Genomic DNA, 113,296 nt, shown 5'->3' with positions numbered 1-113,296 from the left:
GTCATCGGCGGGCGGGACGATTGCCAGGCCAAGCTTCTGCAAGCGCTCCACGTACTCGGAGACGATGCCGGTGACGGTGATTTCCTGGCCGTTGATCATGTCATCGAGAACCAGGACCATACCGCCGGAAGCCAGTCCGCCCAAGGATGAGTAGCGTTCCAGGAGCGTGACTTTGGCTCCTGAGCGGGCAGCGGTAACGGCCGCGGCGACGCCTGCGGGACCACCGCCAACTACTAGGACGTCGGATCGTGAGATGACAGGGGCGGTGAGGTCCGCCGTCGTAGTGCTGAGTTCAAGCGAGTTCATGGTGAGTCCTTACTTTCCGACGAAGATGCCGTTGGAGCGGCGTGCGGCGAGGTAGAAAACGATGCTGAGGATGGAGAGGACGGCCACGTAGACCGGGAAGATCCAGGTGAGGTTCAGGGACTGGAACCAGACCAGAAGGTAGGAGGCGGTGCCACCGAAGAGTGCCACGCCGATGCCATAGCCCAAGGCGACGCCGGTACCGCGGATGTTCTTGGGCATCAGGGATGAGCTGACCACGTTGTAGAGGGTCATGTTCAGGACCAGGACGATTGAGCCGCCCAGGAGGACTGCTGCGAATCCGCCAATGCCCGGCTGGACGTACATCAGCATGAGGAACACGGACGGGATGGCGAGGATGCGGGTCACCAGGAACCAGCGGGACATCGCTTTGCCGTCGGCCAGCTTGCCGATGATCCAACTGCCTACTACGAGGATGATGGCCAGGATGGTGGTGAGGGCGAAGACCGCAGTGGGATCTTCCTTGAAACCGCTGCGGGCTGCGGTGGGAAGGCCAACGTTCCAGGCGTAGTTGTAGGCCTGAGCTGCACCCACCACGAAGATGATGGCAAGCACGGAGAGCCAGTGCTTACGGACTCCGGACCACACGGCACGCGGTGTGTTCGTGGCCATTTCCTCGGCCTTGAGGGTTTCCGGCAGGGAGCGGCGGAGGTAGAGAACCACAAAACCGAAGGCAGCGCCGATGATGAACGGTACACGCCAGCCCCAATCGGCCATGGCTGCGCCGCCGAGGATAAGGCTGCAGAGGAAGCTCACCAGCGAGGCCAGCAGGATGCCGATGTTCACGTAGAAGGACATGATGCCGGCTACGTAGCCTTCGCGGCCTTCCGGGGCGAGCTCTACGGCGTGGGAGGTGGAGAGTGGGGCTTCGATTCCTGTGGAGATGCCTTGCAGGACGCGGCACACCAGAAGGATGATGCCGGCCCAGGCGCCAATGGTGGCGTAGTTGGGCGTGATGGCAATGATCAGTGTGGTGCTGGCCATGAGCATGATGGACAAGAGCATTACTCGGCGCCGGCCGATTCGGTCTGCGAGCGTCCCGAGCAGTATGCCGCCCAAGGGCCGGAAGGCGAACCCGACGGCGAACACGGCCAGTGCGTTCAGCGTGGCGGAGAGTGGCTCTGTGTTGGGGAAGAAGTTCGGTCCAATGAAGGCTGACAGGAGGCCGAAGACCATCCAGTCGTACCATTCAAGCGCGTTGCCGAGGCCCAGACCCAGCAGTCCTTTGCGGACCTGGGGAGTGAACTTTGGGTTCTTTGCGGGGGAGGAGTGGCTGGTGCTTGGTGACGGGACGACGTTGTCCGTCGTTTGGGTGTTGAGCATGGAAGTGTCCTTACGCTGACGCCCCGGAGGGCGTGGGAGGGTATGACGCAGGAACGCCTGTTGGAAGAGGCGTGTTGTGCGAAAGTGGCAAGGATTGTCTGCGGCCACGGTTCGTGTCCGGACAGTTAAGGGAAAACGCTGGCGCCGTTGATGGGCGGCCGTGTTACCACGCGTGTGGTGCGTTGACCCAGATGGCTACGCATACCTCTTCGTAGCTGTTTTTGTACCAGTGGGGGATCTCTGAGGAGTAGGTGATCGAGTCGCCCTCTTCAAGGCTGTAGCAGACGCCGTCCAGATAGACGTCCTTACGGCCGGAGATGATGTAGCAGAACTCTTCACCGCTGTGGGTAAAAGGGGTTGCGCTGGTGTCGTGCCCTGGGGGCGTGCTGATCCACTGCGCTTCGATGCTGCCGTCGCGGTTAGGGGTCAGCAGTTCGTGTACGGCTTCGCCTACAGATTCGCGGGTGACGTTCTTCAGGTTGCGTCGATCGGATCTGCGGACCACGGGTGAGCTGGATTGGTCCTGGCCAATGAAGAATCTCCCTACAGGGATGTCCAGGCCGTGGGCCAATTGGGCCAGCGTGGTGAAGGAAGGGTTGGCCATTCCGCGTTCGATTTGGCTGACGATCGCCTGGCTGAGGCCGGTGATGTCCGAGAGTTGGGCGAGGGTCAGGCCCTTTGCCTTGCGCATGGTGCGCACCTTGTTCCCCACAGTTGCCAGCAGTTCGCTGGTGGCCGGCGGTGCAGGAGTCTCGGTAGTCATTGCCGCATCCTTCGTTGGTGAGCTAACTCACACAACTATAGTGAAGATTTTTAGCGAGTCAATGGTTTTCTTTATTTTCGTGAAGATCTTTACGAAAGCGAGGGTTGGAGTTCGCAAATCGTGCCGAACACGAAGGCCTCGATCATCTGCACTAGCGGTCGAAGTTCCTGAAGATGCCCGGCGTTGGGGAGGAGCCTGATGCTGATCTCCAATTCCGTGGCCAAGCGGCGCATGCAGATGGCGCCCACCATGTGGCTTGATGTCTTCAGGCTCAGCACCGCGTCCATGGCATCTTCCATGTCCAGGTTGTTCAGGGCATGATGCAGCCGATCAACCCGCCACGGCAGGAGGTCTATGTAGTTGCGGACGAACCTGCTGACGATGGATTGGTCTCCGCCAAGTTCTGCCTGGAGTTCGGTGAGGACGGCGGGATCAACCAGTGAGTCTGTGCACTCGTCATACTCAGACACCAAACCCCTCCCGCCTCCGAACAATAGATTCACGATTCAACAGTAGGTCCCGGCGAACAATCGGAACGCCAGAAAAGGAAAGCTTGATCCAATCTTGAGCGGACTCGGAGGGAGTCTTGATCGAAGCCCCTGAAAGTAAGTAAAAGCACTTGAATAATCGCTGAATCGGGGGATCAAGGCGTGGACAAAGGAATGGAAATCAGCATGAACGGTGGTGTTCGACCCTCGCTGGGTCTCATGGTCATCATCGTGTTGTGCCTGACGGTCCTGCTGGGTATTGGTGGAACGTCAGCGTATGCGTTGTGGGAGCAGGGCTCTCACGCCGGCAATGATCACTCGGAGTCCGCTGGGACTTCTGGGACTGCCGGGACTGCTGGCTCCAAGGTCCCGTAGGGCGAACTGCCCTCCACGTACCCCTCCAAGAACGCTGTCAGCCGTTCTTCGAGGACTGAGCTGTCCCGCAGCTCGCACTCCCACACCGTCAGCACGTCCCAACCGGCAGCGCGCAATTGTTCCCTCTGTACCAGATCGCGTTCACGGGTCCGCGTGCGCTTGGTCTCCCAGAACTCCGCATTGGCAGTGGGGGAATGCAGGCCAACCTTGCAGTCGTGGAAGTGCCAGAAGCAGCCGTTGACGAAAATGACCTTGCGGCGGCTGGAGAACACCAAATCAGGCCGGCCCGGCAGCTTGCTCCCACCAGCTTGCCCATGCAGCCGGTAGCGGTACCCCTTGGCGTGCAGGAGTTTCCGGACCAGTAACTCGGGCTTGGTGTTTTTGCCCCTGATCCTGGACATGTTTCGGCTACGCTGCTCCGGTGTCAGCAAGTCCCGGCTCTCGCCCATAAAGTCCAGCCTACCCACCCAAATTCGCTAGGCGTGGGTGACGCTGACCGCCCGGGGAGCCTGGAAGGACAGCAGCCGGAGCCATTCCGGATTGGGGTCCAGGAGCCGGACCCCCTTGAGTGCCGCGGTAGTCTCCTGAACCACGACGGCGGCCTCCAGTTCGGCGAGCTTGGCACCAAGGCAGCGATGGATTCCTGAGCCGAAGGCCAACCCGTACGGTGTGGGTCCTTGATGTTCGGTGCCTTCCCCGGCAGGTTCCCCAGTGCCTTCCCCGGCTGCCCACGGAAAGCCGTGGTTCCCCGTTAGCTCCACCAGGATTTCTTCCCCTGCAGGAATGCGCTCACCGTTGAGCTCGGTATCGCGGGCGGCCACCCTTCGCCACGTAGGCACTGAAGATTCAGTGGCCAACACATGCCGAACAATGTCCCGGGCTTTGGCGCTGGAGGAGGCCTCGTCCCAGGAAATTCCCCGCGAGCCCTCGGCCAGCCGGAAGAGCGTGGTGCTGATGAGCTGCGTGGTGGTCTCCTGGCCCGCGATGAGCAGGAAGTAGCCCAATGAACAGATCTCCGGGGTACTCAGCCCATGGTCTGCGAGTGCCCTGAACAGGTTAGGCTCACGGGCGGCTACGGCTTCAAGGACCAGCTCGCGCAGCCAGGTGTAGAACTCCGCCGCAGTGTGGGCCAACTCGAGTTGCCGTTCGGGATCCGGCCATCCCCAGAACAGCTCCAGGGAGTCCAGGCTCCACGCCTTCAATTGGGGGAGGTCGCGGACGGGAAGGCCCAGCATTTCCAGCATGATGACTGCCGGGGGATAGGCGGCCACGGCCTGCACCAGGTCAACGTGTCCTGCAGCGTTGAGGAGCTGGGCTGCGGCCGCAGCTGACTCCCTCGAGAGCTGCCGGATGCGTGGTTCCAGGGCAGCAACCTTGGCGGGAGTGAAGAAGCCCGCAACCACCTTGCGGGTGGCAGCATGCGATGGGGAGGCGTTGCTGGCCAGAACGGGCGGAAGGGCGAACCGTGCCTTCTGCAGAACGCGCAGGGCCTGACCACTGAGGGGCGTCACGGCCAGGAGCGCGTTCGCTGGGCTGAAGTCGTCAGGCCGGTGAAGGACCTCCCGGACGGTATCAGGATCGCGCAACACCTTGTAGGGGCAGGTGGTGATGGTGCTCATGCCGGTACCCCCTCAAGCCAGGAGGCTGCCTGTTCGCGGAACACTTTAGGGTCCATTCCGGCGGCTTCGTGTTGGATGGCACCCAGCAGGGGGACAGGCCAGTCGGAGATGGTGGCACGGTTGCTGCGCTCCACGGCACCGGGGACCGCGGGCCAGCTGCCAAGCACTACGCCCACCACCGGCAAGCCCCGTCGATCGAGGGCTTCGAGCGTCAGCGCCGTGTGGTTCAGGGTGCCCAACGACGGCCGCGCCACCACGGCGAAGCCAGCCGAATCCCCAAGGAGTGTTCCGAGGTCAGCCAGCGTCCCGCCGTCGTGATCCAACTCCACCAGCACCCCACCGGCGCCTTCCACGAGGACGTGGTCATGCGTGTTGGCCAGGGCGCGGATTCGCTGGGCATGCGAAGCAAGCTGCGGCAGCACCACCTCGTCACAGGCAGCGGCGGGGACGGGGGCCAGCGGCTGTTCCAGCACGATGCCGGCCTCAGCCGTGAGCGGGCCGGCGAGCCGCACCACTTCCGCACAGTCTGAATCACCGTCGACGTTGCCGCTCTGGCACGGCTTGTAGACCGCTACCGAGCAGCCACGTTGCTTAAGCGCTGCGGCGAGTGCCGCCGTCGTGATGGTCTTCCCGACGCCGGTATCGGTACCGGTCACCAGGATGATGCGGGGAAGTTTCATGAGGTTCGCTCCAGGATGTCGCGCAGCACTGAGCAGGCGTGGTCGAGGTCGGTGGGGGTGAGGTTGGCTCGGGCCGTAAGTCGCAGGCGGGAGACGCCGTCCGGCACTGAAGGTGGACGGAAACAGCCCACCTGGACGCCGGCAGCATACGCGGCGTGGCTCGCAGCTAAGGCGGCTTCCGCTGAAGGCATGGGGATGGATTGAACTGCTCCCGCAGAACGCTCGACGGCGGCTGAGCGTCCCGGCCTGGGCTGCAGTTGGGCGGCGAGAGCGGCTGCGTTGTGATGGACGGCCGCGGCGCGCCAAGGTTCCTGCTGGATGATTCCGACGGCGGCCATGGCAGCTGCCGCTGCGGGCGGGGCCAACGCGGTGTCGAAAATGAAGCTCCGCGACCGGTTCACCAAGTGCTCCCGCAGCAGGCTTGAACCAAGCACGGCCCCACCTTGGCTGCCCAAGGCTTTGGACAGGGTGGCCGTGCGGACAACACCCGGATGGTTCGCCAAGCCAGTGCCCGCCACCGCGCCGCGCCCTTGAAAGGCTCCAACGCCGGCAACTCCCAGGCTGTGGGCCTCGTCGATCAGCAGCGCGGCGTCGTGTTCCTGGGCGAGGTTGAACAGCTCCTGTAATGGAGCGGCGTCCCCGCCGACGCTGTAGATGGACTCCACCACCATGAGAACTCGCGGCTGTGTACGTTTCTCCAGGAGGCGGGCCGCGTCCGCAGTGTCATTGTGCTTGAATTCCCGCACTTCGGAGCGGCTCAGCCTAAAACCGTCGATCAACGAGGCATGGCAGTGCTCGTCCGCCACAATCAGTGTTCCGGGACCACCCAAAGCAGTGGTGACACCCAGATTGGCGAGGTAGCCGGAGGAGAACACCAGCGCAGCCTCCGCTCCCGTGAACAGGGCAAGGTGGTGCTCCAACTCAAGATGCAGCTCCGTGGTGCCGGTGACCAGACGGGATGATGCAGCGCCAGTGCCCCAGCGCCTGATCGCCTCCGTGGCAGCCTCCGCCAGTCGCGGATCCGTGGACAGGCCCAGGTAGTCGTTGCTGGCGAGGTCGATCATCCGGGGCTGTCCGCTCTCCTTGCGCTGTCCACCCTCTTTGCCCGCGGCGCCCTGCGGTCCGCGCACCATCGGCTTCCGCACCAGCCCACGGCGCTCGCGGACGTCCGCCTGTTGTTCCAGCCAGGCGGTCATGGAGACACTCATCCTCTGGCCCCCACCCTGTCTGCAGCGAAGGAGACTGCCGCAACCATGCCCGCGGTGATGGTCCTGATCTGGGAGGTTGAGCTGATGTACGGCGGCATCGTATAGACGAGGTTGCGGAAGGGGCGGACCCACACTCCGTGCTCGATCGCAGCCCGGGTCACGGCGGCGACGTCCACCGCGTCCGCCAACTCAATGACGCCCACGGCGCCGATAGTGCGGACGTCCATCACGCCGTCGAGCCCCAACGCCGGGGCCAGCCCGTCCGCAAGCCCTGCGCCTACGCGGTCAACGTCAGCGCGCCAATCCCCGTCCCGCAGCAGTCCGAGGCTCGCATTGGCCACGGCACAGGCGAGCGGGTTGCCCATGAACGTCGGGCCGTGGAGCAGCGCACCCGCACCACCGCTGGAGACCACCCGGGCCAGCTCGCCTGTGCACAACGTTGCAGCCAGCGTCATGTACCCGCCCGTGAGGGCCTTGCCGACACACAGGATGTCCGGAACGACGCCGGCATGGTTCGCCGCGAACAACTCGCCGGTTCGCCCAAAGCCCGTGGCGATTTCGTCCAGGATGAGCAGCAACCCGTGCGCATCAGCCACTTCACGGAGGATCCGCACACACTCCGCCGGGTAGATGAACATCCCGCCGGCACCCTGAAGGACGGGTTCCACGATGATGGCCGCGAGCTCATTGGAATGCTCACTCGCCAGCGCCTCAACAGACGATCGCCACTCACTGATAGCTGTTGGTGTGGCCGTCGCCGCGGATGGGGGACGCGGCGCGAACACGTTGCCCGCCAGCAAACCAGGGAACGCGGAGTGCATACCGTCAACGGGATCACAGACGCCCATCGCCGCGAACGTGTCGCCGTGATAGCCGCCGCGGACCGTCAGGAAGCGCTGCCGTCGTGGACGCCCGGAAGCCGTCTGGAACTGCACAGCCAGCTTCAGCGCCACCTCCACCGAAATAGAACCGGAATCAGCCAGGAACACGCGCTCCAGCTGGCGGCCAGGCTCGCCCGGTGCCAAAGCCAACAGGTTCTCGGCCAGATCCACGGCAGGCTGATGCGTCAATCCGCCGAACATCACATGGCTGAAGGAGCCCAACTGACGCTGAACCGCTGCATCCAGCACGGGATGGCGGTACCCATGGATCATCGACCACCACGACGACATCGCATCCAGCACCTCATGCGTGCGGCCGTCCTCGTCCCGAAGCCGCAGCGCCACGCCGTCGGCTGCCTCAACTTCCCAGAGCGGCAGCGTCCCGGACGCCGGAGCGTAAGGATGCCACAGGCTCGCCCTGTCCCGCTCGATCAGCGAACTCATCGGGACAGCCTTCCATGACGCGAGCACTCGGCCGACCACCCCAGCGGCGTCACCTGGACCTTCATCCGGCGGCGACACTGCACGCAATACCGGGGCGGCTCCATCGCCAGCCGTTCTTGGCAGCCCTGGTGGGGGTCCGACATCGGGTGTGGGTCCGACGTCGGGCGCTCGCCGTTGGTGCCACCGGCAACCGAGCCGCCGCAGTGCCCGCAGTACTCCGCCGTCGTGGCGTCCACCGCGGTCATAGCGACTTCTGGAGTTCCTTGATGGGCATGTTGAGCTCCACCAGGAGGTTGAGGTCGGCGGTGGCGGGGCGGCCCAGAGTGGTGAGGTAGTTGCCGACGATCACGGCGTTGATGCCGCCGAGCAGGCCTTCGCGGGTGCCGAGGTCGCCGAGGGTCAGTTCGCGGCCGCCAGCGTAGCGGAGCACCGTCCGTGGCATGGCGAGCCGGAAGGCGGCGATGGCGCGGAGGGCGTCCTTGCCGTCCATGATGCCCTGGTTTTCCAGCGGCGTTCCCGGACGCGGATTGAGGAAGTTCAGCGGAACTTCATGCGGTTCCAAGGCGGCCAGCTGGGCGGCGAGTTCGGCCCGCTGCTCCAAGGTTTCGCCCATTCCGATCAGGGCGCCGCAGCACAATTCCATGCCGGCGGCTTTGACCATATTGCAGGTGTCTAGCCGTTCCTCGTAGCTGTGCGTGGTGACGACTTCGGGGAAGTAGCTCCGGGCGGTTTCGAGGTTGTGGTTGTAGCGGTGGACGCCCCACTCGGCCAGCTGGTCAACCTGGCGCTGGGTCAACATCCCCAGGGAGCACGCGATGTTGATATCAACTTCCTCGTTGATGCGGTCGATCGCGAACTTGATCTGGTTCATGAGCTTGATGTCGGGGCCACGCACTGCTGCGACGATGCAGAACTCGGTGGCACCGGTGGCGGCTGTTTCCTTGGCGGCCTTCACCAGCTCGGGGATGTCCAACCACACGCCGCGGACAGGGGAATCAAACAGGCCGGACTGGCTGCAGAAGTGGCAGTCCTCGGGGCAGCCGCCGGTCTTGATGGAAATGATGCCCTCAACCTCGACGTCCTCGCCGCAGTGCTTCAGCCGGACCTCGTGGGCGAGTTGCATGGCGGCCGGAATCTCTTCGTCAGGAAGTTGGAGGATCTCAACAAGCTGGGCTTCGTTGAGGCCTTCACCGCGTTCAAGGACCTGCTCGCGTGCGATGTCCAGGATGGCGGAGGCAGCGACTGCTGGGGTTCGATGAGTTGTTTGGGTCGTCATGAACTTGACGGTATCCGCGGGCGCGCATCGCGATTTTGTGGGGTCCGTACAAAGGGGTGCTAGGGATTTTGGAGCGCCTTTATGGATCCTGGGCGAGACGGCTGGTGCAGAAGTTACAGCTGTGAAACATCGTTGTGACTGATTTGACCCGCTGCGTGACTAGCGTCGTTGGCGAAGCACCGACCACGAATTTCGAAAGTGAGCACGGATGAGCGACGTTCTGACAGACACCCAAAGAGCTACGACGGCGGGGAACGCCGATGCGATGAGCGCAGCGAAGGAGAGCCTGGAAGATTACACACTCCGGTTCGCCCCGCGCTCTTACCGGAAGTGGAGCGCCGGTGTGGTGGCGACCAGTGCCCTTGGCGGGATCGCCTACCTGGCTGACTTCTCAATCGGCGCCAACATCGGCATCGCCTACGGCACCGTGAATGCCATTTTCGGCATCATCGTGGCAGCAGTGATCATCTTCGCCACGGGATTTCCGCTCGCTTACTACGCCGCCCGCTACAACATCGACCTCGACCTCATCACCCGCGGGTCAGGCTTTGGCTACTACGGTTCAGTGGTCACGAACATCATTTTCGCGACCTTCACCTTTATCTTCTTTGCCCTCGAAGGCTCCATCATGGCCCAGGGCTTGCAACTGGGGCTCGGCGTCCCGCAATGGCTGGGGTATGCCGTGTCCACCATCATCATCATTCCGCTGGTGATCTACGGGATGAAGACCCTTGCTACTTTGCAAGTCTGGACCACCCCGTTGTGGTTGCTGCTCATGGTGGTTCCCGTCGGCTACCTGCTGCTCTCACACCCTGAAAGCATCGACGCCTTCTTTGCTTATCCCGGCGCTTCGGGCGAGGGCGGCACCAACCTCGCCTCGGTGATGCTGGCTGCCGGCGTTTGCCTTTCCCTGATGGCCCAGATCGCAGAGCAGATCGATTATTTGCGCTTCATGCCACCCAAGACGGCAGAGAACAAGGGTGCTTGGTGGCGTGCCGTAATTCTTGCCGGACCGGGCTGGGTTATTTTCGGTGCCATCAAGCAGATTGTGGGCATGTTCATTGCGATCTACTTGATCGCCAGGCTCGATCCCGCCGCCTCCGTCCACGCCAACGAACCGGCCCACCAGTTCCTGGGCGTCTACCAGGAGATGATGCCGGCCTGGCTCGCTATGTCCTTGGCAGTTGTGCTCGTGGTTATTTCGCAGATCAAGATCAACGTCACCAACGCCTATTCCGGCTCGCTTGCCTGGACCAATTCGTTCACCCGCATCACCAAGACCTACCCCGGCCGTATGGTCTTCGTGGTGGTCAACCTGGTAATCGCGTTGATCCTCATGGAGTCGAACATGTTCGAGTTCCTCAACACCATCCTTGGCTTTTACGCCAACTGTGCCATGGCCTGGGTGGTCACTGTGGCCTCCGATATCGCGATCAACAAGTACCTGTTGAAGATCTCGCCCAAGGTTCCTGAGTTCCGCCGGGGCATGCTCTACGCCGTCAACCCGGTCGGTTTCGTGTCCATGCTGGTGTCCGCAGGCATCTCCATCGCGGTCTTCTTTGGGGCTTTCGGGGTTGGAGTCCAACCGTATTCGCCGATCTTCGCCGTCGGCCTGGCTTTGGTACTTCCGCCGGTCCTGGCTTTGGCGACCCGTGGCCGCTACTACCTCCGCCGCACCGACGACGGAATTGATCTGCCCATGTTCGACGCCGATGGAAACCCCAGCGACGAGAAGCTCCTCTGCCACGTCACCGGCCTTGAGTTCGAACGCCCGGACATGCTCCGCTCAGGCCAGGACGGTCCCGACGGCGAACCCCGCTTCATCTCTTCCCTCGCCTTGTCTACGGACAAGTCGGGCGCACTGGTGCTGCCAGCCCAGAAGTAGTCGCCCTCACCCAAGTAGGTCGCAGATGAGCGCGTTCTGAGGCGTCAAAACGCGCTCATCTGCGACCTACTTGGGCTGGCGCTGCGCACGAATAGTCAGGATGCTTAGAATTAGGCATGGCACAGGATGAGCGCAACGAAGAGACAGGGCCGACCGGGCAATCTGAGCAGGCCGAGGGATCCGAGCAGGCTGAGGAATCTGAGCGGGCCGAGTCAACAACCGACCTCGACGAGGACATCGCCATGGCTTTGGAAAACCATATCCTTAACCCCGCGGAGGATCCTGAAGATGCGTCGGATCCACGGACTATGTATCCGTCGGGGGAGTTCGAGCCGCAAACCCAGGACTATCCGGGCTGGACCGAGGCAATGATCCCGCGGCCGGACCACGGGGAGCATAGCTATGTGGGCCATCATCGCATGATGGGATTCCGGACCTTGATTACAGGCGGCGACAGCGGGATCGGGAAAGCCGTGGCCATTGCCTTCGCCCGTGAAGGTGCAGATGTGGCGTTCACGTATTTGCCGGAAGAGGAGCAGGACGCCGAATTGACGGTCCAGCTGATCGAGGCCGCGGGCAGCCGTGCCCTCGCGCTTCCAGGAGATCTGCGGGACGAGGAATTCTGTCAGGAAGTCATCGCCCAAACCCTCCAAGAATTCGATGGCCTGAACGTCCTGGTGAATAGCGCAGGCTTCCAAATGACTACGAGCCAGGGGATCCACGACCTTAGCAGCGAACAGTTCGACCGGACCTTTAAGAGCAATGTCTATGCACTCTTCTGGCTTACCAAAGCGGCCCTGCCTCACTTGCAGCCAGGGGCCTCGATCATCAACACCTCATCGATCCAGGGTTACCATCCGAGTCCCTCGCTGATCGATTACGCCGCCACCAAGGCCGCCATCAACAGCATGACGTTCTCGTTGGCAGAATCCCTGGGCCCCAAGGGAATCCGGGTCAATGCCGTAGCTCCCGGGCCGGTGTGGACGCCCTTGCAGCCACCAACACAGCCGGAGGAGAAGATCGTAAAGTTCGGTCAGGACACACCTCTCGGCCGGGCCGGTCAGCCTGCTGAACTTGCCGCCACGTATGTCCTGCTGGCAACAGACGAGTCCAGCTACATTTCCGGATCAGTCATTGGAGTGACCGGCGGAAAGCACCTCGCCTAAGCCGCCAGCCACCGGTTCCCTCCGGTCAAGAGGATCTTCCAAGAAGTCAGGGCTTGAGCACCACCTTGATACAGCCGTCCTGCTTCTTCTGGAATTTCTCGTACAAGTCAGGTGCGTCGTCCAGACCACCTGTGTGGGTGACCAGATGCATGACTCCCAGCGGATCGGCGTCGTCCTCTACTAAGGGGAGCAGCTGGTCAGTCCACCTGCGGACGTTGCATTGCCCCATGCGGAGTTGAACTTGTTTGTCGAACATGGTCATCAGTGGCATGGGGTCGGCCTGGCCGCCGTATACGCCACTGAGTGAAATAGTCCCGCCGCGCCGCACCAGATCCACTGCAGTGTGGAGGGCAGCAAGGCGGTCCACGCTCATGGTCTCCATGGCCACCTGCGCAGGCTTGTCGGGGAGCAGGGAAACGGCCCGATGCAGGAATGAGGCCACCGGTGAACCATGGGCTTCCATACCCACTGCATCCACCACAGCGTCCGGGCCACGGCCGAGGGTCTCCTCGCGGATTGTGGCGGCTACGTCCGGGCTGTAGTCCATGGTCTCCACTCCGTGTGCTTCCGCCATTGCCCGGCGCTCAGGAACGGGATCCACACCAATGACGCGAAAACCTTTGTGGACGCCAATTCTGGAGGCGAACTGGCCCACAGGACCGAGTCCGAGCACTGCCAAGGTGCCGCCTTCGGGGACGTTGGCGTATTCGACGGCCTGCCATGCAGTGGGCAGGATGTCCGAGAGGAACAGGTAGCGCTCGTCGGGGAGGTCTGAATCTACTTTGATGGGCCCGTAGTCTCCGAAAGGCACGCGCAGGTACTGTGCCTGGCCGCCTGGGACGGAGCCATAGAGTTCGGAGTATCCAAAGAGTGCAGCCCCTGTGCCCTTGGCTTTGACTTGCGTGGTTTCGCACTGCGACTGAAGGCCTTGGTTGCACATGTAGCACCGGCCGCAGGAGATGTTGAAGGGCACCACAACGCGGTCGCCCTTTTGGAGCCGGTGGACCTCCGAGCCCACTTCTTCCACGATTCCCATGGGCTCATGGCCGATGACGTCGCCCTTGTGCATGTAGGGGCCCAGGACTTCGTAAAGGTGCAGGTCCGAGCCGCAAATGGCTGAAGATGTTATTCGGACAATGACGTCCGTTGGTTCCTGGATGATGGGATCGGGGACATCAATAACGCTCAATGAACGCCTGCCCTGCCACGTCACTGCTTTCACAATCGCTCTCCCTGCTTTGGGGGCTGGAGGTGTCCCGCGCTGCAGGAGACCATCCCAGCGAAGCAGAGTTGGCAGCGGCGCACAAGGTCTTCGGTAGCCTCGACAGCTCCTGATGCCGGGCCTACATTGAGGCTATGAGCGAAGAATCGAGCGAACCGGACCAAACGCTTTCCGAAACCCCAGCGCCTTCAGAAGCTTCAAAACCCGCGGTACCTGCCGGCGTCGAGCATGAGGACAGCAGCCCCGGGACGGGTGACTTCACTACCGAAGTGGACCCAACCTTCATTCCTGATGAAAGCGGCGAGACGCCGGAGGAGAAGCGCGCCAGGGAGCATCCAGAGTCGACGGGTAGCTAAACGCGCTTCTAGGCAATCAAACAGCGGACGACGGCGGCCCTCCGGTGACTGCGTCGGTCACCTGCGCCTTCGATTTAGTAAGTAACCTGATAATTGGTGTTAAGCTGGTAGGAGATAACTGTCCACGTGATCAGAAAGCGTTTGGAACGAACACGGGATGGGTACAACTTTGGGTACTAAGCACAGCGTGGGCTAGGGACGGCGCCCAAACAAAGCCGTTCACGAGGGAGGCAATCCACATGGATACGGGGCAACTGGTATTGATCATCGTGTTGGCCGTCGTCGTAGTCGCAGCTGTGATCATTGCGGTGGTAGTTGGGCGCAAGAAGAAGGCCGAAGTCAATCGCCGTCGCGCAGGGGAATTGCGCGAGAAGGCAGACCAGGAAGCCGTCGGCGCACATCAGGCGAAGGCCCAGTCGGCCCAAGCCGAGGCAGCGGCCGTTCAGGCAGAAGTCGAGGCCAACCGGCTCCGGCGCGAAGCAGACCGGCACGCGGAGAAGGCCCAAGAAGCCAGCGGGCGCGTTGAGGAGCACCTGCGCCACGCCGACAAAGTGGATCCCGATGTCAGGACTGGCCGCGACCGGGAGAACGATACGGATCGTGGACGTGACCGTGACATGGATACACGTGACATGGATACAAACGACGAACGGCTTACGCGGGATCGCTCGGCACGGGAAAGCGCCGTCAGGGAAGAGCCTTTACGAGAGCGTTCTACGCGGGAGGGCTCTACCCGGGACGATTCTGTGCGGGACGGTTCCAGGCGGGACGGAGATAGGAACGTGTAAGTTCCTACGGTGAATCGGAGGCAGGAAGTGAGCATCGTGGTAAGGCGACCGGGACAGGTGGTGCGCCCGATGGATTCAAGGCAGAACAGGCATGCAGTTGACGTCGTTCTTGGCCATTTGGGCGAGATCGGCCCAGCTGTAGCGGCCCTGCGCCGTGAATCGTCGCGGCTCGCTGAATGGGGAGAAGAACTGGCCCGAGTACGCCTCCGTGGCGGTAGCGTGTTTGCTGCCGGCAGCGATGGTTCTGCGCACGAAGCCCAGAGATTCACCTCCGAACTCGCGGCTCACGATGCCAAAAATGGTTCGCCCGGCGATGGCTCTGCCTTCAAGGCCTTATCTGTCAGCAATAGCGCCAACGACGGGGCCCGCGGAAGCCTCAGTGACCAGATCCGAGGCTCGGTTCGGCAGGGCGACATCGTGGTGCTGCTCGCTGCGAAGGGAATCACGGACGATCTCCGCGAGGCCGCTGCCGCTGCCAAAGCTGCCGGGGCACGGGTGTGGGCGTTGACAGGCAGGGAGTCCAAGGACCTTGCCCAGGCTGTCAACGAAGCCATTTGCATCGACACCGATCCGCCCCATGCCGAAGAAGCGCACCTCGTTGCCGTGCTGGCCCTTTGCGAGTGCTTCGATGATTCGATGAGGCTGCGGGGCCAGGGCTAAGCCATGTGATCTGCCACTCATCCGGAATAGTTGCATACGCTGCACAGTTGCCCAGAGTGAACCCCGATTCATTCTGAAAGGAACTGCGCATGCTGTTTTCCCCCTTGGCCCTTGGTGAGCTGGAACTTCCCAACCGACTGGTGATGGCGCCGCTGACCCGGCTGCGGGCTGGCGCTGATGGAATTCCGGGTTCACTGATCGCTGAGCACTACCGGCAACGCGCCTCCCTTGGGCTGATTGTCAGCGAGGGAACATACCCGACGCCGGCCGGTCAGTCGTACCCGGGCCAGCCTGGCTTGGTCACGGACGCGCAGATTGCAGGCTGGAAGACGGTCACCGATGCCGTTCACTCTGAAGGCGGACGTATTTTTGCCCAGATCATGCACGGCGGCCGCGTGTCCCATGCGGACATCACGGGCGGCCACGAAATCGTGGGCCCGAGTGCCCTTGCCATCGACGGCGATGTCCGCACTCCCAACGGCAAGCAGCCGTACCCGGTGCCGCGGGAACTCCGCACGGACGAGCTCCCGGGAGTCATCCAGGATATTGTCACGGCCTCAAAGAACGCCATTGAGGCAGGATTCGACGGCGTGGAACTCCACTCCGCCAACGGATACCTGCTGCATGAATTCCTTGCACCCAACTCGAACGTCCGGACCGACAGCTACGGTGGCTCCCCGGAGAACCGCGCCCGCTTTGTGATCGAGACCGTCAATGCCGTGGTTGAAGCACTGGGCGCCAACCGCGTGGGCATCCGGATCTCCCCGGAACACAATGTCCAGGGCATCGCCGAGACGGATGCCGCGGACGTCCGCGCCACTTACGAAGTCCTGGTGGACACCATTGCGCCCCTGAACCTGGCGTACCTCAGCATCCTGCACCACAACGCGCAGGGCACCTTGGTCCAGGATCTTCGCCAGCGTTTCAATGGCACGTTCCTGGTGAACACCGGCTTCAGTGAAATCACTACTCGCGACGAAGCCCTGGCAATCGTCGCCGATGGCCTCGCGGATGCCGTTGTGGTGGGCCGCCCAGCCATTGCCAACCCGGACCTCGCGCGCCGCTGGCGTGAAAGCCTCCCGCTCAACGAGCCCGATGCCTCCACCTTCTACGGCGAGGGCGCCGAGGGTTACACGGACTACCCGTTCTACGTGAACTAAAGCGCAGCACCCCAGGCTAAATCACGACGTCGGCACTCAGCGTAGTGCCGACGTCGTGGTTTAACCCGTGGCCACCCAAGTAAGTCGCAGTTGAGCGCGTTTTGAGTGCTCAGAACGCGCTCAACTACGACTTACTTGGGTATGTCACGTCCTGCTTCCTATAGGATTTGTGGCATGTCTGAACCTTCGCCGGCTCTTGCCCGCCCCGGCTTTCCCGTCAGCCGCCAGGTCTTGGCCGATCACGTTTATGAAGCCCTCCTCGAGTGGCTCATGGATGGTCGGCTCGAACCCGGGGCCGCCGTCAGCATCGACGGAATGGCGCGGGAACTGGACGTTTCTCCCACCCCGGTGCGTGAAGCGTTGGCGCGGCTGGAGCATACGGGCATGGTGCGGCGCGTGGCGTTGAAGGGGTATCGGGTAGCTCCCGTGTTCACACGCGAGGATTTCGCTGAGCTCATGGAAGCACGTTTGTCCATCGAGCCCGTGAATGCCCGACTGGCGTGCGAGCGCATGACGTCGGAAGGCCTGGACGCCCTGAAGCAAGCGGTCGAGGATCTCAAGACGGCACCCCGGGGCGGCACGTTTGCTGAGTACCGAAGCTACCTTGAGGCTGACGAGCGTTTCCACCAGTTGATCGCGGCGCAAGCCAGGAATCAGTTCCTGCTCGCCGCTTACAACACTTTGGGCGGGCAGATCCAGCGCTTCAGGTTGTTTGGGGGAGTGGGCATCACTGACGCGGAGCAGGCTATCGCTGAGCACCAAGCCGTCCTCGACGCGATGACGAGCGGGGACCCCGGGAAAGCGGCCGACGCAATGGTCAATCACGTGGAAAAGGTGCGGGGTCGGGCCATTGCTGACGCGCCGGAGGACTGAATACTTGCTGCTTAATAAGGGCTCGTCGCTGGTGCGGCGGGCCTTTTTCATGCGCTGAGTGAGCCCCTTCACAGAAATATGTAAGACATATAGGATCTAGGAAGTTTCGCGAAAAGGGTTGACAGCTTTGCTTGGATCATAAATCCTATAGGAAACAGGATTCCACGAAGGAGTGATCATCATGGCGTATACCGCCGAGAATTGGCCCATCACCGCGGCCCTCCTGCAGTTCCCCGGGGCAGACGCTGCAGGACAACACGTAAACGACGCCGATGCTTCCGTTTGGGCTGCCGTCCTGCAGGAAGTGAAGGAGGCTGGCTTTGCCAACGCCGACCTCACGGACAGCTGGGTCCGACCGGGCGATCTCAGCAACGAGCGCCTGGCAGAGTTCAAGCAGACGGCAGACGAAGTGGGCATCGGAGTGCCGGTCATTTCCGCAATCCGCCGCAGCGTCATCCACCAGACGGACTGGGCCGACAACCTCGCCTACAGCCACCGCACCATCGACGCCGGTGCAGAGCTTGGTTGCGAGGTCGTATCTTTTGGTCTTCACCAGGCCCTCACCCCGGAGCAGCAGAAGCAGTTGTGGTTCTGGACCGTGGAGGGCTACAAGGACCCGGTAGGGGACAAGGAAGTGTGGGGCAACGCCGTCTCCCGCCTTCGTGAACTCGGCAAGCATGCAGCAGAGGCCGGCATCCTCATCTCCCTGGAAATGTACGAGGACACCTACCTCGGCACCGCCGATTCATCCGTGCAGCTGGTCCAGGACATCGGATTGGACAACGTCGGCCTCAACCCGGACCTCGGCAACCTCATCCGCCTGCACCGTCCCATCGAGGACTGGCGCGGGATGGTGGCCAAGACCCTGCCGTACTCCAACTACTGGCACATGAAGAATTACATCCGCGACGAAGATGTGGCCCGCGACAGCTACATCACCATGCCCGCACCCATGGAAAGCGGCCTGATCAACTACCGCGAGGCATTCAAGTTCGCACTCTCGGTCGGCTTCCAGGGCATCCTCTGCACCGAGCACTACGGTGGCGACGGACTCAGCGTCACGGCCAGCAACCAGGAATACCTGCGCCGCCACATCCTGCCCAAGACCGAGGGTTACACACTCGGCACGAGCCACGTAGCACAAGGACGCCAGACACCGGTAAACCAGCTCGCAGGAGTCTAAGGAATGACACAGATTTTCGACAACCCGGCAGACTTTGCCGATGAAGCCCTGGACGGTTTCGTTTCCGCCAACCGCGGCTATGTTGCAAGGGTAGATGGCGGCGTGGTCCGCTCCACCGAAGTACCTGCAGGGCAAGTGGCGTTGGTGGTCGGCGGCGGTTCCGGGCATTACCCGGCCTTCGCCGGATTGGTCGGCCCCGGACTCGCAACGGGCTCGGCCTGCGGCAACATGTTCGCCTCCCCGGCCGCTGGCCAGGTGTACCGCGTGGCCAAAGCGGCCAATGCCGGCGGTGGGGTTCTGCTCAGCTATGGCAACTACGCTGGCGACGTCCTGCACTTCGGCCAGGCACAACTCCGCCTTAACTCCGAGGGCATCGAAACGCGCACTGTCACCGTCACGGACGACATCGCGAGCGCGCCGATCGATCAACTCGAGAAGCGCCGCGGCATTGCAGGCGACCTGACGGTCTTCAAGATTGCCGGCGCCGCCGCCGAAGCGGGACTGAACCTCGACGACGTCGAGCGTTTGGCCATCAAAACCAACTACCGGACCCGCTCGCTGGGCGTGGCCTTCGACGGCTGCACTCTTCCGGGTGCCAAGGATCCGTTGTTCCACGTTCCTGCCGGGCAGATGTCCCTGGGCCTCGGAATCCACGGTGAGCCTGGGATCTCCGAGCACCCGATGCCCACCGCGTCCGAGCTTGCGGAGCTTCTGGTTTCCAAGCTGCTCGCGGACAAGCCGGAGGACGCCGGGGACCGCGTGGTGGCGATCGTGAACGGCCTGGGCACGGTCAAGTATGACGAACTCTTCCTGTTGTTCGGCAAGGTCGAGAAGCTGCTCACCGCCGCTGGCCTTACCGTTGTTGAACCGGAATGCGGCGAGCTGGTGACCAGTTTGGACATGTCCGGACTGTCCCTGACGCTGCTCTGGCTGGACGATGAACTCGAACAATATTGGGCGGCGCCCGCCGATACCCCAGCTTTCCGCAAGGGCAGCATGGCGCCCCGTGCAGCACGTGCCGAGGCACTGATCGTCGACGCCGAAACCGCCGACGTCGAACGGCCCACCCCGGCAGCCACGGAACTCGGGCGGCAGGCTGTGGCCATCCTCGCCCAGGTGCGTGACGTCGTCGTCGAACACGAAGACGAGCTCGGCAAGCTGGACGCTATCGCCGGCGATGGTGATCACGGAATCGGAATGCGCCGCGGCGTCGACGCTGCGGCTGCCGCAGGCGAAGCCGCATCAGGCTCCTCGGTAGCGCGAATCCTCCTCGCGGCCGGCGAAGCATGGAGCGAACGTGCCGGCGGAACTTCGGGCGCATTGTGGGGCTCGGCGGTCATTGCGGCCGGGCAGTCGCTCGGGAACCGTGAAACGTACAGTTCCTCGGATGCCGGCGACGCCGTGAATGCCTTCGTCCTGGCCATCACCGAACTCGGCAAGGCCGAGCCCGGAGACAAGACCATGGTGGACGCCCTCCTGCCGTTCCGGGATGCGTTCCTGACCGAGCTCGACGGCGGTGCTCCCGTGGATCGGGCACTGGCAGCAGCTGCTGCGGCTGCTGAATTGGCTGCCGCGAGGACCGCTGAACTGCGGCCGCTCAAGGGCCGGGCGCGCCCACTTGCCGAGAAAAGCCTCGGCCATCCGGATCCGGGCGCAGTCTCCTTTGGCCTGATCGCCACGAGGATCTCCCAACACATCGATTCACTACTGGCCAGCGCTGCTTCAGCGGCTCCGGCCGGAAACGGAGCCTGAGAATGAGCGATACACAAGGCTGGCGCATCGTCGTCGGCAATGACGAAGCTGGTGTGGAATACAAGCAAGCACTCCTGGCGCTGTTGGAATCCGACCCGCGCGTTGCATCTGTGACCGACGTCGGAGTGGGTGCCAACGATTCCACGGCGTATCCCCACGTCGCCGTCGATGCCGCCCGCAAGGTAGCTGATGGTGAGTTCGATCGAGCCCTCCTGATCTGCGGCACCGGGCTGGGCGTGGCCATTGCGGCCAACAAGGTCCCCGGAATCCGTGCGGTTACGGCCCACGACAGCTACTCGGTGGAACGATCCGTACTGAGCAACAACGCGCAGGTCCTCACGCTCGGGCAGCGGGTGATTGGCTTGGAACTGGCCAAGAAGCTCGTAGGGGAGTGGCTCGGCCACCGCTTTGACCAAAATTCATCCTCCGCCGCCAAGGTGGACGCCATTTGCTCCTATGAGCCCGACTACACGAAGGCAGTTTGATCATGACCGTTTCTGAAGCAACCGAAGGCACCGCGAAAAACGCAGCCCGGAAGATCGCCGTCGTGGGCTCCGGTTACATGGGCGGCGGCATTGCCCAGGTCCTGGCGCTCGGTGGGGCGCGCGTGGCTTTGGCGGATGTGTCTGCCGAGATCGCGCAGAAGAACTTCGACCGCCTGCTGGTCGAATCCGATCAGTTCATCGCCGATGGTCTGTTCCCGGCGGGATCCACTGAAATCCTCAAGCAGAACCTGTGGGCTGCGAAGGACATCGAGGAAGCCGTTGCTGATGCCGACTTCATCGAGGAATGCGTTCCCGAGGTCCTGGAGATCAAGCACCAGACCCTGGCCCGGATCAGCGCCGCGGCCCGCCCGGATGCCCTGATTGGCTCCAATACTTCCACGATTTCCATTGCCGCCCTGGCAGAAGCCGTGACCAACCCGGAGCGATTCCTGGGCATTCACTTCTCCAACCCGTCACCGTTCATTCCGGGCGTCGAGGTCATTCCGCACGCCGGCACTGCCGCCGCCTCGGTAGCCGCTTCGCGCGAGCTGGTTCACGCGGCGGGTAAGCAGACCGCCGTCGTGAAGGACGTGACAGGTTTTGTGCTCAACCGCCTGCAGTACGCGCTGTTCCACGAAGCTGCGCAACTGGTGGAGCAGGGCATCGCAACAGCGGACGACGTCGACACCCTGGTGCGTACGACGTTCGGCTTCCGCCTGCCATTCTTTGGTCCGTTCGCGATCGCGGACATGGCCGGTTTGGATGTCTACAACTTCTGCTACAAGTCCCTGCAGACGGGCTTCCCGGAGCGGTTTGCGACGCCGAAGATCTTGTCGGACCTCGTGGAGGCAGGCAAGCTCGGCACCAAGACCGGCGCAGGGTTCCTCAACGTCTCCGCCGAGCGCACCCCGGAACTCATCGCGTACCGGAACAAGGCCTACGTCGCCATGCAAAAGCTCATTGAAGAGCTTGGCCCGGCACCCATCAACTAGTTCTTTTTTAGGAGATCCTTCATGAGCACTTTCCCCGCTGAACGCACCGCCATCGTCACCGGCGCTGTTTCCGAGCGTGGCATCGGCCGCGCCACTGTGAACTACCTGGCCGCCCAAGGCTGGAACATCGGCATCATCGATCTTGACGACGCGGCCTGCAAGGCTGCAGCTAAGGAAGTTGCTGCAGAATATGGGGTCCAGGCCCACGGAGTCGGCGCGAACGTCGCCAGCGAAACCGAAGTCTGGGCTGCGATCGATGAACTGGAAGCCGAGCTGCCGCAGATCGTCGCCTTGGCCAACGTTGCAGGCGTCAGCTCACCCATCGGCTACCTGGAACTCGAACCTGCTGAGTGGGACCGCGTGCTGAGCATCAACCTCAACGGTGTCCACTACGCCACCCGCCGGGTGGCCGAATCCATGGTGAAGAACCGGATCGGCCGCATCGTGAACATCTCTTCGGTCTCTGCCCAGCGCGGTGGCGGAACGTTCTCCAAGACGCCCTACTCTGTTGCCAAAGCCGGTGTTATCGGCCTGACCCGTGCCACAGCCCGGGAACTGGGCGAATACGACATCACCGTCAACGCGATCTCACCCGGCCCCATCGATACCGACATCATGGGCGGCACGCTGAGCGAGGAACGCAAGGACGAACTGACCAAGGACCTCGTGGTGAACCGTGTGGGCTCCACCAGGGACATCGCCGCCGCCATCGCCTTCCTCATCAGCGAGGACTCCGGATATATCTCCGGCCAGACGCTGAATGTGGATGGCGGTCTTTACATGCACTAGGGCTTCCCCGATATGAAGACCCTGGCGATATGAAGACCTGGACCAGAGAACGCAAGATCTACCTTGCCGTGGGCATCCTTGCCTGCGCAGTGGGCATGGTGCTCATTTTCTTCCCGCGCTGATGGCGCGCTGCGTTAGCCATCTCAACCCCAACTGATTGCTCAAAGAGGAGTTTCAATGTCCGTTGCCTCAACTTCCACCAAGGAGTTGCTGGATTCACCGATTCTGAAGTCGGCCATATCCAAGGCTTCCCGGCGTCTGATGCCGATGCTCGTCATCCTGTATGTGGTGGCATTCCTTGACCGCACCAATGTGGGCTTCGCCGAAGCTGCCCTTGGGGTGGACAAAGGCATCACAGCAGGTGCTTATGCCCTGGGTGCCGGTATCTTCTTCATCGGCTACGCATTGTTCGAGATCCCCAGCAACCTGCTGCTCACCAAGTTCGGCGCTAAAGTCTGGCTTGCCCGCATCGCCATCACCTGGGGCATAGTGTCCGCGTGCTTCGCCTTCGTGCAAGGCGAGACGTCGTTCATCATCCTCCGCTTCCTGCTGGGTGTCACCGAGGCAGGACTCTTCCCAGGCGTCATCATGTTCCTCGCCGCCTGGTTCCCCAACAAAGTCCGCGTGAAGATGTTCGCCATCTTCTACCTGGCTCAGCCTCTCTCCCAGATGCTTGGGGCTCCGCTGTCCGGGTGGCTCATCAACATCGGCGACCAGGTTCCCGGGGTCGCCGGATGGCAGGTCATGTTCTTCGTTGAAGGTTCGCTGGCCATTGTGGCCGGCATCGCGTCCTTCTTCTTCCTCATCAACAGCCCACAGGATGCCAAGTTCCTGAGCAAAGAAGAGAAGCTTGCCCTGACAGATGTCATGGCACTGGAAGACACCGTCAAGGAAGAATCAGGTCCGCGCGGCGTCCTGGCTGCCATGCGCAACGGCCGTGTCTGGTACTTCACCGTCATCTACTTCTGCCTGCAGATCGCGGTCTACGGCGTCACGTTCTACTTGCCGCAGCAGGTCTCCCAGCTCACCGGCCAAAAGGTGGGGCTCGCCGTCGGACTCCTGGCCGCTATCCCATGGTTCTTCGGGATCTTTGCCTGCTACTTCGTGGGCAAGGCTGCAAACACGGTGGCGCGTCGTCGCCGCTGGGGCACAGCGTTGTTCATCTCCACGGGTCTCTGCATCTTCGGTTCCGCCTGGGCCGGCGCCAACCATCTTCCGGCGTTGGGCATCATCTTCATCAGCCTCGCGGTGTGCAGCTTCCTGTCCACGGGTCCCATCTGCTGGTCGTATCCGACGGCGTTCCTCACCGGAACTGCTGCGGCTGCGGGTATCGGGCTGATCAACTCCCTGGGCAACCTCGGCGGTTTCGTCGCACCGATCCTTCGCACCACGGTCAACCAGGTCACAGCTTCGGACACGGGCACTATGGGTGTCTACGCTCTGGGTGTCCTGCCGTTCCTGGCCGCGCTGATGATGTTCGGCACCCGGGCCTTCACCAACAAGGCCGACGAGTTGCTGGACAAGTAGCCGTGAGTAGTGCTGCCCTGACAGGCCCCTTGTTTGTTGGGGTCAGTACCAAGATGTACATGGGCTATGCGCAGAGTCTGGCGTGGCTGGAGCAGTTGCTGGCAGAAGTGGACGCCCGTCCGGCCCTTGGGGCAGGGCGGGTGGTCCCGTTTGTGATCCCGTCATTCCCGGTGCTGCCAACAGCGTCCGTGATGATTCAGGGTTCGCCGTTGGTCCTCGGGGCCCAGAACTGTGGCTGGTCGGATGGGCCGTGGACTGGCGAAGTCTCACCGTCGATGCTGGCCGAACTTGGCGTCGGCCTGGTGGAGATCGGCCATGCCGAACGGCGCCGGTACTTTGCCGAAGACGATGCGATGGTAGCCCTGAAGGTTTGTGCCGCCGTCGACGCCGGCCTGACGCCATTGCTGTGCGTCGGGGAGGCCGTGCTTGCTGAACCTGAAGATGCCGCCGCTACCGTCTTTGGTCAGGTCAAGGCGGCCGTGACCGGAGACTGGTCCATCGCTCCCCGCTTGGTGATCGCCTACGAACCCGTGTGGGCCATCGGTGCTGCGGAGCCGGCGTCGGCTGCTTATGTTTCCCAGGTTGTAGCTGCACTGCGGGGATTGCTCGGTGCCCATGGATTGGCTGAGCTGGCTATCATCTACGGCGGCTCGGCCAAACCGGGTCTGCTGCCCCAGCTGGACGGCGTCTCCGGACTCTTCCTGGGCCGCTTCGCGCACGACGCCACAAACTTCGGCCGTGTGTTGGACGAAGCCCTCGCCCTCCCCAACTGACTGGCATTTGTGGTTGTTCCCAGAGCTGGGAACAACCACTATTGCCAGTTACTTGGGCCGGGTGTGCGCTTAGGTGACCGAGCGCTGGCATAGGGCCACAAAACCGCCAAGGTTTTCCAGGCCCTCCGGATGCGTCGGGAGGTAGTTGGTCAGTTCAGGCGAACGCACGACGACGGCACGCCACTGCCCGCGCGACACCGCCACGTTGATTCGGTTACGCAAGAGCAGGAACTCCATGCCGCGCGGTACTTCCCCTGCGGCTGAGGCTGCCATGGAGACGATGACCACCGGCGCTTCCTGGCCTTGGAACTTGTCCACTGTTCCTACCCGCACTTTTGCCAACCCTGCTGCGCGGAGCTCGTGCTTGATCAGTTGTACTTGGGCGTTGTAAGCCGCGACCACCAAGATGTCGGTTTCCTCGAGAGGCCGGCTCGCCGGGGCATCAGAGGGGTCAGTCCACGGCAGGCCCACGTGTGCCTGGACCTGACGGACAACCTCTGCGGCTTCCTCCGGCGATGACGTCGAGTTGCCCGTATGCGGGACATACACACAGGAAATGCCAGGGCTTGCACCTTCCAAGTGGCGAAGTGATGCGGCCGGCGCTGCTTCGAGTCGGTTGTCATAGGAGAGCTCGGAGACTGCGTCACATAGGGCGGGATGCATCCGCCAGGACAACGCGAGGAAATAACCGAGTTCGGGGGGCAACGTGTTGTAACCATCCGACAACCACCCCAGCGCAGATTCGTCCACGGGTTCAGGGTGTTTGCCCTGGGTGACTTGCGGTAGTTGCTGGGGATCCCCCAGTAACAGGAGGCGTTTTGCTGCGCGGCTCACGGCCATGGTGTTGGCCAGGGAGAACTGGCCTGCCTCGTCAATAACCAGCAGGTCCAGCGAGCCAGCCGGAACTTCCTTGCCTACCATCGCCCACGCAGTACCGCCGATGAGAGCTCCACCCGGCTTGGACAGGATGTCGCTGACGTCGGCCTTGGCGCACGCACTCCACGGCACCGGATCGCCGTGCTTCACTTCCTTGGCCACGCGTTCTGGATCCACGCCTGCTTTCTCCACGGCAGCGCAGAGCATATGCTCCACCACGGCATGGGATTGGGCCACAACGCCGACTTTCCAGCCATCTGCCACGAGCCTGGCCAGGACGTGGGCCCCCACGTAGGTCTTGCCGCTGCCTGGAGGGCCCTGGACGGCCAGATAGGAATGGTCCAGGTCCTTTACTGCCGCAGTGATGGCGTCGATGTAGCCATCAGGACCGGATCCCACGGCGGGCAGGGATTCCAGACTGCGCAGTTTTGGCGGCTTCCTTCGCACCAGGTCCAATGCTGGATCCTGGGGCCATTCCGGCAGCGAATCCCTGAGCCTGCCGGCCAACACGGCCAACGCCGCCCTCTGGCCCTTCGTCGGAATCGGGCTGTCTGGCGTCAGCGCCATGGGAGTCTGTGGGAACTCTGTCGAATCATTGCGTAACCCCTCGGCCATGGTGACTGACTCGAAGTCACCGTCCTCGCCGACTTCGATGATCTTGGTAGTGTTCCAGCCTGCGCGGCCGAGCACGGATGATTCCTTTGCCACCAAGGCATCAGGCAAGGGGGGACCGTACATGCGGAAGTACGTCTTGCCCGTCTCCAATCCCGCGCCGTCACCGGAACGGCCGAGCAGTTTCACAATGCGGGCAGGGTTACTGCGAGGGGTTGGTTTAGCCCAATCCTGCAGCACCACTGCCTGCTCCACCGTGAAAATATCGCGGCCGTCCTCCCACTGGGACACTGGCTTTTCCAAGCGGTCGAAGTGCCCCCACCAATATTGCTTGTCCTCACGCCGGTGATATCCAACGCCCGCTGCCACAATGGCTATGGCCCGGGAATCCGGGGACAGCCTTTCCTCATCCGGCAGCGCGGCAACGTAGTCCAGCAAGGCGGTTTCTTCCGGCGCGGCCTCATATTTTTTCGGTTCAGCGGTCTGCGAGGCATCGGACCCGTTCCCCAAATCTTCCGCATCCCCGGAGTCGTCGCCGGCCGAGCCCTGCGGCACAATGGAACGCTCTGCCGCGCGGGCAAGAAGCCAGTTGCGCAACTCCAACGTTGAGAGACAGTCGTACTCGTTGTAGTCCCTGATGCTTTCGAGGATGGCCGCAGCTTGCTCAGGGTTATCGGTGTCCCGCGCCGTGCAGTAGTCCGCGTAGGCAACCACGGAGGCTCCGGCGTCAGTGACATCACCGGAGCGCAGGTGCTGGCCCATATACAGAGGCTCGAGCTTCTTGATGCTGTACGAATTCTCGGATACGCGAAGGCTGTGGCGGACGGTGTCGAAGAGGTCCACCAGGACGCCTTGGCGCAAAAGGTCATCGACGGCGGTTTCGCCCATCACGTGCGTCAGCGACAAATTGCGGAGGGCTGTCTTCTCATAAGCCGCGTAGTGGTAGATATGCATGCCGGGGTAGCTGGCACGGCGCTTGGCCACGTACTCCAGGAAGTCCACGAAGGCCTGGCCTTCCTCAGCCCGCGAATGCGCCCAGAACGGCCGGAAAACCGGCTCGGCGCCAGGCTCCACGGGATTTTCGATGACTCCGAAAAGGTACTCTAGACCCCATTTGCCCGTGGCTGGATCCTGCCAGAGGGGATCGCCCTCGAAGTCAAAGAAGATGTCCCCGGGGTCCGGAGTGGGGAGCCTGCCGAGCGTGTTATCCGACAGCACCTTATAGCTCACGGCCTTGGCTTCCCCGGCTTTGTCCGTGTAGTTCACGGTCCCATCAGGGGTTCCTGTCCCCGTCTGGAGCTGGGCTTGCTCCCGAAGGCGCAGCAGGGTGGGGTCGCCGACTTCCGGAAGCGCGGCCAGTTGGTCGATGGTGGTGACCCCGGCTTCCATCAGCTTCTTGCGGCGGCTGACACGCATACCGGCAACCATAAGGAGGTCACGATGCAGTTTTACTTGCTCGGCGCAGTAATCGCAGCGGCCGCACGCGGAGAAGCGAGAATCGCCCCAGTCGACGGGACCTGAAGCAGCCATGTGGGCTGTGGTCATTTTGAGGAAGCGTTCCCGGCGTTCTTTGAAAACCGGCAAAATCTCCGCGAGCGGGTGATCACTGTGCACCCGATTGCCCAGGACCAAGGTGACTGTGGGATCCGGCGCGATACCGGCCTGAAGGAGTTGGTCGCCGTAGGCCGCCAGTTGCAAAAGCGCGGTGACCTTGGCATGGCGGGCAAGCTTGGTATCGAAGACGGCGTACTGGCCGCCAGGACGCTTGACCAGGAAGTCCGAGCGCCCGTGGAATTGGCCATCGAAGAACGCGGCCTGGAAGACGATATCCGCTCCGGAGTGCAAGGCGTCGATGGATTCCGCGTGCTTGGCTAAAAGGGTGGCGCGGTCCATGGCGGAGGCGGGAACGACGTCGTAAACGCCCTTTCCTGTTGCCGGGTCCCACGGCCCGAACTCGGCCACGAACTCATCCAGGACCCGATGCTCGTGGACATCGCCGAGCTTTGCAGTCCGCTCCAACATGGCATCTGAGGCGAAGTCAGGCTTGGGGGAGCGGCCCAGTTTTTCGTCGAGTTTCCGGAGCAGCTGGTACTCACAGGTGGCAGCGATGACAAGATCGCTGGCGGAAAACACCAAATCCTGTGGCGCGCCAGCTATCTCCGAATCGAGAAAGAACACCGTGACCTACTCCCTGTTGCCGGATGGACCACTGCGAAGTGGACCATGAAGCCAAGCTATCAGCGGGCACCGACAATTTAGGACCCCATCGGCAGACCCAAAGAATGCGGCAGACTGTGCGGATCTCACGCGGTGAGGTCCCGGCGTCGGAGCAGGTAGGCCGCTAGTCCTGCTCCGGCCACGGCAATGCCGGTCATGGTGAGGGCAGCTGCGGGGTCGAACGCTTCGATTGGCATCGCCGCTGTGTGCCGGAACGGGCTGAGATCCTGGAGCCAAGCAGGCAGGCGCATCAGTTCGCCGAACTGTCCCAGAACCAGCCCTACGGCCAGGAACCCCCACCCGAAGGCAATACTCATCCGGGGGATCGTGGCGAACGCCACCGCTGTAACGGCGACGAATACGACGGCGGCCGGCACGTGAGCCAGGGCGGCACCAACCAGCTGGCCAGGCGGCCCGCTTGCCACCCCTGAGAGGGCAAGCCCCAGGGTCGCTGCTGTTCCCGCGACCGCCGCGACGACCACTGCCGACACCGTGGCGAGGATCAGGTTCGCCGCCAGCCACCGTGCCGCGGAATGGGGTGTGGCAAGGAGAAGTTCGGCCCGGCCCTCAGCTTCTTCTGCCCGGAGCCGCAGGACCACCTGGATGCCGGCAGCCGCGGCCAGGACGCCCGCGATGCCCAGAAGCGCCGTGGTGAAGACGTCGATGAGTTCACCCCGGCCACCAGGGACGAGCCGGACGATCAGCTCCCGGAGCGACTGGTTGCCACCGATGACGTTGGTGACTACGGGGCCCAGTCCACCGGCGATGCTGCCGAGTAGGGCCGCGAAGATGCACCAGCCCAGCAAGGTCAGCCGTTGCTGGCGCCACGCCAAGCCCAGAAAGGAGTTACCCCCGGGCGCTGCCCGGTCCCGTCCGGCATGTTCGGGCAGAAGGCTTTCGCCCAGGTCCCTTCGACTCCTGAGCGCCAGGACCGCCAGGGCCAGAACAAGGCTCACGGCGGCCAGGACCAGCAGCGGTGTTGGGTCTGCGACCGTGAACGGCCGGGAACGTTGCCCCCAGCCGATGGGCGAGAGCCACGAAAACCATTCGCTGGTCACATGGGTCAGATCGGAGGATGGGGTAGTACCGAAGGCGTCCCCGATGCCGCGCACGAAATAGGCCGCCCCGACCAGTCCGGCGGCTGCGCCGTTGGCTGCCCGGCCCGAGGGCATGATCTGCGCCACCACCGCACTGACGGCCACGAAGAATGCCCCGACGGCACCCACGGCGGCTCCTGCCGTGAAGGCTCCTGACCCCGGCAGTCCCGCGGCAAGGAAACCGCCCGCCACACAGAGCGCCAAGGTCAGATTCGCTATCCCGCCCAGGATCAGGGTGGCCATCAGGGGCGCTGCTCTGCGGACCGGGACGGAGCCGATCAGCTCTGCCCTTCCGAGTTCCTCATCCATGCGGGTGTGCCGGATGACCAGAAACGTGCTCATCAGTCCGGCCAGGACAGCGGTGAAGGAGTAGCCCTGGAAGAACACCACCGCTCCGATGCCGGTGCCGTCGGGCAGTCCGCGGACGAACAGGAACGCCGGGCTTGCCCCGGCCACAGATATGATCGCCGCCCGGGATGCCTCGTCAGCAAATTCAGTGGCGACGGCATTGGCGATGATGAAGCCCAGAAAAGCGATACCCAGAATCCAGACCGGCAGCAGCACGCGTTCCCTTCGCGCCTGGACGAGAAATAGTCCCATCACGCCGGACATCAGCGCACCTGGCTGTTCGCGTTGCCGTAGTGGCTGAGGAAAAGGGACTCCAACGACGGCGGAGACACCGTCAGCCCGCTGATCCCGGCGGTCGCCGCTGCTTCCAAAACAGTGGCAAGATCGGCCGGGTCCACATCGAACTCAACGATCTCACCGTCAGTGGTGACGTCCTGCACTCCGGGCAGGGCCGTCAACAACGCCGAGTTGGTGGCCTCGACCCTGAAATGGGTGAGCTTCAGGTGCCGCAACTCCGATAGCGTCCCCGACTCCACGGCCCGTCCTGCCCGGATGATCGTCACTCTTTTGCAGAGGTGCTCGACCTCGCTAAGAATGTGGCTGGACAGCAGCACCGTTGCACCGTCTGCGGTAACGCGCTGAACCTGACGGCGGAACACCGACTCCATGACAGGATCCAAACCGGCACTGGGTTCATCGAGCAGATACAAGCGTGCCGGACGGGCGAACGCCGCAATCAACGCGACCTTCTGACGGTTTCCCTTCGAATACGTCCGTGCCTTACGCCGCGGATCCAACTCAAACTCCTCAACGAGCTCCCGCCGAAGCCGTTCATCGACGCCGCCGCGCAGCCCGGTGAGCAAATCGATGACTTCCCCGCCTGAAAGGTTCGGCCACAAGCTCACATCTCCGGGAACATACGCAACGTCGCGATGAGCGCGGACTGGATCCTGCCATGGATCCAGACCGAAAACCCGCGCAGTTCCTGAGCTGGGGCGCATAAGTCCCAGCAAGACACGCAAGGTTGTTGATTTCCCCGCACCGTTAGGGCCCAGGAAGCCGTGGACTTCGCCTTCACCGACCTGCAAATCCAGTCCATCAAGGGCACGGGTCCTGCCGAAAGTTTTGACTAGCCGTACGGCGTCGATGACTGGTTCTGATGCTGATGACATGGCGGATCCTGTCCCTCGGTGCAACGACCGAGGCGGATGCCAGAGCCGTTCCGCGGGCCCAACAGCCAGCGGGCCGACCAGGCTTCCCGGCTCTCCGAACCACAGCCTACGTCCGCTAGGCCCGTGCGGGGAAGAGCGCGAGGGAGCAGCCCTGCTGGATACGCTGGGACAACGGCCAAGAACATCCAAGGACGGAACACCATGACTGAATCAGCACGTACCACCGCCGATCCCGCTTTCGAAGCCGCCTACGAGGCCGCACAGAAGAGCCTCAACGAGGGCGGAATCCCCATCGGTGCCGCTTTGGCCCGCGACGGGAAGGTCATCGCGAGCGGCCACAATGAGCGCGTCCAGCATGGCGATCCGATCGCGCATGGCGAGATGTCCGCGTTGCGTGCGGCTGGCCGGCAAAAGAGTTACCGGGACACCACGCTCTACACCACGCTTGCGCCCTGTGCGATGTGCACGGGAACCATCATCCAGTTCAAGATTCCGCGCGTCGTGGTGGGCGAAGCGGAGACGTTCCCGGGTGAATTCGACCTCCTGCGTTCGCGTGGCGTTGACGTAGTGGTCCTCGATGACCCGCGCTGCGTGGAGATGATGCGCACGTTCCAGGCGGAACACCCTGAACTGTGGGCCGAGGACATCGCGGAATAACTGCAACAGAAGAGGGCGCGACGGCGGCACCAAGGGCGGGATGCCGCCGTCGCCGGCTGCTTGGGAGCCATTTACCGACTAGCCATCCGACGGCTTTTTGGCAGGCTTCCTCGGAGCCGACCGGCGGGAACGGGCCGCCGGAGTTGATGGGATCAGTTCCTTGACCTGGGCCAGGACAGTCGGGTTCACGCCGCGGGAGCCCAAATCTTTGGCGAGGGTTTCCACCTCTGACTTTGCCGCTGCGGTGTTATCCGCCTTCACATGCAGATCTCTCCGCAGTTCCACGAGGTTCCGGTACGCCAGGTTGTTCGCCGCACTGCTGCCCTTCTGGTAGCTCGCGAGCCCCGCATCGGTCAGTGCAAGGGCCCTCTCAGGATCGGCGCTGTGGTGCTTAATCATCTTGTCTTCCATGCGGCGATAGAAGTCATCTCCCACGGATTGCGCGACGGCGGTGGCCGCCTTGACGCCCAAAGGCTCGCGGCCGAACCGCTCGGCTGCCTCGGTAAGGGCGTCCAGCCCTTTGCTCAGGTGCGGCGACATGGATCCTTCGAAGGCGAGCGTGAGTCCTACTTCCCGCGTGAAGAACTCGGGTGCAAACCGGTCCTCCTCCCGTGTGACCGGGAAACCGATCCGCAACGGCAAGGTGTTGGACGCCTGGACGATGCCTTCGGTGGAATAGATGGCGCGGACCTGGTACTGGCCGGGCTCATCGAAAGCGAAGCCCTGCACTCCAAATGCTAGCTGGACCAGTTGGCTGTAGCGGTCGCTGCCATCGCTCGTGGCGCCGGTGGCGGGTTCCAGGGTTACCGGTTCCGGGAGGCCATAGAAGCAGACCACGGATTCGTGGAGCACCACCGTTCCGTCCGGCTTCTGCACGTACACAGTGGTGTTTCCGAACCTGGGATCCAGGCGGCCGTCCACCAGCACGGGTACATCGCTGGTGTTCCGCAGGCGAAATTCAATGGACACAGGCTCCATGTAATCGAAGTGGTTCTTGGCTGAGAGCGTCAGTTCAATATCGCTGCCCGGCCCGGAAACGGTCATGGCGCCGGCGGGGGATTCCAGGTGCCCACCGGACGCCCAGGGATCTCCGCCCATAATCACCGAAGCGCGGTCGCCATGGCGCATGTGGAGCAGTTCGTCGTCGTCGAACCGGAACCGGAAGTTGCCCCAGAAGGTATCCGTGCCGTTGCGCTGATCGTATTTCCAGTCGTAGTTCATCCAGGACAGGGAATCCGGCCTCGCCTTGTCCCACGCATGCAGGAAGTTGAAAGCGTGCCCTGCCTCGTGGACCCACGTGTACAGGAAGTGGCGCATCGCCCAGGCCTGGTCCTGCGTGGTGGGATTGGAGACCAGGTTCGTGAACCAAGAGTGGTTGCGGAAAACTGCAAAACCCTGGCGATCAGGGCCGCGACCCGCGCCGCCAAAGCCCGCAGCGGCGTCGAACATAATGCCCCCAACTCCGGCGGTGTCGAAGAGACCTGCCTGCACGCCCCAAAGGTTCCAGGCAGGCCAACCGGAGTTGAACTTGCCGAAGGAGGTCTCCATGGCATCGTGAAGTTCGCCGACGTTCCACGAGGCGAAGCCGGCAGCACTGTCATCGATCACTGTATGGACCGGATCGATGGTGACGGCGACGCCCGCATCGCGGTACGCGGACTCGATGGTGATGGTCCGGTTCGCCAGGTCCGCAGGGCGGTTGTTGTGTAAGTGGCTGTTGTAAACGGGCGCTTTGGGTTCGATGTCCACGGACGTGCAGTAGTCGAGCTCAAGGTTCATATCCCGGAAACAGCCCGAACGGTAGGCACATGCGTATGGCTGCCCGGCAACGCCGCCGGCCGTGAACGTGACCACTGCGCCAGTGATTGCGCCGTGGGACCAGGAGACGGTGATTTCCACCGTTGAGGCAGGATGCGTCCCTTTCCAGAAGCGGACGGTTCCCGTGATGTGTGCATCTGCGCGGGTCATGGTGACCACTGGGGTATCCACAATCCATGACTCCACATAGGTCTTCACGAATTGGTTGACGCCACCTGTTTTGACCCAGCGGGTGCTGTATAGATCGCCACTGACTTTGTTCAGCACCGGGGATTCCACGCCCTGGCGGGGATCGACGTCCAAGCGGAGGTCCAGCGCGCTGCCGACAAGGCCGCTGCCTGCCTGGTTGCCTTCATAGCGGCCGCTCACGGGAGCGGAGCGCCAGCACCTCCACCAGTCTTCGGAGGGCCAGGACAACGTGCTGGGCTGGGGCCCGAAAGCGTGGGGCCCAGAAGCGTGGGACCCAGAAGAAGGAGGGAACGGGATGTCAGAGGGGTTGCTGGCGACAGGGTTGTAGTGGGTGCTGGGGACGTTGGGGGTGTCCATGTGAGGATCTTTCTCGCTCTGCAAGCAGTCAATATGCGTTCGCCCACCAGAGGAGTAACCGGATGGACGGCATGACGGTTCAGGGCGGGGCGATGCATGTGAGAAGTCCCCATGGGGGTGAAAGTGGCCATGCCCAGAAGCCGTGTGTAACCCAAAAAAGAGGATACTCCACCGAATGGATTATATCTAGGGAGGCATCTAAATTTTCTGCCCGGCAACCCGCCGGATCGCCTAGTCAGCCGCAGCAGCCAAGCGTAGGCTGGCAACATCGGCGTCGGAGCCGAAGGACCCCGCGTCGATGAACCCCATTCGATGAAGGAGGACCCATGAGTGTCGTACGTGAATTCATGACGACGGATGCCCAGTGCATTCCGGAAGACCAGACTCTTCAGGACGCCGCCCGCATGATGAGGGACTTGGACTGCGGTTCACTTCCCATCTGCGGCAATGACGGCAGGCTGACCGGCTTCATCACTGACCGCGACATCGTGGTCAAGTGTCTGGCCGAGGGAAGGGATGCCCGCGAAGTCCGGGCAAGCGAACTCGCCACCGGTAAGCCGTACTGGATTGACGCTGATGCCAACGTTGACGAAGCCATCAACATGATGGAAGAGCATCAGGTTCGCCGTCTTCCCGTCATCAAGGATCACAAGCTGGTAGGCATCATCAGCCAGGGAGATATTGCCCGCAACCACTACGCAGAACAGCGCGTGGGCGAAATGGTGGAGCACATCTCCTCCAAGGAGCACATGTCCCACTAGCGGCCGGCCAGCCCGCTGTAATCCAGTAATCCAGGTAATCCAGCCGCCGCGAAGCGCTCCCCGTCAGAGGAACGCCTCGCGGCCCGTTCCTTCGCGCAGCACGAGTTCGTCATCCTCTATGGAGACAATCAGGCTCCTGGGTTTACCAGCGAGCTTTTTCGTTGCGCTGAGCTTTCTGCTGCGGACTTCAACTCCCACCGTGGCGCCTTTCGCCGGCAGCTCCACCGTGATTTCGTCGGCCATTCCCAACAGCATCTTGGTAGACACATCCCGTTCGGACACAGCTTCCTTGCCGTTGACGGTCACGCTCACGTCATCGGAAACAAACCCGTCCTGAAGGATGATGAGCAGTTCCTGCATGCTCCAACTACAGCACTAACAGCGCTCCCGGCATAGGCCTTCCGGAACCCGGACCTGAAAACTGTCGGTCATGTGAGGCAAACTGTCAGGGTGACTCAATCTCTCCAGCACCAGTCAGCCGATTCTGCCATCCATGACCTCATCGCCAACGAACTTGGCGTGAAGGCCTGGCAGGTCAAGGCCGCGGTGGAACTGCTCGACGCCGGATCCACCGTTCCCTTCATCGCCCGCTACCGTAAGGAAGTCACCGGGACGCTCGATGACACCCAGCTTCGCGATCTTGAGGAACGCCTCCGGTACCTGCGGGAACTGGAAGAGCGGCGGAGAACCGTTCTTGAGGCGATAGCAGCCCAAGGCAAGCTGACCCCGGAACTGGAAGCCGCCGTCGTCGGTGCTGACACCAAGGCGAGGCTGGAGGATATCTACCTCCCCTTCAAGTCCAAGCGTCGCACCAAGGCGCAGATTGCCCGCGAAGCCGGGCTGGAGCCGCTAGCGGACGTCCTGCTCGCCAACCCACAGCTCGACCCCGAAACCGAGGCCGCCAAGTACCTCAACGCCGAGCACTCCATTGAGGATTCTGCCGCCGCGCTCGCGGGCGCCCGCGCGATCCTGGTGGAGCGCGTCGCCCAGGACCCTGACCTGGCCGAGGACCTGCGTGAGCGGCTCTGGAAGCAGGGGCGCATGGTCTCCCGTGTCAAGAAGGGCATGGAGGCCGAAGGCCAGAAGTTCAAGGATTACTTCGAGTTCACGCAAGTCCCGTCCGGAATGCCGTCGCACCGGGTGCTCGCCTTGTTGCGGGGTGAAAAGGACGGCGTACTTGAGCTGGATCTCGCCGAAGCAGACCCCGCCGACGACGACGCCCTGGCCGCCGCCCGCGGCCGCTACGAGAACGCTGTGGCCAAGTGCCTTGGGGTCGCCAACCACGGCCGTCCCGCCGATCTCTGGCTCACCCAGACTGCCCAGCTCGCCTGGCGTGGGCGCATCCTGGACCGACTCACCACCGATCTTCGCGGACGCATGTTTGCCGACGCCGAGGATGAAGCTGTTCGGGTCTTCGCCGCGAACTTGCGTGATGTCTTGCTCGCTGCGCCTGCCGGCAACCGCTCGACGCTTGGACTGGACCCGGGACTCCGCACCGGAGTTAAGGTGGCGGTGGTGGATGGCACTGGCAAGGTGGTTGCCACGGACACCATCTATCCCCACGCGCCCGCAAGGAAATGGGACGAGGCTTTGGCCACCCTTGGCCGCCTCGCCAAGCAGTACAACGTGGAACTCGTGGCGATCGGCAACGGCACAGCGTCCCGTGAAACCGACAAGCTGGCAACCGAGCTCATCAAGTCTCTCGAAGCCGCAGGTTCCAAGGGTGTCCAGAAGCTCGTTGTTTCCGAGGCTGGAGCTTCCGTGTACTCCGCGTCGGCCCTGGCAGCTTCCGAGCTCCCCGGCATGGACGTGTCGCTCCGCGGCGCTGTCTCCATTGCCCGCCGGCTTCAGGATCCGCTGGCCGAACTGGTGAAGATCGAACCCAAGTCCATCGGCGTGGGCCAGTACCAGCACGACGTCACCGCCGCCAAGCTGGACCGCTCACTGGACGCTGTGGTGGAAGACTGCGTGAATGCCGTGGGCGTGGACGTCAACACGGCGTCCCCCGCGCTGCTGAGCCGTGTGGCCGGCGTCGGACCTTTGCTGAGCGAAAACATTGTGGCGTACCGCAACGAGAATGGCCCGTTTGCCAAGCGGAGCGACCTCAAGAAGGTACCCCGGCTTGGAGCGAAGGCGTTCGAGCAGTGTGCAGGCTTCCTCCGGATCACCGGGGGAGCGGAGCCGTTGGATGCTTCCAGCGTGCACCCCGAGGCCTACTCCGTTGCCCGCAAGATCCTTGTCGCGGCTGGCGGCGCGCCCACCACTTCACTGGATCCGCAGGCATTCGTTGACGGCACGTTCGGCCTGCCCACCGTCAAGGACATCATGACCGAGCTCGAGAAGCCGGGCCGCGATCCCCGTCCCGCGTTCAAGGCAGCTTCGTTCTCCGAGGGCATTGAAAAGATCTCCGACCTCAAGCCCGGCATGATCCTGGAAGGCACAGTTACCAACGTTGCCGCATTCGGTGCCTTCGTGGACGTCGGGGTGCACCAGGACGGCCTGGTCCACGTGTCAGCGCTGTCCAACAAATTCGTCTCGGACCCCCGCGAGATCGTGAAATCCGGTCAGGTAGTGCGGGTCAAGGTGCTTGAGGCCGATCCCGAACGAAAGCGCATCTCCCTGACCTTGAGGCTCGACGACGAACCCGGCACTGCGGGCGGCCGCGACTCCCGCGGGCGTGCTTCGGGTGGAGGTAACCAAGGTGGAGGCGACCAGCGTGCACGAACTGCTGGAGGCCAGCGCTCAGGTGGTCAGCCGGGTCAGCGTGGGGGTGGCCAGCCGGGTCAGCGCGGCGGTGGTCAGCCGGCTCAGCGTGGTGGTGGTCAGCCTGGTCAGGGCGACCGTCGCCAGGGCAAGCCGCAGCAGTCTGAAGCTCCCGCTAACACAGCTATGGCCGAGGCACTTCGTCAGGCAGGGCTCGGGAAGTAGCCAGCCGCAGCCCACGAAACCCCACCTTGTTCGCCTGTCATGCCGTACAACGGGATGATGGGCGAACAAGGGCGGGTTTTGACAGCGGAGCAAGCTACGACGGCGTGACTACGACGGAACCGACGAGCCATCCGGAACTGAACTGCCGCCGTCGTGGTCCTTTTCCTTCTGCCACGGCCAGCGGCCAGTAATCTCCAGTTCAAGCGAGAAGCTGAGGAACGTCCGGATCAGCACGATGATCGCCAGGACGCCCACGCTCTCAAAGGTGGGCGTCACAGCGACTGTCCGAATGATGTCGGCGGCCACCAGGAGCTCAAGGCCCAGGAGGATGGACCGTCCCAGCAATTGCCGGTAGGCGCGGTAGGGAGAAAACGGGGCGAGTCCGCTAGCCCGTTTGGGTTGGTACCCGCGCAAAGCGAGTGGGATGGAAACCAGCGCCCCAACCACCATGACTGCGACGCCGGCGAAGTCCATGTACCGGCCGACTTCTTCGATGATGTGCTGGAAATCCATGGCCGCCTCCAGCGGTTACTGTGCCGGTGCGGGGATCGGAAAGAAGACCCGCGGATCCTGCAGCAGTGCCGGGTAGTCGAAATCGGAGCGCTTGACCACGTCACTGACTTCGAAGTTCCGGGCGAACTTACCCTCAACCGTGATAGGCCGTCCCTGGACCAAGCCGACGGCGAAGATCTGGCCGCCGTCGAACGGGACGGCGATCTCTGTCTTGCCGGGAAGCGTATTGAACGCGGCTTCCTGGGCTTGGCGTTTCCGCGTGGGCTTCTTCTCCAGCACCTTGGCAGGACGTTTTTTGGGGCCCTTGAGTTGGCGGCGGGACTTCTCTTCCGCGTACACGAATTGGTACTCGCCGGATTCTGAATCTGCGGCAGCCTTGGCCTTGCCGTGAGGAGGCATGCTCACAGTGGTGAGCTGTTCCGGGCGGATGTCTTCCACATTGGCCCGCAGGATCCAGAGACGGTCCTCTTCGGGGTCTGCGGGGTGGAATTCGTGCTTGGGCTCGGGCCAGATGTATTCGAGCTTTTCTTCGACGCCCGGGAAGAGCGGTCCGTAGAACTTGGGGTCCTTGCCAATGAGCTTGGAGCGGTGGCTGAGGTGCAGGTCCTCGTAGCCAAGCCACGGCGGCATGATGATCCTGGAGGCGTAGTCCGGGTGTGCGGCCTGGGGCGCAAATTCGGCGATGTTGTTGCGGGTGTTGTCCGGGTGGCCGCGCTGGATCCACTCGTCGGCCATTGCCAGACCGTACATGGTGAGGGCGGGGACGTGGCCCATCCACATACGGACGGCCGGGTGCTGCTGCCAACCGTACTCCGGGATGACCAGTGCGCGGAGGACCTGGAGGGCTTCGACGCGCTGTTTGCCGAGCCTTGAGGTGTCGAGCGCCGCGGCGCTCTCACGGAAATCGGCGAAAGGGAGGAAAGTCTGCATCCTTTCAGTTTGGGGGTCCCGCGGCGAAGAACCAAGTTGAGTGCTCCGGGACACGTGCGGATATGGGGCCTAGAGTTGTCGAGTGGAAACTTTTGGCGAGAAAACGACGACCACGGCGCCCCCGGTTGCCGAACTGCACCTGCACATCGAAGGGACTCTCCAGCCAGAGCTGATCTTTGCCCTGGCCGAACGCAACGGCATCGAACTGCCGTATGAAGACATCGAAGAACTGCGGGAGAAGTACGAGTTTACGGATCTGCAGTCCTTCCTTGACCTGTACTACGCCAATATGGCCGTCCTGCAGACCGAGCAGGACTTTACCGACATGACTCGTGCTTATCTTCAGCGCGCCGCCGCCGGGGGAGTGCGCCATGCGGAGATCATGATGGATCCCCAGGCGCATGTGGCCAGGGGTGTCCCGCTTGAGGTGTGCCTCAATGGGATCGCGAATGCGTTGGCGACGTCAGAGGAAGATTTCGGCGTTTCGACACTCCTTATAGCGGCCTTCCTCAGGGACATGTCCCAGGACTCCGCACTTGAGGTGTTGGACCAGTTGCTCGCGATGCACGCCCCCATCGTCGGCATTGGGCTGGACTCAGCAGAGGTGGGCAATCCGCCGTCGAAATTTGAGCGACTCTACCAGCGTGCCGGTGACGCCGGGTTGCGAAGGATCGCCCACGCGGGCGAGGAAGGGCCGGCCGCCTACATCACCGAGGCCCTGGACGTGCTGCATGTGGAGAGGATCGATCACGGTATCCGCTGCATGGAAGACACGGAAGTGGTGCAGCGGCTCGTCGCGGAGCAGGTGCCCCTGACTGTTTGCCCGCTATCCAACGTTCGCCTGCGTACGGTGGACAAGCTGGCTGACCACCCACTGCCGGAGATGCTTGCCATCGGTTTGAACGTTTGCGTGAACTCGGACGACCCTGCCTACTTTGGCGGCTATGTGGACGACAACTTCGAGCAGTTGGCCAAGGTCCTTGAGTTCTCGGTTCCGGAGCAGGCTACTTTGGCGGCAAACTCGATCCGTTCTTCGTTCGCCAGCGACGCCCGGAAAGCTGTATTGCTGGATGAAGTGACGGAGTGGGTCAAGGCGTCCGTGCCGGGCCAATAAACCCTGAATTGGTGCTAAAGGCGAGACCCGTCGATCACTTCCGGCCCCGGGAATGTCACACTCGGTCACGACACACGGTGTTTACCAATATCAGTCGCGCGAATTAACAATTCATTGGCAAACTGCAAGGGATTATTCACCGTAGAAGGAGAAGCATGGGCGCCAACACCGCCGAGAACACCAACCTTCGTCTGAAGGCCGTACTGGACATCCTCGCTGAGGGCGTATGGTCTGGAGCCACACTGAACGCAGGGGAAGTCCTGGCAGAGGCCATCGGACGCGTTCCTTTCAACGACCATGAGGCTGAACTTCTCAGTGGGGGCATTCCCCGCGGCCACAAAACCCTGACGTCGGCATCGGCAAAGCTGGTCAAGGCCGGCTGGCTGGTCAAGGGGCGTTCGGGATGGACCATCCCGGACGACGGACTGCGGGCGACGGTCGCCTTCCCTGACGTTTCGGCTTTCGCAGAGGCCCTCGACGCCGGAACACCGGTACCAGCCGATGTTCCCGTGCCTACGGCCCCGCCCGCCAAGGCCAAGACGAAGCGTGCCGCAACATCGAAGAAGGCTGCAGCTCCGAAGGCTGCTGCAGAACCGAAGGTAGCCGCCGCGAAGGTATCTGCGCCGAAGGCTGCTGCTACTAAGACGACCACCACCAAAGCTGCGCCGGCCGCGAAGAAGGCTTCCACGCGCAAGGCTCCTGCCAAGGCAGCGGCGGCTCCCGCCGTCGAAACCCTGCCTCAGCCGGACGCCGTCGCAATTGCGGGTGACTTCAACAAGATCCTGGGCGCTCCGGAAGACTGGGCTCCCCAGTACGACGAAGTCCAGATGGAGTTCAACCCGCTGGTTCAGCTGTGGGCGCTGACGGCTGAACTGCCGGCCGGTTTCTATACGTACAAGATCGCGCTGAACCGTTCATGGGATGAGAACTATGGCGCGTTCGGCGTCCGGGATGGTGCCAACCACGAGTTGAACCACGACGGCGGCCCGGTCACCTTCACGTACGACCACGCGACGCACGACATCGTGGTGGGCTGACTCCTTTCCCGCTGAAACCCGCCCTTGTTCGCCATACCCGCCCTTGAGCGGTGAGGAGAGCGAACAAGGGCGGGTTTCGTGGGCCAAGCACTCGGCATCACGGGTGTGCGCAGCTAGATTGGGTCCATGACTGAGTCGCTGGAAGGCCGCTATGGCGATGAGACGCTAAGAGTCACAGCCCGCATCACCGGAGTGGTCCAGGGCGTGGGATTCCGCTACTGGACTGCTCGCAAAGCGGATGAGCTAATGCTGAGGGGGACCGTCAGGAATAATCGCGACGGATCCGTGCAGGTGGTCGCCGAGGGATCGGTAGCCGATGCCGAGGCGCTGGTGAGTTGGCTCCATTCACCGCGGGCGCCTGGTCGCATTGAGAACATTGAATTCGAGGTTTCCGACGCTACGGGGGAGTTCGACGAGTTCCGGATCGTTGGCTAAACCGCCTGATCAGGCCCCGGGAGACGATGTTGTAAGTCCAGACTCCACTCCGGCCAGGAGCAGTTCCGCGTCGTAGGCAACCAGACTGTCGACTTGGAGCCTGATGGCGGTAGCAAGGTGGATTGCATCAGCGCTCCGAAGTCGCCTGGGCGAGGCCGCGGCATACATGAGATCCGACCGCGTCACGTCGACCAGATTAATGCCGGCGAGGACGCTATTAACCACCTCGAAGGGCAAGTCCCGGCGACGAGCAGCGCAATGCAGTTCCGTATACAAGAGCATTGAAGCAACAAGATGCCCTCCTGCAGCAGCTATGTCCGAAAGGTGTGCGGCTGCCTTTGCTGACTCCCGCTCTTCCACTACAAGTTTTAGTGCGGCTGAAGTGTCGACATAAACAATCACCGGTCGCCGCGCAGATCCGCCAAAATGCCGGCGGTATCCCTCTCGCTGGCGACGCGCGAAAGAATCTTGAAGTCGACGGGACTCGTTGTGGCTGGTCGCACGCTTCCAGCTTGCAGCAAGCGTTCAAAGGGCGAAGCTGACGGCGGAATCAGGGTTGCGGCCACTTCACCATTATTGGTGACATCGATGATTTCGCCGTTCTTGACCCGCTCCAGGATCTTGCTGCTCTGATTGCGGAGTTCACGGTGCGGAATTGTTGTCATGGTTGGCCTCAGTAGCAACCGTAGCACCTCCCTCATCGAAGGCCTCTGCAGGGCAAATAGCTCAGGCGACGAAAGACGTGCGCGTCGCCTCGACGTAGTGCTCCAAGGATTTCAGCGCAGGCTGTGACGAAGCATCCCTAACAGCGTCCGCGCCCACTGCATTGGCAACAGCCAGGGCGTGGCTGTGCTCCAGTCCGGAGCGGAGGGCCAGGACAAGCGCGGCACAGAAAGCATCGCCGGCTCCAATGGTGTTGGCGATCTCCGTGACCCGTACGGCAGGAGCTTCGGCCACGCGTTCGCCGTGCTCGAAGATCGCCGAGCCCTCCCCGCCATATGTCACTGCAACGAGGGGCGCCGTGCGAAGGGCGGGGATCAGGGCGTACTCGGTCTCATTGACGATCACGAGGTCGCAGCGTTCCAGCAGCTCCGGAATGATAGGCGCCGCCGGTGCTGCATTGAGGGCAAAGTAGCCGGTGGTTCGGCGGGCGGCTTCCAGCACCACGTCCTGGTCCACTTCGAGTTGGCACAGGACGGCTTCCTCCTCCGCGAAGGAAACTCCTTCCACGGACACGTCGGCGTTCGCGCCCGGGCACACAACAATCTGGTTCTCGCCTTCGCCGTCCACCAGGACCAGTGCCGTCCCTGTCGCGGCATCCACTTGAGCGATGTCCTGGACGTCGACGCCGGCACTCGCCATGGCGTCCAGGAGGCTGCGGCCTGCTTCGTCCCGGCCTACTGCCCCCACCATGCGGGAGGCGCCGGCAAGCCTGGCTGCGGCCACGGCCTGGTTGGCGCCCTTGCCGCCCGGCTGCTGACGGAGGACGGCGCCGCCAACGGTTTCGCCCGGCGTCGGGAGGCGGCTGGCGGTAGCCGTGATGTCGAGGTTGATGCTGCCTACAACGGTGAGGGCGGTGCTCGCAAGAGGCAAAATGGGCGCGGAAGACTGAGGGGAGGAGCTCATGGAAGGACCTTTTCGGGAGGATTCAGGAGGACTGGATGACGGAGAGGTGACCGGCCTTGGCGGCCACGAGGCATTTGGCCAGGTAGAACGGGGAGCCCTTGCGGCGGACGTATTGAGTGAGGACCAGAACCGGCTCGGACGGGCGAAGATCCAGCAACTTGGCGCGGCTGGGACCGGCGGTACTCAGGCTGATTTCGCATTCGCCAGGTCCCAGTGACGCCCCCGGAATCCCGCTGAGGACCTCCAAAAGGGTCGACGCCGAAAGCGTGGGAGCTTCCGCCGCTTCTGACAGTGCCTCGGCCTCGGGGATTCCTTGAGCCACGTTTTCCTGCAGGTGGGCCACGGGCTCGCCATTGCGGATCAGCACGCTTTCCCAAAACCAGACGTCCTGGCCGGGCTCCACGCCGATTCCGGGGGCCACGAATTCCGAGGCAGGCTGTTTGACCGCCGCAACGCGTTTGACCTGGATGTCCTGGTCCGGGCCGCCAAGGAGTTGATCGAACGGGCGGATGTGTTCGATGCCAATCCGGGGCAACGAATCAGCCACGAATCGTCCGACTCCCCGCCGCGCCCTGGTGAGTCCGTCTTCCTCCAACAGCATCAGCGCTTCCCGGATCACGGTGCGGCTGACGTCCATCATGACGCCCAGCTCGGTCTCCGTGGGGAGTAACGAGCCAGGAGGGAGGAGCTTGGTCCTGATTGCCTCGGCTATGCGTGAGTATGCCGCAACGCGCAAAGGCTGGCCGGGTTGGGGCGCAATGGGTCGGGACAGGAACTGGACGGCATTGTCGGTCAAGGGTGCCTCGCTTGGGTTTGGTTATGGACACTGTACCGGAAAAATGTGATAGGTTGCACAAGCTCGTAATACATGCTTGTATAACAACTCACATCTCGTGGCGCCGCCTGCGCCCTCGGACAAAGGAGTTTGATGTGAATATCCCCAACACAGCGGTAGAGGCACAGCCTTCCGAAACTGTAGAAGCGACGTCGGACACCCGCCCGGGCGGTCGGGCGGCTGTCCTGCTGATCACCACGCTGGTTCTCGCCGTATTGTCGTTCCAGCTCAACGCCAGCATGATCACGCCGGCACTCCCGCACATCGGCTCCTTCTTTGGCGAAACGCCCGAAGCCGTGGCTCAGGTGCAGTCCATGTTCTTCCTTGCAGGAGCCATCTCCGGACCCGTGATTGGACGCTGGAGCGACTTCATCGGCCGCCGCACCGCACTGCTCTTGGTCCTGGCCATCATGGGCGTCGGAACAGTGCTGTGCATCTTCGCCCCGAACTTGCCGCTGCTGGTCACCGGCCGTTTCATGCAGGGTGTCTCGAGCGCCATCTTCGCGCTCTCCTACATAGTGCTCAACGAATACTTGCCCGCCCGACTCTTCGGCACGTCCATCGGCATCATCGCCGCCATTAATGGAGGTGTGGGCGGTGTTGATGGCTACTTTGGTGGGCTCATGGCTGAAACGCTCGGCTTCCAGTCGATTTTTGTTGCCGTCCTCGCCCTGGCCGCGATCGCCGTCGTCTGCGTCATCAAAGTTGTCCCGGGAGGGAAATCCGCTGTCGCCCCAGGCCGGATGGACTGGTGGGGCGCAGGTTCCCTTTCCCTGTTCCTGGTCTTCCTTACCTACTTCGTCTCTACTGGTTCTTCGGCCGGCTGGACCTCACCTGCCGCGCTTGGCCTGCTGGCTGGCAGCATCGCTTCCTTCACCGCGTTCTGGCTCATCGAGAAGAAACGCTCCACACCGCTGGTCGCCGTCCACCATCTCCGTTCGCGCCAGGTATGGCCGGTCATCGCCACCACTGTGCTGATGCTCGCGGGAATCTTCGCCATCATCAACTTCACCGTGGTGCTCCTGAGCCAGGACAAGGAAAACGGCTTCGGCTTGCCGGCGTCGGTCGCAGCACTGCTGTTCCTGACCCCGGCAGCACTGATCGGCGTCTTCGCGGCACCGCTCGCCGGCTGGATTGCCGACCGCCGTGGCTGGATCAAGACCGTCCGAGTCGGCACGGCCACGAGCCTGGTCTGCGCCATTGCTGCTGCACTGTTCGCCGACAACCAAGTGGCCGTCCTCATCGCGATCGCAGCCTTGGGCATCTTCTACAACGGCTTCTTCCTCACCGCCATCAACGGGCTGTCCGTCTTGCTCTCGCCCAAGGAAGCGCCGGCCGCGCTGCCCGGAATCAACGGTGCCTCCTTCGGCATCGGGGCGAGCCTCGGCGTCGTGGTTGTTGCCCCGTTCGCCGGTCAGGGCACCGCAGCCGGGTACTCTGCAGCGCTCTGGATTTCGGTGTCCATCACCGTCCTCGCCTTCCTTGTCAGCCTGTTCATCACAGCACCGAAGGGCGAAAAGATCTAACGCCCGACGGCGGCACGCGGCACCGCGCGTCCGCCCAGCACTGCTTCCCATCACCCCGCTACATCCTGAAACGAGAGACCATGCTTCAGCCGACCGCCGCCCCCTTCTACCTCGACTGCGATACGGGAATCGACGACGCCCTCGCCCTCGCCTATTTGCTCGCAACCCCGAGAGCGGAACTCGTGGGCATCGGCACCGTGAGCGGCAATATCAGCGCCGCCGGTGGTGCCCGGAACACCCTGGACCTGCTGAAACTGGCCGGGCGCCCGGACATTCCCGTAGCGATCGGCGCGCACGATCCGCAGGCCGGCACCTTCCATGGTGGTGCGCCGCATGTCCATGGCGACAACGGAATCGGCGGGGTGGAGCTTACTCCGTCGGATCGTGAGCCTGTTAAGGCAACGGCTGCTGAGCTCCTGGTGCAGCTGGCGCACAAGCATGCTGGGGAACTGCGAGTTGTGGCAATCGGGCCGCTGACGAACATCGCCGAAGCTCTCAGGTTGGAGCCCAAGCTGCCGGAGCTCATCGCCGAAATCACCATCATGGGCGGCGCGGCCCTGGCCCCGGGAAACATCACGCCCGTGGCGGAAGCCAACATCGCCAACGACCCCGAGGCTGCGGCGGAAGTACTGGCTGCTGACTGGAATGTGACGCTGGTGCCACTGGATGTCACCATGACCAACGTCCTGGAGGAAACCCACCGCCAAGAACTGCTGGAATCCGAGCACCCCGTTTCGCAGGCCCTCGGCGAGATGCTTGGCTACTACTTCGGCTTCTATGTGGACATCTTCGGGCGGGCGTGTTCAGCAATGCACGATCCCCTGGCTGCTGCCATTGCCGTGAGGGGAGTGGAGCTGACCGTGGCGCCGACCGTCCGCGTTGAGGTAGACACAACCAACGGTCCAAGCCGTGGCCAGACCGTGTGCGACCTCCGTGGCCAGTACGCGGGATTCCCGGAGCAGCGCGGTGCGCGTTGCCGCGTGGTGCTGGAAATCGGCGAAGACTTCGCGCCGCACCTGCTCGGCACCATGCAGGCAGCATGGCTCTCTGAAGAGGAGCTGGCTTCTCCCGTCGCCTAACTGGCGGGAGGCAAAAGTAGCGACGACGACGGCGGGAGGCTCCCGCCGTCGTCGTGGTTAAAGCGTGCCTAGGCGTACATGAGCGAGCCGGGCGTTGTCAGTGTTTCGCCTGTTTCGAGCCAGGTCTTGAGTCCGGAGAGGATCATGGGCCAGCCGCCGTACAGCTGCTCGTTGGCGCCTTCGCGGAGTTGATCGTGCGTGACGGTGAGGTGGCACGAATCGCCCACGGGTTCGATTTCCCAGGTGATCCGCGATGTTCCTTCAGCTTTGACGTCCTCGCCCCACAATGCCTGCATCGTCTGGACGAGCCGCCGCGGGGGATCGACTTCGATGTTCTCGCCCTCGCCCAGTGGCTCGTCCGCTTTGACGTTCCGCATTTCAAACCGTCCGCCAGGAGTCCAGTCCGCCGTGAACGTGTTCCCGAACTGGTACTTACTGCGGATTTCGCTGTTGGTGATGGCTTCCCAGAGCCGCTCCGGGGTGGTCTTGATGTAAATCTCGAAGATCTTTTCCATGGGACTTTCCAATCTGGATTTGAGGTCGCTGAGTGCAGCGGCCCATGGTTCTGCGTATTTGCTCACCCAGCGATCGTGGATGAGCCTGATGGGGATGGGGTTCAGGAAATGCAGCTTTTCACGTCCTCGGCGGCGCGTGACCACCAGTCCGGCATCCTCCAACAACTTCAGGTGCTTTGCGATGCCGAAGCGGGTCATCTCGAACCGTGCTCCGAGTGCGGTGAGGGTTTGCCCATCCTCGCGGAACAGCTCATCGAGCAGCTCCCGCCGGGTGGGGTCTGCCAGTGCTTTAAACACGGCGTCCATGGATTTAGAATAGGTGACCATTTGGTCACGTGTCAACGGTTTTGAACTGGCCGGTTTGTTTCCGGGAACGTGGTCCTGGACCGTGCTTGGATAGTGCCATGCCTGCTACTCCCACCGTTGCCGTGTGCGGCCCTGCCTCGTGGAACCAGCTCATCCTCCTGGACCACCTCCCCGAGCCCGTCCCGCATATGCAGTTCGCGCGACGCGCCTGGGAGACGGTAGGCGGAACGTCGGCGGGGAAAGCGGTGCACCTCGCTGATCTGGGCATAGGCGTGCGCTTGTGCTCGCCACTTGGGGCGGACGACGACGGCGTGCGGGTCCTCCGCGCACTCACCAACGCCGGTGTCACCGTAGAAAAGATTGTCTCCGATCGAACTGAGCGTCACGTCAACCTCATGACCGAGGACGGGGCTCGGGTATCCCTCTACGTCTCGGTGCCTTCCGCCCCGACCGAGGAGGATCTTGCGAGGGCAGCTGCCATGGTGGCTGCTGCTGATCTCGCCGTGATCGACCTCAGTGAATTTGGGGTGCTGCTGCTGGACCGCGAAGAGGTTCACCAGACGCCGCTATGGGTGGACCTTCATGATTACGACGGTTCCTCGGCGTTCCATGAACCGTTCCTGAGGGCGGCCGGGGTGGTGTTCATGAATGACGACAGGACAGAGGATCCGTGGGCGCTCATGCATTCCTGCCTTGCGCGGGGACCTCGCTTGGCGGTCTGCACACTCGGGGCGGAAGGTGCTGTCGCCTTGGAAGCGGACGGTACCCAGCATGAGGTTCCCGCAGTTCCCGCCGATGTGGTGGATACGAACGGCGCCGGCGATGCATTCATGGCTGGCTTCCTTGCTGCGACACTGCGGGGCGCACCCGTTTTCGATGCCCTCGAGGCAGGAGCGGTTCAAGCCCGCGTCGCGATTGAGAGTGAACATCTGCATCCGGTGTTGGGGCGTTGAGCATGCTTCACCCACTGCATGGCTGATCCTGTTCGTTGCGGGCACGTTGGTGTTCCTGATCTCCACGAATTCCCTACCGCCACTGAACCCTGTTGAGGCCAAGTTCGCGGCAGCCGTATGGGCAGCATTTCAATGACCAACCACGACCTCTTATGTTCTGAGTGGTGTGTGGTGGTGGTTGCGTCGGGGTGTTTGTTTGGGGTCGATGTGTGGTGGTGGGGTGAACCAGGGCACGCCGGTGGTCATGTCGATGCGCCATTGTTCTTTGTGGATGACGTGGTGGTGGTGGCTGCAGAGCAGGGTGCCGTTCTCGGTTCCTGTGGTGCCGCCGTGTGACCAGTAGGTGATGTGGTGGGCTTCGCACCAGGGGGCGGGCATGGTGCAGTCGGGGAATGCGCAGCCGCCGTCGCGGGCGGTGATGGCTTTGCGGATGTGGGGCGGGAAGATCCGGGTGGTGCGGCCGATGTCCAGGACGCGGGAGTCGCTGCCGAGCAGGACGGGGATGATGTCCGCATCGCAGGCGATTTTGCGGATGGTGTTCGGGTGCATCGGACCCAGGAACGTTGCTGTGCCGGTGCTGAGTCGTTGGTGGTCGGTGAGTCGTTCGGAGAGGTCGCGCCAGTCGATGGTGACCGTGACCTGGGGGCGGAGTCCGCCGTTGGTTGGTAGCTTCCCGGTGGTCATGGCGACTGCGCAGGCTCCGACGAGTCCGTCGAGGAGTTTCATGGGCCGGGAACGCCGGTCCAGGTCCGGGCCGGTTGGTTTGTTCCCGCTGCCGTTCTCCCCGTTTTCGCTGCCTTCGTTGGTGTCGCCGCCGTTCCCGGCGCTTTCGCCGGTGGCGTTGTTGGTTCCTGACTCATTACCGTGTCCGGTGGTGCGTCGGGGGTTGGTGGCGACGTTCATGGCGGTGGTGAGCGTTTCGTATTGTTCGGCGGTGGCGAAGATTTCCAGGTGGTGCAGTCCGTGGCGGGGTTTGCGGATGAAGGTGCCTTGGAGCTGGCGGAGAACTTCTTCGGACGGTTCGGGACCGTCTTGGTCGATCTGGTCGTTCCAGCGTTTGGCCATTTTGGTGACGAAGTCGGGGTCGGACTCGATGGCGGTGCGGGTGAGGGCGTGTTCCATCCGGGTGAGGGTGTCGTCGTCGGTGAGGAGGCGTACTTTGTCCAGGGCGGCGCTGATGATGCTCGCGGACCGGGTGGGTATTTGCGTGGTTTCGAGGGCCTGGGCAAGGATTTCGCGGCGGGCCGGGATGTGTTGCCCGGCGATTCCGGTCCGGGGGAGGACCTCGGAGGCCAGGGCGAGCCGGCGGTTGGCTTCGCTTTTACTGATCCGCAGGCTCGCGCGCAGGAATTCCGCGGCATTCCGGTAGCCATCATCAGCCACCGCAGCAGCGTCTGCCGCGGTAACAGCGGCGGATCCAGCAACAGCACCATCCGAAGTAGCAGCCCGGGACGCGCCGGCAATACCGGCCGTGGCGGTGGCGGGGTTTGGTCCTGCCGTACTGGCCGGGGCCGCAGGGTGTGTGGTTGCGGGGTCGGTCCAGCCTGTCTGCCATCCCGTGCCCGCCGCGGATGAGGGCCGTGCCTGCTGGGCTTGCGTGCGGGTCCGCTCCACGGCGTGGGCCGCGATGACCTGGAGGTACTCCACGGTTCGGGAGATCTCCTCGACCCGCCCGGCGAACCCTGCGGCTTCGGTGAAGCCGAACGTCTGGGCACAGGCAACGGTGACGGAACGCAGATTTTCCAACGCCTGGACGCTGTCAGCCAGCGCAGCGTCTAGTCCCAGCGCATCGTCAAGCCCGTGGGAAATGCTCAGCCTAGGGAAATCGTCAAGCCTCTGGGAACCATCAGGCCCAGGGAAATCGCTCAGCCCAGGGGAAACGCTCAGCCTAGGGAAATCGTCAAGCCTCTGGGAACCATCAGGCCCAGGGGAAACGCTCAGCCCCTGGGAAACAGGCCCGACGTCAGGCCCAACTTCAGGCTCGACGTCATCAGGGTCAGAGAAGGGCCGTGGTTCAATGCCGCGAAGCAGCGCCATGGCCCTGGCGTTCTCCGAATCGGTGACTACCGCCGTCGGGCTTTCCCAGTTCGCCTGCCCGTTGGCAGGTACGGCATGGCTTACTCGGGGAAGGCGTCGGGGGCGCAACGCGACGCCAGACATCGCTGCCCGACGCGCCAACATCTCCCCAATGCTTCCCATAAATAAACCCTCTCACCAGGGGCTGACATTATTAGCTCGACCTGGTTTGGAACGAGGAAACGGGGGAAATAGCGGCTATTTGCTGGTGACTTGCTCCCGCAGAATGTCCGCATGACCGCAGTGCTGTGCGAGCTCCCGGAGCATGTGCAGATACACCCAGCGGAGGGGGAGCGGGCCACGTCGATTTCCGAGCACGAGGTCATCCAGCCCTAAAGCCGAAGCAGCCAGCCGTGAGGCCTCGCACGCTTCGCGATGTGCCTGCTGAATGCTTGCGATGGTGTCGGTGTCCTCGAGAATAAACGACTCGTCGGGCGTGGCGGGGATGCCGATTTCGCTGCGGGACCGGCACGTGATGGCCTCATCGAACCACACCTTTTCCACGAACGTGGCGTGCTTCAGCAACCCCAAAAGCGTTGTTCGCGAAGGAACCAACGAGCGCCTCGATTGCTCCTCCGTGAGCCCGTCCAGTGACTCGTAAAGTGCACGCCGATGCTCATCAAGGAATGCATCGAACTGGGAGCGGACGTCGTGGTTGATGACATCCTCAGCGAAGGTGGGCGGGAAGACACTCATCCGAAAACCACCGTACCGTCGTCGTCGATCCTCCAGCCGGGGTTGTGCGCGATCTCCCAGACGATGCCGTTCGGATCCTTGACGTGGCCGTGGAAAATGCCGCCGAAAGCGCTGGCCTGGGCGGGCTTCAGGACAGTTGCACCAGCCGCCATTAAGGCATCCATGGTGCTGGATACTTGTGCCGCACTATCGACGTTATGCGAAAGCGTCACGCCGCTGACGCTGCTCGTCGGAACGGTGCTCGTCGGAACGTCGCTGCTCGTCGAAATGTCGCTGTTGAGGTCTTCGTCGAACTTTTCAGCATCGAACAGGCCAAGCACCAAGCCCGGTCCGACCTGGAAGAAGATGATCTCCCCGGGCACGTCCATGAGCGGATCCCAACCGAGCCCGTCCTTGTAGAACGAACGGGCTCGATCAAGATCCGCCGTGGCAAACGTGATGAAATGCAGTCGCTGGTCCATACGGACATGCTAGCGACAGGGTACGACGGCGGGACTTAGCTAAGGTGCTGACGGGCGCCGTTGAGGTGGGAAGCCGGGGCTGCGAAGAGAGCAGAGACGTGGTCGCCGAGCTCGTTGACGTGCGTGTAGCCCGGGAACTTGCGGTGCGGAGCCGCTGCCTTCATGGCGTCGTCCAGCAGGGCCTTGACCACGAACACCACTGCGGCCGATGTCTGCTCCTTGGGCTCAGTCTTGTGGCCCGACTGGGCTGCCTCGAAGCCATCTGCAACACCGAGAACCCATGCTTCGGAAGCGGCCTTAATTGCGGCGTAGCTGGCGCCGGATGCTGTGGGCTTGGCAGCAGCGACAGCCGAGACGATGGCCAGCCGACCACGCGGCGATGCTTCCAAATCGGAGTAGAACGCACGCGAGGTATTCCGGAGCGTCGTCATGATGCTGGTGTGCAGGATGTCCCAGTCCTCGTCCTTCTGGTCAACGATTCCCTCGCCTCCACGCCATCCGCCGACGAGGTGTATCAGTCCATCCACCGATCCGAACCCGCTCCTGACTGAACCTGCCAGGGCCTCGACCGATTCCGGGTCCGAAAGGTTGCAGGTGTACGGCACCACGCCGTCGTGGGAGGCCGCGAGTGCTTCAAGACGCGCAGCGTCAAGATCGACGGCGGCGACGCGGGCTCCGAGGGCAACCAGCGAGCCGACGACAGCTTGACCCGCGGCGCTGGTGGAACCCGCAACGACGACGTTGAGAGGCTGAGTGGATTCGGCGCCGGATGCCACGTCGTTGTGGTCATTCGTGATTGGCATGTGTGTCCTTCCAAAGGAAAAGCTGGTCAGAAGGAGCCTACCGAGTGATATAGGTCGGCTTATCAATAAACAGCTTGAGAGTAAGAATCTCTCATGCTCACGCACCGCTGACTCGGCCTAAGCCCACGGACGAGGTGGGCTTGGAAGTGGGAGGATGAATCTGTGGAACCCCTCTTCGACTTCCTTGGCAGTTACTGGTGGCTCATTTTTCCTATCGGCGGGATGGCCGGCGGATGGGCAAGGTCGTGGTCGAAAGCCAGTGAGGAACGCCATCGCCGCAAGGTGGAGTTGTACAAGCTGAAGAATCAGCTTGCGGTGCACGAGCAGGCTAACCAGGCCGAGGTCGTCTCCTTGATGGCAACGCACGATGCCGTGAACCATAAGTGGCTGGACTACGAGCTGGACGTTGGGAAGCTCATCGACTACCCGCTGATGACCGACGTCCGCGAGCCTCTGACTGTCGCATTCCTGCGCGCCAAAAAGGATGCAGACGGTCTGCGCCCGGCTGCGCCCCAGGACTTAACGACGCCGGCCCGGCTGGCTGAGTACCGTGCGGCGGTCCACAGCTTCGAACTCGCTTTCGATGTGGCCGAACGGGAGGCCAGGCGAATCAAGGACAGCAACTTCACGGGGCCCGAACGTCAAAGGCTAGCCACGGCAAGGAAGCTGCTGCGCATTGCAGAAGACTCTGCAGCTACCCCGGCAGAACGTCAGACGGCTTACAAGCGTGCGCGCAAGGAACTCGACGGCCTGATCGTCCTTCCGGAGGCGACCGTTGCTGCGCTCGAAGGCAGAATCGCTGGAATGCTTGGTGTGCGACAAGACCCTGATACAGACGCGCGGATCGCTTGAGCTCGGCCTAAACAAGGTCAGGACCCCACGGCGTGCAGCTCAATCCCCATGACTGTCCGAACGATCGAGCCCCCGAGGTCGTCTTCCAAGTGGGTCATGCCGATGTGCTCGGCCACTCGGCGGGAGGCGATGTTGTCGGGATGGATGATGGCCACGAGACGGTCGACACGAGCCTCGTCCCGGGCAAGATCAACGCAAGCTTGAGCAGCTTCCTTTGCGTAGCCTCGCCCCTGAACGTCCGATCGCACGTGGTAGCCGACTTCCAGCTCGGAGCGTCCGTTCACCATTTGCCAGGTCAGCCCGCAGTCGCCCACAAAACCGCCGTCGTGCGTTTCCAGGATCCACAACCCGTACCCGTCACGGGCGTAATTGGCCTCGTTCCAGGCGATCCAAGCCGCAGCTTCTTCCCGTGACTTCGGAGCGGGGTAGTACGTCATGACCTGAGGATCGCCGAGCATGTCGGCCATAACCTCGAGGTCGGCCGGCGTCATCTCGCGGAAGCGTAGCCTGGCGGTGGGATGGGGGAGCATCCCCACAGCCTACAGACCGCAATCAGGCGAGACTGTGGCTTCCGGACCTTCTTTGAATCCAACTGGGCCGCAGTGCAACCCAGCAGGGTGCAGAAGGGCTGAATTCGGCCCAAACAGCGTCAGGAAGCCACCAGGCTAGGCCAATGAGCGCACCCCGAAGTTAGCCCCGACCCATGCTCGTCGATGGGTCCGCGTCACCTTCCGAGGGATCCGCCCGGAGTTCGTCCGGCGTTCCATTCGGCAGACCTGCGGGGCCGGGGACGTCGCCCGATGCGGCGGGCACGTCGCGGTCCCCTTCCCGGTCCTGGTTCATGTCGCTATCGGTTACCCCTGCACTGCGGGCTGCGGACTCCTCGTGGGCCTCGCCGTCGCCAGCCACGGCGAACGAGCGTCCCGAGGTTGCCTGCGCCTGTTCTTCAGGCGTGTCCGAGTCCATCGCGTTTGAACCTTCGCTGATGGAGGAGTGGACCTGGATGTCGTCGTCCATCGCGCCGGGCTCGGGCACGTGCTGGTCGCCCACGGGATCGGAGGTGCCAGCCAGGTCTTCCATCGCGTTTTCGGCGGCTTTACGGATGCTGTCTTCAACGCCCATCAGATGTTCTCCTTTGCACGAATCGTCCGGTGGCCGGACTCGGATAATAAAGTAAGCCTACTTACTTTCTCTCCGATGTGACAGCCTGCCCGGATTGACAAAGTGGGTCGGAGGGGTTCATGGATCTGCTGCTAAATGCATGTCGTGCCGCACTTTGTACCGTTGATCGTTGGACGATATGGTGTCTTCAGACCGTTTTGCAGAGGGCGGCGATATTCGCTCCTTTGCTGTCTGCTGGGGACGCTTTTCAGTCAGTAGGAACGTGCCACATGGTAAACCCCCGCCCCGAGCAGGAAGCTCTCCAGAATGGATATTTTCTGGATCTTGTCCTGGGTAGCGAAGATGTCGAGGCTTTTCTCGGCGATCTCGCTTCTTTCTCGGCAGAGAGCCTCTCACACCGCAAGTCTCCCGTGTATTGCGGCATCACAGTCCTTCGGCGCAAGAAGTCCGCGACTGCCGCCAGCAGTGACGACCGTGCCCGCGTCATGGACGAACTCCAAAACACCTTTGAAGGCCCTTGCCTTACGGCCATGGACAAGCTGACCTCGGTGTTGGTCCCGGACCTTCTTCGCGAACATCGTTGGCCGGAATATGTCCAGGCCGCATCCCATCAAGGGCTTCGGTCCATCCTGAGCGTGCCGCTGCTGGTCGAGGGAGATACGCGCGCTGCCCTGAACCTTTACTCCGAGCGGACCCATGCATTCAGTGACGATGACGTGGAACGCGCCGAGGTGTTCGCATCGCACGCCTCCAAGTCGCTACGCCTCGCGCTGAAGATCGCACAGCTAAGCGATGCGCGGAACGATCTTGCGGCGGCGATGCAGTCGCGCACGGTGATCGACCTAGCCGTGGGCGCGATCATGGCGCAGAATCACTGCAGCCAAGAGGAAGCGTTCACCATCCTGCGAACGGCTTCGAGCAATCGAAACATCAAGCTGCGGCATTTGGCCCGGTCGATCATCGCCGCCGTGTCCTCGGGGAAGGTGACAACGCACTTCGAGGAGTAGCGGCGCACCCTCCCATGGTTTCTTTCAGCCCACCCGTGTCCATGGATGGGCTGTACTGGTCGCCTTGCATGGCTCGCAGTCGCCGGACACGTGTTTCAAAACAAGCGACTTCTCTTTGACGGTCCACTCATAGACCTCCTGAGCAGGCTTATCTTTCGCAATTGTCATTCGGTTCCCATCATTGGACCACGTGTCTTCAACATGCGGCTGCACGGGTGCCGGGCACTCTGGCAGAGCTTTCTGATCAATGGTGAACTTGCCATCTTCCTTGAATTCCCAGCTGAACGTACCCGTGTTTTCACAGAGGAAATCCTGCCTAAAACCGGGCACAATCCGCAGGACATCTTCCTTGGTGACCGTGGAAGTCCATGTCCCGACCAATGCTTGTTTTGGATCGGGCGCCGTTGCTGGTGCACACGATGCAAGCAGGATGGTGGGCAGAATCGCGAGCGGAGTCAACAATTTCAAAAGACGACGTGCATACATGGGCTTCATGATTCCTCCTTGATGGGTGGCTCGCAGCAGCGAGACAGGCAGGCGCATAGGACAGCGAGTGAATGTAAGGTGCCTCTGCTAGCCACAATTCGCTCCTCCGCGCCACCGATTTGTCTGGAGCCCAGTCAGACGCAGATTTTCTTGGAACGAACGCTACTCCCGAGGATTCCCTGGCACCAGAGCTCGCGTTGACGTAACTGTAACCACCACGGTGGTTGGCCTGAGACGGGCTTTCCGTCCGCCCCGCGAACGCGTTTCGTAACCCGAAGCAACTATGGAGCAGACTTGGGTGGGTGACGACGAATAGACCCCGGCCCGGCCTCGCGATTGCTGCGCTGAGCCTCGGGACGGCGCTGAACCCGCTGAACTCGTCCATGATCGCGGTTGCGTTGGTAGTCCTGCGGGAGGATTTCGCGCTCGACGTCGCGACCGTCACCTGGGTGATCACGTCGTTCTACCTCGCGTCCGCTGCCGGCCAGCCGCTCATGGGCAGGCTCGCGGACCGCTTCGGCCCCCGCCGCTTGTTCACTTTCGGCATGGCCTTGGTGGCAGTCACCTGTGCCATCGCACCGTTCCTTCCGAGCTTCGCATTGGTGTGTGTGGCCCGCGCGCTGATGGCTGTAGGTACCGCGACCGCATATCCCTCGGCCGTCGTGATGGTCACCGAACTGAGCAAGCTCGCTAACTTGCCGTCGACCCGGCCGCTGGGCAGGATCCAGATGGCAAACACGTCGGCAGCTGCAGTGGGTCCGGTGGTCGGCGGATTGCTGGTGAGCCTGGTTGGTTGGCAGGCGCTGTTCGCTATCAACGTGCCGATCGCGCTTCTTGCGCTGATTGTGGTGCACAAGGCAGCGCCAGCTGATTCCGGCCGCGAAACGGGCAAGCTGTCGACGCTGATCCGCGACTCCGACATCCCCGGCATCCTCGCTTTCGTCACGTCACTCATGCTCGCGATGATGGCACTGCTCAACGTGATGCCGGCCTACCGCTGGTGGCTCCTGGGTGCCGCGACAGTGATCGGCGCGTTTTTCGCCTGGCGCGAGCTGCGCTTCCGGCCGCCGTTCCTGGACCTCCGCCTGCTGGGCAGGAACCGGCCGCTGCTGCTGGTGTATTTGCTGTTCATCGTTTTCAGCGGCGTCTACTACTTTGCCTTTTTCGGACTGCCGCAGTTGCTGCAGGAAGCAGGCCATTACGACGCCGGTGTGGTGGGCCTGCTCATGCTGCCCCTTGCGGCGTTGTCGGTTGTGGTGACGCCACTGACGGTGCGGCTGATGGAGCGGTTCGGCGTCCGTTCCGTCCTGATCGCCGGTGTGCTGATTCTGACTGTTGCGGCAGCGGGTCTGGGCGCGCTCACCTTGTCTCTGTGGGCGCCGTTGGTGTTCGTGCTGACCGCAATGATGGGCATTCCCTATGGGCTGGTGAGCACGGCCTCCAACCAGGGGCTCTACGTTTCTGCACGCCCGGAGGAACGAGGTGTAGCGGCAGGAATTTTCCAGACCTGCCGGTACCTTGGCGCGATCACGGCGACGGTGCTGATTGGCGTTCTGTATGGCTCGGGCGTGAACCAAGCCAACTGGGGACTCATGGTGCTGGTGATGCTGGGCCTGAACGTGCTGGTGTTGGTGCTCGCGGTGATGTGGCGGAAGCCCACCGCGGATGCGCGATAAAGCAACCGGCTCAAAGAATCCGGCCTTCCGCGACATGTTCCGGCATTAACTCGTACTCACCACTGCAATAGTTACGTCCCGGATTGCAGGAGAAGTAGATGCTTGGACTCGAAAATACCCCGGAAATTCTTAGTGGTTCGCCCGCACCCGAATTGTGGTTGGTGCTGGTTACCATTGCCATTCTTGTGACTCTGGTGGTGCTCGCCGCCGTGGTGGCTTCCCGCTTGGTGTTGCCACTCTCTGCCTTGTTGCAGCGACGGCGGCGTGGGAGGGGGCCGCGGCATCGCAGTTCCCGCAAGCCGGAGCTCTCCCGGGGGAGGCACTAGCCACCGCTCTTGCTTAATGCGTTAGTGATCACTAACGTATTATTTGTGTTGGATGCCCTGGAGATAGCCGCTGAGCCTAATCGGCGTCGGCTGCTTCACCTCCTGGCCGGCAGCGAACAGGCGGTCAGTGATTTGGCTGCTCATTTCGAGGTCAGCCGATCCGCGGTTTCACAGCACCTGTTGTTGTTGGAGAAAGCGGGCCTGGTGACGGCCCGCAAGGAAGGGAGAAACAGGTACTACAGGCTCGATCCCCAAGGGATGGGCCGACTCCGTGATCTTGTTTCCCAGTTCTGGACCAACGAACTGGACCTCCTGGCTTCAGACGCCGCCGCTCTTGCGCAACGGCGGGGCGACCAGCAGCAACAACACACAGACCACTAATAACTTCCAAAGGCGAGGACGCACATGAGTTTCGACAAAACCATCCACCTGCCGGTCACAGCCGACGAGGCCTTCGCCCTCATCACCCAGCCCGAGCGACTACGGCGCTGGCAAACGGTCGCAGCCCGGGTGGACCTCCGGATCGGTGGGGATTTCCGCTGGACCGTCACTCCCGGCCATAACGCGGCAGGAACCTTCCAGGAAATCGAACCGGGCAAGCGTGTCGTCTTCACCTGGGGTTGGGAGGGCCAGGATGATCTGCCGCCTGGTGCCTCGACCGTCAGCATCACTTTGGAGCCCGACGCCGACGGTACTTCCCTCCGTTTCCTGCACGAGGGGCTCACCGAGGAGCAGGAAACATCCCACGCGATGGGCTGGAACCACTACCTGGATCGCCTGCTGGCCGAGTCTTCATCGAAGGACGGCGCTGGTCGCGACGACTGGGCATGGGCGCCCGATCCCATCAACCAGCTGAGCTCGGCTGACGCATCCTTGGCGATCCTTCTGGGAGTGCTGCGCAATGTCACTCCCGCGGACACGGCGAAAGCCACGCCGTGCGAGGAGTTCAACGTCAGCGAGTTGCTGGACCACTTGGCCGGATCACTGAAGGGCATCGGCCGTGCGCTCGGTGCAGCATCCGTGGACCAAACGAACGCTTCGCCAGAGGTGCGGATCGCTGAGCTGGCCCAGCCTGTGCTGGAAGCCTTCAGCAACCACGGTCTTGAAGGCAGCGTCGACATGGGCTTCGCCGAATTGCCGGCAACCATGGTCGCCGGGATCCTCAACCTCGAACTGCTCGTGCATGCCTGGGACTTCGCAAAGGCGACGGGACAGCAAGTGGAGGTGTCCGACGTCGTCAGCGATTACGTGACGGAACTTGCCCGGCAGACCATCTCCGAGCAGGTCCGCTCCGGCGGCAGCTTTGCGCCCGAGCAGCCGACGGCGGAGACAGCCAGCAGCCTGGAACGGCTCGTAGCCTTCACCGGCCGCACTGTCACCCTCTAAACCTCCTCAACCCAAAAACAAACAGCAGGAAAGAAGGACCATCATGTCCAAGTATGTTTTCATCTATCACGCACCCATGACCCCCGCAGAGGCCGCCCCGCCGTCGCCGGATGACATGGCAGCCGTCATGGGGGAGTGGAACGCGTGGGGTGCCAAGGTGGGAGATCGCCTGGTGGATTTCGGAACGCCGCTCGCCAACGGAGTCCGCGTGACCTCCGATGGCAGCACGGCGCCCAGCCAGCGTGAAGTGGCCGGCTACAGCATCCTCGAAGCCGACAACCTCGACGCCGCTGTTGAACTCGCCAAAGTCCACCCGCACCTGAACATGCCCGGTGGCTGCGAAATCGAGGTACACGAGGCGCAGGAGATCCCTGGAATGTAGCATTCGAGGTACCTGACTCTTAGAAAGCGGAATGCGATGACTACCAGTCCAGATGGAACCGCCACCACCGTCAGCAAGACGTTCAGCCGCACCACCAAGGTGGCTACGACCATCGACGCCGCCCCCGCCACAGTCTGGCGCGTCTTGACCACCGCGGCCGACTACCCCCGATGGAACTCGACCATTGTGTCCTTGAAGGGCGAGATCAAACCAGGATCAAGCCTCCAGCTGGTGTCCAAGCTGGATCCAAGCCGCACATTTAAGCTCAAGGTCAAGGAGTTCGAACCCACCAGCCGCCTCGTATGGGGCGACGCACTGGGCAGCCGCGTCTACACCCTCACGGAAACCAACGGCGGGCAGACTCTCTTCGAGATGAATGAACGCATCGGCGGGCCGATCTTTCCCCTGTTTGCGAGCAAGATCCCGTCCTTCGACGCGAGCTTCGAACAGTTCGCGGCCGACCTGAAGGCGGCTGCCGAAGCATCCATTTAGAAACTCTCGACGGCGGCACTCGTGAGGATGACCAGCTGCTGGGTGGCCCTGGTCATCGCGACATAGCGGTCCACGGCTCCTTCGATGCCCGTCCCGAAATCCTCCGGATCAATCAGGACCACGAGGTCGAACTCCAGCCCCTTGGCCAGCTCCGGCGCCGGCCAACGCAGGCGCGGCGACGCTGGGAGCGAGCCGCATCCGGCGTCGTTCTTGCTGATGACGCAAGCGATTCCTTCGGCGTGCGCATCAAGCCACGTGGTGAGGATCGAGTCCAGGTCTGAAGCGGATCCGTGGACGACAGGGAGGTTGCTGCTCCGGATGGACGTGGGCACGTTTGCATCGGGGAGGGCGGCCTTGATGACGGGTTCGGCCTCGACCATGACTTCCTCGGGCGTGCGGTAGTTGATGCTGAGATGCCTCAGGTTCACGTTGCCCAGGCCTATGCGCTCCAGGCGTTCCTGCCAGGACTCAGTGAATCCATGCCTGGCTTGCGCGCGGTCGCCGACGATGGTGAAGCTCCGGGATGGGCAGCGTTGCAGGAGCATCTGCCACTGGGCGTCGGTCAGTTCCTGCGCCTCGTCCACCACCACATGAGCGAAGGGGCCGGCGAGCTGGTCCGGGTCGGCGATCAACACTGACTCGTCCATGAGCTTCTCCTGCATGTCCTCGCCGCGCAGCATGGACATGACCAGCATTTCCGAATCGTCCGCAGCCACGAGGTCTTCCACCACACGGTCCATGAGCTCACGCTCGGCAGCGGCTTCGGCCTTCTGGCGACGCCTTCGCTTGGACGCTTCAGGATCGCCCAGCCGTTGGCGGGCTGCGTCCAGGAGTGGCAAATCCGACACAGTCCAGGCGTTGGGATCGGCCCGCTGAAGCTTCCCCACCTCATCAGCACTGAGCCAAGGGGCGCACAGACGCAGGTACGCTGGCACCCGCCAAAGGTCGGCCACGAGATCCGTGTAACGAAGCAGCGGCCACGCCCGACTAAAGGCTTCCACCAAGTCCGGATTCTGCGCGAAAGAGCGGCGAAGCAAGTCCTCCGGAATCTCGTCCGTATCGAACTTGTCCACCAGGATGGTGAGCAGTTCCTCCCAGACCTCCTCGCGCGCCTCATTGTGGGGAGTGCCTGGTGTCGGTACGTCGAAGGCCTCGGCCCAGTCGTCTGCGCTGAGCCAGACGTCGGCCCATGGCGTCTCGACTTCCAGACCCTCCTTCGGCGGTGACTCGTAGAACCTGACGGCGGGCTCGATCGCCTTCACCAGGTCCGCAGAAGATTTCAGATGGGCAACCTCGTCATCCTCGACGGCGGCGTCGGCTCCCTCAGGCACGAGATCCCGCAGAGTGCAGGTCTGCACACCTTCCTCGCCGAGGCTGGGAAGGACATCTGCAACGTACGCCAGGAACGGCCGGTGCGGGCCGACGAACAGCACGCCGCCCCTGCGATGACCGAGCCGGGGGTCTGAGTAGAGCAGATACGCGGCGCGGTGCAGGGCGACCACAGTCTTACCGGTACCGGGACCGCCGTCGACCACTAACGCACCCCGGGAAGATGCGCGGATGATGGCGTCCTGGTCCGCCTGGATAGTGCCCAGCACGTCCCGCATCCGGGCCGAACGGCTGCTGCCCAGGCTGGCGATGAAGGCTGAAAGGTCCTCAAGGGCAGCCGTGCCGCCGGACGGATTTGTGGAGGCCGCGTCGGCGGTGGCCGGGTCCGTGGTGAAGGCTTCGTCCCAGTAGTCGGTGATCCGGCCCCGGGTCCAGCGATAACGACGGCGGGCTGCCAGGCCCATGGGGTTGGCGTGGGTGGCTCCGAAGAACGGCTCGGCGGCGGGGGAGCGCCAGTCGATCAGGAGCCTGCGGCCGTCACTGTCAGTGAGGCCGAGTCGCCCAATGTAGAGCGGTTCCGTGTCGCCGGCGGGGACAACACGACCCAGGCAGAGGTCGAGTCCGAAGCGACGCAGTGCACGCAGCCGAGCGGTGAGCCGGCGGGTTTCAACGTCCTTCTCCACGGCCTCCTGGCCGAAGCGGCTTGGGGCTTTGCGTATTGCATCGAGCTGGTCGGACAGCTCGGAGATGGTCTGTTCAAGGCTCTCGGCGATGGCTGCGAAGTGCTGTTCATCGGCAGCGATCAGGGCTGGATCTGCTTTGGGTGCGAGGTGCTCGGGAAGGTTGAACGCGCTGGTTGTGAGAGGCACGCTGTCAGCTCCTTTCTGGGCTGATGGCGCCGGAACCGCGCGTTGAAACAGCGCGTACTCCCGGCGTCGGCTCTCAATTTTGCAGCAACCCCTGGGCCTTGCGGCAAGCCCCCCAGTGCCGTATAGATTGAAAGTGAGGAGGCACAACGTGTCTCCTTTTTCGTGCCCTTTTGCTCGGGACTGTGTTAGCCATGGGCCTCCCCTTGACTTAAGAACTGAGTGGCCTCAGAATTGAGCTTACTCAGTTATTTCGACAAGGAGAAACCCCAATGAGAGCCTTCGTCCTCAAAAAGTACAAAGAACCCCTGCAAGAGGTTGACGTTCCCGAGCCAGTGGTCGGCGAGCATGACGTGCTGGTGCAAGTGAAGGCGTCCAGCATGAACCAGCTGGACGAGAAGATCCGCCAGGGGCAGTTCAAGCAGGTCCTCCCGTACAGGCTGCCGCTGATCCTAGGCAATGACCTCGCCGGAGTCGTGGTGAGCGTTGGCGCGAAAGTACGGTCCTTCAAGCCAGGGGATGAGGTGTTCGCCCGCCCGCATCAGGATCGCATCGGCACGTTTGCCGATCGGATCGCTGTGGCCGAGGCAGACCTTGCCATCAAGCCGGCGTCGATCAGTATGGAGGAAGCGGGGTCCCTGCCATTGGTGGCCTTGACCGCCTGGCAAGCACTCGTTGAACGCGGCAAGGTTGGCCCGGGTCAGAAGGTCCTGATTCATGCGGGTGCCGGGGGAGTGGGCTCCATCGCGATCCAGCTTGCCAAGTATCTTGGGGCCACCGTTGCCACGACCGTCAGCGCCGGGAATGCGGACTTTGTTCGCGAGCTCGGGGCGGACGTGGTCATCGATTACCGAACAGAGGACTTCGCGGAGATTCTCCACGGCTACGATCTTGTTTTGGACAGCCTCGGCGGCGAGAATCTGGAGCGGTCGCTGAAGGTCCTTAAGGCGGGCGGCAAGGCCATCGGTATTTCAGGCCCGCCGGATCCGGGATTCGCCCAAGAGCTCGGAGCGAACGTCGTGATGAAGGGCGCTGTCGCGCTCATCAGTGCAGGCATCCGGCGTAAAGCCCGTCGCCTTGGCGTCACCTACGAGTTCCTCTTCATGCGCGCCAACGGCAGCCAGCTCCGCGAGATTGCCGCGCTCATCGACGCCGGGGAAATCCGCCCCGTCGTCGGCCGGGTAGTCCCGTTCGAGCAGACGCCGGACGTCCTTGCCGGGCTGGAAAAGGGCGGCGTCCGCGGCAAAACAGTCGTCAGCCACTAAGTCAATCCAATACTGCCAATCACACCGTCAGGAACAAACATCATGAGCAATGTCATCACCGCCTACAAGGACGCACCAGTCAGCACAGTTACCGCTGGCGGCGTCACCTACAGTTACCGCGAGCTGGGCCAGAAGGGTGGAATCCCCGTCGTCTTCCTGGTCCACCTCGCCGCCACAATGGACAACTGGGACCCGCGCATCATCGACCCCATCGCCGAGAAGCACCACGTGATCACCTTCAGCAATCGTGGTGTCGGTGCCACGACCGGCGACGTTCCGGGCACGATCGAGGAGATGGCTGAGGACGCCGCGACCTTCATCAAGGCGCTCGGATACGGGAAAGTAGACCTCTTTGGGTTCTCGCTTGGAGGCATGATTGCCCAGGCTTTGGTGGTCAAATACCCGGAGCTGGTGCGGAAGCTCGTCCTTGCCGGCACCGGTCCTGCAGGTGGAAAGGACATCGACAAGGTGGCTCGCGTCACCTACTACGACGTCCTGCGAGCCACACTGACCCGCCAGGACCCCAAGGAATTCCTGTTCTTCAACCGCAATGCCGCCGGCAAGCCTGCCGCGAGGGCATTTATCCAGCGGCTCAACGAACGCACCGCCAACCGGGACGCACCCATCAACACCAAGGCCTTCCAGACGCAGCTGAAGGCCATCAAGAAGTGGGGCCGCACGGAACCGGCCAACCTGGGCGCGATCACCCAGCCGACACTCATCGCCAACGGCGACAACGACCGCATGGTTCCGTCCCGGCTCTCGGACGATATGCACCTCCGGATTCCGGGCAGTGAACTGGTCATCTACCCTGATTCGGGGCACGGCGGCATCTTCCAGTACCACCAGGAGTTCGTCCCCGTCGCCCTCGAATTCCTGGGCCGCTGATACGGTATTTGAATGCAGGCTGTGCCCCAGACCCTTGGCCGACGTGAGCGGAATAAGCAGGAGAAGCTTGACCGCATCACCGCTGCGGCCCGCGAGCTATTCACCCAGTACGGCGTAGATGAGGTCACCACCCAGCAGGTGGCTGACAAGGCCGACGTCGGATCGGGAACCTTGTTCTTGTACGCCAAGACGAAGGCGGAGCTGCTTCTCCTGGTCCACAACGTCAAATACGCCGAAGCGCTCAACTCGGGCGTCGCCGACGCGGAACAGGAAGAAGCTGTCCTGGACGGGATCATGGCGATCATCCGACCCATCATCAAATGCAACCGGGTCCAGATCGAGAACGGCCGGACCTACCTGAAAGAGATCGTTTTCGGTGATCCGACCGAACCCCACCATGCGGAGGCACTTGCGCTGACCATCCGCACGGAGGCCGTCATCGCAGAGGTGTTGGGCCGGGATGAGCAATTGACGGCTCGGGACCCCGGGAAAATTGCCCGCGTCATCTCGGCGATCATGTTCGTCAGCATGAGCTCCTCGGCCAATAGCGGTCTCACCGACGAGCAGGTCGGAGATGAGATCCGCGATCAGATCAACGTGGTTTTGGCCGCCGGGAGCTAGCTAGGCGACGCTGACCAGGACCTGTTCGATCCGCGCCAGAAGGCCAGGCCATCCGTTGCCCATCCCCTCGATGGCCTGCTGTCCCATGGGGGTGTCGAGGCGGAAGCCGGCGTGCTTGAAATGAAGGACGGTGCCGGTTTCGGTGGACTCCAAAGCCCACGTGATGGTGGTGTCCAGAACTCCCTCGGCGAACGTGAAAGTGATGGCTGAGCCGGGCTCGACCGTGAGGACTTCGCATTGCTGCTGACCCCAACCACCCATGTCCATGGTGAAGCGGTGCCCCACCACGGGTGCGATGTCGCCGGCAGCCCACCAGCGCGCGAGCAGTTCGGGGGTGGTCAGCGCAGCCCACACTGCCTTTTTGGGGTGCGGGAAAGTGCGCTCGAGCCTGATGGCGTTTTCGGTCATGGAGTATTTTCCTCATCCAATAGTTCGGCCAGGGCGTCGAGCCGCTGGTTCCAATATTGCTCGTAGTGCTTCAGCCAGTTGCTGGCATCCCGCAGGCCCTCGGCCTCAAGGTGATAGATCCTGTTTCGGCCTTGCCGTTCCTCCCGGATCAAGCCGGCTTCGCGCAGCACCGCCAAATGCTCGGACGCTGTAGAACGGCTGAGGTCCAGGCGGCCCGTGAGATCGCCCGCCGTCAATGGACCCTCACGGAGGCTATCGAGGATGGTGCGCCGCGAAGGGTTCGCAAGGGCGCCGAAGACGTCGGGAAGCACTCGATGATGATATGTCGGAAATTTCCGAAATGACAAACTGAGCACTCCCAAAGCCCGCGACGGGCGCGGCAGATTATCGTGACGATTTCACTGAGGTCTGAACGGATCGCCCCGCAGGATGGGACGCTGATGCCGATTTGCTTGCCCGCCGGCGAATGACCAACTCGGCTACGGCGAGGTTGATAACCCAAGAGGCCCCCATGAGCGCCGCCCGGGTCGACTCGTCCGTAGGGCCGAAAGCAAGAATCCAAGGTAGAAACACAAGGGCTTGTGTTCCTGCGCCGAGACCGATTGCGTAAGCCCGGGTCATCCACGCACTGTGCACAAGGAAGTCCCGGCGCCGAACAGCCATGAATCCGAGGACGATGCTTACCGCCATGGCCGATCCGAAGATGAGCCGAAGTATCAGGAGTGCCTCGCCGTCGCCGTCGGGTAGCGCGTAGAACATGGACATCCACAAGCCGGAGAGTGCGGCAAGCAGGCCGGCAGGAACGAGAATGCGCCCCGTCATCCTGTGCCACTTGCGCCTGCTGCTGCGAAGCGACGGGACGAACTGGAAGGCCCCGAGCAGGCAGTAGACGGTGACGCAGACAATGTGGGTGACCACCGGTATGGGTGAGTCGAAGAACCGCTCGTTCTGTGGCGTCACGGCCCCGCGGCCCGTCAGTTCGGAGAGGCGGGCTGCCCCGGCGATTACCGGGATGAGGCTGAGGAAGATCAATGCAGCGGGGACGGGCCATTGCGCCCGGCGGAAACGGCTTCGGAACACTGCGATGGAGCTTTCTGGTCTCATGGTCTGGCCCTTTTGATTCGTAGGTGTACGGCGTACACCTTTATGAGGGAAAGCGTAGGTGTACGCTGTACACACTGTCAATGGTTGGCGTAAGCGTTCAGGCTGGAGGTCCCATGAGCCAACAAATGGAGACGCGCAGGATTCCCCTGAACCGGGAGCGTGTGCTGCGCGCCGCCGTCGAACTTGCAGACGAGGTTGGCATGGACGCGCTCAGCATGCGACGCCTCGCGCAGGACCTCGGCGTCGTACCGATGGCGCTTTACAAACACGTGGCCAACAAGGAGGAACTCCTCGACGGCATGGTGGACACCATTGTGGGCGAGATCGATCCTCCAATCCGCGATGCAGATTGGAAGAGTGCTGTCCGGCTGAGAGTGCTCTCGGCACGACGGGCCCTCATGGTGCACCCGTGGGCTCGTTCCGTGATCGAGACCAGGACAAACACAACACCGGCCGTGCTGGAGTACATGGACACCCTCGCCGGGCTGTTTCTGGCTGGCGGGCTGACCCCCGACCTCACCCATCACGTCATGCACGCTTTGGGCAGCCGCATCTGGGGATTCACCCAGGAAGTGTTTGACGACTCAGAAGGACGGGAGCCAACCGAAATCACGCCTGACGCGCAGACGGCGATGATTCAGCACATGGCCGAGAGCCATCCCCACCTCCTGAAGATCGCCCTGGCCGCCGCCCACGACGACGCGTCAGTTGTGGGCCACGGTTGCGATGACCAGTTTGAGTTTGAGTTCGCTCTCGATCTGCTGCTCGACGGCGTTGAGCGACTTCACGAGCGCGGCTGGAAGTCTGGCGGATAAACAGTCGTCTACACCAGATTCAGCAAGGTGGAAAGATCAGACCAGCGCCGTCATGACATTCCAGCCCTCGCCAATCTGTTTCCGCGGCTCCAAATGCCGGCTCCCAATGCCGGGATAGAGCCAAAGGATGCCATTGGTATCCCGCGCGATGATCTGCGAGTACCCCACGTAGTTGTTATCGAAGTTGCCGGTGGCAATGATCGCCGTCATGGTGTTCCAGCCTTCGCCGACTTGCATCCGTGGCAGCCACCCGCCAGTTCCATTTCCTGGGTAGAGCCAAAGGCGGCCGCTGGTGTCCCGGGCAAGGAGGTCCATTTTCCGGTCCTCGTTGAAATCGCCGCGACCGATCAGAGCAGTCATCACGTTCCAGCCCTCGCCGATTTGGAACCGGGGGAGCCAGCCGCCGAGGTGATCTCCCGGATACAACCAGAGACGCCCTTCCCCATCACGGGCCATGAGATCTGGCAGGTAGTCGCCATTGAAGTCCCCAGGTCCCACCAGAGCCGTCATGACGTTCCAGCCGACACCCACGTGCATCCGGGGCTTGAGAATTCCGCCGCCCGTGCCGGGGTAGAGCCACAAGTCGCCATTCGCGTCCCTGGCCAGGAGGTCGTCGGTGAACTCGCTTTGGAACTTGCCCGGACCGACTATTGCGGTCATGACGTTCCAGCCCTGGCCCATCTTGAAACGGGGCTTCTTCCAGCCGCCAAGGCCATCACCCGGGTACACCCAGAGGTCGCCTGCTGTGTCGCGGGCAAGAACGTCGTGAAAGTAGCTGGTATTGATGGTGACGTAGTCCCAGTTGTTGTTGGGGACGCTCAAAGCCCGGGTGTTCACACGGTCTGCTTGGGCAGGAACCACCATGAGGCCTAAGAAAAAGACCGCAACCATGGCCACAGCTGCACCAAGGAAAAGTGGGCGCCTCCCGCTTCGAACCCTTCGCAATGCATGTGTAGCGCGCCGTGCAGTAGTAGTCGACCTTGATCGGAACATCACTGTTACCCCCATTAGCAACATAGCCATCACGCGATGGACCGGAGCTTATCCGGATCGCCGAAGTTTTGTTAGGGGCTGACGGAAAGCCCTGTCATCCTATAGACATTCAGGTTTCACCGGTCGGGACGGAATCGAGGAGCAATGAGGCGGGTTCGCTACTTCACAGCGGCAGCATCGGTTGCCGTCCTGTTACTCACCGGCTGCACCGGAACAGCGGACCCCGGCGCATCGCCGTCGAGCCCGTCAGCAGTCCCCACAGGCACGGCGTCCGCCTCATCGACTGGCTCGCCATCGGCAACGCCTCCGGCGGTGTTGGCCAAACTCCCCAGGATTCCCTGGGACGGAGGTCCCGATTTCTACAAGAAGTTCAGCAAGGCCGACGCCGCAGGGTGGGATGACCCGGGCTTCTTCCCCATCGGAGTTTGGTACGCATCGGGTAACGGCGAGCAGATGCAGTTCGACAAAGCACACGGCATCAACTTCTACGTCCAACTGAACCCGGACATCGACTATGCGCTCTTCGATCAGCACGGCATGTTCTCCCTCATGAAAGTGAAGAACGCACCGGATAATTGGGCTCAGCTCCCGGGCAACTACGTCGACGACGAAGTAGATGGCCGGTTCGGTTGGGACGAGGGCGTAGCCCACATGAACCAGACCATCGCCGAGTTGAAGGCCAAGGAGCAGGGCCGGTTTACCTACGCCAACTGGACTCCATCCCTCATCAGCTACGACGCGCCGATGGACATCACCAAGCGCTATTGGGAGACCGTGGACGTGTCCTCGACGTCCAACTATTACTACGCGGGTGCCTGCCGCGACTGGCGGCTGCGCACGCCGCAGGGATACAACCCGACGACGACGGCCACCTGCCAGACGTCGTCGGCGTACGCGAAAGCCATGCAGGTGATGCAGGAGGTCAACGCCGCAAGGGGTGTGTACTCGCCCATCTGGATGGTGCCGACCGTGCTCAGTCCGGAAGGTGAGCATGACCTATCCGACCAGATGACACCGGACCGGGTGAAAGCCCAGGTGTGGGCGATGCTCATCCACGAGTCGCGCGGGATCGTCTGGTTCACCCAGTCACCTGGCGGCGGCGACGATAATCCGTGCATGTCCGGAGATGCGCTCGCCGATGTCCGCATCCACAACACCGCATGCTCCCGGGATCAGGTGCAGGCCATGGGTGAAATCAACGCGGAAGTGAAGGCCCTGGCGCCCGTTCTGAACACGCAGAGTTATGTGTGGAACTTCGGTGATGGGCTGGACACGATGCTGAAAAGCTACAACGGGGACGCCTACATTTTCGCGATGACGCAGGACGCGCAGACCGGGCAGCGGACCTTCACCCTGCCAACGGGTGTCACTCCCAAGACGGTTGAAGTGGTGAACGAGAACCGCGCCATTGCCGTGAAGGACGGGAAGTTCACGGATGACTTCCCCGTTGAATCCACCCACCACGTCTACAAGCTGAGGCTGTAAGGACGCTGCTTTGTTCTTAGCCCGGCTCGCCGTCGTTGTTCGTCAGTAAAAACTTCCGCAGGAGGTTCGCCAGCTGTGTCCGCTCGGATTTCGTGAGGCCCTCCAGCATCTTCTGCTGATTCTCCACGTGGTGCTCAACAACTTCATCTACCAAGGCGAGCCCCTCGGGTGTGAGGCTGATCAGCAGTTGCCTGCGGTTCTCAGGGTTGGTCTCCCGATGAACCAACCCGCGGGACACAAGCCGATCCACGCGGTTGGTCATGGCCGCAGAACCGATCATTGTCAGGCTGGCCAGTCGCCCAGGTGTCAGCGGAGCTTCGGCCGCTGAACGACGCAGCGTAGCCAGGACATCGAACTCCCACGGCTCGAGCCCGAACTGGTTCATGAACTTCTGAACGTCGAGAGCAGCCAAACGACTGGCCCTGTTGAGCCGACCGAGGACACCCATGGAGCCGACGTCGAGGTCGGGGCGCTCCTTGTTCCACTGCTCAAGAATCATGTCTACTGCGTCGCGGTCCATCGTCCCTCCAAGGCTTGACCTCAAACAGTACAACACCTACATTGTCTTACATCAAATAGTTTGACATCGAAATGTGCGGAAGTGAACAATGCCAGCGAGTATAGAAACTGTCAGCATCAAACCGGGAGGTTCGACCCTGACCAAGGCGTCACCCCGCGACCTCTTCATCACCGCACTGGCGCCGATGGTCTGGGGCTCCACGTACCTGGTGACCACCGAGTTCCTCCCCGCTGATCGACCCCTTCTGGCAGCAACGGTCCGGGCTCTACCGGCGGGCATCGTTTTGATGCTCGTTACCCGAACCTGGCCGCGGGGGAGTTGGTGGTTCAAGGCCGCGGCATTGGGTGCACTCAACATTGGGCTGTTCTTCTTCCTGCTGTTCTTCACCGCGTACCAACTGCCCGGAGGCGTCGCAGCGCTGGTCGGGTCTGTCCAGCCACTGTTCGTGCTCTTCCTTGGCGTGCTGCTGCTGGGGGAGAGGATCCGCATGGCGCACATCGTGGCCTGTGCAGTGGGAGCGGCAGGTGTCGGCTTGCTCGTTCTGCGGTCCGACGCAACGTTGACGTTCATTGGTGTCATAGCTGGGATGGCTGGGGCACTGAGCATGGCGGCCGGCATCGTCCTCACCAAACGCTGGGGGAGGCCCGACGGTGTAGGGCTGCTCGGCTTCACAGGGATGCAGCTGGCCATGGGCGGAGTCATGCTTCTACCAGCGACGTTGGTTGTCGAAGGACTGCCAAGCCAAGTGACAGCCCCGAACGTTGCGGGCTTTGCTTACCTCAGCGTCATCGGTGCCTTGGCCGCTTACGCGGTGTGGTTCCGAGGTATCCAACGCCTGCCCACGATGGTGGTTTCGTTCCTGGGATTCCTGAGCCCGCTTGTAGCTACGGTGCTGGGGTTCGTGTTCCTGGGGGAGTCGTTGTCGGCGTGGCAGGTGGTGGGTGCGGTGCTGGTGTTGGCGTCGGTGTTCTTGGTGCAGCGGCCAGGGGCTGTTGCGGGCCCAAACCCTCTACGTAGGGCAGAAGTGCTCAGGTAACGGCGGGGACCAACGGTCGACGACGGCAAAATGGGCCGGCGGGATGCTCGGCTAGGTAAAATATAACTTGCGCGCTCTCCTATGAACTTGCTTCCGGATCCTCCTGAACAGTCAGGCCAAGCTTCTTGCCATGCATCCAGAGGACAACGTCCATGGTGCGGAGGTCTGAGATTTGGGCGTCGATTCCGGATGTCTCCCGGATTGCCCTAAGCCGTTCAGGAAGCCCGCTTCCGTCGGTCAAAGCAGTGTGCCAAGTCCTCCATTGAGTGCCGTGGTCATTCAGGTTCATGAGGGGACCGACTACGGAATCATAGATGGGGATCAGGCGAGGGCGCTTGCGGGCCATTATCTTGCTTGCGGTCGTAGGCCCGATTCCCCAGCGGTACGTGTCTGTGCCGCGGAGCAAGTGCCAGAGTTTGGTGGCCGGACTTTGAGCACCAAGAAGGTCTTCGTAGTCGTCTGCTGCAACAACTGCCAGATCCAAGTCGGTTGGGATCTCTTCGAGCAGGCTCGTCACCTTGGCGCTATACGTTTCAAGAAGTCCGATCGCCGCTGCGGCTGGTACTTGTACTGATAGGAAGGAAACGGCTAGGACATCGTCTGCGGTGACGATATCTGCGGCTTCCCCACAGTCGCCACCACCGGCCCAGTTGTCGAAACGACTCCCGGTCTGAGGGGCGTCGTTGCGGTAGAGCTTTGTGTAGTACTCGGTGACGAGTGCGGCAGCTTCGTCCACGTGCTCCGACGAGAGAATATATGGCAGAGCCATGTTCGAGTCCCTAACTTGTGTTGGTATCGAGGGCGTAATCGGAAGCCTGAAGGAATTGGTCAGGTCTCGCGGTTCAATCTTCCTGCTGCTTTGGCCAATATGTGAAGGCACTGATGTCGCCACGCTTTTTTAGAGGCGCCCGATAGCCGTACCTTCCCACAATCATGTCGTGCAAAGGTCCGCTCAAGACGGGATCGACGCCGAACCCGCGTCGTCCGGTTTCTGCGTCCAACTCCCAGCTACCAGTGCGTATTAGGAAGAGCCCGCGGGTGACGCCGCGATGGACGGCCACAACGTGGCCAACCCCAAGCCTGTCCACAGCTTTGGGATCGATACGCCACCAAGCCCTTACCGAATCGCCGAGCTCAGGTGCTATGAGCGCCCTATCATTCGCGCTCAGCCATTTAGACCGGAAGCCATAGCCAGCCCGCGTTCCACCACCAGGTAACGGTTCCTGTAGGTCTACCCATGGCTTCAACGTAATGAGAAGAAGGGGAGGAGTTTGAGAACCGAGCTGAGGCGCTCCGAATTCGGCCACAATGTTCGCCAGCGTTTCTATTCCGTGCCCCTTGGACGATTCGCGCCGGACGTTGGTCAACTGGTCGAGGTTGGCCAGTGGGTGCAAGCCGTGTGCTGGCTGAACTAAGAATGTCGACAAAAGGTCAATTGCCGCGGCCTCGACGTGCGTGTAATCCGAGCCCATGCCATGTCGCAGGATCCAGATGTCTGGCTCGAATCCTGCCAACCGAATATCGTGAATGGCTTTGATCTTGCGAGAATGCTCCGCCGCGGATTCGTCCTCGACCGCGGATAGTGCTTCGGCTTCCAGTCCGTGGCTGGCCACACGAGTCCGCGAACCTTTGCCCACGTAGAATGGAACTGACGTTCTCGGGTCCAAAAGCATGTAGACGTAGTTACCAAGGTGCTCAGCAACCTGCTCCAAGACGTTCCGGTCAATTCGCATGGCTATTCCTGTCTGTGTAGGTCGCATCGGGGTCGAAACCCAAATTGGTCAGCGTCGTACTGATGACACCCCATACCTCGGCGGTGGCCGGCGTCTGTTGGTGCTTGGCCAGTGCCAACAACTGCCGACGCAGTACGACCTCGTCCTCGCTCAAGCCCTGAGTGTAGGCCGGAGCAAGCAGATACGAGTGATCGTCAGCGGCGTAGGCAGCCGTCATATCGAGGAAGATCTCCATGTCACGACCGGCCCCTTGCCTGGCTGCGTTCCGTTCTTCTTCGCTTTGTTTGTCATCGGGGAACCGTCCAGCCATGGGAAGGATATCGAGCTTGCCGGACCACACCAGACGCTGATGCGGCTCGTTGAATAATGAAAGGACGGTTCCCATCTGCTGCCTTGCTGGATCGTTGCTCGGCAACGCTCGTCGGACGTCGTGGACGATCTCATGAAAGTGATCATCAGCCAGACCAAATCCGACGAACAGTAAGTGATGCGTCAGCAAGTGTGCTTTCACCAGAGCGGACAAAGCCGCGCGACTGCTGTTGAAGCCGAGATAGTCGTCTCGCGTCAGTACAATTGTCTCCGGCTTGCTAACAGAACCATGAAGCTTCAGCAGCCACTCACCGCCGACAGTTGGTACATTCTCCGGCAGTACAGTTCGTGGCTTTTGGGCATCCGCGCAAGCCATTTCGAAGAGACGATCGTAATTGAGTGTGATGGCACCAGCCGAAGGCAAAGTTGCCAAAAGTGCCGGCGCCAATCCATAGCGCGGAAGATCGACGAGGTCGGCCACCGCGTTTTCGAATTTGGCGCGTGAACCGTTTTGGTCCACGTACATCTGCTCGAGGACGCTGGCATGATCTAAGGGACCTAGCCTGCTGAAGTCAACGTCTGCGGCATCGCTTAGATCGATACCATCGCGGAGGCGATCCAAGAGTTGCCCCCACGTTGGAGCGCCTGCACTAACGCTGACGCCTGCTCCCAGAAAAGGCACTAGATGGCCCGCCTTCGCTTTCTCACCGAGCTCAACGGCCTTGTCCCGCAGTCGAGGACTTAATGAGGCCCAGCCGGTGCTATGAATACGGGCTTCACGTCGTAGCTTCTGAGCCAAAGAGAACGCCGAGCGGTCACGGAGAACCAGGACAATATCCACAGAGTAGCGAGTGCTAAGGTCGGACGCTGAAGCGAGGATATCCCTCAGCGCTGCCCCAAGGTGTTGTCCCGCACCTCCACCCGCGGTGCCGAAAAAAGGCATAGCCAGCAGAGGATAGGGTCTACGCAAATCTGGTGCAGGAAGGACCTCTTTAGCGGCCTGCACAAACGCTTCCAGCCGCTGCCCCACCACGGAAGGACCCCATGCGTTGTCGTCCGGGACTGCTGTCAGAATCGGCAGTGGCGACTGATGATCCCATTTTTCGACCGCTTGAGCGAAGCGGCGGCCAGTCCGAAAGTCACGACCACAAGACTCCTTAGCAAGTTGTTGAAGGTCTATGCCTCTCTCATCATGAGCGCTAAGCCAATATGACCGGATGCTTACGTAGGAGTCCGTTGGGAGGAGCCAAGCATCACATTCCAAGTTCAGAATGTCCGCCATCGTGACAAAAACATGGGGAGTCGTCATGGGCGCGAATCATCCAAAGTGTCGGGAGTTAAGTGGGCGGGATTGAGTCTCAACATACGGCCTCCAGGATGCGCTCGCGATTACGGTCGAAGGCGACCTTGCCATTTCCCTCAGGTGCGGCAATGCGAATGAGGGGCGGGTGCCCCATGGCAGGCGTGGCGAGATCACGCAGTGCGTCGTAGTACGCGCGTTGTCGTTGCCTGCCGCCAATGCCGAAAGCCACGGCGGACTTTGCGTGCCTATATTTGTCTGCGGACGGAGCGTATTGCTTGCACAGCGACACATATTCGCGCACATCGAATCCGAGCGATGACGTCTCAGGGTAGAAGTCAAACGTCCGCATTCTAAAGCTAGTGAAGTGTTGCTTCTCGTCAACTTCGATCAAAGTCCCAGTGTCAACGTGAATGAAGTCGCCAGGGAGCGGCGTAGTCCGTTTGACGGATTGCTCGGCAGCGATACCTCCGAGCGATTCAAAAATCTGTCCCAGGGGAGGCGCCACAGCGGAGGCAGTGTCCGGTAGCCCAAAATGGCCACGCTGATTCAGCCACGGCCTCGTGTAACGGACAAGCTCGACACCATGCTTGCGTGCAGCGTCAACAAAGGCATTCTCACAATCCCCAACAGGCATGGGCTCATCATAAAGGGTCAGCGTTCACCGACACGGGAAAGGCCATGAGCCTCCGTAGGCCGTGGTGGACGGTTGTGGGCGTTGCAGCTAAGCCTCATGCCCTGGGTGTGCGATTCGGCGAACGGGTGCTTGGCAACCTCGGTGAGTAGGACTGAGAACATTGTGACTCTGTGATTAGCTGGCGATAGCATCAGATTTACACCCGCTTCTAGCAATGACATACCGAAAATGGGGACCAAATGGGGGCAACGCAGTACTCCGACAACGACGTCGACGCTATGGCCGATACGCTTGCCGCTTTGGTGGCAGGTGGGATGACGTTGCAGGGCGCACAGAGTGCTCTGGCCCATGCGCCTGAAGGTCTCGTGCACGCGGCTCGACTTACCTACGAAACGCGCCTGAACCTCATCAGGGAGATTCCGGACCCTGGCGTCTTGGCCGAGATCGAGCGGAAGAGAGGCTTCTGGTATCCAGGCCCTCGCCGCGAAGATGTTATCTGGCCGACCCTAAAAGCAAGGTTGCTCCAAGAGCTTCCGGAGACCGCAGTTGCGGGGGTGGATGCGGCATCCTCTAAAGTGATTGGCTTGGGCAGTCCTCCTGGAAAGGAAGTTATTAGAACCCGTGGCTTGGTTCTGGGCTATGTTCAGAGCGGTAAAACCACGAACTTCATGTCGGTGGTCGCTAAGGCTGCCGATGTGGGTTACAGGCTGATCATTGTTCTTACAGGAACCACTGAGAATCTGCGGACTCAAACCCAAGAAAGAATCAACGAATACCTGATAGATCCTTGTACTCCGCATGTGCATCCACTGACATCCATTGATGCTGACTTTAGTGCGACAACTACGGCTGATGCAATTCTAAATTCACAGGCGCTGCGTTCGATTGCCGTTGTCAAGAAGAATCCAGCCAGACTACGCCGATTGCACAAATGGATTAAGACAGCTTCGACGACAACACTTCAGAACTGCCCAATCCTAATTATCGATGATGAAGCGGATCAGGCATCCATTGATGTTGGAACATCACGGCAGTCCACGATCAATGGGTTGATTCGTGACCTTTTATCCAATCCTAAGGCTGCATATATCGCGTACACCGCAACACCCTTTGCAAACCTGCTGATCGATCCCAGCGTTGAGCAGGACCTATATCCCCGAGATTTTATCGTTGATTTACCCCGTCCGGAGAACTACTTTGGTGCAGAGCGGATCTTTGGTCAGATGGAAAGCGCCGATATAGATGATGCTGGTCTCGACGTCGTCAGAATGATGTCGGAGTCGGAGGTGGAATCCGTTCGACCACCGCGTGGCAAGGGCTTATTGGACGAGTGGGCGCCTGACGTCCCTGAAGCAATGGACTCGGCCATTCGGTGGTTTCTATTGGCCACAACGGCGCGTCGTCTTCGTGCAGGCAGGGTCACCCATTCGTCAATGCTCATACACACATCCATGTTGGCAGCCGCACACGAAAAGACTGCGGAGGCCGTTGTAGACCACTTGGATGCGCTGAGCTCCGAGCTCGCTAACGAGGAAAGTGCAGCCCAAGTCTTTCGCACGCTCTGGGATGCGGAGTCGGATCGAGTCGACGCCGCATCGTTCGGCAACAGGAATATATCCTTTGCTGAACTCCTTCCGCACCTGCTGGTGACCCTACGCGAGACGAAAGTTATTGTTGACAACTACCAATCTAATGACCGTTTAAAGTATGACAAGGAGCATCCACAAACTGCCATTGTGATTGGTGGTAACACCCTTTCCCGTGGGCTGACGCTCGAAGGTCTCATCTCGAGCTACTTTGTCCGTGCTTCGTCGGCTTACGACACTCTGTTACAGATGGGCCGTTGGTTTGGATATCGGGCCGGATATGAGGACCTCATACGTATTTGGATGAGTGCTGAACTTAAAAATTGGTTCTTGATGTTGTCCATTGTGGAAGCTGAGATCAGGCAAGAGATCAAAGTATATGAGGTTGAAGGCAAGACACCAGCCGAACTGCCGATAAAAATCCGTACGCATCCCCAGATGTCTGTTACCTCAGCAGCTAAGATGCGAGCAGCTGTTAAAGCTCAAGTTAGCTATTCTGGCCGTCGAGTTCAGACCATCATGTTCAAGGAAAATGATTCCAACTGGCTGCGAAATAATATCGCAGCTACAAGGCAGCTGTTTGAGCGGCTTATTTCCGAGGGGCATGTGGAGTCGGAGCTACCAGGGTCTCGACGTGGATTCATGGAGGTTACCGCGAGTAGTATTCTCAGCTATTTAGAATCCTATGAGATACACGATGCCGCAAAGTCGATCGACAAGGATGCCATAAGACGCTATATCCAAAAGGAACAAGCGGCCGGTGACTTGATGCGATGGAATGTGGTGATCATGGAACCGTTGAATGGTGAAGGTGAACTGAACCTGGGACTTGCGGGAAAAGTTCGGCTTCTGCGTCGTAAGAAGATGTATATTCCTAATAATGAGGGAACCGCCAACCTAAAGGCGATTGCTTCTACTTCCGACCGAATTGCAGACTTGGAAGTTGGTCTCGACTTGGTGCGTCAGTCGCTGGGAATGAAGGCCAGTGATCAGCTCTCTGACCGTCAGCTGCTTCAATACAGACAGCTGCGGGAGACCAACCGGGTCGGGTTGCTCTGCATATATCCCATTGCCAAAGAGTCAGATCCGAGTCGAGAGCCTGCTTCCTTGGAGCGGATCGAAAATGGCAGGGCACCTTTGTTCGCTGCTGACCACGTCATCGGTCTCTGCTTCATGTTCCCCGAGTCACGCAATCCCAAGTCCGCAGTGGATTATGTTGCCGCCCCAGTTGACGCGGGGTACCTCGAGACAGCGGAAGATGAGCTCAGAGCGGCAGATGAGCTGGATGAAGCTAAAGCCATCGAAGACGAGAAGGTGAAGTCATGAGAGAAACGTCTGGGTCGGTATTCGACTACTTGGCCAAAGACGTTTCGACATCGGGCAGGTTTCATTCGAGGAAGTCAGGCGTAGTGGCAGCAAATGGTGATGTTCTGCATGCTGTTGATACCGAAGGGCATCCAACAGTGCTGGTTCCGCTCGGTGAAACTAAGGACGGTCCTTTGGCGTGGCAGAGTAAGTCTCTACAATTGCAAACTTTGGAACTCACCGCCGACGAGACCCAGCTTCCGTTTGTCGTCCTGAGGTGCCTTGACCGCAACTTGAACCACCAGTTCGGTCTTTTGGTGGACGACATCCTGGATGCTATTGAGTTGGAACCAAGTCGGGCAGCTAACGCTGTAAGTGTTTCGCTACATCGATGGAGGAACCTGTTTGAAGTAGCGGTCGATGCGGTATTGGGAACAACGCAACTGTCGGGTCTGCTGGCGGAGTTGATATTTCTCGGAGACTTGGTGACGATACACGGTCCAACAGCCATCGCGGCATGGAAAGGGCCGGAAGGAAGCCGGCACGACTTCGTCTTCAAAGACTGTTCAGTGGAGGTTAAAGCCACCACCAATCATAACAATTTGGTGGTGACTATCCATGGCGGACGCCAGCTGTCTCTTCTTGAGTCTGGGAATCTATATTTGCGTGCCTTTCAACTCGAACCATCACCAAACGGGATTTCGGTTCCCGGGAAGATTGAACAACTTATCGCGTCGGGTGTTTCGCGAATCGCGCTCTTTACCGCGCTGCGGAGCATTCACTACTATGATGCGGATTCTTCAGCCTACGATAAAATTAGATTTCTAGTACTGTCGGAAAAGTCCTATCTGGTAAATGAGGACTTTCCGAGGATCGCTCCGGAGACCTTGGTCCCCGCTGGAATAATCGATCGCTTGAGCAATATTTCCTACTCCATTGATTTGGGACAATTCGAACACGTCGATCACGATGTGAGCACTGTTGCCCTAGCAAGCACGAGTGCACCATGACGCTCTCGCTTTACAGACAACAGTACGGAGCGGACGGTGGGCTCGATGCGCGCTCTGCTGACAATGCCATTGGTCGGACGTCGTTGGGGCTGTGGGACCTTGTATTGAGAGAGTCTCTACAGAACAGCTGGGATGCACGGACAGAAAAGACCGGACACATCTGCTACTCCGTAGATGAGTATGAGATGTCTGAAGACCAGACGAGTGTCTTGACCGAACAGGTCTTTGCTGAGTTGCCGCCCAAGTGTAGGTCAACGGGACTGCATCGGTTTATTCATTCCAAGCGAATTCGAGTCCTGGTGATCTCTGATTCAGGAACTAGAGGCTTGGGAGGTCCCGTGCGAGCGGATGTGTCAAGCGTCCATGGCGAACATCGCGACTTCGTGGACTTCATCCGAAATCTTGGACGTTCTACGTCGAAAGGTTTGGAAGGAGGAACTTACGGGCTTGGCAAAGGAGTGCTCTACCGGGCGAGCCAAGTAGGTTTGTGCCTGATCTATTCCCAAGCGCATCATAACGGGATACTTGAGCCGCGTCTGATTGGCGTCTCCGGCGGCGATGGGGATTACGACGACGGCGCTAGCCGGTACACGGGCCGTAACTGGTGGGGCGTTCCTGGTGAAGATGGGATTGTGGATCCTGTCGTGGGGCCGGATGCTCGACACCTGGCTGAACGTCTGGGCATGAGGATCCCGAAGGAAGATGCAACGGGGACCAGCATAATGGTCATTGCACCGGACTTCGATGGAGTCAAGAATGGACGAGAGCGAGTGACCGCTATTGCCGAGGCCGCCTTGAAATGGGCTTGGCCCCATGCCTTGGACCTTGGAAAAGGGCAGAATATTCGGTTTGAATTCACAGCTGATGGTGAAATTGTGCCAATGGCGGATCCTCTATCTCATCCGGTCTATCGTGAATTTGCGGCAGCATACATCGAAGCACGTCGACGCATCTTGGACCCTGGCCATGAGGGTAATTGGCAAACGGTGTTCACACCCATCCGGATGCAGCGCCCAAAGTTGACTTCCGGCCTCCTTACGCACCGGATAAGCACCACCCCAGTCTCAACAGGTTCAGAACTTGAAAACACGGTGGCCTTGCTAAGAGATCCAAGAATGGTCGTAAAATATCTTTCTGTCGCTGCCCAGCCAAATGGGATACCGGTGTTTGGCGTATTTGTCTCTACCCCTGGCATGAACGAGAAGTTTGCTTTATCCGAGCCTGTGACACACGATGATTGGGTCTACCAAAAGGCTGCGACGGAACGGAACGCGCCAAATCCTGTCAGAATCACATTGGACAGGATTCGTGAGACATTTCGTATCCTATCCGCCCAAGGCGCGAAAGCGGGCAGCGGGATTGCTTCCAAAGGCGCGGCCCGGGTCTCGGCCGCGTTGGGGAGTCTGCTCAGCGGGTTTTCGGGGACTGGAGCCGAGGAACAAGAAGCATCCAATACGGCCGGCGTGGCAGGAAGCAGGAGACCGAGAAAGGCGTCAATCCGCCAAATCGCTGATTCGTCACTAGATTTCCTAGGTACGGAAGTGGTTGCAAAATATCCGTTCTCACTAAGTGGGGGACGCCCTGGAAATATCGCAGAGGTTCGCGTTACGGCGCGGGTTGTCACTGAGTCTGGGGGCAACGAGTCGTCTAGCCCTGAACGGGCTGCAATGCCGCGCTTTGCAGGCTGGGTTACACCCGGTGGTCAGCGATCTTTGGAGGAAACCTTCCCTGTGACTGTGCCGAATGAGGACGTGATTATCGCGATGTTCACTCAGCCTGCCGACACCGCCATCCGCGTGACGGCCTCTGTGGAGGAGTTCGAAAATGCGGGGAGTTAGCCTAGGACACTTGACGCTGCCTGCTCATAGGATTTCCGAACTCTCATGGGAAATCCTGATCGGTGACGTCTCTTTAGGTGAAGACGAAATTCTGGCAAAGGACTGGACATATTATGACGATATCTTAGTCAAGTTTTCGTTTGAGCTGGATCTCGATGCCACCCAAGAGCAGTTGGGACTCGACCAAGCAGCGGTCTTAGGTGCGGTGATTGTGGCCCGTTCTACGGGTACGCCACTCATTGTTGCCTCTGACATACACGAGATTCGAAGCGGTCGTCAGCAGATCTATTTAGCTGTCCCTGGGCATCAAATTTCCGGAACGCTTTTCTTAGAGTTCCAAATCTCACTCCTTGAAGTTAACGTTTCAAGTAGCCCATTTGCCCCAAAGAAGCTGGGAAACACGGTTTTTGTGCATGGGCGAAAAATTGTTCTTGAAGGGACCGCGCCCCGACTTCCTATGCTGCCGGTAAGTTTTGCCGAACACGGGTTTACGGGATCAAGTAACGCACTCTGGTGGTTGCGACTGACGACTCATGATTTGGCAACGAGTGCCTCGGCGGCCATTTGGTTGTGGCTAAATTCCGATAATGACTATATCGCTCATATGCTTCAGGATTCCGAATCTGCCGAGGCGGAGACTTGGCTTCGTTTCCTCGAGATAGATTTTATGCGGCAATTGTTGCGCGAAGCGTTAACTTCCGAGGAGCTAAGTCTCGAAATGGACTACCCAGAAGAATCACTGGGACACGTATTGTCAACTGTCGTGCGCCTTGTAGGAGGGACCCTTGATCAGGTCCAGCAGCGTTACCGGGAGGATCCAGGACGGGTTGAGGCGGAGCTCCAAGCAAAGGTGAGCGGGAAATCGAAATGACCACATCAGGTGCACTCTTGTGCTACCCACGCATGCCCCTGCACGATGCTGCGCGCTCTTGGGAGCTGCTTCGCACCCAGAGTCTGTCCGAAATTTCGATAGCACTTGATCTCGATGTTGGGACCGCGCAGTATTATCCGCTGGCTAGGCAGCGTGCGGGCTCGTCCGAACTCCACAATCTCCGGACAAAGATACTGGGCATAGCCGGAGAATTCGGCTTCCCATCGAAGGTTAGCAATAAGGTTTTGGTCGAGTTTGACCGGACCGTCGGTCCGGAGATTCACGCTCAGATGGCAATTATGCCCGCGGACGCCTCTTCGATTGATGTCTGGAATTTCTTTAACGCTGCCGTCGTGCCTGATATAGTGCTTTGGCGCTATGGACAGTTCAGTGCGGAATCTCGGCGTTGGATGATTTCCGAAGACCGGTTGTTCGACTTTACGAGAACAACTATCGGTCGCTTGTGGTGGAGAGTTCATCTGTTGGGTCCTGAGTTGGCCGGTGAACTCGGAGAAGACGAGGTTGTTAACCTTTTGGAAAAGCCTCGAATAGGGGGCTACCCCTTGCTAGCAAGATCAATGGGTAGGCAATTGTTAGCGGTTACGGCTGCCGCAAAGACCGGACGGCGAATGGATCTTTTTCGCGATGCGACTAAGCGCCTGCTCAGGCAGATGGCTGTTCAGTCCGTTTTTGTTATGACCCCTGAACAGATTGACGTATTTGTGGCATCTCTATTTAGCGATTCCGCAGAAGCTTTGGGAATTTCCGACATGACATCTGGAGGTGGACCCGCACACGGTTGATTACGACAATAGGTCAGCCACGGCGGTGCCAATTTTGAAGGCCAACAGCGGAGGTACAGCGTTCCCGACTTGGGTGTATTGCTGTGTTCGATTCCCAACGAAAAAGTAATTGTCTGGAAATGTTTGCAGTCGCGCTGCTTCTCTGACGGTTAAGCTGCGCATCTGGTTCGGGTCAGGGTGGATGTAGTAGTGCCCATCTTTGGCGATATGCGAGACGATCGTTGTGGAGGGTTTGTTCCATACCTGGACGCGGAACCGATCTTCGAAAGGCATGGAAGCAGATTCCACGTTTTTGTGATTGGGCCAGTAATTCCGAGGTAGTTGCCGCACCTTGGGGCTATCGGCGAGCGACTGAGCCAGGCCACTAAGCAAGTAGTAGCGTTCCAAGTCTTCAATCATGTGCCCACGAGCTTCATGCTGGAGAGTTGCCGAACCGGACCTTTCGGAAATCCATTCGTGGTATGTCTTTGCCGAAATGTTCGACATAATGTCGTCATTGAGCACGGCTGCCGAGGACGAAGACAATGTGTCCAATTTAGTATTGGGCCTGAAGGAGGGCGCTTCTGTCAGAATGCCCTTCTTTCCGCGTTCGTGAATGCTCCGTCGAACTTCGGCCCAGAGCTGACCTCCGGGGTCCGCTGTCCTTGAAACCGAGGAACGGATCCTCGGCAAGTTACCAATTGCCTCTGCGACAGTCACCGGAAGCGATTTTTCCAAGACCGCGGGAGCGCCAAGATTAAGATCCGTCCTTATCCCCACAATAATCACGCGGTGGCGTTTCTGTGGGATTCCGAAGTCTTCGGCTCGAATTATGAAATCTTGCGGCCCTGGACCGTCGGGGCCGGTCTCGACCACCATGGAGTGGAGCGTGTAGTTGAGGTCCTCCGATGGGCTAGTAAGATCTTTGCGAATCAGCTCAAACATCTTGTTTCCACCATTCGTAGCGGACAACAGACCCTTGACGTTTTCCATTACGTATATGGCCGGCTTGAAGCGCTGGATGATGTGGAGATATTCCCTATAGAGGAAGTGCTTGTGGTCGTTCTCAAATTCGAGGTCATTTGTACGCCGCGACCGTCCCGCAAGTGAATACGCTTGGCATGGTGGGCCTCCGATCAAAACCCAGGTCGAGGAATTTTCGCCGAGTGCCTCTTGAATGATTTGATCGGACTCCGCGCGTGACTTCTCCGAGAGCTCGAACTTGCGAACTTCCTTTTGAGCTGCTTGATACGCTGACGCAAAACGGGCGTCGTCATGTAGCTGGGCAAGGGACCGCTTCCCATCAAGAAACTCTTTGTAAACCGGGGGAAGACCGCCATCGGAGTGAAGTAGGTGACGATATGCCGCCCGGAGTGTCAGGGTTCGGACAGCCGATTCTTCCATCTCGATGGATAGGGCTGTCTTGAAGACTGGCTTGTTGGTTGTTGCGTCCAACACGTTGGAGAAGCCTTCGTTGAGCCCTCCTGGCCCTGCAAAAATGTCCACTACCGGAATCAAACTGGCCTCCACCCGAAACTGCCGACGATACAGGTTACCAGGTTACAGCGGGATTTGACGGCGTCTTCTTCATTCCTGAGCAGACCCTGGGCTCTGGAGCATAACCTGCCTAGTTTGTTCGGGCTCGCCGGTGTCTCGGCCGCAATCGTCTTGGGCGCCCAGGTTATCAATGCAGGGGGTGGAAACTTGCCTTTCGTCGGCTTTGGGGCAAGGACATGGCAGGCGTTCTCGGCTCGGAGCCAAGTAGGCAGGTTTGCCTTCGCCCTTCATCCGCTCCGTGGCTGTGGCGTTTCGTGCGGTCTCGGTTCGCTTCAGATATCGACTGTGACGAGGCTTACGCCTCGAGTAAACGAATGTCATTCATTTATTGCTGTGAGTGGATTCTTCTTCACTGTTAGCGAAGGGCTTGCAATCCCTGACCTGCGGGTTCCGGATGCCGGCGCCACAGTTGGAGCTCCGGGAAGTTTAGAGACTGCTCCGACCAGACGTTTGGTGGGGTCACAGCGGCAGGTGGGGTCGCCGTCGTCGATGTTCTCCGTTGGCCGTTGCTTCGCAAGGCATCCTGTGGAAGCCTCGGAGTGATCCCGTCGCCGGGGTGACGACGGGCAGACGAGAAGGAGCCCGGCATGGGACTCATCCAGATCGACCTGTTCACCACGCTAGACGGCGTCGCGCAAGCGCCGGGGGGACCCGAAGAGGACCCGGCCGATGGATTCGCGTTTGGCGGTTGGCAGGCGCCTCTGTTCGACGACGCGGTCGGCGAACAGGTCGAATCCGGGATGGTGGGAATGGACGCACTGCTTCTTGGGCGCCGGACCTACGACATCTTTGCCGGGTACTGGCCGTACCAGGACGGGGGCATAGCGCAGTTGTTCAACCGGATTCCGAAATACGTGGCCTCCCGCCAGGCGCTGAACCTTGAGTGGGATGGCTCGTCTCAGCTCGGTCCTGATGTGGTGGCTGCCTTGCAGGTTCTGCGTGACAAGCATGAGCACATACACGTCATCGGCAGTCTCGACTTCGTGCAGACCCTGTTCGCCGAGCGGCTCTTCGATCGGCTCACGCTTTGGGTGTATCCGATCCTCCTCGGGGGCGGGAAGAAGGTCTTCGCCGATGGGGTGATTCCGACGAACCTACGACTCATTGAGCCGGTGGTCGCCTCGCCGAAGGGTGCCGTGATGCAGCGCTACGCTTTGGTTGAGGGGACGCCTGGGGTAGGGGATATGACCGCGCTATAGACCTTCTTTCGCCCAGTTCAATCGGTGGGGCTGGTCTCCTCAGATTCCGTGCCTTGATTCCGGCTGTCTCCGAAAATCTGAACTCGTAATATGAGGACTCTAAGCCGAATGCGGACGCCCGGCACATATGCTACCCCTAGCTCTACAAGCGGCTTTTGACACTGCCAGGGGGACTCGAGTGCAGCAAGTGATTCGCATCGTTGACGCAGGTGTTCGTAAGAGTGAAATTGAACAACGCCTGCAAGAGGCGCTGAACATTTCCGCAGACGAAGCAAGAAGCCTTAGCAGCGGCCAGTACGTGTGGTGCGGAGGCCTAACTCCTTCTCTGGAGGAATTCATAAGTGAGCTTCGTGGGCTGGCATCCAAGGTTATAGTCGGGCGAAGATCCAATATCCCTGAGGACTCCTCTGCTGTGGTTGCTTTGTCTCAGCTCGGCGATTACATCCTGGAAGATTTGTGGGCCAAGTACGCGGCTGAGGTGGAAGTTTCGGCCATTGCATCCGTGAGGAAACTCAACGATTCTATTGGCGTCCGTTGGGTTAGTCCCCAGCAAGAGATCGACGTGCAAGTCGACGAGTACAGAGCTCTGGAGCAACAACTCAGGGAAGCACGCAGGAGACTACTAGATTCGTTGAAGCCCCGGGGCATTACCGTGGATGACCTTCGAGGCGGTTCCCCTGGTCCCGCAATCAGTCCGTTGGAATGGATGCTTCAAGCAGACGAAGTCGCTGATCGGGCAGACGCCAAGAGAATTCCGTTCTTTCAGATCAAACGGCTTGAAGATATAAAGGAGTTTACTCAGGCAGGACGGTCTGTTCTGGCTCCGTTCGAATCCGTAGTGGAGAAGCTACAAAAAAAGCGTGACGCCAAGCTCGACGAAATCAACAAACGAGCATTCAAAATGTGGATGGACCGATCTAAAAGGGACTTGACGGATGGCACGCTCGGTCTAGATTCTTTTGCGCTTTCGTTGGGTCCCGGTCCACTGCAGGGGAAACCTCGCTGGCTTGGCGGAGCGGTATCAGCGGGTGACATAGACTCGCCTCGCGTCTATGTCGGCGAGAATACTCTTTCGGCTCATACATTTACTGCCAGCCACGTCGCGGCAGACAGCTCAAAGTCTGCCTCTACACAGACGATCGCCATAGAGCATAACCCAGCTCTCTTTCACTACCCCGTGGTTGTTGACTTGGATGCTGCCGGCGGCTTCGTAACGGATCAGCGGAACGCCATTGAATCATCCGTTCTTCAGCTTTTGGATACCGTGGACGCCGGGATGCTTCGTATTGACGGTGTGGATCCTGTAGGCCTCGGGAAGTCACTTGATTTTCTTTATGGCCTTAATGACGCTGGGGATCACATTCTCGGAGATGCGATTTGGACGACCTCGGATCAGGTTTCGAAGCTACTGATCGAGATCGAAAAGCATGTCACGTTTGTGACGCAAAAGTATCTTCAGGGTCAGCACTCCAGTCTCACGGAATACAATATTGCCGCAGGAGAAGTGGCTGAACCGTACAGAGTTGTCCTCCTCTATGACTTCCCCAAAATGTTCACGCGGGACGGTCGCTCCTTCGACCAAGAGGCTTTGTCCCGCTTGCAGCGTCTCGCATCCGTGGGACGCCGTGCTGGCGTCTTCTTTTTCGTCGAGACCCCCGCTCACGAACGAACACAGTCTGCCCTTGCCGGGCTACCAAATCTGTATGCAACATCAGCTTTTGATGCCCCACTGCATGTGCCCGATTCGCTGTTCCTCAAGGACATCAAACTAACCTGGCGTCTCACGTTCCCTGCAGAGCCGACGAGTACCGTCCGCGAAGAGATATGCGCCAAAGTTCTCCGGGGCTTGGCATCTCAGACTGAAGCCCGGGTCCTTCCCGAGACGGTTGTAGAAATTGCGATGCGGCGGGACGCACTGTCCGCCCAACGGGGCTTAGGCGTCTCTGAAGGGATCGCGATGCCAAATGATCCTGGAACATGGTGGGCGGCTTCCTCCGCAAACGGAGTCGAGAGTCGCTTTGGACGAATGGGATCCTCCGGCGTTGCGAACCTCATCTTCAATTCCAAGATGGAATCCTCCGCACTCATAGGCGGTCAAACGGGTTCTGGAAAATCGTCTCTTTTTCACGCCCTGATTCTCGACCTTGTGCTCAACTACGACCCATCGGAGCTTGAGCTTTACCTTGTGGATCTCAAAGAAGGAGTTGAGTTCAAGCAGTACGCCGAATCGAAGCTTCCACATGCGCGAGCAGTAGCGATTGAAAGCAGCCGGGAGTTCGCTGTCAGTGTCTTGTTGGAGCTCGAAGCCGAGATTCAAAGGCGGGGCGCCAAGTTCAAAGCACAGGGTGGATCGGTGGTTGATGTGACGGGCTATCGCCGCGCCACGGGTCAACCAATGCCCCGTATCGTTCTCATGATCGATGAGTTCCACAAGTTGTTGATGCAGGAAGACGCAGTACGACGTGAGGGCGAGCGACTTCTTGAGCGCGTTATTAAGGAAGGCCGCGCTTTTGGCATTCACGTAGTCCTGGGATCGCAAACTATCGCCTTGGTCGGCTCAGCTTTCCGGAGCCTTGCAGATCAGATCTTCTACAGGCTGGTCCTTTCGAGTTCGGAAGCCGACTCAAGGCTCCTTCTCGGTGAGGGCAACCCCGACGCTCAGCTCCTGACACGCCCAGGCGAGGGAATCCTCAATACGAAAAATGGGCTGCGTGAGGGAAATGATCGCTTTCAGGCAAGCTATTGGGATCCGAAGCGTCGGCACGAGGTCCTTGAAGACCTTCGCTCCCGCGCAAACAAGGGCGGTTGGGTAAAGCGTGAGCCAATTGTCTTTGAGGGTTCCGAACCACAGTCCATTGAAAGCCTTGATGCCCAGCTCCTTGGACGGAGTGATCCACATAAGGAGTTGGCCGTCATGGTGGGAGCTCCGATGTCACTGGAAGGTCCTTTTAGCGTGACGTTAGATCGTTCGCCTGGCCGAAGCCTGCTTGTCGTCGACGATCAAGGACTGCACACGCTCATGGCAATAGCCGTGGATTTAGCGGCAGCTGGCGTCACGACGACGTTCGTCGATTTCGGTGTCTTTGATGCTGCGTCCGAACCGCTCAAGGACGCAATGTCTCCGGCGGTCTCCTTGGTCAGTCCACGCGGACTCCCGGGAACGATGTCTCAACTCACAGAACTGCTGGAGCAGCGAATCCAGCGAAGCGACTACGCGGCGCCGGCACATGTGGTGATGCTGGCGGGAATTCAACGGGCCCGCGAACTGGCAAGCGATCTTTACACCCTGAGCGATAGTTCTTCGGCAACTCAACTTCAACGAATCCTTACGGAAGGCCCCGAGTTCGGGGTCCATGTCATCGCACTTGCTGATAGGCCAGCCAGCGTCGACAGAAGGCTGACTTCAGCAATGATTCGCGAGTTTGGCATCAAGATCGTTGGCACGATGGGAGCGGATGATTCACGCCGGCTAGTGGACAGCGACTGCGGAGCGCGTTTGAAAGCTTCTGAGGTCTACTTTGATGACTATGACCGGGTTATCAACAAGACACTCCGCCGGTTCGAAGTAAAGAATCCCGAGTGGATCTCGGCTGCAGTGGAGCGGGACAGTGTCAACGGCTGATGTCACCATCGAAGCAGTCGATGCAGTTTCGCGGGACCTTCATAAGTATCGTGATCTCACCTACCAAATAAGGCATGAATACAGTGCCGCGTCGAGAACGATTCTGGATTTTGTTGATGATGTCATTCGGGATCGCTCTCGAGCCGCGGCCAGCAGCAAAGCAGAATTGGAGCTTGCTGTTGACGCTGAGCGGAGTGCAAATGAATCCGAAGCGCCGCCCTTGTATCGCCCTGACGTCAACGGTGCACTCCACCGGCTTAACCAAGCCGAAAGCGCATTGGATCGGGCCAGAAGAGTCCGAGACGCAGTATTAGTTCAGTTTCGTGAGTGCGAACGGGCGATCGCAGCGAACGCGTCTGCAGTCGAGGCAATAAGCGATGCAGCGAGACGACTTCTCAGCCAAAAGCGTGAGGCGCTGGAAGAGTACTGGGCGGGGCAAGGTAACGTCCACGGTAGAGGGCCGACTGGGAGCGCTGCCCCGGCCCCAACCCCACAGCTGGACAAAAGGACATCGGGGATCGTTCTTCCAGGGCTCCCGCCCCAAATTCAGCTCATACCGGTAGCGGATATCGACGACTCCGATTCGCACGTTACTGGCCCCGAAAGCTTTGGAAAGGGCTACTCACCTGCCGATCTTCGATGGGCTCACGATGCCCTTCATGAGGTGGTTTTGCCAACGCTGGCCAGCGGTGGAACGATCGAGGATCTTCGGGCTCGGGATGTGACTGAGGGAAGAATGGGGGTGCGGTCCTACGCGGATACATACTCTGGTTTCTTCGGAGACTCGGCCATCCATTTGAGCTCGGACCTCAAGGTGTCAAACGGATACCACCGGATTTGGGTGGCCAAACAAATGGGCTTATCGCATGTACCCGCGGTGATCAAATAATGGGTTACCTCGAACGACCGCTGATGCAACTGAGCGAAGTTGTCCGCGTCCGCCAAACGTCCGAAAACCAAGCCAAGATCTTGTGGCGCGACGTCGTGTACACGTATCTGGAAGATCGCCATCTCCGGGTGCTCTCCGTCGAGGAGGAAGCTCTGCGAGTGACACTTCAGAATGCCGAAAGTGCAATTTCCAGTGCCTTGAACAACTTGTAAATCTATCGAACGGGAGGTCACACCATGGCAAGAGTCAATGCTGATCCGGAATCACTAAGGGCACTTCGTGATGCACTGAGGCGGGGTCAGGAAGATATAAGCCGCGCCGTTGAGGGAATGCGCGGATCATTTAAATCTGCTCAATGGAACGATGACCGACGGACCCAGTTCGAACGTGAACTCGAAGGTTTCCTGAGCTCCGTGACGGCTTTCTCGAAGGAGGCCGACGAGCTCAAGGAATATCTGTCTCGAAAGGCTGACGACCTCGACCGCTACTTGGGCCGGTAACCGGTATGGCAACGTCCATCGATGACAGAATCGCAGAATTAAAGCGCGAAGCCTCGGGGCGCCGAGGAAGAGATAAGGGATTCATCGTTCTGACCGTAGGCCTCTGCGCAACGGTTCTGGTCCCATGGCTGCTCGGCAAATTCGTGCTCCGCGATTCTTTCTTTCGAGGTAGAGGATCTGGCGTGTATGACGTCAAAGTCCGTGAAGATGGACTTTACTTCATGTCCGATTGGCTCATGGGTTGCGCCATATTTTCTATCTTGCTGGGCCTGTTCCTCATTCTCAGGCCGTGGTCACTCCGGATCGGCTCCGTGCTCTTCGGCGTTCTTGCGATAGGGGCCGCAGTAGCATTTTTCATACCAACCAGCCAGGGGGCTTGGACTTCGGCGGAAGAGACGTCCGCGTTGTCACTCAGGACAACTCCGTACCCGTTCAGTAGCTCGTTTCATACTTGTGGCAGTGAAACTCTTCTAGTTGAAGGAACACTTTGGCAAGTACATGAAGCGCAGCGGGCAGGTACGGCCTCGTCGGGCTGTAACAGGCTGGCCATCTACAGCGGCTGGGAAAGCAAAGGCAGGGTCGACCTGGTAGAGGGCGAAGTGATCAACGACATTGTTGTCACGCCCGAGGGTGCAGTTTCTGTAACTACTCAGTCGGGCAACAACGCGATGAATTTCAGCATCTTCGAGCCACCCAAGTCCTGACTTTGTTTGACATGGAGGTGACATGTCTTGGGACGAGGGCCCTGATGCCGCTAGTGCGGCATGTCTGCAGCTAAGCACATGTACTAGGCCCTGTTCCAGTGTTCCTTCAGAACAGCAGCGAGCCGTTCGGGTTCGATCCGATGCGGGGGATCGAAGTGGTGACGATCCTCAAACACCTCCACGCGATAATCCGGGAAAACCTGGGACAGTCGATCTGCGATGTCCCCGTATTGGTCCGGATTGCTTAGTCCTCCGAGCACGAAAAGGACTGGTTTTGCGAACGCGCTAAGCTGCTCGCGGTCCAGGTGATACTTCTCGAAATCATGCAGGAATGCTCGAATTCCGGCAGGTCGCTTGGCCATCCACGGCGGCGGGTCGCCCGCCGGTGGAGGCGGAAGGACGACGTCGGGTCTTACCGCCAGCCTCGTGAAGGCCTCCATGAACTGATTTGGCGGCAGCGACTCGAGTTCTTCAATCCGCTTCCAGAATCGGGAGTGTTCCTTGCTCCAATCCCAGTCTCCCGCCCAGGCAGGCTCCAAGAGGGTCAGGCTGAGCAAACGCCCGGGGTGCTTGGCGGCGAAAGCGAGGGCCGCGGCTCCACCACCCGAGTAGCCGACAAGGTGGAACGTGTCCCACTGTTTGGCATCTGCCTCGCGTAGGACTCCTTCGACCTCGGTATCTAGGGACCAACCGGGTGGCGGCTCGTCGGCCTCGTAGAGGTCCAGGTCCTTCGCAAACGCGTCCACGTCAGGGCCCAGCGCTTTAATGAGGTCGGTGTAGGCGGGCGCAGCAGGAAGGACGCTGCCTGGAAGGAAGAACGCACGGATTGCTCCCATGGGTGAACCATACGCCTGGGGAGGGGCTAGGGGGAGAGGCCCGCTCAGGCCCCAGCAATCCTGCCCGCCACGTACTCCGCATCCAGGCCCACCCCGCCGACGATCGACGAGTAGTGTCGCGTGAGCCAGGGCAGGCCCACCGTGTACAGGCCAGGGAGTTCCATGACACCGCGCGAGTGCCGCGGGTAGCCCCATTCATCCAGCACGGGCATGTCGATGAAGCTCAGGTCGAGCTTGTAGCCGGTGGCCCACAGGACGGACGTGATGTTCGCTTCGGCAAGGTTCAGCTTGGCTGGTTCTGCGGGCAGCCAGTCGTCCTCGGGCTCCGGTGGTTGCTCCGGGGCTTCGATGCCAGCCGCCGCGATGTACGCCTCGATCGCGCGCCCGGAGCGCTGCGTGAACGTTGACTCGACTGTTGCGAGCCGTTCGGGCAGGTCGTCGGTGAACGTGATGACGCCGTCGTCGATGTTTTCCAGATGGCCGTGCAGGTGCATGCCCCGGCGGCCGAGCTCGCGGAGGTGGATGTTGTGGCCGCCGTCTGTACCGGAGAGCAGCGGGTTGCAGGCGAAACGGGCCGCGGGAGAGGGGAGTCCCTCGCGGGTGAGGGCGTTGATGCCGTAGTCCGGCCCGTGTTTGCCGACTTCCAGCAGCCAGTAGATGAGGTCGTGGCCGCGGTAACGGCGCGGCGCTTCAGGACACGTGGAGACGGCCAGGTGGACTTCGCGACCGGCCGCGTGCAGCTCCTCGGCGATCTGCCCGCCCGACTGCCCGGTCCCGACAATCAGCACAGCGCCATCGGGCAACTGCTGGGGGTTGCGGTACTCGTGCGTGTGGAGCTGGAAGACGTTCTGCGGGAGGTTGCCCGCCGCGGCGGGAAGCTTGGGTACCTGATAGGCGCCCGTCGCCAGGACGACGTTGCGTGCCTGCAAGTGTCCGAGCGACGTCTCGATGGTGAACCCATCCGCTGCGGCCGCCAGCCGCGTCACCTCGACGCCGGTGCGAACCGGAGCGTTGATAACTTCCGCGTACTTTCTGAAGAGATTCACCGCAGCGATCCGCGGTATGAACGCGTCCGGTTCCTCACCGGAATACGGCATCCCCGGCAGGCCCAGCGCAAGGTTCGGCGTGTTCATGTAGAACCCATCCCAGCGGTCCTGGAACGCGCCTCCCAGCGAGTCCCGCCGTTCCAGGATTTGATGCTCGACGCCGGCCTGGGTCAGCCAGTAGCTCGTCGCGAGTCCTGCTTGGCCTGCGCCGATGATGACCGTTTCCGGGGTGCGTCCCATGGGGTGGATCCTACGCTTGGCAGGTCCTCTCCGGTACGTATTTGCCCATGGCAGTTAGGCACTTCGAATGTGAATCGCGCGTCCCGAGAAATGGGCCCAAAAAGTCTGCAGGTCGACGCGAATATCGCAACCATCTGTCGGGTGCCGGCTGGATGGTCGATGGACTCGGATGTGGCCAGAACTGCTTATCCCCGCGATTACAGCGAGGTGGCCTGACTGACCGTCAGATTCGAAGGATGGGCTGATAGAGACAACTAGTATCCCCGGCCCACGCACGGCCTGGATGAAGTCTTCTGTCGAGGCTAGCTGAACGAGGTCGCCCTCCAGGCCGTTCCTTTTGGCGTGGCGGGCGAGCCCATAGTGGTTCCAACCGGATTGCTCGGTGTACGAGCTGTCTCGAAGTAATTCTTCGGTGATGACAGCAGGAGAGATTTGAAGGCTTGGCACGAGATGGGCGTACACCATGCGCAGACAAGCAACCCCGCAAGATCTTGTATCCCAGAACGCCGCAGTCTCGAAGCTGGGGTAGCCAAGCTGGCGCCAATCATGGCTGACCATGGAACTGAAGAACGGCATGCTTTTCCTCATCCAGCCAAGCCATTCTGACTTAATGCAAGCCGACATAGAAGAATCGTAGTTAACACGGAGTCCCCAATCATTCGTAGGCCTGGAGGCCATCCGCTCCCAAGATTCAGGAAACTACAACAATTGGATTATTGTCAATGAATCGACCATTTACCCGATATTGAGTATCGAAATGCCGCCCTTTATGCGTCAGTTGAAGAAATATCGAGATTTGGCATCACTATTCCCTGGGTCCCGACACATTGTTTGGGGGCTTCTATTCCCGGCCTAGGGACCACTTTCGTTTCACAAACGAACCCCGTTCCGGTCTCATCTCATCCTGCTGGACTTCGACTGCGGGAGGTCAGTAGGCGCTAGGTTTTGGCCGTCGGGTCACAGAATTTTGGACAGTCGCTCGCATTCTTCCCACAGCCGCTTCCGGGCGTCGGGATCAGAGCCCATGCCCGGCGTCGGCAGTTCCTTGCGTTTCGCCCAGAGCTTGCCGGAGACTGCCGCAGCGTCCGGTGAGGTGGCCAGCCACACGGCCGTATCGGCTGCCTTCTCCGCAGGCTTGCCGAAGGTGTTTGTCATCCAGCGGAAGGGGCCGCCAACGTCCTGCAGAAGACCGGTGTGCTTGACCAGGCCGGGATGTACTGCGTTGACGACCACGTTGGATCCGCGAAGGCGCTCCGCGAACTCCTGGGTCAACAAAACCCGGCCGAGCATCGTTGGCGGGGTTGAGCGCAGGTAACTGTAACCGCCCTTCGCAGTTTGAAGGTCGTCGAAATCGATCTTGGTGACCGAGGGGCCGCCCGAATACTTGGAAGCGATGTTTACGACCCGCGATGGCTGACCCTCATCCCTGGTCGCGCCGCGCTTGAGTGCATCCAGGAGCAGATTCGTGAGAAGGAAGTAGCCCATCACGTTGGTAGCGAACGTGACCTCGAGGCCATCTGCGGTCGTGTGGCGTTCCTTGCGGAAAACGCCGGCCGCGTTGACGAGCACGTGAAGCTCGTCGTGGCGGGAAAGGAACTCCTCAGCGGCCGAGCGAATTGACGCTTGGTTTGAGAGATCGCAGGCAAGAGGCTCCACGATCGCGCCCGGGACTGCGGCGCGGATGTCGCGCATAGCCTCCTCTGCCCGTGCTTCTGTCCGTCCAACCACGACGACGGTGGCACCTTCGCGGGCCAGCGCAGTAGCGATGGCCTTGGCAAGACCACCCGTAGCGCCGGTTACCAGCGCGGTTCGTCCATTCATCGAGGGCATGGCTTGATCTCAGCACGAAACGGCATGTTTGGCGAGGGTCCGGGAAGGGTGAGGTCTCTAGTTCTTGGAAGGCCGTGCTTTGGGTTTCTTGGGTGGGAGCCCGGCCACGTAATCGAATGCTTTGGCCACCCATGGTTCGGCCTTCTCAGCGTTATCGTTCCAAGCTTCCGGAAGACCGGTGTATCCGCCCATGGGACGTTCTTCAGGACCAAAGGGCTGAGTCTCATGATCAGCCTCGAGCTCGGCCTTATCAGCCTCGGAAAGACGGACGCCGATGGTGGGGCCGAACAGTCCAGCAAACATGTTGCCATTCACGAACGCGCCAAGATTGCCGAACATCGGCTTGACGACGACATCGGGATGATCGGGCAGCACAGAACGGAAGCGTTCCTTATCGGCGTCCGAGGGCTTGGGCATCTGCATTTGCTTGTCCTCCTAGGTTGTACCGCCATGGCACCTGTACGCAGAGCATGACAAGCAGTCCGGAAACCAGCAAGGGGGCCTGCCTCCTCGACGGACGCGCCGACCGATGGGAGTCTGGATCATGGCCACAGATCTCAGCGCGCGCTGGCTGAAGGGTCTGTTGCTTCCGGGACACATCACGGCCTTGATGTGGGACTGGGGTGAAGAATTGAATTCTCCCGCTGCAATCCGTGTTACTGCCATTCGTGTCGCCGAGCTGCTTGCCGAAGGCGAGGCAATGCCGGTGTATGTGCATGTTATTGACCACCCCGAGGGGCGCGTGCTGGTGGATACCGGCATGACTCAGCTTCATCCGGCGGTAGCTGACATGGAGCCACGCATTTATCCACTGAACGAGCAGGACTTCGACATCAGCAGCGTCGATATAGTCGTCAACACCCACCTGCATTTTGACCATTGCGGAGGTAACCACCTCTTCGCGGGCAAGCCCATCTACGTTCAGCGTCAGGAGCTTGACGATGCCCGCAACCAGGACGACTACACCATCCCGGAATGGGTAGACCCACCAGGGATGCAGTACGTCACCGTCGACAACGAACTCGAACTTCTTCCCGGGATTCGGCTCCTTCGGACACCAGGTCACACTCGCGGCTCACAGGTTGTCGTGATTGACGGCGACGGACCGCCTACCATCATCGCCGGTGACACAGCGGTTTTCTTCGATGAACTCGATAACCCCCGCACCGAGGGTCAGCAGCTCATTCGCTCTCTGAATCCTGCAATGGTTTGGCTCTCGCACGCGGACACGCCATGGCAACCGGGAGGTTCAGTCTCGCCATGACCTCCGACGGCCCTCTTCAAAGAGGGTAATCCAGCCATCGGATTGATTAATCTGACGTCGCACTAGCTATCTGCTCAGATCTATGTAAACTTGACGGTGTTGTTGTGTTTGGCATTTGGTAGTTCAGGCAGTCCCCGTGATCCATCTGGATCGCGACCTTCTGAAGTAACGGTGGAGAACACCCCACACCGGAGACCCGAAAGTCGGGAGAATCTCCACCTTCAGTAAGGACTGAAAAAATGGCTACAGGTACCGTGAAATGGTTCAACTCCGAAAAGGGCTTCGGCTTCATCTCTCCTGAAGATGGCAGCCAGGACGTTTTCGCTCACTACTCTGCGATCAACTCCTCGGGCTACCGCTCCCTCGAAGAGAACCAGAAGGTTTCCTTCGACGTCGAGCAGGGCCCCAAGGGTCCCCAGGCAGTAAACATCCAGGCTATCTAGTCTTCGGATAAACAAAAAAGCAGGGCTGGTCGCTGACCAGCCCTGTTTTTTCTTGTCGTTGTAGTCGAATATGTATACGAGTTGCTGGAAAGTAGTTAGAACATATATCCACATAGCGAATTACACCCCTGTAACTCACCTTCGAACGTCCGTAGCGTGGTTGGTATAACTACGAAACCGAGGGCCTCCCATGGACGAACAGACTGCAAACGACTCTCTCCCACCAGCTCATTCGAAGCAGGCTCAGCACCTAGGCGAGTCGCGCGAGCACTCATTTTTGCCGGAATCGCCACCTAGGCGGGCGTTAAGCGGCCTGTGCAAGGCTGTTTTGCCACCTAGTCCCGTTTCCGAGATCTAACCTGCGAAGTGAGCCGCATGTCGGTCATCCACAGAAACAGAAGGTTGGATCGAGTGTTCGATTCTGAGGTTCAGCGCATCCTCGATTTCGTCGGCCGCGGCATAAGCGTGCGGATTATTGGAGCCCCCGGAAGCGGCAGGACCACGGTGTTGCAAAACGTAGTGGCCAGCCTGGAAAAAACCGGCATCGCTATCCACGTCATCAGCGGCCTTCGAACACATCGCTCGATTCCGTACTCAGCCATTAAGAGCCTGGGTTTGGAGCTTCGGCCCGGCCGCAGCGGAGTCATGGATATGGCAGATGCGCTCTCAAGCCAGTTATCCAAGCCTGGGAAGCACGTCCTGATAGTGGACGACATCCATCTGCTGGACATCGAATCGCTTGCGGTCCTGGAATCCGTTCGGCGCAGGTCCGATTGTCCGCTGATCGTCACGGCTCCGGACACCGGCTCGATCTCAAGAGGTCAACTGGCCGTCATGAACAGTGGCCGCGAAGCTTTGCTGCAACTGAACCCACTCCATTTTGAGCAGGTACACACTTTGGTGACGCAGGTGCTGGGGGCTGCTGCAGATGCAGACACAACAGCCAGAATCCTGACCAAGTCCGGCGGCAACCCTCGGCTCATCGTCCGCATAACGGAGACCGCGGCCTTAAGCGAGCTGCTGGTTATGCGTGGCCGGCAGTGGCAGATGACAGGTGACAGCCTCTGGAACGAGCATCTGAGAGGAACCCTCGAAGAGCTGCTGGCGGACCTGGATCCGGAAGAAGTCACTGCCCTGCACACCATGGCAATCCTTGGCACCGCCCGTGTGGACGTTCTGCAAAAGGTGGTGCAGCCCGATGTGTTGGAAGGCCTTGAACGGCGCGGATTCCTGTCAGTCATGGACGATCACCACAATGGACCGATCGCGGCGATAAGCCCGCCCGTCATCGCAGACTATTTCAGGGGCCAAAAGACGCTCAGGGACCGGCACCTCTTGCGAAACAAGATTGCTGGTGCGCTTGAGGGCGTGCCTCAAACTGCGCAGGGCAATTCAACCACTGCTGACTGCCTATCCCGGGTGCTGGGGTCCTTGCGCCTCGAGAAGGGAAACGATGACGCCGTAACCGCCCGGCATTTTCACGATCACAGTGCAGCCCGTGAACGCACGCGCTATGAACGATGGCAAGCGAACAAGTCCGCGACCAATGCTGCCGCTCTGCTCAGGGTTTACTGGGGAGCGCCGGTGAACGTTATGCGGGCAACACGAGTCTGCCAGGAGACGTCCACGCTCAACGGCGACCCCAATGACATTCTTTTTCTCGCGATCACCAAGGCTTTCCTTGCAATCTACTCAGGGCAAGGCGTGAGTACGGCATTTGACATCCTGAAAGGATTCGCCGAGCACAACCCGGAACAGGCGTCTACTGCCGAAGCCGCGATCCTCTTCATCAACGCCTCCCATGGTCGGGTCGCACCTGTGCCCGAGCCTTCTGGCGAAGCCCCGCAGCCTACCTCGCTGGGGTTGGAAGGACTCGTCCAAAGCCTGCTCGAGCTGTATCGATTTCGGCCGGGCGCGGTCCTCAGCCTGACAGAGAAGGCTGAGGACGACGACACCTTCCCGCATCTCCGTCCGTTCGTTCACGGCTTGGCGCTCTTTGCAGCAGGCAGGATCGAGGACTCCCTGGTCTTCGCACTGGATTGGCGTGCCGAGGCCCGTCGAAACCTCGATCAATTCGGCGTCGTTGCCAGTAGCTACGTGGCAGCGCTCGGACTGCTGTACCGCGGCTACTTCGAAGAAGCCGAGTACCTCATGAGCAGTGTGTTTGCCATGGGCCGTCCCGGCTTCGTCGTCGATGTCCTTTATGACGCCATGCTGAGGCTCGCCGGCCTACGGCATGCGACGACGGCCATCTCGCCAGCGTTGTCCATCGCCTCCCAAGCACGGAGTGAGGTGCCTGATGTTGGACCGTTGCCCGGTATCGGCAGGGGTGTACATGAGCTCGTTGTCGCGGAGACTACCCAGCCGTCGGTTTTTGATAGGCGGGCCGTGAAGCTCATCAAACGCCAGATGAAAAGCGGCTACATCCTGGAAGCAACAATGACGGCGCTGCTCTGCACATGCCTGTGTCCCGGCGCGCCGGTTCTGGATCTCCTGCGCAAGATTCTGCGGGACAGCGGAGTGACGGCCCACGACCAGATGCTGGCCGTTGCCACCGCCGTTGTGGAAGGCGATCACAAGCTGCTTGGTCTCCTCCTGAAACACTACGAATTGGACGCCGACAACTATCAGATTGGCATGCTCCTTCGAGGCGCCCTCAAACGTCACGTCCTGGAAGGGAACACAGCAGCGGCGGAGGCCATGGCCGAAGCATCCTCGATGTTCGCAGCCAGGTTCCCGTCAACCAACGAGCAACTCTCCTTCAACACTTTCAGGACGACGCCTCTCACGGAACGCGAAATCGAGGTGGCCGCGTTGGCAGGGCATCGCTCGAACGTTGAGATTGCTGAACATCTGGGAATCAGCGCGAGAACAGTGGAAAACCACATCTCCAACGCCCTGAGAAAAACCGGCGCAACCTCGCGTAATGGCCTGTTCATCCTCGTGGGAAATTCAATGGCAGCACGCTGACTCACGTTAGGCTGAACGTATCTTCCAGTACGAGTCTCCGGTGACACCAGTAGAGCTCAGACCTTGATGCGTGAAGGGTTCTTGTGAGTAATTCCCCGGCCTTGGCCCGCCGTCTTGGCACCTTTGATGCTTCCCTCATTGGCTTAGGCTCCATGATCGGTGCCGGGGTCTTCGCCGCCTTTACACCAGCCGCGGCAGCTGCAGGATCCGGACTGCTTATAGGTCTGGTTGTCGCGGCGTTCGTGGCCTTCTGCAATGCGACGTCCTCCGCGCAACTCGCCGCCAGATACCCCACCTCCGGCGGGACCTACGTGTACGGACGTGAGCGGCTTGGGCCCTGGTCCGGGTTTCTTGCCGGGTGGGGATTCGTGATCGGCAAGACGGCCAGCGCCGCAGCCATGGCGATGACCTTCGCAGCCTACTCAGCACCGGCAGGCTGGGAGCGTCCGGTGGCGATCGCCGCCGTCGTGATTTTGACGGCTGTGAACTATCACGGAGTGACTCGCACGGCGGGACTTACGCGGATTTTGGTGATCGCCGTACTAACCGCTCTGGCGATAGCCCTGGCGGCCGTTTGGGGTGGTTCCCGACCTGACTTCAGCAACTTTGTAGGGGAGGGGCTGCTGGCGCACGGCTGGTACGGCATATTGCAGTCGGCCGGGCTGTTGTTCTTTGCCTTCGCTGGCTACGCGAGGATCGCCACGATGGGGGAGGAGGTTCGCGAACCTCGCCGCACGATACCCCGTGCCATCAGCATCGCTCTGGGAATCACGATTGTCATTTATGCCCTGATAGCGGTCACGCTGTTGGCGGCACTGGGAGCCGACGGTGTTTCCGGGACGCCGACACCCCTCGCCGATGCCGTCACTGCTGGTGCGATGTCTTGGGCTGCACCGATTGTTCGGATCGGGGCCGCAGTTGCTTCTTTGGGTGCTCTCCTGGCGCTGATCGCAGGGCTGGGCCGGACGAGCTTGGCGATGGCCCGCGAGCACGACCTCCCGCACTGGCTGGCTGCCGTTCATCCTCGCTACAAGGTTCCCCACCGGGCCGAAACAACGCTAGCCGTGGTGATTTGCCTGATCATTGCCGTGGCTGACCTCAGGGGCGCCATCGGTTTCTCGTCGTTCGGTGTGCTGCTTTACTACTTGGTCGCAAATATTGCGGCCTTCACCCAGCCGGCCGAGGACCGCCGGTACCCGAAAGCACTTCAAGTGGCTGGAGCTGTTGCCTGCGTGGCGTTGGTAGCTACGCTGCCGCCACTGTCCGTCGGGCTGGGCGTGCTGATGTTCCTGGTGGGCATCCTGTTTCGGGTGATCCGCTTGCGCCGCAGTCCGACTAGCCGTCGATAGGCCTCCTCCGAAAGCCGGAGTGGGCACGACTCCACCTGGGGGTTATTAGGTGGAGCCGTGCCGTTGTGCCTTCTTCGCCTGGGACGAGTGGGGTACCCGCCGGACACCGGGTTTCCCGTCCCGAAGGCACAAGAGGAGACTATGGCCGGGAATGGTGGTCTAGGTGCTCGTACATTCGCTCTAGGTGCTGGTTTATGAGCAAATTCGGGCTTTCGGTGGTGCATCAATCCAAAAATGAGTGTTCGCAGAGACGAACTAGGTGGTGGGACGCGATTGTGCCCTGCTCAAACAGCACTGGCAGAATTGGCGCATGGAGTCACCCACCCAAGTTCCCGCCGTCGAGCTGCGCATTTCCATCAGCGAAACGGACCCTCTGATTTGGCGGCAGCTCGTTCTCCCGGAAAACGCCACGGTTGCCGAGCTGCATGCTGCGATTCAATGCGCATTCGATTGGAAGAACGCACATCTTTACGCCGTGGCCGGCCATGACCAGGCCGGCAAGAAACGGATCATCACCAGGGTCGCCGAAGATGACGACGCACCTGAAGGCGCGGAGGAGGCCAGCGGGGTAGAACTGCGGGAGTTGTTCGACTCAGGCAAGCCTGGAAAGTCGTCCCTTGAATACGACTACGACTTTGGTGACAACTGGACGCACGAAATCGAAGTCGTGGGGCCCACGCTAATTCAGGAATCGACAATCACGTGCACAGGCGGCGCAATGCGTGGCCCCCTCGAGGACTCCGGGGGAGTGTACGGATACGCCAATATTGTGCGAGCAGTCGGCGACACAAAACACCCAGAGCATGACGACATGGTCGGATGGCTGGAGTGGGTGACCAGCGAACGGGCTGATCGCTTCGACCCGACGGCCTTCGACTTGGAGGCTGTCAATGATGAGCTGAATCGGTTGGCGCAACGGCTCTGGCCAAGTGAGGTAACCGGTGACGAGATGGAATTTGTCCTGGGACCAGTTCTTTGGTTCTTGGAGGAGGCGCACCCCGATGGGCTGCCACTGACATCGGCTGGGTACCTCAAGCCGATAATCGTTAAGCGGGCAATGACTGAATTGGAATGGAACGAGGCCTGGCACGGAAGTAGTTCCACGGAGAATCACGTTGCCCCAGTGCGTATCGTCCGCGAACAGTTGCAGGAGTGGAAACTCCTGCGCAAGAACAAGGACAGGCTGGTTTTGACGCCAGCGGGCAGGAAACTCGTAAACAAGCCGGCAATGGTGTGGGATTACATTGCTGACCGTCTGGCATCACCGGATCATGTAGGCCTGGATGTCGTTACCCGGCTTAAACTGCACTGGGAACTCTCTGGTAGTCGCCCACCATGGAACCTGCGTGCCCAGGTAATCCAGCTGGCGCTCAACGAGCGTGGCCTTCAGCTGACGAACGGCGCCGAGATACCCATCGAGGTGGCTCGCGAATTGGAGCGGGACGTCTACCGCGCATTCCTCTGCCTTAGGCTTTGGGGCTCAGAAAAATGGGGCATTGATGAACGTGAATTGTCCGACGCCGGTCTGAAGTTCCTCCTCGACGTCCAGCGCCGTCTGGGTGACGACTAGCCAGGGGCAGCCATCAATCGCTCGGATGCGCCAGCCTTTTCAGCAGCGGTACCAGCTCACCGGCGGGCGCCCGCTTGAAGAACTCGGCGTCGGCGAGCTCTACTGCGGCGATTGCTCGTGGAGCCAACTCAGAGCCTGCTTCAGTAACGCGTAGCCGTTTGGCCCTAGTGTCCGAGGGGTCGACTTCGCGTTCGATGAGACCTTTCACCTCCAGGGTTCGAAGGACCTGAGAGGCCATCTTTACGTCGGTACCGGCTTGGCGGGCAACGGCGAGCTGATTGGGGTGCTCACCCTCTTTGTTGAGCCACCAGGTGCAGGCAAGAAGCACGAACTGCACGTGGGTGAGGCCGATCGGAGCCAATGCGGCCGCCATCTCACGCTGCCAGCGAAGGGTGGTGTGCCACAACAGGAATCCGGGGCTCTCGCCCGGGCTGAGCGGCATCAGCGCTGGGCGAGTTCGACGAGCGAAGCCATGGTGTCCGGCCAATCTGCAGTAATGGCAGGCCCGATCTCGGGGCCAACCTGATCTGCACCAGCACCGGTGATCTCCATCTTGTAGACGACCCGGACCCGACTGCCGTCGAGCCTGTCCAAGCGGTGGGCGGTTCGGATCAGCAGCTCATCGAAGCGTGCTTCGTCGACGAACAGCTCTCCGTCCACTACCTCCGCGATGCGCAACTGGATGGGTTCATCCCCGGGTGGCGTCATGAGGATCTGCGAACCCTCCGCGAAGGCGCCGTCGATCTCAACGTGTTCAATTTCGGCGTTCCAGGAACCCCAGTTCTCGACGTCGGACCAGACTCGCCAGAGCGCCTCGGGTGCCGCGGTGGTTTCAATGCTGTGCTCGTAATCCCACATGGTTGCCTCCTGAAGTAGATGGTCTACGCATAGACTATCTGCGCGTAGACCATCTTGTACAGTGGCAAATCAGGGGCTACTTCTCACAGCCGATACCGTCGTGGTCGTTGTCCAGACCATAGATGTCAGAACCAACCACGGTCACTGGGCCTCTCACGTAGGCGGGTCCGTTGCCTTTGCCGCCAGCACAGTCGACGTCGGACGCAACAGGTACGCAGGCACCGGCATAGTTCGGGTCGCAGCCACTCTGAACGAGAGGAGCGGGGGCGGGTTTGGCAGCAGCTGCAGCAGCGGCCTGATCGGCAGCAGCTTGATCTGCCGCTGCTTTTGCTGCTGCCGCTTGGTCGGCAGCGAGTTTGTCTGCGGCAGCCTTGTCAGCCGCTGCCTTGTCCGCTGCAGCTTTCGCGGCTGCGTCCGCTGCCGCCTTCTCCGCTGCGGCCTTTGCCGCAGCGTCTGCAGCGCGTTGATCAGAAAGCTTTCCTGCTGTTGCGGAGTCCAGCCAGGCGAGTTGTCCCGATTGATCAATGGTGCAGATGTACGTTTCGCCGGCCACGGATTGGGTGTTCTTCTCGGTGGTGCAAGCTTTCCCGGCTATCTTGCTCGGCGTTGGAGTAGGCGTTGGCGAAGGAGATGCTGACGTCGACTCCGTGGTGCTGCTCACCGATCCAGCAGCTCCCATGGACCCCGAACCGCAGCCGACCAGCAAGATCATCAGTGATCCGATGGCCGTGATTCCTAGTGCGCTACCGCGAAAAGAACGTGGCGATCTGCCGCCGAAAAGCGAGTGTTTTCCGGCGCGCGAAAGTGGTGTGTCCAATGTGTTGCCCCCTTAGAGTGCGCCCATGCGAAAGGCGCGTGGAGCGACAGTAACACCGGTCACACGGGCCCCAACAGGAGAAGTCTTCTATGACTTATCGCGCGGGGTGGGGGACTGCTTCTAGCCGACCTCCTCGTTGTCTTCGCGGTAATCGTCTTCCTCTTCGAAGGAGGGCGCGAGAGCCTGCTCGATATAGTCTGCTTCCGCGGCCTCTGCTTCAGAGACGCCTGCGAGTCCAGCAAACGCTGAACCGCCCGGAAGGACCTCTGCCCGCTGCTCAAGAACATCGGCCTCAGGGGCATCATCAGGTAGCGGTTTCGTGAGCTCGAACTCCTCGGAATCCTCCGGGAGGACGGGCGTTTGCTGCTCAAGGGCATCGGCCTCCGGTACTTCACGCCGCGATTCCGGCTCTTGTCCGATGTTCATCATCTTCCTCCTGCTCGCTAATAGACTCGCTGACTCGCTAATGGATCTGGACGGCTCCTAACCTGAGCCCAACAACCACGATTGGTCAGTTTGGGTTTCCTTCGGGTGCCGGCGCAGCTTCCGGATCACCAGTTCCAGTGGCAACACCACCACCCGAAGTGCCCCCGCCACCAGCAACAGAATCACAAAGAGCACTATGGCTGGCAGGCAAAACACGAACACCGTGATTGCAGTAATGAGATAACCGACGATATAAGCCGTCATCACCCCGGTGTCCACCGCGAGCTCCCGAAGATTGAATTACCAATAGAGGGTCTTGCCCGGTCTGCGCACCAGGCTACGGTCTAACGGGTTTCGGTGGGACCGGTGCTGGTTTCCGTGCCGGTCCATGAAGTTCCGCCACGGCTGACGGGTATCTTCCGTGACTGTTTCTCCGATTGCTCCGGCATGGGAATCCGCACTTCGAGGATGCCATCCGTATAGGAAGCATTGACGTCTTGTTCGGTCACCGCTGCTGGAAGTTTCACTGTCCGGGAAAAAGTGCCGTACCGGAATTCTGAGCGGTATCCCCTTTTATCCTTGTGCTCGGACTTTTCCTCATGGCGCACATGGATCTGCAGCTCATCACCGGACAAGGTGATATCGACGTCCTTTTCAGGATTGATGCCTGGAACTTCGGCTTTGACCACCATTGATCCGCCGTCCCGGTATTCCTCCACCCGGAGCCAGGAGCCGCTCTCTCCTTCAAGGAACCGACGGACAGGATCGGCGATGTCGCTGGCCGACCAACGAAGTAGATTGCTCATCGTGGTGCCTCCTGTTTGTTACCAGGCCCCGCGGACCGACCCCGGGCGGGGCCTTAATCGGATCTACACAAATAAAATACGCCGAACACACATCGTTGTTAAGACGCTCCTTGGCTCATGAGAGCTTGCAGGATAGGCCTCCGTGGAGGAGGCAAAGGCTATCCCTCCACCAGCGCTTTCGACGCCCCCGAAGCGTTTTCGCTTTCGAAGACAGGCCCTGCCGACGGCCGCTTCGCCAGGTGTTCCTCTCCGGGACCGTGTGGCCGAAGCTGCTTGAAGACCCAAGGGACAAAGTATGCCTTTGCCCACGCGAGGTCACCGGCCCTGGCTTGACGCCAGCTGCTTTCGGGCAGCGCTTTGGGCTCCAGCTGCCGAAGCGTATGCGGGACATTGAGTGTGTCCAGCACGGCGATGGCAATCGTGTGATGACCTAGCGGGGAGAAATGCAGCCGGTCAGGGTCCCACATCCTTGGGTCCTTGAGTTGCCTTAGGGCCCAGAGATCTGTGATGAGCGTGCCGTGGCGGGCAGCAATAGCGCGAACGTTCTCGTTGAAGATGGCCACTTTGCCACGGTTGCGTCCGAGCACGGGGGTGGATCCCCAGTCGGGTCCCGTGAACAAAACGATCGTCGCGCCTGTCTCAGCCAAGAGCCTCACGCCGGTCTCAAGCTTGCTGGCAAGCTTGTCCGGGTCACTGGCGTGGAACACCATATCGTTCCCGCCTGCAGACAACGTGATCAGGTCAGGCTTCAGAGTTAGTGCCTGACCGATCTGCTGGTCCAGGATCTGCTGCAACAGCAACCCGCGCACGGCGAGGTTCGCATAGGCAAAATCCGGCTGGCCGACTGCCAGTTCTTCGGCAACGCGGTCAGCCCAGCCGCGCAGCCCTCCGACGCTTCCTGGTTCCGGATCCCCAATACCTTCGGTAAAGGAATCTCCAAGCGCCACATACCTGCTCCAGGGGTGCGAGCGGTCCTTGATATTCTGCCCAGCACCCGCTTTGAGATCAACAAGGCCTTTGGGGGTAACCCGGCCACGCCACCTCATTGCCCTACCTCCTTGTAAGGAAAAAGGTTCTTACACAGTGATAACGGCAGTGCTGGTCGTGATGTTCCCGGCATGTCCAGCCGGTTAGAGGAACATTTCCTCCGCCACCACGGACGCTCCCGTCCCCAACCCGCGGACGGTCCATCCAGCACTTCGCCAGGCCTCAGCGTCCAGTACGTTCCGAGCGTCCAGCACCATCCGGCGTCGTACGAGGGAACCCGCAATCGACGGCGAGAGGGACACGTATTCGTCCCATTCGGTGAGTAGCAACACGAGTTCGGCGCCCTCAAGGGCGCGCTTGGTGGAGGCCTCGAAGCGGATCTGCGGGTAGCGGATCCAGGCGTTGTTGATGGCTTTGGGATCGGTGACGGTTACGTGTGCGCCAGCGGAGGCGAGTTGCTGGGCGACGTCCAAGGCGGGGGAGTCGCGGATGTCGTCGGTGTCCGGTTTGAACGCTGCGCCGAGGATTGTCACTGTTCTGCCGGAGAGGAAACCGCGGCACATTTCCCTTGCCACATCCACGGCACGGCTGCGCTGGTCCAGGTTGATGCTGTCCACCAACGCCATCCATCGGTCTACGGACTGTACGGAAAGCTCGCGCGATTGGGCGCGGAACGAGCGGATGTCCTTGGGCAGGCACCCACCGCCGAATCCGAGCCCGGCGTGCAGGTACCGGTTGCCGATGCGCGGGTCCAGGCCCATCGCCTCGCTGAGCTCGCCCACGTCAGCACCCGATGCATCGCACAGCTCCGCCATCGCGTTGATGAAGCTGACCTTCGTGGCCAGGAACGCGTTCGACGCCGACTTGATCAGTTCCGCCGTCGCGAAGTTGCAGACCAAACGGGGGATGCCGGCGCTGATCAGCGGCTCGTACACGGCATCCAGAACGGCGGTCACCGGTGCTCCGGCTGCGGCGCCTTTGCCGCCTGGGACGCCGTAAACCAGACGATCGGGAACCAGGGAATCCTTGACGGCTGTACCCTGGCGCAGGAACTCGGGATTCCAGCCGAGCAGGACGTCCGAGCGTCGGGCCAGGACCGCAAGCAGCGTCTCCACAGTGCCAACCGGCACCGTTGATTTACCCACGACGGCGGCACCCTTGGCCAAGTGGGGGAGGAGGCTCTTCGTTGCGCTCATCAGGTAGGAGAGATCGGCCGTGTCAGAGGTCTTGGCCTGCGGTGTGCCCACGCAAAGGAAATGGACTTTGGCATCGGCCGCCGCTGAAAAGTCAGTAGTGAACTTCAGACGGCCCATCGTGCGGCCGTCGCTGAGCAATTCGTCCAAACCGGGCTCGTGGAAGGGAGCCAGCGCCTTGTTGAGCTGCTCAACCTTGTGGGAATCGACGTCGATGCCCACCACGGTGTGGCCCATTGACGCCAGCGTTGCGGCGTGGACTGCGCCGAGGTAGCCGCAGCCGATCACGGAGATTTTCATGAGGAGGGTCCTTTGCTTGAGGTTAGTTCAGTGGGGCCGGCTTCGCTGGGTATGCCGGCGATGACTTCGTTGTAATGCCGCACCAGGTCGGCGCTGAGCACGGGCCACGTCCGTCCCTGGACCGAAGCGGTTGCTGCCGCTGCGAAGGCGCGGCGCTTGGCGTCGTCGCCCATCAGGTCCTGCACATAGTCGCGCAGTTGAGTGAGGTTCCCAGGTTCATAAAGCCAACCCGTGCGGGAGTTTTCCACGAGGTCCAAGGGCCCGCCGCGGCCGGTCGCGACCACAGAAACGCCCGATGCCATGGCTTCCTGAATGGTCTGGCAGAAGGTCTCGAACTCGCCGGGATGCACGAAAAGATCGAAGCCCGCCACAGCTTGCGCCAAGGCATCCCCGCCGAGGAAGCCGGCAAAGTGGGCGTTCGGCAGGGCCGTTTGGAGTGCTTCCCGTTGCGGACCATCACCAACAATCACGAGCTTCGTATCCGGCAGATCCGCCAGCACGGCAAGGTCTTCCACCTGTTTCTCCACCGCGAGGCGCCCGACGTAGCCGATAATCCGGTGACCGTCCGGGGCTACCGAGCTGCGCCACGCCGTCGAACGTTTCGCCGGGTTGAAGCGCGCGGTGTCCACGCCGCGGCGCCACATATCCACGCGCAGGATCCCGCGTCCGCGCAACTGGTTCAGCGCGAACGTGGACGGCACAAGGGTTCGGGTGGCCAGAAGGTGGATGTTGTCCACGCGGCTCCACGCCCAGTTCTCCAGGAACGGCACGCCATAGCGGGCGGCGTAGCTGGGAACCTCGGTTTGGTAGATCGCAACCGTCGGGATCCCGAGCTGATCGGCGGCCTGCACTGCCCGCCAGCCGAGGACGAACGGGGAGGCGAGATGAACGACGTCGGGGGCGAAATCGGCAAGGATTCGCTTGACCCGATTCACACCACCCAACGCAACCCGCACATTCGTGTAACCGGCCAGCGGCACTGAGGGAAGCCTGTGCACATACGCACCCTTCACGACGCTCGAAACATCAGTGTCCGACGTCGACGGCGCGATCACCATCACCTCATCCCCGCGCTCCTGCAGATGCTCCAGCACCCGCAGTATCGAATGGGTTACCCCATTCATCAGTGGCAGGAATGATTCGGCGACGATTGCGATCCTCACGCCTTCAACGGTGGTCGGAGCGGTTGGCCTTGTGGGTTCGAACGGGTGGCCTGTGGAGGAAGAGTTGGTTAACAGGAGGGTGTCCTGTTTTCGGGGCCGCCCGGTAGACTCCCGTTCTATGACGCGCTGCCGCGTCTCGACTTTTTGGGGGGTCTTGCCATGTTTGCTGCTGGGGATGGTTCGCGCGCGCTTGGGGGAGTAAGCGTACGACGACGGCGCCGGACGGCGGCGCGGACAGTCGCCGTCGGCTTGGGCCTGGCGCTGCTGCTGGGAACCGTCGGTTCGCCGGCGTCCCCGGCTATGGCTGACGCGGTGACGGATATCTTCTCGACAGGTGAGCAGCCGGCAAGGATTGCTGTTAACCCTGTGACGAACACGGTGTTCGTGACGTCGATCGAAGGTGTGACCCGTATTGGGGGACCAGCCGGGGCGCCTGCCGTTGACGCAGGAGACAGGGCCTTCGATGTCGCCGTGAACACGGTGACCAACAAGATCTACATCAGCACAGCAGGCGGCTATGTTTCCGTGGTGGACGGGGCCACGTATGGTCCTGCCGTACGCGTGCCAATGACAGCTGAACCGTCTGTCCTGGCGGTGAATGAAATCAGCAACAAGATCTACGTCGGCATCAGCGGCGGCGTAACCATCATCGATGGTGCAACCAACGCCACCACTACCGTTCCGCTAACGGGTGGCGCCCAGAACATTCAGGTGAACCCTTCAACAGGCAAGGCCTATGTCCTGTCCGGCGGGGCCATCAAGGTCCTTGATGCAAGCGCTCAAGTCACCGCCTCGATCAACATCGGTGCCGGCGGCATCCTGGACCTCGCGATCAACAAGGCAACCAACAAAATCTATTACACAACCCTCGGCCGATACGGGGCCGGCGTCAGTGTCATCGACGGAGCAACGGACACTGTCACGGGAAAGTTCAGCAGCACCAGCAAGCTGGGACAGTTGGCGGTGAACAAAGCCACCAACAGGATCTATGTCGCTGTTGACAGCTCTTCCCTTGACGGGGCTGTCAAAGTCCTCGACACCGCCACCCTTTCTGAAATAGCCCAAGTACCCACCTCTTCGTACGTCAGGGACATTGCGGTCAACGAGACAAGCAACAAGATTTACGTTCCCACCTCCGGCCGGGGAACCACGATCATCGACGGGCAGGACAACAGCAGTTCCGCTGTTTATACGGGGCAGGAGCCGTTTGCCGCTGCGGTGAACCCCTCCACAAACAAGGCTTACGTGGTCAACATCGAAAGCGATTCCGTAGCCGTGATCGATGGGTCCGTATCGGTACCCGCCAAGAACGACTTCAACGGCGACGGGCGTGCAGATGTTCTGGCTCGTGACGGCGCTGGTGTTCTGTGGTTGTACCCGGGCAACGGCTCGGGTGGCTGGATGCCTCGCACCCAGGTGGGCCAAGGCTGGAACGTCATGACGGCGATGGTGGCTCCCGGCGACTTCAATGGGGACGGCAAAGCTGATGTTATGGCCCGCGATGGCGGCGGCGTGCTGTGGCTCTACCCGGGCAACGGCTCAGGTGGATGGCAGCCGCGTGTTCAAATCGGCAGCGGTTGGGAAGGCATGAGTGCGATCGAGGGGATCGACTTCCGGGGTGACGGGTTCGCCGACGTGGTGGCCCGCGACCGTGGTGGCGCATTGTGGGTTTATCACGGCGATGGCAACGGCGGCTGGTTGCCCCGCACCTGGGTAGGCTCCGGCTGGTCCGACATGTCCGAGATCACGGGCGTAGGCGACTTCAACGGTGACGGCCTGTCCGATATTGCTGCCCGCGACGGTGCCGGTGCGCTCTGGCTCTACCCGCCCAACGGATACGGCAGCTGGCTCCCGCGACAGACCATCGGGCAAGGTTGGAACGTCATGAACTCCCTGGTTGGACCCGGTGACTTCGACGGCGACGGGCGTGCGGATATCCTCGCCCGGAATGCCGCTGGCGAGCTGTGGCTTTACTCCGGCAACGGGGGAACGGCGTGGCCTTCGGCTTCCCGTGTTGGCACGGGCTGGAACGGGATGACTGCGATTCTTTAGAAGTCGCTGCGGATGTAGTGCAGATACAGGACAGAAGTGATGAGATGAGCGCTTTCGTGGACAAATTTCGTGATGTCGCAGGCCAGCGGGGACTTAGAAAAGACTGGTCCCCGGCCGGGTATATTGATGCGTGGAGATCCTTTGTGCTGGACTGCGAGGAAGGCTATCAATGGAGTATCTACGAGTACGAGAATGAACTCGGGGTCAGAGATGTGATCGAGAAAGTTCTCACTGCTCCAGAACTCTCTGTCTATCCTGAACTGCCCATCTTCGCGGAGGGCGTTGCTGAGATTGACGATCGTTTCGCTTCACTGCTTCGTCTAGGACCGTCCGTCCTACAAGACTCGGCCCCGTGGTGGCATAGGAGCTTGCCAGGTTACGCCGGCCCGGACCTGGTTGCGGACGCTAAGTCGATATATTCTGTACAGCTTCGACTAGTTGACCACTAGAAATTGCTAAGCAAATATGTTGGCGGCTTGATCTTACGGACCGAAGCGATGCCGTTCCTCGTGCTGTGAGGTGCGGGCGCAGTGACGCTTTGAACACGGCGCCCTTGGACGGGTGAGGGTGAGCCGAGATTATCCGACCTCACCTGTACCTCGCAGGAACAGTTGATGCTTACTGCTGCAAAACGTGGCGTTATCCTTATTGGCCAGTCATATGGAACCACTGTTCCGGACGCTGATCTTGCCAAGCTTGAGTCCATGCGGGACCAAGCCACAGCCCTCATCAAATAGCCAAACGCTGTACGCACGGAAAGAACAATAATGAAAAAGTCTCTATCTGTACTCCTTTTTGCGGCCGGAATTGCCGTTGCTGCGGTGCCCGCAGCTTGGGTAGCCTTCCTGGTCCTCGGGAAGGAAAGCCCCAGTCCGGTGGTACTGGCCGTAACCGGCCTTATAGGCGCTGGCGGAGGCGCCTTCATAGGTGCCCGGTTCTGGGACGACCGGCAGGTGCTGCGAGAACGCGCGGACCAAGAAAAAGAATAGGCCACCGAGCTAAGCGCTTGCACGCGGGACACCACACGATCTAAATAGTGCCGCGAAGCGAGCGCCTCCACCGTGTCGATTCGCCGCGTTTCGCAGATGTCCGGTGAGGGGTCCCTCACAGTGCCAACGAATCCATCTTTCACGTCCCTCCCGTTTCCTCACATAAGGCATGTACGTATGCGCTCGTCAAGTTTTTGAGACAGTTTCGTTGGTGTTAGGCGGCCAGGGGTTCCTGGGCGCGGTTGTAGTGGTTTGCGTGGGCGGCGGCCGGTGGGATGCCGCCGGCCCTGCGGTTGGGACGGCGGCGGTTGTACCAGCCTTCGATGT

Annotated in this window: 112 protein-coding genes (1 of these 112 cut by a window edge); 56 read left to right on the top strand and 56 right to left on the bottom strand. The window is 60.8% G+C overall.

Translation table 11 applies throughout. From position 1 onward, the window contains the following. The 11 genes from AB4Z15_RS15965 to bioB all read right to left on the bottom strand — a co-directional run. Positions 1-306, bottom strand: the start of a protein-coding gene (locus AB4Z15_RS15965) for an FAD-dependent oxidoreductase (RefSeq protein WP_442018069.1). 1,059 nt of this gene lie to the left of the window's left edge; 306 of the gene's 1,365 nt are visible here — the first part of the coding sequence; its start codon is at positions 304-306; its stop codon lies off the left edge, out of view. A 9-nt stretch (positions 307-315) separates the two neighbouring features. Then, positions 316-1,647, bottom strand: coding sequence for an MFS transporter (locus tag AB4Z15_RS15960; protein WP_442018068.1), 1,332 nt, complete (start codon positions 1,645-1,647; stop codon positions 316-318). A gap of 163 nt (positions 1,648-1,810) precedes the next feature. Further along, positions 1,811-2,410, bottom strand: a complete 600-nt coding sequence (locus tag AB4Z15_RS15955) for a helix-turn-helix domain-containing protein (protein ID WP_442002461.1) — start codon at positions 2,408-2,410, stop codon at positions 1,811-1,813. Positions 2,411-2,499: 89 nt separating this feature from the next. Continuing rightward, positions 2,500-2,880 carry an Hpt domain-containing protein gene (locus AB4Z15_RS15950; RefSeq protein ID WP_442018067.1) on the bottom strand — a complete coding sequence of 127 codons (381 nt, stop codon included), beginning with the start codon at positions 2,878-2,880 and terminating at the stop codon, positions 2,500-2,502. 332 nt (positions 2,881-3,212) lie between these two features. Continuing rightward, on the bottom strand, positions 3,213-3,722 hold the full coding sequence (locus AB4Z15_RS15945) for a very short patch repair endonuclease (RefSeq protein WP_442018066.1): 510 nt from the start codon (positions 3,720-3,722) through the stop codon (positions 3,213-3,215). 27 nt (positions 3,723-3,749) lie between these two features. Beyond that, the gene (locus AB4Z15_RS15940; protein ID WP_442018065.1) at positions 3,750-4,892 is read right to left on the bottom strand and encodes a cytochrome P450; all 1,143 of its coding nucleotides are present in this window, start codon (positions 4,890-4,892) and stop codon (positions 3,750-3,752) included. Further along, the gene (bioD, locus tag AB4Z15_RS15935; RefSeq protein ID WP_442018064.1) at positions 4,889-5,572 is read right to left on the bottom strand and encodes a dethiobiotin synthase; all 684 of its coding nucleotides are present in this window, start codon (positions 5,570-5,572) and stop codon (positions 4,889-4,891) included. Before bioD ends, AB4Z15_RS15940 begins: the two co-directional genes overlap by 4 nt. Continuing rightward, positions 5,569-6,768: an 8-amino-7-oxononanoate synthase gene (locus tag AB4Z15_RS15930; RefSeq protein WP_442018063.1), complete on the bottom strand. Its 1,200-nt coding sequence runs from the start codon at positions 6,766-6,768 to the stop codon at positions 5,569-5,571. Before AB4Z15_RS15930 ends, bioD begins: the two co-directional genes overlap by 4 nt. An 8-nt stretch (positions 6,769-6,776) precedes the next feature. Further along, positions 6,777-8,105, bottom strand: a complete 1,329-nt coding sequence (bioA, locus tag AB4Z15_RS15925) for an adenosylmethionine--8-amino-7-oxononanoate transaminase (protein ID WP_442018062.1) — start codon at positions 8,103-8,105, stop codon at positions 6,777-6,779. Next, positions 8,102-8,209 carry a biotin synthase auxiliary protein BsaP gene (gene bsaP / locus AB4Z15_RS15920; RefSeq protein ID WP_442018080.1) on the bottom strand — a complete coding sequence of 36 codons (108 nt, stop codon included), beginning with the start codon at positions 8,207-8,209 and terminating at the stop codon, positions 8,102-8,104. Before bsaP ends, bioA begins: the two co-directional genes overlap by 4 nt. Before the next feature lie 137 nt (positions 8,210-8,346). After that, on the bottom strand, positions 8,347-9,381 hold the full coding sequence (gene bioB / locus AB4Z15_RS15915; RefSeq protein WP_442018061.1) for a biotin synthase BioB: 1,035 nt from the start codon (positions 9,379-9,381) through the stop codon (positions 8,347-8,349). 208 nt (positions 9,382-9,589) lie between these two features. Between bioB and AB4Z15_RS15910 the strand changes: the two genes are divergently transcribed. Then, a complete protein-coding gene (locus tag AB4Z15_RS15910; protein ID WP_442018060.1) occupies positions 9,590-11,266 on the top strand; it encodes a purine-cytosine permease family protein in 1,677 nt (558 codons plus the stop codon). 242 nt (positions 11,267-11,508) lie between these two features. Further along, the gene (locus tag AB4Z15_RS15905) at positions 11,509-12,432 is read left to right on the top strand and encodes an SDR family oxidoreductase (RefSeq protein ID WP_442018079.1); all 924 of its coding nucleotides are present in this window, start codon (positions 11,509-11,511) and stop codon (positions 12,430-12,432) included. A gap of 46 nt (positions 12,433-12,478) precedes the next feature. Here AB4Z15_RS15905 and AB4Z15_RS15900 read toward each other — a convergent pair whose 3' ends face one another. Beyond that, positions 12,479-13,654: a zinc-dependent alcohol dehydrogenase gene (locus AB4Z15_RS15900; protein WP_442018059.1), complete on the bottom strand. Its 1,176-nt coding sequence runs from the start codon at positions 13,652-13,654 to the stop codon at positions 12,479-12,481. Between the two features lie 134 nt (positions 13,655-13,788). Between AB4Z15_RS15900 and AB4Z15_RS15895 the strand changes: the two genes are divergently transcribed. The 12 genes from AB4Z15_RS15895 (at position 13,789) to AB4Z15_RS15840 (ending at position 24,992) form a co-directional block, all read left to right on the top strand. Continuing rightward, on the top strand, positions 13,789-14,010 hold the full coding sequence (locus AB4Z15_RS15895) for a hypothetical protein (protein ID WP_442018058.1): 222 nt from the start codon (positions 13,789-13,791) through the stop codon (positions 14,008-14,010). Positions 14,011-14,249: 239 nt separating this feature from the next. Further along, positions 14,250-14,798: a hypothetical protein gene (locus AB4Z15_RS15890; protein WP_442018057.1), complete on the top strand. Its 549-nt coding sequence runs from the start codon at positions 14,250-14,252 to the stop codon at positions 14,796-14,798. A 69-nt stretch (positions 14,799-14,867) separates the two neighbouring features. After that, positions 14,868-15,458 carry an SIS domain-containing protein gene (locus AB4Z15_RS15885; RefSeq protein ID WP_442002473.1) on the top strand — a complete coding sequence of 197 codons (591 nt, stop codon included), beginning with the start codon at positions 14,868-14,870 and terminating at the stop codon, positions 15,456-15,458. Positions 15,459-15,547: 89 nt separating this feature from the next. Beyond that, positions 15,548-16,618, top strand: a complete 1,071-nt coding sequence (locus AB4Z15_RS15880) for an alkene reductase (protein ID WP_442018056.1) — start codon at positions 15,548-15,550, stop codon at positions 16,616-16,618. Between the two features lie 174 nt (positions 16,619-16,792). Then, entirely contained in the window at positions 16,793-17,491 is a 699-nt protein-coding gene (locus tag AB4Z15_RS15875; RefSeq protein WP_442018055.1) for a GntR family transcriptional regulator, read from the top strand. Positions 17,492-17,672: 181 nt separating this feature from the next. Next, positions 17,673-18,674 (top strand): sugar phosphate isomerase/epimerase family protein, encoded by a 1,002-nt coding sequence (locus AB4Z15_RS15870; RefSeq protein ID WP_442018054.1) that lies wholly within the window; start codon positions 17,673-17,675, stop codon positions 18,672-18,674. Positions 18,675-18,677: 3 nt separating this feature from the next. After that, entirely contained in the window at positions 18,678-20,426 is a 1,749-nt protein-coding gene (dhaL, locus tag AB4Z15_RS15865; RefSeq protein ID WP_442018053.1) for a dihydroxyacetone kinase subunit DhaL, read from the top strand. Positions 20,427-20,428: 2 nt separating this feature from the next. Beyond that, positions 20,429-20,911, top strand: coding sequence for a ribose-5-phosphate isomerase (locus tag AB4Z15_RS15860; RefSeq protein ID WP_442018052.1), 483 nt, complete (start codon positions 20,429-20,431; stop codon positions 20,909-20,911). Positions 20,912-20,913: 2 nt separating this feature from the next. Further along, entirely contained in the window at positions 20,914-21,903 is a 990-nt protein-coding gene (locus AB4Z15_RS15855; RefSeq protein ID WP_442018051.1) for a 3-hydroxyacyl-CoA dehydrogenase family protein, read from the top strand. A 21-nt stretch (positions 21,904-21,924) separates the two neighbouring features. Beyond that, positions 21,925-22,692 carry an SDR family NAD(P)-dependent oxidoreductase gene (locus AB4Z15_RS15850; RefSeq protein WP_442018050.1) on the top strand — a complete coding sequence of 256 codons (768 nt, stop codon included), beginning with the start codon at positions 21,925-21,927 and terminating at the stop codon, positions 22,690-22,692. Between the two features lie 177 nt (positions 22,693-22,869). Then, on the top strand, positions 22,870-24,219 hold the full coding sequence (locus AB4Z15_RS15845; RefSeq protein WP_442018049.1) for an MFS transporter: 1,350 nt from the start codon (positions 22,870-22,872) through the stop codon (positions 24,217-24,219). A 2-nt stretch (positions 24,220-24,221) separates the two neighbouring features. Next, on the top strand, positions 24,222-24,992 hold the full coding sequence (locus tag AB4Z15_RS15840; RefSeq protein WP_442018048.1) for a triose-phosphate isomerase family protein: 771 nt from the start codon (positions 24,222-24,224) through the stop codon (positions 24,990-24,992). Positions 24,993-25,061: 69 nt separating this feature from the next. Here the strand turns inward: AB4Z15_RS15840 and AB4Z15_RS15835 are convergent, their stop codons facing one another. The 3 genes from AB4Z15_RS15835 to AB4Z15_RS15825 form a co-directional block, all read right to left on the bottom strand. Further along, complete coding sequence (locus tag AB4Z15_RS15835; protein ID WP_442018047.1) at positions 25,062-28,658, bottom strand: TM0106 family RecB-like putative nuclease; 3,597 nt, start codon at positions 28,656-28,658, stop codon at positions 25,062-25,064. A gap of 125 nt (positions 28,659-28,783) precedes the next feature. Then, complete coding sequence (locus tag AB4Z15_RS15830; protein ID WP_442018046.1) at positions 28,784-30,406, bottom strand: ABC transporter permease; 1,623 nt, start codon at positions 30,404-30,406, stop codon at positions 28,784-28,786. Then, positions 30,406-31,314 (bottom strand): ABC transporter ATP-binding protein, encoded by a 909-nt coding sequence (locus AB4Z15_RS15825; RefSeq protein WP_442018045.1) that lies wholly within the window; start codon positions 31,312-31,314, stop codon positions 30,406-30,408. The genes AB4Z15_RS15830 and AB4Z15_RS15825 overlap by 1 nt, the downstream gene beginning before the upstream one ends. Positions 31,315-31,515: 201 nt before the next feature. Between AB4Z15_RS15825 and AB4Z15_RS15820 the strand changes: the two genes are divergently transcribed. Then, entirely contained in the window at positions 31,516-31,971 is a 456-nt protein-coding gene (locus tag AB4Z15_RS15820; RefSeq protein WP_442018044.1) for a nucleoside deaminase, read from the top strand. A gap of 78 nt (positions 31,972-32,049) precedes the next feature. Here AB4Z15_RS15820 and AB4Z15_RS15815 read toward each other — a convergent pair whose 3' ends face one another. Then, a complete protein-coding gene (locus AB4Z15_RS15815; RefSeq protein WP_442018043.1) occupies positions 32,050-34,335 on the bottom strand; it encodes a hypothetical protein in 2,286 nt (761 codons plus the stop codon). A 326-nt stretch (positions 34,336-34,661) separates the two neighbouring features. Between AB4Z15_RS15815 and AB4Z15_RS15810 the strand changes: the two genes are divergently transcribed. Further along, on the top strand, positions 34,662-35,096 hold the full coding sequence (locus AB4Z15_RS15810) for a CBS domain-containing protein (RefSeq protein ID WP_442002488.1): 435 nt from the start codon (positions 34,662-34,664) through the stop codon (positions 35,094-35,096). Positions 35,097-35,159: 63 nt separating this feature from the next. Here the strand turns inward: AB4Z15_RS15810 and AB4Z15_RS15805 are convergent, their stop codons facing one another. Beyond that, positions 35,160-35,456: a hypothetical protein gene (locus AB4Z15_RS15805; RefSeq protein WP_216926150.1), complete on the bottom strand. Its 297-nt coding sequence runs from the start codon at positions 35,454-35,456 to the stop codon at positions 35,160-35,162. A gap of 90 nt (positions 35,457-35,546) precedes the next feature. Between AB4Z15_RS15805 and AB4Z15_RS15800 the strand changes: the two genes are divergently transcribed. Then, entirely contained in the window at positions 35,547-38,024 is a 2,478-nt protein-coding gene (locus AB4Z15_RS15800; RefSeq protein ID WP_442018042.1) for a Tex family protein, read from the top strand. A 108-nt stretch (positions 38,025-38,132) separates the two neighbouring features. Here AB4Z15_RS15800 and AB4Z15_RS15795 read toward each other — a convergent pair whose 3' ends face one another. Next, on the bottom strand, positions 38,133-38,537 hold the full coding sequence (locus tag AB4Z15_RS15795; protein ID WP_442002490.1) for a DUF1622 domain-containing protein: 405 nt from the start codon (positions 38,535-38,537) through the stop codon (positions 38,133-38,135). Between the two features lie 15 nt (positions 38,538-38,552). Then, a complete protein-coding gene (locus tag AB4Z15_RS15790; protein ID WP_442018041.1) occupies positions 38,553-39,467 on the bottom strand; it encodes an MSMEG_6728 family protein in 915 nt (304 codons plus the stop codon). Positions 39,468-39,549: 82 nt separating this feature from the next. On the opposite strand from AB4Z15_RS15790, the gene AB4Z15_RS15785 reads away from it, so the two are divergent. From AB4Z15_RS15785 to AB4Z15_RS15775, 3 genes are all read left to right on the top strand, one after another. Then, positions 39,550-40,581: an adenosine deaminase gene (locus AB4Z15_RS15785; protein WP_442018040.1), complete on the top strand. Its 1,032-nt coding sequence runs from the start codon at positions 39,550-39,552 to the stop codon at positions 40,579-40,581. A gap of 155 nt (positions 40,582-40,736) precedes the next feature. After that, positions 40,737-41,618: a pullulanase X25 domain-containing protein gene (locus tag AB4Z15_RS15780; protein WP_442018039.1), complete on the top strand. Its 882-nt coding sequence runs from the start codon at positions 40,737-40,739 to the stop codon at positions 41,616-41,618. A gap of 126 nt (positions 41,619-41,744) precedes the next feature. Then, the gene (locus AB4Z15_RS15775) at positions 41,745-42,053 is read left to right on the top strand and encodes an acylphosphatase (protein ID WP_442018038.1); all 309 of its coding nucleotides are present in this window, start codon (positions 41,745-41,747) and stop codon (positions 42,051-42,053) included. Between the two features lie 9 nt (positions 42,054-42,062). Here the strand turns inward: AB4Z15_RS15775 and AB4Z15_RS15770 are convergent, their stop codons facing one another. From AB4Z15_RS15770 to AB4Z15_RS15755, 4 genes are all read right to left on the bottom strand, one after another. Then, positions 42,063-42,455, bottom strand: a complete 393-nt coding sequence (locus AB4Z15_RS15770) for a type II toxin-antitoxin system VapC family toxin (protein ID WP_442018037.1) — start codon at positions 42,453-42,455, stop codon at positions 42,063-42,065. Next, positions 42,452-42,718, bottom strand: coding sequence for a type II toxin-antitoxin system Phd/YefM family antitoxin (locus AB4Z15_RS15765; protein WP_442018036.1), 267 nt, complete (start codon positions 42,716-42,718; stop codon positions 42,452-42,454). Before AB4Z15_RS15765 ends, AB4Z15_RS15770 begins: the two co-directional genes overlap by 4 nt. Before the next feature lie 61 nt (positions 42,719-42,779). Next, positions 42,780-43,679: a PfkB family carbohydrate kinase gene (locus AB4Z15_RS15760; protein ID WP_442018035.1), complete on the bottom strand. Its 900-nt coding sequence runs from the start codon at positions 43,677-43,679 to the stop codon at positions 42,780-42,782. Between the two features lie 22 nt (positions 43,680-43,701). Next, a complete protein-coding gene (locus tag AB4Z15_RS15755; protein WP_442018034.1) occupies positions 43,702-44,475 on the bottom strand; it encodes a GntR family transcriptional regulator in 774 nt (257 codons plus the stop codon). 134 nt (positions 44,476-44,609) lie between these two features. Here AB4Z15_RS15755 and AB4Z15_RS15750 point away from each other — a divergent pair, with 134 nt between their 5' ends. Further along, entirely contained in the window at positions 44,610-46,040 is a 1,431-nt protein-coding gene (locus tag AB4Z15_RS15750) for an MFS transporter (protein ID WP_442018033.1), read from the top strand. A gap of 80 nt (positions 46,041-46,120) precedes the next feature. Next, positions 46,121-47,119, top strand: coding sequence for a nucleoside hydrolase (locus AB4Z15_RS15745; RefSeq protein ID WP_442018032.1), 999 nt, complete (start codon positions 46,121-46,123; stop codon positions 47,117-47,119). A gap of 68 nt (positions 47,120-47,187) precedes the next feature. On the opposite strand, the gene AB4Z15_RS15740 is transcribed toward AB4Z15_RS15745, so the two are convergent. Further along, positions 47,188-47,940 carry an ArsR/SmtB family transcription factor gene (locus AB4Z15_RS15740; RefSeq protein ID WP_442018031.1) on the bottom strand — a complete coding sequence of 251 codons (753 nt, stop codon included), beginning with the start codon at positions 47,938-47,940 and terminating at the stop codon, positions 47,188-47,190. 98 nt (positions 47,941-48,038) lie between these two features. On the opposite strand from AB4Z15_RS15740, the gene AB4Z15_RS15735 reads away from it, so the two are divergent. After that, positions 48,039-48,893, top strand: coding sequence for a carbohydrate kinase family protein (locus AB4Z15_RS15735; RefSeq protein WP_442018030.1), 855 nt, complete (start codon positions 48,039-48,041; stop codon positions 48,891-48,893). Between the two features lie 150 nt (positions 48,894-49,043). Here the strand turns inward: AB4Z15_RS15735 and AB4Z15_RS15730 are convergent, their stop codons facing one another. From AB4Z15_RS15730 to AB4Z15_RS15715, 4 genes are all read right to left on the bottom strand, one after another. Continuing rightward, entirely contained in the window at positions 49,044-51,092 is a 2,049-nt protein-coding gene (locus tag AB4Z15_RS15730) for a DUF222 domain-containing protein (RefSeq protein WP_442018029.1), read from the bottom strand. Between the two features lie 75 nt (positions 51,093-51,167). Beyond that, positions 51,168-51,665, bottom strand: coding sequence for a DinB family protein (locus tag AB4Z15_RS15725; protein WP_442018028.1), 498 nt, complete (start codon positions 51,663-51,665; stop codon positions 51,168-51,170). Beyond that, on the bottom strand, positions 51,662-52,126 hold the full coding sequence (locus AB4Z15_RS15720; RefSeq protein ID WP_442018027.1) for a VOC family protein: 465 nt from the start codon (positions 52,124-52,126) through the stop codon (positions 51,662-51,664). Before AB4Z15_RS15720 ends, AB4Z15_RS15725 begins: the two co-directional genes overlap by 4 nt. Positions 52,127-52,161: 35 nt before the next feature. Next, positions 52,162-52,929: an SDR family oxidoreductase gene (locus tag AB4Z15_RS15715; RefSeq protein ID WP_442018026.1), complete on the bottom strand. Its 768-nt coding sequence runs from the start codon at positions 52,927-52,929 to the stop codon at positions 52,162-52,164. A 162-nt stretch (positions 52,930-53,091) separates the two neighbouring features. Between AB4Z15_RS15715 and AB4Z15_RS15710 the strand changes: the two genes are divergently transcribed. Further along, positions 53,092-53,781 (top strand): hypothetical protein, encoded by a 690-nt coding sequence (locus AB4Z15_RS15710; RefSeq protein WP_442018025.1) that lies wholly within the window; start codon positions 53,092-53,094, stop codon positions 53,779-53,781. 17 nt (positions 53,782-53,798) lie between these two features. On the opposite strand, the gene AB4Z15_RS15705 is transcribed toward AB4Z15_RS15710, so the two are convergent. Next, positions 53,799-54,311: a GNAT family N-acetyltransferase gene (locus AB4Z15_RS15705; protein ID WP_442018024.1), complete on the bottom strand. Its 513-nt coding sequence runs from the start codon at positions 54,309-54,311 to the stop codon at positions 53,799-53,801. A gap of 160 nt (positions 54,312-54,471) precedes the next feature. Next, positions 54,472-54,903, bottom strand: a complete 432-nt coding sequence (locus tag AB4Z15_RS15700) for a hypothetical protein (protein ID WP_442018023.1) — start codon at positions 54,901-54,903, stop codon at positions 54,472-54,474. Positions 54,904-55,172: 269 nt separating this feature from the next. Here AB4Z15_RS15700 and AB4Z15_RS15695 point away from each other — a divergent pair, with 269 nt between their 5' ends. Beyond that, entirely contained in the window at positions 55,173-55,910 is a 738-nt protein-coding gene (locus AB4Z15_RS15695) for an ANTAR domain-containing protein (RefSeq protein ID WP_431118834.1), read from the top strand. A 24-nt stretch (positions 55,911-55,934) separates the two neighbouring features. Here AB4Z15_RS15695 and AB4Z15_RS15690 read toward each other — a convergent pair whose 3' ends face one another. Then, positions 55,935-56,405 (bottom strand): hypothetical protein, encoded by a 471-nt coding sequence (locus AB4Z15_RS15690; RefSeq protein ID WP_442018022.1) that lies wholly within the window; start codon positions 56,403-56,405, stop codon positions 55,935-55,937. 293 nt (positions 56,406-56,698) lie between these two features. On the opposite strand from AB4Z15_RS15690, the gene AB4Z15_RS15685 reads away from it, so the two are divergent. The 6 genes from AB4Z15_RS15685 to AB4Z15_RS15660 all read left to right on the top strand — a co-directional run bounded on the left by AB4Z15_RS15685 (position 56,699) and on the right by AB4Z15_RS15660 (position 60,658). After that, positions 56,699-58,072, top strand: coding sequence for an MFS transporter (locus AB4Z15_RS15685; RefSeq protein ID WP_442018021.1), 1,374 nt, complete (start codon positions 56,699-56,701; stop codon positions 58,070-58,072). Positions 58,073-58,170: 98 nt separating this feature from the next. Next, complete coding sequence (locus AB4Z15_RS15680; protein ID WP_442018020.1) at positions 58,171-58,398, top strand: hypothetical protein; 228 nt, start codon at positions 58,171-58,173, stop codon at positions 58,396-58,398. Between the two features lie 24 nt (positions 58,399-58,422). Beyond that, entirely contained in the window at positions 58,423-58,779 is a 357-nt protein-coding gene (locus AB4Z15_RS15675; RefSeq protein ID WP_442018019.1) for an ArsR/SmtB family transcription factor, read from the top strand. 24 nt (positions 58,780-58,803) lie between these two features. Further along, positions 58,804-59,784, top strand: coding sequence for a TIGR03086 family metal-binding protein (locus AB4Z15_RS15670; protein WP_442018018.1), 981 nt, complete (start codon positions 58,804-58,806; stop codon positions 59,782-59,784). Between the two features lie 43 nt (positions 59,785-59,827). Further along, positions 59,828-60,166: a YciI family protein gene (locus AB4Z15_RS15665; protein ID WP_431118846.1), complete on the top strand. Its 339-nt coding sequence runs from the start codon at positions 59,828-59,830 to the stop codon at positions 60,164-60,166. 36 nt (positions 60,167-60,202) lie between these two features. Beyond that, positions 60,203-60,658: an SRPBCC family protein gene (locus AB4Z15_RS15660; RefSeq protein ID WP_442018017.1), complete on the top strand. Its 456-nt coding sequence runs from the start codon at positions 60,203-60,205 to the stop codon at positions 60,656-60,658. Here AB4Z15_RS15660 and helR read toward each other — a convergent pair. Then, on the bottom strand, positions 60,655-62,856 hold the full coding sequence (gene helR, locus AB4Z15_RS15655) for an RNA polymerase recycling motor ATPase HelR (protein WP_442018016.1): 2,202 nt from the start codon (positions 62,854-62,856) through the stop codon (positions 60,655-60,657). The genes AB4Z15_RS15660 and helR overlap by 4 nt on opposite strands. Positions 62,857-63,125: 269 nt before the next feature. Between helR and AB4Z15_RS15650 the strand changes: the two genes are divergently transcribed. The 3 genes from AB4Z15_RS15650 to AB4Z15_RS15640 are packed head-to-tail and all read left to right on the top strand — an operon-like array spanning position 63,126 to position 65,627. Continuing rightward, on the top strand, positions 63,126-64,118 hold the full coding sequence (locus AB4Z15_RS15650) for an NADP-dependent oxidoreductase (RefSeq protein WP_442018015.1): 993 nt from the start codon (positions 63,126-63,128) through the stop codon (positions 64,116-64,118). Between the two features lie 42 nt (positions 64,119-64,160). After that, a complete protein-coding gene (locus AB4Z15_RS15645; protein WP_442018014.1) occupies positions 64,161-65,006 on the top strand; it encodes an alpha/beta fold hydrolase in 846 nt (281 codons plus the stop codon). Between the two features lie 12 nt (positions 65,007-65,018). Further along, entirely contained in the window at positions 65,019-65,627 is a 609-nt protein-coding gene (locus AB4Z15_RS15640; RefSeq protein ID WP_442018013.1) for a TetR/AcrR family transcriptional regulator, read from the top strand. Here the strand turns inward: AB4Z15_RS15640 and AB4Z15_RS15635 are convergent, their stop codons facing one another. From AB4Z15_RS15635 to AB4Z15_RS15625, 3 genes are all read right to left on the bottom strand, one after another. Next, positions 65,628-66,035 carry an SRPBCC family protein gene (locus tag AB4Z15_RS15635; RefSeq protein ID WP_442018012.1) on the bottom strand — a complete coding sequence of 136 codons (408 nt, stop codon included), beginning with the start codon at positions 66,033-66,035 and terminating at the stop codon, positions 65,628-65,630. It abuts the gene before it with no gap. Next, positions 66,032-66,346, bottom strand: a complete 315-nt coding sequence (locus AB4Z15_RS15630; protein ID WP_442018011.1) for an ArsR/SmtB family transcription factor — start codon at positions 66,344-66,346, stop codon at positions 66,032-66,034. The genes AB4Z15_RS15635 and AB4Z15_RS15630 overlap by 4 nt, the downstream gene beginning before the upstream one ends. Before the next feature lie 73 nt (positions 66,347-66,419). Continuing rightward, positions 66,420-67,139, bottom strand: coding sequence for a DUF2306 domain-containing protein (locus AB4Z15_RS15625; protein WP_442018010.1), 720 nt, complete (start codon positions 67,137-67,139; stop codon positions 66,420-66,422). A gap of 113 nt (positions 67,140-67,252) precedes the next feature. On the opposite strand from AB4Z15_RS15625, the gene AB4Z15_RS15620 reads away from it, so the two are divergent. Beyond that, complete coding sequence (locus AB4Z15_RS15620) at positions 67,253-67,954, top strand: TetR/AcrR family transcriptional regulator C-terminal domain-containing protein (RefSeq protein WP_442018009.1); 702 nt, start codon at positions 67,253-67,255, stop codon at positions 67,952-67,954. Positions 67,955-67,990: 36 nt separating this feature from the next. On the opposite strand, the gene AB4Z15_RS15615 is transcribed toward AB4Z15_RS15620, so the two are convergent. Further along, entirely contained in the window at positions 67,991-68,845 is an 855-nt protein-coding gene (locus AB4Z15_RS15615) for an FG-GAP repeat domain-containing protein (RefSeq protein WP_442018008.1), read from the bottom strand. Between the two features lie 246 nt (positions 68,846-69,091). Here AB4Z15_RS15615 and AB4Z15_RS15610 point away from each other — a divergent pair, with 246 nt between their 5' ends. Continuing rightward, positions 69,092-70,432: a hypothetical protein gene (locus AB4Z15_RS15610; RefSeq protein WP_442018007.1), complete on the top strand. Its 1,341-nt coding sequence runs from the start codon at positions 69,092-69,094 to the stop codon at positions 70,430-70,432. A gap of 16 nt (positions 70,433-70,448) precedes the next feature. On the opposite strand, the gene AB4Z15_RS15605 is transcribed toward AB4Z15_RS15610, so the two are convergent. Then, positions 70,449-70,952, bottom strand: a complete 504-nt coding sequence (locus AB4Z15_RS15605) for a MarR family winged helix-turn-helix transcriptional regulator (protein ID WP_442002526.1) — start codon at positions 70,950-70,952, stop codon at positions 70,449-70,451. Positions 70,953-71,040: 88 nt separating this feature from the next. Here AB4Z15_RS15605 and AB4Z15_RS15600 point away from each other — a divergent pair, with 88 nt between their 5' ends. Next, positions 71,041-71,988, top strand: coding sequence for an EamA family transporter (locus AB4Z15_RS15600; protein ID WP_442018006.1), 948 nt, complete (start codon positions 71,041-71,043; stop codon positions 71,986-71,988). Positions 71,989-72,067: 79 nt separating this feature from the next. Here the strand turns inward: AB4Z15_RS15600 and AB4Z15_RS15595 are convergent, their stop codons facing one another. The 4 genes from AB4Z15_RS15595 to AB4Z15_RS15580 form a co-directional block, all read right to left on the bottom strand. Continuing rightward, positions 72,068-72,757: a DUF6308 family protein gene (locus AB4Z15_RS15595; RefSeq protein WP_442018005.1), complete on the bottom strand. Its 690-nt coding sequence runs from the start codon at positions 72,755-72,757 to the stop codon at positions 72,068-72,070. 73 nt (positions 72,758-72,830) lie between these two features. Continuing rightward, the gene (locus AB4Z15_RS15590; protein WP_442018004.1) at positions 72,831-73,721 is read right to left on the bottom strand and encodes an LEM-3-like GIY-YIG domain-containing protein; all 891 of its coding nucleotides are present in this window, start codon (positions 73,719-73,721) and stop codon (positions 72,831-72,833) included. After that, a complete protein-coding gene (locus AB4Z15_RS15585; RefSeq protein WP_442018003.1) occupies positions 73,711-75,339 on the bottom strand; it encodes an SIR2 family protein in 1,629 nt (542 codons plus the stop codon). Before AB4Z15_RS15585 ends, AB4Z15_RS15590 begins: the two co-directional genes overlap by 11 nt. A 49-nt stretch (positions 75,340-75,388) precedes the next feature. Beyond that, a complete protein-coding gene (locus tag AB4Z15_RS15580; protein ID WP_442018002.1) occupies positions 75,389-75,967 on the bottom strand; it encodes a DUF7255 family protein in 579 nt (192 codons plus the stop codon). 239 nt (positions 75,968-76,206) lie between these two features. Between AB4Z15_RS15580 and AB4Z15_RS15575 the strand changes: the two genes are divergently transcribed. From AB4Z15_RS15575 to AB4Z15_RS15555, 5 genes are all read left to right on the top strand, one after another. Beyond that, positions 76,207-78,879 (top strand): Z1 domain-containing protein, encoded by a 2,673-nt coding sequence (locus AB4Z15_RS15575; RefSeq protein ID WP_442018001.1) that lies wholly within the window; start codon positions 76,207-76,209, stop codon positions 78,877-78,879. Between the two features lie 83 nt (positions 78,880-78,962). After that, positions 78,963-79,868, top strand: a complete 906-nt coding sequence (locus AB4Z15_RS15570) for a PD-(D/E)XK motif protein (protein ID WP_442018000.1) — start codon at positions 78,963-78,965, stop codon at positions 79,866-79,868. 338 nt (positions 79,869-80,206) lie between these two features. After that, complete coding sequence (locus tag AB4Z15_RS15565) at positions 80,207-81,706, top strand: hypothetical protein (protein ID WP_442017999.1); 1,500 nt, start codon at positions 80,207-80,209, stop codon at positions 81,704-81,706. Positions 81,707-81,716: 10 nt separating this feature from the next. Further along, positions 81,717-82,577: a hypothetical protein gene (locus AB4Z15_RS15560; RefSeq protein ID WP_442017998.1), complete on the top strand. Its 861-nt coding sequence runs from the start codon at positions 81,717-81,719 to the stop codon at positions 82,575-82,577. Beyond that, positions 82,574-83,380, top strand: a complete 807-nt coding sequence (locus tag AB4Z15_RS15555; RefSeq protein WP_442017997.1) for a hypothetical protein — start codon at positions 82,574-82,576, stop codon at positions 83,378-83,380. Before AB4Z15_RS15560 ends, AB4Z15_RS15555 begins: the two co-directional genes overlap by 4 nt. Here the strand turns inward: AB4Z15_RS15555 and AB4Z15_RS15550 are convergent, their stop codons facing one another. Then, complete coding sequence (locus AB4Z15_RS15550) at positions 83,381-84,865, bottom strand: DNA cytosine methyltransferase (RefSeq protein ID WP_442017996.1); 1,485 nt, start codon at positions 84,863-84,865, stop codon at positions 83,381-83,383. It abuts the gene before it with no gap. A gap of 638 nt (positions 84,866-85,503) precedes the next feature. Here AB4Z15_RS15550 and AB4Z15_RS15545 point away from each other — a divergent pair. The 5 genes from AB4Z15_RS15545 (at position 85,504) to AB4Z15_RS15525 (ending at position 91,830) form a co-directional block, all read left to right on the top strand. Continuing rightward, positions 85,504-86,115, top strand: a complete 612-nt coding sequence (locus AB4Z15_RS15545; RefSeq protein WP_442017995.1) for a dihydrofolate reductase family protein — start codon at positions 85,504-85,506, stop codon at positions 86,113-86,115. Positions 86,116-86,293: 178 nt separating this feature from the next. Beyond that, positions 86,294-89,737 (top strand): FtsK/SpoIIIE domain-containing protein, encoded by a 3,444-nt coding sequence (locus tag AB4Z15_RS15540; protein ID WP_442017994.1) that lies wholly within the window; start codon positions 86,294-86,296, stop codon positions 89,735-89,737. Between the two features lie 912 nt (positions 89,738-90,649). After that, on the top strand, positions 90,650-90,838 hold the full coding sequence (locus AB4Z15_RS15535) for a hypothetical protein (RefSeq protein WP_442017993.1): 189 nt from the start codon (positions 90,650-90,652) through the stop codon (positions 90,836-90,838). Between the two features lie 24 nt (positions 90,839-90,862). Continuing rightward, complete coding sequence (locus AB4Z15_RS15530; RefSeq protein ID WP_442017992.1) at positions 90,863-91,126, top strand: hypothetical protein; 264 nt, start codon at positions 90,863-90,865, stop codon at positions 91,124-91,126. Between the two features lie 182 nt (positions 91,127-91,308). Continuing rightward, complete coding sequence (locus AB4Z15_RS15525; protein WP_442017991.1) at positions 91,309-91,830, top strand: hypothetical protein; 522 nt, start codon at positions 91,309-91,311, stop codon at positions 91,828-91,830. An 83-nt stretch (positions 91,831-91,913) separates the two neighbouring features. Here AB4Z15_RS15525 and AB4Z15_RS15520 read toward each other — a convergent pair whose 3' ends face one another. The 5 genes from AB4Z15_RS15520 to AB4Z15_RS15500 all read right to left on the bottom strand — a co-directional run bounded on the left by AB4Z15_RS15520 (position 91,914) and on the right by AB4Z15_RS15500 (position 96,205). Continuing rightward, on the bottom strand, positions 91,914-92,666 hold the full coding sequence (locus tag AB4Z15_RS15520; RefSeq protein WP_442017990.1) for an alpha/beta fold hydrolase: 753 nt from the start codon (positions 92,664-92,666) through the stop codon (positions 91,914-91,916). 44 nt (positions 92,667-92,710) lie between these two features. Continuing rightward, positions 92,711-93,952 (bottom strand): flavin-containing monooxygenase, encoded by a 1,242-nt coding sequence (locus AB4Z15_RS15515; RefSeq protein ID WP_442017989.1) that lies wholly within the window; start codon positions 93,950-93,952, stop codon positions 92,711-92,713. 54 nt (positions 93,953-94,006) lie between these two features. Next, entirely contained in the window at positions 94,007-94,510 is a 504-nt protein-coding gene (locus AB4Z15_RS15510) for a cysteine peptidase family C39 domain-containing protein (protein WP_442018078.1), read from the bottom strand. Between the two features lie 399 nt (positions 94,511-94,909). After that, positions 94,910-95,782 (bottom strand): SDR family NAD(P)-dependent oxidoreductase, encoded by an 873-nt coding sequence (locus AB4Z15_RS15505; protein ID WP_442017988.1) that lies wholly within the window; start codon positions 95,780-95,782, stop codon positions 94,910-94,912. Positions 95,783-95,839: 57 nt separating this feature from the next. After that, the gene (locus tag AB4Z15_RS15500; RefSeq protein WP_442017987.1) at positions 95,840-96,205 is read right to left on the bottom strand and encodes a TfoX/Sxy family protein; all 366 of its coding nucleotides are present in this window, start codon (positions 96,203-96,205) and stop codon (positions 95,840-95,842) included. A 121-nt stretch (positions 96,206-96,326) separates the two neighbouring features. Here AB4Z15_RS15500 and AB4Z15_RS15495 point away from each other — a divergent pair, with 121 nt between their 5' ends. From AB4Z15_RS15495 to AB4Z15_RS15475, 5 genes are all read left to right on the top strand, one after another. Beyond that, entirely contained in the window at positions 96,327-97,046 is a 720-nt protein-coding gene (locus tag AB4Z15_RS15495) for an MBL fold metallo-hydrolase (protein ID WP_442017986.1), read from the top strand. 239 nt (positions 97,047-97,285) lie between these two features. Continuing rightward, the gene (cspE, locus tag AB4Z15_RS15490) at positions 97,286-97,489 is read left to right on the top strand and encodes a transcription antiterminator/RNA stability regulator CspE (RefSeq protein WP_011773907.1); all 204 of its coding nucleotides are present in this window, start codon (positions 97,286-97,288) and stop codon (positions 97,487-97,489) included. A gap of 411 nt (positions 97,490-97,900) precedes the next feature. Further along, positions 97,901-100,459, top strand: a complete 2,559-nt coding sequence (locus AB4Z15_RS15485) for a LuxR C-terminal-related transcriptional regulator (RefSeq protein WP_442017985.1) — start codon at positions 97,901-97,903, stop codon at positions 100,457-100,459. Positions 100,460-100,542: 83 nt separating this feature from the next. Next, entirely contained in the window at positions 100,543-101,808 is a 1,266-nt protein-coding gene (locus AB4Z15_RS15480; RefSeq protein ID WP_442017984.1) for an APC family permease, read from the top strand. Positions 101,809-102,118: 310 nt separating this feature from the next. Further along, positions 102,119-103,378: a plasmid pRiA4b ORF-3 family protein gene (locus AB4Z15_RS15475; protein ID WP_442017983.1), complete on the top strand. Its 1,260-nt coding sequence runs from the start codon at positions 102,119-102,121 to the stop codon at positions 103,376-103,378. 13 nt (positions 103,379-103,391) lie between these two features. Here the strand turns inward: AB4Z15_RS15475 and AB4Z15_RS15470 are convergent, their stop codons facing one another. The 9 genes from AB4Z15_RS15470 to AB4Z15_RS15430 form a co-directional block, all read right to left on the bottom strand. Continuing rightward, positions 103,392-103,820 carry a MarR family winged helix-turn-helix transcriptional regulator gene (locus tag AB4Z15_RS15470; protein WP_442017982.1) on the bottom strand — a complete coding sequence of 143 codons (429 nt, stop codon included), beginning with the start codon at positions 103,818-103,820 and terminating at the stop codon, positions 103,392-103,394. Further along, complete coding sequence (locus AB4Z15_RS15465) at positions 103,820-104,236, bottom strand: polyketide cyclase (RefSeq protein WP_442017981.1); 417 nt, start codon at positions 104,234-104,236, stop codon at positions 103,820-103,822. Before AB4Z15_RS15465 ends, AB4Z15_RS15470 begins: the two co-directional genes overlap by 1 nt. 76 nt (positions 104,237-104,312) lie before the next feature. Then, entirely contained in the window at positions 104,313-104,948 is a 636-nt protein-coding gene (locus AB4Z15_RS15460; protein WP_442017980.1) for a hypothetical protein, read from the bottom strand. Positions 104,949-105,173: 225 nt separating this feature from the next. Continuing rightward, positions 105,174-105,482, bottom strand: coding sequence for a hypothetical protein (locus AB4Z15_RS15455; RefSeq protein ID WP_442017979.1), 309 nt, complete (start codon positions 105,480-105,482; stop codon positions 105,174-105,176). Between the two features lie 54 nt (positions 105,483-105,536). Next, positions 105,537-105,743 (bottom strand): hypothetical protein, encoded by a 207-nt coding sequence (locus tag AB4Z15_RS15450; RefSeq protein WP_442017978.1) that lies wholly within the window; start codon positions 105,741-105,743, stop codon positions 105,537-105,539. Positions 105,744-105,823: 80 nt separating this feature from the next. Further along, positions 105,824-106,285 carry an Hsp20/alpha crystallin family protein gene (locus AB4Z15_RS15445; RefSeq protein ID WP_442017977.1) on the bottom strand — a complete coding sequence of 154 codons (462 nt, stop codon included), beginning with the start codon at positions 106,283-106,285 and terminating at the stop codon, positions 105,824-105,826. Positions 106,286-106,443: 158 nt separating this feature from the next. Then, positions 106,444-107,331: an SGNH/GDSL hydrolase family protein gene (locus AB4Z15_RS15440; RefSeq protein ID WP_442017976.1), complete on the bottom strand. Its 888-nt coding sequence runs from the start codon at positions 107,329-107,331 to the stop codon at positions 106,444-106,446. 84 nt (positions 107,332-107,415) lie between these two features. Next, positions 107,416-108,765, bottom strand: coding sequence for a UDP-glucose dehydrogenase family protein (locus AB4Z15_RS15435; RefSeq protein WP_442017975.1), 1,350 nt, complete (start codon positions 108,763-108,765; stop codon positions 107,416-107,418). Beyond that, the gene (locus tag AB4Z15_RS15430; RefSeq protein WP_442017974.1) at positions 108,762-109,928 is read right to left on the bottom strand and encodes a glycosyltransferase family 4 protein; all 1,167 of its coding nucleotides are present in this window, start codon (positions 109,926-109,928) and stop codon (positions 108,762-108,764) included. Before AB4Z15_RS15430 ends, AB4Z15_RS15435 begins: the two co-directional genes overlap by 4 nt. Positions 109,929-110,087: 159 nt before the next feature. Here AB4Z15_RS15430 and AB4Z15_RS15425 point away from each other — a divergent pair, with 159 nt between their 5' ends. From AB4Z15_RS15425 to AB4Z15_RS15410, 4 genes are all read left to right on the top strand, one after another. Continuing rightward, the gene (locus tag AB4Z15_RS15425; RefSeq protein WP_442017973.1) at positions 110,088-111,980 is read left to right on the top strand and encodes an FG-GAP-like repeat-containing protein; all 1,893 of its coding nucleotides are present in this window, start codon (positions 110,088-110,090) and stop codon (positions 111,978-111,980) included. 44 nt (positions 111,981-112,024) lie between these two features. Then, positions 112,025-112,429: a hypothetical protein gene (locus AB4Z15_RS15420; protein ID WP_442017972.1), complete on the top strand. Its 405-nt coding sequence runs from the start codon at positions 112,025-112,027 to the stop codon at positions 112,427-112,429. A gap of 165 nt (positions 112,430-112,594) precedes the next feature. After that, positions 112,595-112,717 carry a hypothetical protein gene (locus AB4Z15_RS15415; protein ID WP_442017971.1) on the top strand — a complete coding sequence of 41 codons (123 nt, stop codon included), beginning with the start codon at positions 112,595-112,597 and terminating at the stop codon, positions 112,715-112,717. Between the two features lie 30 nt (positions 112,718-112,747). Next, positions 112,748-112,969, top strand: coding sequence for a hypothetical protein (locus tag AB4Z15_RS15410; protein WP_442017970.1), 222 nt, complete (start codon positions 112,748-112,750; stop codon positions 112,967-112,969). Positions 112,970-113,296 lie beyond the last annotated feature (327 nt).

This window comes from Paenarthrobacter sp. 2TAF44 (genome assembly GCF_052114885.1).
Lineage (GTDB): Bacteria > Actinomycetota > Actinomycetes > Actinomycetales > Micrococcaceae > Arthrobacter.
Note: the sequence above shows the minus strand (reverse complement) of the source record. Positions and strands in the feature narration are given on the sequence as shown.

Coding starts and splice junctions, on each gene's coding strand:
- AB4Z15_RS15960 (WP_442018068.1), bottom strand. CDS start 1,647: ATGCTCAACACCCAAACGACGGACAACGTCGTCCCGTCACCAAGCACC.
- AB4Z15_RS15955 (WP_442002461.1), bottom strand. CDS start 2,410: ATGACTACCGAGACTCCTGCACCGCCGGCCACCAGCGAACTGCTGGCA.
- AB4Z15_RS15945 (WP_442018066.1), bottom strand. CDS start 3,722: ATGGGCGAGAGCCGGGACTTGCTGACACCGGAGCAGCGTAGCCGAAAC.
- AB4Z15_RS15940 (WP_442018065.1), bottom strand. CDS start 4,892: ATGAGCACCATCACCACCTGCCCCTACAAGGTGTTGCGCGATCCTGAT.
- bioD (WP_442018064.1), bottom strand. CDS start 5,572: ATGAAACTTCCCCGCATCATCCTGGTGACCGGTACCGATACCGGCGTC.
- AB4Z15_RS15930 (WP_442018063.1), bottom strand. CDS start 6,768: ATGACCGCCTGGCTGGAACAACAGGCGGACGTCCGCGAGCGCCGTGGG.
- bioA (WP_442018062.1), bottom strand. CDS start 8,105: ATGAGTTCGCTGATCGAGCGGGACAGGGCGAGCCTGTGGCATCCTTAC.
- bsaP (WP_442018080.1), bottom strand. CDS start 8,209: ATGGAGCCGCCCCGGTATTGCGTGCAGTGTCGCCGCCGGATGAAGGTC.
- bioB (WP_442018061.1), bottom strand. CDS start 9,381: ATGACGACCCAAACAACTCATCGAACCCCAGCAGTCGCTGCCTCCGCC.
- AB4Z15_RS15910 (WP_442018060.1), top strand. CDS start 9,590: ATGAGCGACGTTCTGACAGACACCCAAAGAGCTACGACGGCGGGGAAC.
- AB4Z15_RS15905 (WP_442018079.1), top strand. CDS start 11,509: ATGGCTTTGGAAAACCATATCCTTAACCCCGCGGAGGATCCTGAAGAT.
- AB4Z15_RS15895 (WP_442018058.1), top strand. CDS start 13,789: ATGAGCGAAGAATCGAGCGAACCGGACCAAACGCTTTCCGAAACCCCA.
- AB4Z15_RS15890 (WP_442018057.1), top strand. CDS start 14,250: ATGGATACGGGGCAACTGGTATTGATCATCGTGTTGGCCGTCGTCGTA.
- AB4Z15_RS15885 (WP_442002473.1), top strand. CDS start 14,868: ATGGATTCAAGGCAGAACAGGCATGCAGTTGACGTCGTTCTTGGCCAT.
- AB4Z15_RS15880 (WP_442018056.1), top strand. CDS start 15,548: ATGCTGTTTTCCCCCTTGGCCCTTGGTGAGCTGGAACTTCCCAACCGA.
- AB4Z15_RS15875 (WP_442018055.1), top strand. CDS start 16,793: ATGTCTGAACCTTCGCCGGCTCTTGCCCGCCCCGGCTTTCCCGTCAGC.
- AB4Z15_RS15870 (WP_442018054.1), top strand. CDS start 17,673: ATGGCGTATACCGCCGAGAATTGGCCCATCACCGCGGCCCTCCTGCAG.
- dhaL (WP_442018053.1), top strand. CDS start 18,678: ATGACACAGATTTTCGACAACCCGGCAGACTTTGCCGATGAAGCCCTG.
- AB4Z15_RS15860 (WP_442018052.1), top strand. CDS start 20,429: ATGAGCGATACACAAGGCTGGCGCATCGTCGTCGGCAATGACGAAGCT.
- AB4Z15_RS15855 (WP_442018051.1), top strand. CDS start 20,914: ATGACCGTTTCTGAAGCAACCGAAGGCACCGCGAAAAACGCAGCCCGG.
- AB4Z15_RS15850 (WP_442018050.1), top strand. CDS start 21,925: ATGAGCACTTTCCCCGCTGAACGCACCGCCATCGTCACCGGCGCTGTT.
- AB4Z15_RS15845 (WP_442018049.1), top strand. CDS start 22,870: ATGTCCGTTGCCTCAACTTCCACCAAGGAGTTGCTGGATTCACCGATT.
- AB4Z15_RS15830 (WP_442018046.1), bottom strand. CDS start 30,406: ATGTCCGGCGTGATGGGACTATTTCTCGTCCAGGCGCGAAGGGAACGC.
- AB4Z15_RS15825 (WP_442018045.1), bottom strand. CDS start 31,314: ATGTCATCAGCATCAGAACCAGTCATCGACGCCGTACGGCTAGTCAAA.
- AB4Z15_RS15820 (WP_442018044.1), top strand. CDS start 31,516: ATGACTGAATCAGCACGTACCACCGCCGATCCCGCTTTCGAAGCCGCC.
- AB4Z15_RS15815 (WP_442018043.1), bottom strand. CDS start 34,335: ATGGACACCCCCAACGTCCCCAGCACCCACTACAACCCTGTCGCCAGC.
- AB4Z15_RS15810 (WP_442002488.1), top strand. CDS start 34,662: ATGAGTGTCGTACGTGAATTCATGACGACGGATGCCCAGTGCATTCCG.
- AB4Z15_RS15805 (WP_216926150.1), bottom strand. CDS start 35,456: ATGCAGGAACTGCTCATCATCCTTCAGGACGGGTTTGTTTCCGATGAC.
- AB4Z15_RS15795 (WP_442002490.1), bottom strand. CDS start 38,537: ATGGATTTCCAGCACATCATCGAAGAAGTCGGCCGGTACATGGACTTC.
- AB4Z15_RS15790 (WP_442018041.1), bottom strand. CDS start 39,467: ATGCAGACTTTCCTCCCTTTCGCCGATTTCCGTGAGAGCGCCGCGGCG.
- AB4Z15_RS15780 (WP_442018039.1), top strand. CDS start 40,737: ATGGGCGCCAACACCGCCGAGAACACCAACCTTCGTCTGAAGGCCGTA.
- AB4Z15_RS15775 (WP_442018038.1), top strand. CDS start 41,745: ATGACTGAGTCGCTGGAAGGCCGCTATGGCGATGAGACGCTAAGAGTC.
- AB4Z15_RS15765 (WP_442018036.1), bottom strand. CDS start 42,718: ATGACAACAATTCCGCACCGTGAACTCCGCAATCAGAGCAGCAAGATC.
- AB4Z15_RS15760 (WP_442018035.1), bottom strand. CDS start 43,679: ATGAGCTCCTCCCCTCAGTCTTCCGCGCCCATTTTGCCTCTTGCGAGC.
- AB4Z15_RS15745 (WP_442018032.1), top strand. CDS start 46,121: ATGCTTCAGCCGACCGCCGCCCCCTTCTACCTCGACTGCGATACGGGA.
- AB4Z15_RS15740 (WP_442018031.1), bottom strand. CDS start 47,940: ATGGACGCCGTGTTTAAAGCACTGGCAGACCCCACCCGGCGGGAGCTG.
- AB4Z15_RS15735 (WP_442018030.1), top strand. CDS start 48,039: ATGCCTGCTACTCCCACCGTTGCCGTGTGCGGCCCTGCCTCGTGGAAC.
- AB4Z15_RS15730 (WP_442018029.1), bottom strand. CDS start 51,092: ATGGGAAGCATTGGGGAGATGTTGGCGCGTCGGGCAGCGATGTCTGGC.
- AB4Z15_RS15725 (WP_442018028.1), bottom strand. CDS start 51,665: ATGAGTGTCTTCCCGCCCACCTTCGCTGAGGATGTCATCAACCACGAC.
- AB4Z15_RS15720 (WP_442018027.1), bottom strand. CDS start 52,126: ATGGACCAGCGACTGCATTTCATCACGTTTGCCACGGCGGATCTTGAT.
- AB4Z15_RS15715 (WP_442018026.1), bottom strand. CDS start 52,929: ATGCCAATCACGAATGACCACAACGACGTGGCATCCGGCGCCGAATCC.
- AB4Z15_RS15705 (WP_442018024.1), bottom strand. CDS start 54,311: ATGCTCCCCCATCCCACCGCCAGGCTACGCTTCCGCGAGATGACGCCG.
- AB4Z15_RS15700 (WP_442018023.1), bottom strand. CDS start 54,903: ATGGGCGTTGAAGACAGCATCCGTAAAGCCGCCGAAAACGCGATGGAA.
- AB4Z15_RS15695 (WP_431118834.1), top strand. CDS start 55,173: ATGGTAAACCCCCGCCCCGAGCAGGAAGCTCTCCAGAATGGATATTTT.
- AB4Z15_RS15690 (WP_442018022.1), bottom strand. CDS start 56,405: ATGAAGCCCATGTATGCACGTCGTCTTTTGAAATTGTTGACTCCGCTC.
- AB4Z15_RS15680 (WP_442018020.1), top strand. CDS start 58,171: ATGCTTGGACTCGAAAATACCCCGGAAATTCTTAGTGGTTCGCCCGCA.
- AB4Z15_RS15670 (WP_442018018.1), top strand. CDS start 58,804: ATGAGTTTCGACAAAACCATCCACCTGCCGGTCACAGCCGACGAGGCC.
- AB4Z15_RS15665 (WP_431118846.1), top strand. CDS start 59,828: ATGTCCAAGTATGTTTTCATCTATCACGCACCCATGACCCCCGCAGAG.
- AB4Z15_RS15660 (WP_442018017.1), top strand. CDS start 60,203: ATGACTACCAGTCCAGATGGAACCGCCACCACCGTCAGCAAGACGTTC.
- AB4Z15_RS15650 (WP_442018015.1), top strand. CDS start 63,126: ATGAGAGCCTTCGTCCTCAAAAAGTACAAAGAACCCCTGCAAGAGGTT.
- AB4Z15_RS15645 (WP_442018014.1), top strand. CDS start 64,161: ATGAGCAATGTCATCACCGCCTACAAGGACGCACCAGTCAGCACAGTT.
- AB4Z15_RS15640 (WP_442018013.1), top strand. CDS start 65,019: ATGCAGGCTGTGCCCCAGACCCTTGGCCGACGTGAGCGGAATAAGCAG.
- AB4Z15_RS15635 (WP_442018012.1), bottom strand. CDS start 66,035: ATGACCGAAAACGCCATCAGGCTCGAGCGCACTTTCCCGCACCCCAAA.
- AB4Z15_RS15625 (WP_442018010.1), bottom strand. CDS start 67,139: ATGAGACCAGAAAGCTCCATCGCAGTGTTCCGAAGCCGTTTCCGCCGG.
- AB4Z15_RS15620 (WP_442018009.1), top strand. CDS start 67,253: ATGAGCCAACAAATGGAGACGCGCAGGATTCCCCTGAACCGGGAGCGT.
- AB4Z15_RS15615 (WP_442018008.1), bottom strand. CDS start 68,845: ATGGTTGCGGTCTTTTTCTTAGGCCTCATGGTGGTTCCTGCCCAAGCA.
- AB4Z15_RS15610 (WP_442018007.1), top strand. CDS start 69,092: ATGAGGCGGGTTCGCTACTTCACAGCGGCAGCATCGGTTGCCGTCCTG.
- AB4Z15_RS15605 (WP_442002526.1), bottom strand. CDS start 70,952: ATGGACCGCGACGCAGTAGACATGATTCTTGAGCAGTGGAACAAGGAG.
- AB4Z15_RS15600 (WP_442018006.1), top strand. CDS start 71,041: ATGCCAGCGAGTATAGAAACTGTCAGCATCAAACCGGGAGGTTCGACC.
- AB4Z15_RS15595 (WP_442018005.1), bottom strand. CDS start 72,757: ATGGCTCTGCCATATATTCTCTCGTCGGAGCACGTGGACGAAGCTGCC.
- AB4Z15_RS15590 (WP_442018004.1), bottom strand. CDS start 73,721: ATGCGAATTGACCGGAACGTCTTGGAGCAGGTTGCTGAGCACCTTGGT.
- AB4Z15_RS15585 (WP_442018003.1), bottom strand. CDS start 75,339: ATGACGACTCCCCATGTTTTTGTCACGATGGCGGACATTCTGAACTTG.
- AB4Z15_RS15580 (WP_442018002.1), bottom strand. CDS start 75,967: ATGCCTGTTGGGGATTGTGAGAATGCCTTTGTTGACGCTGCACGCAAG.
- AB4Z15_RS15575 (WP_442018001.1), top strand. CDS start 76,207: ATGGGGGCAACGCAGTACTCCGACAACGACGTCGACGCTATGGCCGAT.
- AB4Z15_RS15555 (WP_442017997.1), top strand. CDS start 82,574: ATGACCACATCAGGTGCACTCTTGTGCTACCCACGCATGCCCCTGCAC.
- AB4Z15_RS15545 (WP_442017995.1), top strand. CDS start 85,504: ATGGGACTCATCCAGATCGACCTGTTCACCACGCTAGACGGCGTCGCG.
- AB4Z15_RS15535 (WP_442017993.1), top strand. CDS start 90,650: ATGCAACTGAGCGAAGTTGTCCGCGTCCGCCAAACGTCCGAAAACCAA.
- AB4Z15_RS15530 (WP_442017992.1), top strand. CDS start 90,863: ATGGCAAGAGTCAATGCTGATCCGGAATCACTAAGGGCACTTCGTGAT.
- AB4Z15_RS15520 (WP_442017990.1), bottom strand. CDS start 92,666: ATGGGAGCAATCCGTGCGTTCTTCCTTCCAGGCAGCGTCCTTCCTGCT.
- AB4Z15_RS15515 (WP_442017989.1), bottom strand. CDS start 93,952: ATGGGACGCACCCCGGAAACGGTCATCATCGGCGCAGGCCAAGCAGGA.
- AB4Z15_RS15510 (WP_442018078.1), bottom strand. CDS start 94,510: ATGGTCAGCCATGATTGGCGCCAGCTTGGCTACCCCAGCTTCGAGACT.
- AB4Z15_RS15505 (WP_442017988.1), bottom strand. CDS start 95,782: ATGCCCTCGATGAATGGACGAACCGCGCTGGTAACCGGCGCTACGGGT.
- AB4Z15_RS15500 (WP_442017987.1), bottom strand. CDS start 96,205: ATGCAGATGCCCAAGCCCTCGGACGCCGATAAGGAACGCTTCCGTTCT.
- AB4Z15_RS15495 (WP_442017986.1), top strand. CDS start 96,327: ATGGCCACAGATCTCAGCGCGCGCTGGCTGAAGGGTCTGTTGCTTCCG.
- cspE (WP_011773907.1), top strand. CDS start 97,286: ATGGCTACAGGTACCGTGAAATGGTTCAACTCCGAAAAGGGCTTCGGC.
- AB4Z15_RS15475 (WP_442017983.1), top strand. CDS start 102,119: ATGGAGTCACCCACCCAAGTTCCCGCCGTCGAGCTGCGCATTTCCATC.
- AB4Z15_RS15470 (WP_442017982.1), bottom strand. CDS start 103,820: ATGCCGCTCAGCCCGGGCGAGAGCCCCGGATTCCTGTTGTGGCACACC.
- AB4Z15_RS15465 (WP_442017981.1), bottom strand. CDS start 104,236: ATGTGGGATTACGAGCACAGCATTGAAACCACCGCGGCACCCGAGGCG.
- AB4Z15_RS15460 (WP_442017980.1), bottom strand. CDS start 104,948: ATGATCTTGCTGGTCGGCTGCGGTTCGGGGTCCATGGGAGCTGCTGGA.
- AB4Z15_RS15455 (WP_442017979.1), bottom strand. CDS start 105,482: ATGATGAACATCGGACAAGAGCCGGAATCGCGGCGTGAAGTACCGGAG.
- AB4Z15_RS15450 (WP_442017978.1), bottom strand. CDS start 105,743: ATGACGGCTTATATCGTCGGTTATCTCATTACTGCAATCACGGTGTTC.
- AB4Z15_RS15445 (WP_442017977.1), bottom strand. CDS start 106,285: ATGAGCAATCTACTTCGTTGGTCGGCCAGCGACATCGCCGATCCTGTC.
- AB4Z15_RS15440 (WP_442017976.1), bottom strand. CDS start 107,331: ATGAGGTGGCGTGGCCGGGTTACCCCCAAAGGCCTTGTTGATCTCAAA.
- AB4Z15_RS15435 (WP_442017975.1), bottom strand. CDS start 108,765: ATGAAAATCTCCGTGATCGGCTGCGGCTACCTCGGCGCAGTCCACGCC.
- AB4Z15_RS15425 (WP_442017973.1), top strand. CDS start 110,088: ATGTTTGCTGCTGGGGATGGTTCGCGCGCGCTTGGGGGAGTAAGCGTA.
- AB4Z15_RS15420 (WP_442017972.1), top strand. CDS start 112,025: ATGAGCGCTTTCGTGGACAAATTTCGTGATGTCGCAGGCCAGCGGGGA.
- AB4Z15_RS15415 (WP_442017971.1), top strand. CDS start 112,595: ATGCTTACTGCTGCAAAACGTGGCGTTATCCTTATTGGCCAGTCATAT.
- AB4Z15_RS15410 (WP_442017970.1), top strand. CDS start 112,748: ATGAAAAAGTCTCTATCTGTACTCCTTTTTGCGGCCGGAATTGCCGTT.